Annotated in this window: 113 protein-coding genes, 1 tRNA gene, 1 pseudogene and 1 riboswitch (1 of these 116 running past the window's edge); of the genes and pseudogenes, 60 read left to right on the top strand and 55 right to left on the bottom strand. The window is 64.1% G+C overall.

Going from position 1 to position 113,231, the window contains the following annotated elements; all coding sequences use genetic code 11:
• On the top strand, positions 1–2,128 hold the 3' portion of the coding sequence (locus BLS13_RS14815) for a PAS-domain containing protein (RefSeq protein WP_093453273.1). It extends 1,229 nt beyond the left edge of the window; the window shows 2,128 of its 3,357 coding nt (coding positions 1,230–3,357); its start codon lies off the left edge, out of view; it ends in the stop codon at positions 2,126–2,128.
• On the opposite strand, the gene BLS13_RS14810 is transcribed toward BLS13_RS14815, so the two are convergent.
• Together BLS13_RS14810 and acs are read right to left on the bottom strand one after the other, a co-directional pair.
• Positions 2,105–2,734, bottom strand: coding sequence for a response regulator (locus BLS13_RS14810; RefSeq protein ID WP_093453272.1), 630 nt, complete (start codon positions 2,732–2,734; stop codon positions 2,105–2,107). The two genes, BLS13_RS14815 and BLS13_RS14810, sit on opposite strands and share 24 nt — an antisense overlap.
• Before the next feature lie 9 nt (positions 2,735–2,743).
• Positions 2,744–4,693: an acetate--CoA ligase gene (acs, locus tag BLS13_RS14805; RefSeq protein WP_093453270.1), complete on the bottom strand. Its 1,950-nt coding sequence runs from the start codon at positions 4,691–4,693 to the stop codon at positions 2,744–2,746.
• A gap of 185 nt (positions 4,694–4,878) precedes the next feature.
• Here acs and BLS13_RS14800 point away from each other — a divergent pair, with 185 nt between their 5' ends.
• The 4 genes from BLS13_RS14800 to BLS13_RS14785 all read left to right on the top strand — a co-directional run bounded on the left by BLS13_RS14800 (position 4,879) and on the right by BLS13_RS14785 (position 10,656).
• Complete coding sequence (locus tag BLS13_RS14800) at positions 4,879–6,333, top strand: DcaP family trimeric outer membrane transporter (protein ID WP_256325906.1); 1,455 nt, start codon at positions 4,879–4,881, stop codon at positions 6,331–6,333.
• A 73-nt stretch (positions 6,334–6,406) separates the two neighbouring features.
• Positions 6,407–8,155, top strand: coding sequence for an MFS transporter (locus BLS13_RS14795; RefSeq protein WP_093453269.1), 1,749 nt, complete (start codon positions 6,407–6,409; stop codon positions 8,153–8,155).
• A gap of 92 nt (positions 8,156–8,247) precedes the next feature.
• On the top strand, positions 8,248–8,775 hold the full coding sequence (locus BLS13_RS14790) for a GNAT family N-acetyltransferase (RefSeq protein ID WP_093453267.1): 528 nt from the start codon (positions 8,248–8,250) through the stop codon (positions 8,773–8,775).
• A 9-nt stretch (positions 8,776–8,784) separates the two neighbouring features.
• Positions 8,785–10,656 carry an AMP-binding protein gene (locus tag BLS13_RS14785; protein WP_093453266.1) on the top strand — a complete coding sequence of 624 codons (1,872 nt, stop codon included), beginning with the start codon at positions 8,785–8,787 and terminating at the stop codon, positions 10,654–10,656.
• A 29-nt stretch (positions 10,657–10,685) separates the two neighbouring features.
• Here BLS13_RS14785 and BLS13_RS14780 read toward each other — a convergent pair whose 3' ends face one another.
• The 6 genes from BLS13_RS14780 to BLS13_RS14755 form a co-directional block, all read right to left on the bottom strand.
• Positions 10,686–11,447: an enoyl-CoA hydratase/isomerase family protein gene (locus BLS13_RS14780; RefSeq protein ID WP_176943602.1), complete on the bottom strand. Its 762-nt coding sequence runs from the start codon at positions 11,445–11,447 to the stop codon at positions 10,686–10,688.
• A gap of 118 nt (positions 11,448–11,565) precedes the next feature.
• Entirely contained in the window at positions 11,566–12,381 is an 816-nt protein-coding gene (locus tag BLS13_RS14775; RefSeq protein WP_093453263.1) for an SDR family oxidoreductase, read from the bottom strand.
• Positions 12,382–12,596: 215 nt separating this feature from the next.
• Entirely contained in the window at positions 12,597–13,112 is a 516-nt protein-coding gene (locus tag BLS13_RS14770; RefSeq protein ID WP_093453261.1) for a DUF1178 family protein, read from the bottom strand.
• Positions 13,109–13,936, bottom strand: coding sequence for a carbon-nitrogen hydrolase family protein (locus BLS13_RS14765; RefSeq protein WP_093453260.1), 828 nt, complete (start codon positions 13,934–13,936; stop codon positions 13,109–13,111). The genes BLS13_RS14770 and BLS13_RS14765 overlap by 4 nt, the downstream gene beginning before the upstream one ends.
• Positions 13,936–14,193: a glutaredoxin 3 gene (grxC, locus tag BLS13_RS14760; RefSeq protein WP_093453258.1), complete on the bottom strand. Its 258-nt coding sequence runs from the start codon at positions 14,191–14,193 to the stop codon at positions 13,936–13,938. The genes BLS13_RS14765 and grxC overlap by 1 nt, the downstream gene beginning before the upstream one ends.
• A 52-nt stretch (positions 14,194–14,245) precedes the next feature.
• Positions 14,246–14,980 (bottom strand): ComF family protein, encoded by a 735-nt coding sequence (locus BLS13_RS14755; protein ID WP_256325905.1) that lies wholly within the window; start codon positions 14,978–14,980, stop codon positions 14,246–14,248.
• Between the two features lie 10 nt (positions 14,981–14,990).
• Here BLS13_RS14755 and BLS13_RS14750 point away from each other — a divergent pair, with 10 nt between their 5' ends.
• The gene (locus tag BLS13_RS14750) at positions 14,991–15,899 is read left to right on the top strand and encodes a class I SAM-dependent methyltransferase (protein WP_256325904.1); all 909 of its coding nucleotides are present in this window, start codon (positions 14,991–14,993) and stop codon (positions 15,897–15,899) included.
• Positions 15,900–15,903: 4 nt separating this feature from the next.
• Here the strand turns inward: BLS13_RS14750 and BLS13_RS14745 are convergent, their stop codons facing one another.
• Entirely contained in the window at positions 15,904–16,323 is a 420-nt protein-coding gene (locus tag BLS13_RS14745) for a (deoxy)nucleoside triphosphate pyrophosphohydrolase (RefSeq protein ID WP_093453255.1), read from the bottom strand.
• Positions 16,324–16,403: 80 nt separating this feature from the next.
• On the opposite strand from BLS13_RS14745, the gene BLS13_RS14740 reads away from it, so the two are divergent.
• Together BLS13_RS14740 and BLS13_RS14735 are read left to right on the top strand one after the other, a co-directional pair.
• Positions 16,404–16,586 carry a Flp family type IVb pilin gene (locus tag BLS13_RS14740; RefSeq protein WP_256325903.1) on the top strand — a complete coding sequence of 61 codons (183 nt, stop codon included), beginning with the start codon at positions 16,404–16,406 and terminating at the stop codon, positions 16,584–16,586.
• Positions 16,587–16,714: 128 nt separating this feature from the next.
• A complete protein-coding gene (locus BLS13_RS14735) occupies positions 16,715–16,882 on the top strand; it encodes a Flp family type IVb pilin (RefSeq protein WP_037523752.1) in 168 nt (55 codons plus the stop codon).
• Between the two features lie 92 nt (positions 16,883–16,974).
• Here the strand turns inward: BLS13_RS14735 and BLS13_RS14730 are convergent, their stop codons facing one another.
• From BLS13_RS14730 to BLS13_RS20755, 5 genes are all read right to left on the bottom strand, one after another.
• Entirely contained in the window at positions 16,975–17,961 is a 987-nt protein-coding gene (locus BLS13_RS14730; protein WP_176943601.1) for a sensor histidine kinase, read from the bottom strand.
• 292 nt (positions 17,962–18,253) lie between these two features.
• Entirely contained in the window at positions 18,254–19,195 is a 942-nt protein-coding gene (locus tag BLS13_RS14725; RefSeq protein ID WP_093453251.1) for an acetyl-CoA carboxylase carboxyltransferase subunit alpha, read from the bottom strand.
• A gap of 50 nt (positions 19,196–19,245) precedes the next feature.
• On the bottom strand, positions 19,246–20,166 hold the full coding sequence (locus BLS13_RS14720; protein ID WP_093453249.1) for a tyrosine-type recombinase/integrase: 921 nt from the start codon (positions 20,164–20,166) through the stop codon (positions 19,246–19,248).
• Positions 20,167–20,176: 10 nt separating this feature from the next.
• Entirely contained in the window at positions 20,177–21,997 is a 1,821-nt protein-coding gene (locus BLS13_RS14715; RefSeq protein WP_093453248.1) for a hypothetical protein, read from the bottom strand.
• Positions 21,978–22,115, bottom strand: coding sequence for a hypothetical protein (locus BLS13_RS20755; protein WP_176943600.1), 138 nt, complete (start codon positions 22,113–22,115; stop codon positions 21,978–21,980). Before BLS13_RS20755 ends, BLS13_RS14715 begins: the two co-directional genes overlap by 20 nt.
• Positions 22,116–22,213: 98 nt before the next feature.
• Between BLS13_RS20755 and BLS13_RS14710 the strand changes: the two genes are divergently transcribed.
• The 5 genes from BLS13_RS14710 to BLS13_RS14690 all read left to right on the top strand — a co-directional run bounded on the left by BLS13_RS14710 (position 22,214) and on the right by BLS13_RS14690 (position 26,501).
• On the top strand, positions 22,214–22,753 hold the full coding sequence (locus tag BLS13_RS14710) for a shikimate kinase (protein ID WP_037523962.1): 540 nt from the start codon (positions 22,214–22,216) through the stop codon (positions 22,751–22,753).
• Complete coding sequence (aroB, locus tag BLS13_RS14705) at positions 22,750–23,865, top strand: 3-dehydroquinate synthase (protein WP_093453245.1); 1,116 nt, start codon at positions 22,750–22,752, stop codon at positions 23,863–23,865. Before BLS13_RS14710 ends, aroB begins: the two co-directional genes overlap by 4 nt.
• 151 nt (positions 23,866–24,016) lie before the next feature.
• Complete coding sequence (locus BLS13_RS14700; protein WP_256325902.1) at positions 24,017–24,799, top strand: ferritin-like domain-containing protein; 783 nt, start codon at positions 24,017–24,019, stop codon at positions 24,797–24,799.
• A 50-nt stretch (positions 24,800–24,849) separates the two neighbouring features.
• Positions 24,850–25,290: a GtrA family protein gene (locus BLS13_RS14695; RefSeq protein WP_176943599.1), complete on the top strand. Its 441-nt coding sequence runs from the start codon at positions 24,850–24,852 to the stop codon at positions 25,288–25,290.
• 29 nt (positions 25,291–25,319) lie between these two features.
• Entirely contained in the window at positions 25,320–26,501 is a 1,182-nt protein-coding gene (locus BLS13_RS14690; protein ID WP_093453242.1) for a glycosyltransferase family 4 protein, read from the top strand.
• Positions 26,502–26,508: 7 nt separating this feature from the next.
• On the opposite strand, the gene BLS13_RS14685 is transcribed toward BLS13_RS14690, so the two are convergent.
• The gene (locus tag BLS13_RS14685) at positions 26,509–26,934 is read right to left on the bottom strand and encodes a nuclear transport factor 2 family protein (protein WP_176943597.1); all 426 of its coding nucleotides are present in this window, start codon (positions 26,932–26,934) and stop codon (positions 26,509–26,511) included.
• A gap of 316 nt (positions 26,935–27,250) precedes the next feature.
• On the opposite strand from BLS13_RS14685, the gene BLS13_RS14680 reads away from it, so the two are divergent.
• Positions 27,251–27,619 (top strand): hypothetical protein, encoded by a 369-nt coding sequence (locus BLS13_RS14680; protein ID WP_093453239.1) that lies wholly within the window; start codon positions 27,251–27,253, stop codon positions 27,617–27,619.
• Between the two features lie 22 nt (positions 27,620–27,641).
• On the opposite strand, the gene BLS13_RS21230 is transcribed toward BLS13_RS14680, so the two are convergent.
• Both BLS13_RS21230 and BLS13_RS21225 read right to left on the bottom strand, forming a co-directional pair.
• Positions 27,642–27,800, bottom strand: a complete 159-nt coding sequence (locus BLS13_RS21230; protein WP_176943596.1) for a hypothetical protein — start codon at positions 27,798–27,800, stop codon at positions 27,642–27,644.
• Entirely contained in the window at positions 27,800–28,333 is a 534-nt protein-coding gene (locus BLS13_RS21225) for an ImmA/IrrE family metallo-endopeptidase (protein WP_371128210.1), read from the bottom strand. Before BLS13_RS21225 ends, BLS13_RS21230 begins: the two co-directional genes overlap by 1 nt.
• Here BLS13_RS21225 and BLS13_RS21110 point away from each other — a divergent pair.
• Positions 28,220–28,498, top strand: a complete 279-nt coding sequence (locus tag BLS13_RS21110) for a hypothetical protein (RefSeq protein ID WP_256325900.1) — start codon at positions 28,220–28,222, stop codon at positions 28,496–28,498. The genes BLS13_RS21225 and BLS13_RS21110 overlap by 114 nt on opposite strands.
• Before the next feature lie 99 nt (positions 28,499–28,597).
• On the opposite strand, the gene BLS13_RS14670 is transcribed toward BLS13_RS21110, so the two are convergent.
• From BLS13_RS14670 to mutM, 6 genes are all read right to left on the bottom strand, one after another.
• Positions 28,598–28,951 carry a DUF423 domain-containing protein gene (locus BLS13_RS14670; protein ID WP_093453236.1) on the bottom strand — a complete coding sequence of 118 codons (354 nt, stop codon included), beginning with the start codon at positions 28,949–28,951 and terminating at the stop codon, positions 28,598–28,600.
• Positions 28,948–30,723: a cation:proton antiporter domain-containing protein gene (locus tag BLS13_RS14665; protein WP_093453234.1), complete on the bottom strand. Its 1,776-nt coding sequence runs from the start codon at positions 30,721–30,723 to the stop codon at positions 28,948–28,950. Before BLS13_RS14665 ends, BLS13_RS14670 begins: the two co-directional genes overlap by 4 nt.
• Positions 30,720–31,169: an iron-sulfur cluster assembly scaffold protein gene (locus BLS13_RS14660; RefSeq protein ID WP_176943595.1), complete on the bottom strand. Its 450-nt coding sequence runs from the start codon at positions 31,167–31,169 to the stop codon at positions 30,720–30,722. Before BLS13_RS14660 ends, BLS13_RS14665 begins: the two co-directional genes overlap by 4 nt.
• Positions 31,170–31,238: 69 nt before the next feature.
• Entirely contained in the window at positions 31,239–32,651 is a 1,413-nt protein-coding gene (dnaA, locus tag BLS13_RS14655; protein WP_176943605.1) for a chromosomal replication initiator protein DnaA, read from the bottom strand.
• A 431-nt stretch (positions 32,652–33,082) separates the two neighbouring features.
• Positions 33,083–33,346 carry a 30S ribosomal protein S20 gene (gene rpsT, locus BLS13_RS14650; protein WP_093453231.1) on the bottom strand — a complete coding sequence of 88 codons (264 nt, stop codon included), beginning with the start codon at positions 33,344–33,346 and terminating at the stop codon, positions 33,083–33,085.
• Between the two features lie 98 nt (positions 33,347–33,444).
• Positions 33,445–34,257 (bottom strand): bifunctional DNA-formamidopyrimidine glycosylase/DNA-(apurinic or apyrimidinic site) lyase, encoded by an 813-nt coding sequence (gene mutM, locus BLS13_RS14645; protein WP_093453230.1) that lies wholly within the window; start codon positions 34,255–34,257, stop codon positions 33,445–33,447.
• Between the two features lie 243 nt (positions 34,258–34,500).
• Here mutM and BLS13_RS14640 point away from each other — a divergent pair, with 243 nt between their 5' ends.
• The 8 genes from BLS13_RS14640 to BLS13_RS14605 all read left to right on the top strand — a co-directional run bounded on the left by BLS13_RS14640 (position 34,501) and on the right by BLS13_RS14605 (position 40,438).
• Positions 34,501–35,232, top strand: coding sequence for a class I SAM-dependent methyltransferase (locus BLS13_RS14640; protein WP_093453228.1), 732 nt, complete (start codon positions 34,501–34,503; stop codon positions 35,230–35,232).
• Positions 35,229–36,761 (top strand): 2-polyprenylphenol 6-hydroxylase, encoded by a 1,533-nt coding sequence (ubiB, locus tag BLS13_RS14635; RefSeq protein ID WP_093453227.1) that lies wholly within the window; start codon positions 35,229–35,231, stop codon positions 36,759–36,761. The genes BLS13_RS14640 and ubiB overlap by 4 nt, the downstream gene beginning before the upstream one ends.
• A 4-nt stretch (positions 36,762–36,765) precedes the next feature.
• Positions 36,766–37,062: a nucleotidyltransferase family protein gene (locus BLS13_RS14630; RefSeq protein WP_093453225.1), complete on the top strand. Its 297-nt coding sequence runs from the start codon at positions 36,766–36,768 to the stop codon at positions 37,060–37,062.
• The gene (locus tag BLS13_RS14625) at positions 37,062–37,412 is read left to right on the top strand and encodes a HepT-like ribonuclease domain-containing protein (RefSeq protein WP_093453224.1); all 351 of its coding nucleotides are present in this window, start codon (positions 37,062–37,064) and stop codon (positions 37,410–37,412) included. Before BLS13_RS14630 ends, BLS13_RS14625 begins: the two co-directional genes overlap by 1 nt.
• Entirely contained in the window at positions 37,409–38,752 is a 1,344-nt protein-coding gene (locus BLS13_RS14620; protein ID WP_093453222.1) for a bifunctional phosphopantothenoylcysteine decarboxylase/phosphopantothenate synthase, read from the top strand. The genes BLS13_RS14625 and BLS13_RS14620 overlap by 4 nt, the downstream gene beginning before the upstream one ends.
• Positions 38,739–39,188 carry a dUTP diphosphatase gene (gene dut / locus BLS13_RS14615; RefSeq protein WP_093453221.1) on the top strand — a complete coding sequence of 150 codons (450 nt, stop codon included), beginning with the start codon at positions 38,739–38,741 and terminating at the stop codon, positions 39,186–39,188. Before BLS13_RS14620 ends, dut begins: the two co-directional genes overlap by 14 nt.
• A gap of 150 nt (positions 39,189–39,338) precedes the next feature.
• The gene (locus BLS13_RS14610; RefSeq protein ID WP_093453219.1) at positions 39,339–40,088 is read left to right on the top strand and encodes a HesA/MoeB/ThiF family protein; all 750 of its coding nucleotides are present in this window, start codon (positions 39,339–39,341) and stop codon (positions 40,086–40,088) included.
• On the top strand, positions 40,076–40,438 hold the full coding sequence (locus BLS13_RS14605) for a hypothetical protein (protein ID WP_256325899.1): 363 nt from the start codon (positions 40,076–40,078) through the stop codon (positions 40,436–40,438). Before BLS13_RS14610 ends, BLS13_RS14605 begins: the two co-directional genes overlap by 13 nt.
• Before the next feature lie 121 nt (positions 40,439–40,559).
• On the opposite strand, the gene tgt is transcribed toward BLS13_RS14605, so the two are convergent.
• Positions 40,560–41,708 (bottom strand): tRNA guanosine(34) transglycosylase Tgt, encoded by a 1,149-nt coding sequence (gene tgt, locus BLS13_RS14600; protein ID WP_093453216.1) that lies wholly within the window; start codon positions 41,706–41,708, stop codon positions 40,560–40,562.
• 271 nt (positions 41,709–41,979) lie between these two features.
• Between tgt and BLS13_RS14595 the strand changes: the two genes are divergently transcribed.
• Complete coding sequence (locus BLS13_RS14595) at positions 41,980–42,735, top strand: TSUP family transporter (protein ID WP_093453215.1); 756 nt, start codon at positions 41,980–41,982, stop codon at positions 42,733–42,735.
• Here the strand turns inward: BLS13_RS14595 and BLS13_RS14590 are convergent.
• Complete coding sequence (locus tag BLS13_RS14590; protein ID WP_093453213.1) at positions 42,732–43,421, bottom strand: EI24 domain-containing protein; 690 nt, start codon at positions 43,419–43,421, stop codon at positions 42,732–42,734. The two genes, BLS13_RS14595 and BLS13_RS14590, sit on opposite strands and share 4 nt — an antisense overlap.
• Positions 43,422–43,558: 137 nt before the next feature.
• Here BLS13_RS14590 and BLS13_RS14585 point away from each other — a divergent pair, with 137 nt between their 5' ends.
• Complete coding sequence (locus tag BLS13_RS14585; RefSeq protein ID WP_093453212.1) at positions 43,559–44,413, top strand: alpha/beta fold hydrolase; 855 nt, start codon at positions 43,559–43,561, stop codon at positions 44,411–44,413.
• Between the two features lie 21 nt (positions 44,414–44,434).
• Here the strand turns inward: BLS13_RS14585 and queA are convergent, their stop codons facing one another.
• The 8 genes from queA to BLS13_RS14545 all read right to left on the bottom strand — a co-directional run bounded on the left by queA (position 44,435) and on the right by BLS13_RS14545 (position 51,135).
• A complete protein-coding gene (queA, locus tag BLS13_RS14580) occupies positions 44,435–45,460 on the bottom strand; it encodes a tRNA preQ1(34) S-adenosylmethionine ribosyltransferase-isomerase QueA (RefSeq protein WP_093453342.1) in 1,026 nt (341 codons plus the stop codon).
• A 224-nt stretch (positions 45,461–45,684) separates the two neighbouring features.
• Positions 45,685–46,311, bottom strand: coding sequence for a peptidylprolyl isomerase (locus BLS13_RS14575; protein WP_256325910.1), 627 nt, complete (start codon positions 46,309–46,311; stop codon positions 45,685–45,687).
• 167 nt (positions 46,312–46,478) lie between these two features.
• Positions 46,479–46,979 carry a pantetheine-phosphate adenylyltransferase gene (gene coaD / locus BLS13_RS14570; RefSeq protein ID WP_176943604.1) on the bottom strand — a complete coding sequence of 167 codons (501 nt, stop codon included), beginning with the start codon at positions 46,977–46,979 and terminating at the stop codon, positions 46,479–46,481.
• Positions 46,980–47,018: 39 nt separating this feature from the next.
• Positions 47,019–47,909, bottom strand: coding sequence for a polyprenyl synthetase family protein (locus tag BLS13_RS14565; RefSeq protein WP_093453340.1), 891 nt, complete (start codon positions 47,907–47,909; stop codon positions 47,019–47,021).
• A gap of 16 nt (positions 47,910–47,925) precedes the next feature.
• Positions 47,926–48,174 (bottom strand): exodeoxyribonuclease VII small subunit, encoded by a 249-nt coding sequence (locus tag BLS13_RS14560; RefSeq protein ID WP_093453207.1) that lies wholly within the window; start codon positions 48,172–48,174, stop codon positions 47,926–47,928.
• A gap of 58 nt (positions 48,175–48,232) precedes the next feature.
• Positions 48,233–48,916: a DUF1013 domain-containing protein gene (locus BLS13_RS14555; protein ID WP_093453206.1), complete on the bottom strand. Its 684-nt coding sequence runs from the start codon at positions 48,914–48,916 to the stop codon at positions 48,233–48,235.
• A gap of 315 nt (positions 48,917–49,231) precedes the next feature.
• Positions 49,232–50,269, bottom strand: coding sequence for a glycosyltransferase family 4 protein (locus BLS13_RS14550; RefSeq protein ID WP_093453204.1), 1,038 nt, complete (start codon positions 50,267–50,269; stop codon positions 49,232–49,234).
• Positions 50,266–51,135 carry a UDP-2,3-diacylglucosamine diphosphatase gene (locus BLS13_RS14545; protein ID WP_093453203.1) on the bottom strand — a complete coding sequence of 290 codons (870 nt, stop codon included), beginning with the start codon at positions 51,133–51,135 and terminating at the stop codon, positions 50,266–50,268. The genes BLS13_RS14550 and BLS13_RS14545 overlap by 4 nt, the downstream gene beginning before the upstream one ends.
• Before the next feature lie 112 nt (positions 51,136–51,247).
• Between BLS13_RS14545 and BLS13_RS14540 the strand changes: the two genes are divergently transcribed.
• Positions 51,248–51,829 carry a glutathione S-transferase family protein gene (locus BLS13_RS14540; RefSeq protein ID WP_093453201.1) on the top strand — a complete coding sequence of 194 codons (582 nt, stop codon included), beginning with the start codon at positions 51,248–51,250 and terminating at the stop codon, positions 51,827–51,829.
• A 100-nt stretch (positions 51,830–51,929) separates the two neighbouring features.
• On the top strand, positions 51,930–53,654 hold the full coding sequence (locus BLS13_RS14535; protein WP_093453200.1) for a hypothetical protein: 1,725 nt from the start codon (positions 51,930–51,932) through the stop codon (positions 53,652–53,654).
• Here the strand turns inward: BLS13_RS14535 and BLS13_RS14530 are convergent.
• Both BLS13_RS14530 and BLS13_RS14525 read right to left on the bottom strand, forming a co-directional pair.
• Entirely contained in the window at positions 53,591–55,114 is a 1,524-nt protein-coding gene (locus BLS13_RS14530) for a glycosyltransferase family 39 protein (RefSeq protein ID WP_093453198.1), read from the bottom strand. The genes BLS13_RS14535 and BLS13_RS14530 overlap by 64 nt on opposite strands.
• A 167-nt stretch (positions 55,115–55,281) precedes the next feature.
• Entirely contained in the window at positions 55,282–56,286 is a 1,005-nt protein-coding gene (locus BLS13_RS14525; protein ID WP_093453197.1) for an NAD(P)H-quinone oxidoreductase, read from the bottom strand.
• A gap of 71 nt (positions 56,287–56,357) precedes the next feature.
• Between BLS13_RS14525 and BLS13_RS14520 the strand changes: the two genes are divergently transcribed.
• A complete protein-coding gene (locus BLS13_RS14520; RefSeq protein ID WP_093453195.1) occupies positions 56,358–56,555 on the top strand; it encodes a DUF1192 domain-containing protein in 198 nt (65 codons plus the stop codon).
• Positions 56,556–56,687: 132 nt separating this feature from the next.
• Complete coding sequence (gene clpA, locus BLS13_RS14515) at positions 56,688–59,003, top strand: ATP-dependent Clp protease ATP-binding subunit ClpA (protein ID WP_093453194.1); 2,316 nt, start codon at positions 56,688–56,690, stop codon at positions 59,001–59,003.
• Positions 59,004–59,105: 102 nt separating this feature from the next.
• On the opposite strand, the gene BLS13_RS14510 is transcribed toward clpA, so the two are convergent.
• Complete coding sequence (locus BLS13_RS14510) at positions 59,106–62,195, bottom strand: efflux RND transporter permease subunit (protein ID WP_256325897.1); 3,090 nt, start codon at positions 62,193–62,195, stop codon at positions 59,106–59,108.
• A gap of 278 nt (positions 62,196–62,473) precedes the next feature.
• Between BLS13_RS14510 and sthA the strand changes: the two genes are divergently transcribed.
• The 4 genes from sthA to BLS13_RS14490 all read left to right on the top strand — a co-directional run bounded on the left by sthA (position 62,474) and on the right by BLS13_RS14490 (position 70,617).
• Positions 62,474–63,865, top strand: a complete 1,392-nt coding sequence (gene sthA, locus BLS13_RS14505) for a Si-specific NAD(P)(+) transhydrogenase (RefSeq protein ID WP_037523797.1) — start codon at positions 62,474–62,476, stop codon at positions 63,863–63,865.
• 135 nt (positions 63,866–64,000) lie between these two features.
• On the top strand, positions 64,001–67,240 hold the full coding sequence (locus BLS13_RS14500) for an amidohydrolase family protein (RefSeq protein WP_218123302.1): 3,240 nt from the start codon (positions 64,001–64,003) through the stop codon (positions 67,238–67,240).
• Positions 67,241–67,438: 198 nt separating this feature from the next.
• Positions 67,439–68,125 carry an ABC transporter ATP-binding protein gene (locus BLS13_RS14495; RefSeq protein WP_093453191.1) on the top strand — a complete coding sequence of 229 codons (687 nt, stop codon included), beginning with the start codon at positions 67,439–67,441 and terminating at the stop codon, positions 68,123–68,125.
• Positions 68,122–70,617 carry an ABC transporter permease gene (locus BLS13_RS14490; RefSeq protein WP_093453189.1) on the top strand — a complete coding sequence of 832 codons (2,496 nt, stop codon included), beginning with the start codon at positions 68,122–68,124 and terminating at the stop codon, positions 70,615–70,617. Before BLS13_RS14495 ends, BLS13_RS14490 begins: the two co-directional genes overlap by 4 nt.
• A gap of 122 nt (positions 70,618–70,739) precedes the next feature.
• Here BLS13_RS14490 and BLS13_RS14485 read toward each other — a convergent pair whose 3' ends face one another.
• The 5 genes from BLS13_RS14485 to BLS13_RS14465 form a co-directional block, all read right to left on the bottom strand.
• Complete coding sequence (locus BLS13_RS14485; protein ID WP_093453188.1) at positions 70,740–71,729, bottom strand: XdhC family protein; 990 nt, start codon at positions 71,727–71,729, stop codon at positions 70,740–70,742.
• A gap of 120 nt (positions 71,730–71,849) precedes the next feature.
• A complete protein-coding gene (locus tag BLS13_RS14480; RefSeq protein WP_093453186.1) occupies positions 71,850–72,275 on the bottom strand; it encodes an ExbD/TolR family protein in 426 nt (141 codons plus the stop codon).
• A gap of 24 nt (positions 72,276–72,299) precedes the next feature.
• Positions 72,300–72,782: an ExbD/TolR family protein gene (locus tag BLS13_RS14475; RefSeq protein ID WP_093453184.1), complete on the bottom strand. Its 483-nt coding sequence runs from the start codon at positions 72,780–72,782 to the stop codon at positions 72,300–72,302.
• Between the two features lie 124 nt (positions 72,783–72,906).
• The gene (locus BLS13_RS14470) at positions 72,907–73,632 is read right to left on the bottom strand and encodes a MotA/TolQ/ExbB proton channel family protein (protein ID WP_093453182.1); all 726 of its coding nucleotides are present in this window, start codon (positions 73,630–73,632) and stop codon (positions 72,907–72,909) included.
• A gap of 81 nt (positions 73,633–73,713) precedes the next feature.
• The gene (locus BLS13_RS14465) at positions 73,714–74,337 is read right to left on the bottom strand and encodes an energy transducer TonB (RefSeq protein ID WP_256325896.1); all 624 of its coding nucleotides are present in this window, start codon (positions 74,335–74,337) and stop codon (positions 73,714–73,716) included.
• A 454-nt stretch (positions 74,338–74,791) separates the two neighbouring features.
• Here BLS13_RS14465 and BLS13_RS14460 point away from each other — a divergent pair, with 454 nt between their 5' ends.
• Complete coding sequence (locus BLS13_RS14460; protein ID WP_256325895.1) at positions 74,792–75,517, top strand: hypothetical protein; 726 nt, start codon at positions 74,792–74,794, stop codon at positions 75,515–75,517.
• A gap of 12 nt (positions 75,518–75,529) precedes the next feature.
• Here BLS13_RS14460 and BLS13_RS14455 read toward each other — a convergent pair whose 3' ends face one another.
• The 3 genes from BLS13_RS14455 to BLS13_RS14445 all read right to left on the bottom strand — a co-directional run bounded on the left by BLS13_RS14455 (position 75,530) and on the right by BLS13_RS14445 (position 77,567).
• Positions 75,530–76,291 carry an SDR family oxidoreductase gene (locus BLS13_RS14455; RefSeq protein ID WP_093453179.1) on the bottom strand — a complete coding sequence of 254 codons (762 nt, stop codon included), beginning with the start codon at positions 76,289–76,291 and terminating at the stop codon, positions 75,530–75,532.
• Entirely contained in the window at positions 76,288–76,716 is a 429-nt protein-coding gene (locus BLS13_RS14450; protein ID WP_093453178.1) for a dihydroneopterin aldolase, read from the bottom strand. The genes BLS13_RS14455 and BLS13_RS14450 overlap by 4 nt, the downstream gene beginning before the upstream one ends.
• A 218-nt stretch (positions 76,717–76,934) precedes the next feature.
• A complete protein-coding gene (locus BLS13_RS14445) occupies positions 76,935–77,567 on the bottom strand; it encodes a glutathione S-transferase family protein (protein WP_093453176.1) in 633 nt (210 codons plus the stop codon).
• Between the two features lie 94 nt (positions 77,568–77,661).
• Between BLS13_RS14445 and BLS13_RS14440 the strand changes: the two genes are divergently transcribed.
• Genes BLS13_RS14440 through BLS13_RS14425 form a run of 4 tightly spaced genes read left to right on the top strand, consistent with a single transcriptional unit; the run spans position 77,662 to position 80,585 of the window.
• Positions 77,662–78,204, top strand: coding sequence for a GNAT family N-acetyltransferase (locus BLS13_RS14440; protein WP_093453174.1), 543 nt, complete (start codon positions 77,662–77,664; stop codon positions 78,202–78,204).
• A 16-nt stretch (positions 78,205–78,220) separates the two neighbouring features.
• A complete protein-coding gene (locus BLS13_RS14435; RefSeq protein ID WP_093453172.1) occupies positions 78,221–78,787 on the top strand; it encodes a DUF1285 domain-containing protein in 567 nt (188 codons plus the stop codon).
• On the top strand, positions 78,784–79,377 hold the full coding sequence (locus BLS13_RS14430) for a CoA pyrophosphatase (RefSeq protein WP_093453170.1): 594 nt from the start codon (positions 78,784–78,786) through the stop codon (positions 79,375–79,377). The genes BLS13_RS14435 and BLS13_RS14430 overlap by 4 nt, the downstream gene beginning before the upstream one ends.
• Positions 79,374–80,585 (top strand): CCA tRNA nucleotidyltransferase, encoded by a 1,212-nt coding sequence (locus tag BLS13_RS14425; RefSeq protein ID WP_093453168.1) that lies wholly within the window; start codon positions 79,374–79,376, stop codon positions 80,583–80,585. The genes BLS13_RS14430 and BLS13_RS14425 overlap by 4 nt, the downstream gene beginning before the upstream one ends.
• Here BLS13_RS14425 and BLS13_RS14420 read toward each other — a convergent pair.
• The 5 genes from BLS13_RS14420 to gcvA all read right to left on the bottom strand — a co-directional run bounded on the left by BLS13_RS14420 (position 80,549) and on the right by gcvA (position 86,451).
• Positions 80,549–82,351 (bottom strand): putative bifunctional diguanylate cyclase/phosphodiesterase, encoded by a 1,803-nt coding sequence (locus tag BLS13_RS14420; RefSeq protein ID WP_256325894.1) that lies wholly within the window; start codon positions 82,349–82,351, stop codon positions 80,549–80,551. The two genes, BLS13_RS14425 and BLS13_RS14420, sit on opposite strands and share 37 nt — an antisense overlap.
• A gap of 56 nt (positions 82,352–82,407) precedes the next feature.
• The gene (gene parC / locus BLS13_RS14415) at positions 82,408–84,663 is read right to left on the bottom strand and encodes a DNA topoisomerase IV subunit A (RefSeq protein ID WP_093453164.1); all 2,256 of its coding nucleotides are present in this window, start codon (positions 84,661–84,663) and stop codon (positions 82,408–82,410) included.
• An 83-nt stretch (positions 84,664–84,746) separates the two neighbouring features.
• Positions 84,747–85,136: a type II toxin-antitoxin system VapC family toxin gene (locus tag BLS13_RS14410; protein ID WP_093453162.1), complete on the bottom strand. Its 390-nt coding sequence runs from the start codon at positions 85,134–85,136 to the stop codon at positions 84,747–84,749.
• Complete coding sequence (locus BLS13_RS14405; protein ID WP_093453160.1) at positions 85,133–85,447, bottom strand: AbrB/MazE/SpoVT family DNA-binding domain-containing protein; 315 nt, start codon at positions 85,445–85,447, stop codon at positions 85,133–85,135. Before BLS13_RS14405 ends, BLS13_RS14410 begins: the two co-directional genes overlap by 4 nt.
• A gap of 98 nt (positions 85,448–85,545) precedes the next feature.
• Positions 85,546–86,451 (bottom strand): transcriptional regulator GcvA, encoded by a 906-nt coding sequence (gcvA, locus tag BLS13_RS14400; RefSeq protein WP_093453159.1) that lies wholly within the window; start codon positions 86,449–86,451, stop codon positions 85,546–85,548.
• A gap of 115 nt (positions 86,452–86,566) precedes the next feature.
• On the opposite strand from gcvA, the gene BLS13_RS14395 reads away from it, so the two are divergent.
• Positions 86,567–86,749, top strand: coding sequence for a hypothetical protein (locus tag BLS13_RS14395; protein WP_093453157.1), 183 nt, complete (start codon positions 86,567–86,569; stop codon positions 86,747–86,749).
• 21 nt (positions 86,750–86,770) lie between these two features.
• Here BLS13_RS14395 and BLS13_RS14390 read toward each other — a convergent pair whose 3' ends face one another.
• Positions 86,771–88,711 carry a potassium transporter Kup gene (locus BLS13_RS14390; RefSeq protein WP_093453155.1) on the bottom strand — a complete coding sequence of 647 codons (1,941 nt, stop codon included), beginning with the start codon at positions 88,709–88,711 and terminating at the stop codon, positions 86,771–86,773.
• Positions 88,712–88,916: 205 nt separating this feature from the next.
• Here BLS13_RS14390 and purC point away from each other — a divergent pair, with 205 nt between their 5' ends.
• From purC to BLS13_RS14375, 3 genes are all read left to right on the top strand, one after another.
• Complete coding sequence (gene purC / locus BLS13_RS14385; protein ID WP_093453153.1) at positions 88,917–89,693, top strand: phosphoribosylaminoimidazolesuccinocarboxamide synthase; 777 nt, start codon at positions 88,917–88,919, stop codon at positions 89,691–89,693.
• Positions 89,694–89,833: 140 nt separating this feature from the next.
• On the top strand, positions 89,834–90,505 hold the full coding sequence (locus BLS13_RS14380) for an RBBP9/YdeN family alpha/beta hydrolase (protein WP_093453151.1): 672 nt from the start codon (positions 89,834–89,836) through the stop codon (positions 90,503–90,505).
• A 240-nt stretch (positions 90,506–90,745) separates the two neighbouring features.
• The gene (locus tag BLS13_RS14375) at positions 90,746–91,555 is read left to right on the top strand and encodes a ferredoxin--NADP reductase (RefSeq protein WP_093453149.1); all 810 of its coding nucleotides are present in this window, start codon (positions 90,746–90,748) and stop codon (positions 91,553–91,555) included.
• A 147-nt stretch (positions 91,556–91,702) separates the two neighbouring features.
• Here BLS13_RS14375 and cobU read toward each other — a convergent pair whose 3' ends face one another.
• Complete coding sequence (gene cobU / locus BLS13_RS14370) at positions 91,703–92,230, bottom strand: bifunctional adenosylcobinamide kinase/adenosylcobinamide-phosphate guanylyltransferase (protein WP_256325893.1); 528 nt, start codon at positions 92,228–92,230, stop codon at positions 91,703–91,705.
• 13 nt (positions 92,231–92,243) lie between these two features.
• Positions 92,244–92,443, top strand: a riboswitch (cobalamin riboswitch).
• 147 nt (positions 92,444–92,590) lie between these two features.
• Here cobU and BLS13_RS14365 point away from each other — a divergent pair.
• The 13 genes and pseudogenes from BLS13_RS14365 to BLS13_RS14310 all read left to right on the top strand — a co-directional run bounded on the left by BLS13_RS14365 (position 92,591) and on the right by BLS13_RS14310 (position 105,806).
• Positions 92,591–94,504 carry a TonB-dependent receptor plug domain-containing protein gene (locus tag BLS13_RS14365; RefSeq protein WP_093453145.1) on the top strand — a complete coding sequence of 638 codons (1,914 nt, stop codon included), beginning with the start codon at positions 92,591–92,593 and terminating at the stop codon, positions 94,502–94,504.
• Positions 94,505–94,508: 4 nt separating this feature from the next.
• Positions 94,509–95,618 (top strand): aminotransferase class I/II-fold pyridoxal phosphate-dependent enzyme, encoded by a 1,110-nt coding sequence (locus tag BLS13_RS14360; protein WP_256325892.1) that lies wholly within the window; start codon positions 94,509–94,511, stop codon positions 95,616–95,618.
• Between the two features lie 3 nt (positions 95,619–95,621).
• On the top strand, positions 95,622–96,233 hold the full coding sequence (gene cobO, locus BLS13_RS14355) for a cob(I)yrinic acid a,c-diamide adenosyltransferase (RefSeq protein WP_093453143.1): 612 nt from the start codon (positions 95,622–95,624) through the stop codon (positions 96,231–96,233).
• 230 nt (positions 96,234–96,463) lie between these two features.
• Positions 96,464–97,261 (top strand): ABC transporter substrate-binding protein, encoded by a 798-nt coding sequence (locus BLS13_RS14350; RefSeq protein WP_093453140.1) that lies wholly within the window; start codon positions 96,464–96,466, stop codon positions 97,259–97,261.
• Positions 97,258–98,232 (top strand): FecCD family ABC transporter permease, encoded by a 975-nt coding sequence (locus BLS13_RS14345; protein ID WP_093453138.1) that lies wholly within the window; start codon positions 97,258–97,260, stop codon positions 98,230–98,232. Before BLS13_RS14350 ends, BLS13_RS14345 begins: the two co-directional genes overlap by 4 nt.
• Positions 98,229–99,014, top strand: coding sequence for an ABC transporter ATP-binding protein (locus tag BLS13_RS14340; protein WP_093453136.1), 786 nt, complete (start codon positions 98,229–98,231; stop codon positions 99,012–99,014). The genes BLS13_RS14345 and BLS13_RS14340 overlap by 4 nt, the downstream gene beginning before the upstream one ends.
• Complete coding sequence (locus tag BLS13_RS14335; RefSeq protein ID WP_093453134.1) at positions 99,011–100,066, top strand: cobalamin biosynthesis protein CobD/CbiB; 1,056 nt, start codon at positions 99,011–99,013, stop codon at positions 100,064–100,066. The genes BLS13_RS14340 and BLS13_RS14335 overlap by 4 nt, the downstream gene beginning before the upstream one ends.
• Complete coding sequence (locus BLS13_RS14330) at positions 100,054–101,508, top strand: cobyric acid synthase (RefSeq protein ID WP_093453132.1); 1,455 nt, start codon at positions 100,054–100,056, stop codon at positions 101,506–101,508. Before BLS13_RS14335 ends, BLS13_RS14330 begins: the two co-directional genes overlap by 13 nt.
• Positions 101,505–102,524 (top strand): nicotinate-nucleotide--dimethylbenzimidazole phosphoribosyltransferase, encoded by a 1,020-nt coding sequence (gene cobT / locus BLS13_RS14325; protein ID WP_093453130.1) that lies wholly within the window; start codon positions 101,505–101,507, stop codon positions 102,522–102,524. Before BLS13_RS14330 ends, cobT begins: the two co-directional genes overlap by 4 nt.
• On the top strand, positions 102,514–103,290 hold the full coding sequence (locus BLS13_RS14320) for an adenosylcobinamide-GDP ribazoletransferase (RefSeq protein ID WP_256325891.1): 777 nt from the start codon (positions 102,514–102,516) through the stop codon (positions 103,288–103,290). The genes cobT and BLS13_RS14320 overlap by 11 nt, the downstream gene beginning before the upstream one ends.
• A complete protein-coding gene (locus BLS13_RS14315; RefSeq protein ID WP_176943594.1) occupies positions 103,287–103,835 on the top strand; it encodes a histidine phosphatase family protein in 549 nt (182 codons plus the stop codon). The genes BLS13_RS14320 and BLS13_RS14315 overlap by 4 nt, the downstream gene beginning before the upstream one ends.
• 195 nt (positions 103,836–104,030) lie before the next feature.
• Positions 104,031–104,378 (top strand): annotated as a pseudogene (locus BLS13_RS21220) (PAS domain-containing protein); the annotation flags it as partial.
• Between the two features lie 9 nt (positions 104,379–104,387).
• A complete protein-coding gene (locus BLS13_RS14310) occupies positions 104,388–105,806 on the top strand; it encodes a diguanylate cyclase domain-containing protein (RefSeq protein WP_256325909.1) in 1,419 nt (472 codons plus the stop codon).
• A 71-nt stretch (positions 105,807–105,877) separates the two neighbouring features.
• Here BLS13_RS14310 and BLS13_RS14305 read toward each other — a convergent pair.
• Positions 105,878–105,952 (bottom strand) — tRNA-Gln (locus tag BLS13_RS14305).
• A gap of 107 nt (positions 105,953–106,059) precedes the next feature.
• On the opposite strand from BLS13_RS14305, the gene BLS13_RS14300 reads away from it, so the two are divergent.
• From BLS13_RS14300 to BLS13_RS14290, 3 genes are read left to right on the top strand one after another with little or no spacing between them, the layout of a single operon-like run.
• Positions 106,060–107,058: a GDP-mannose 4,6-dehydratase gene (locus BLS13_RS14300; protein ID WP_093453125.1), complete on the top strand. Its 999-nt coding sequence runs from the start codon at positions 106,060–106,062 to the stop codon at positions 107,056–107,058.
• 2 nt (positions 107,059–107,060) lie between these two features.
• A complete protein-coding gene (locus BLS13_RS14295) occupies positions 107,061–107,420 on the top strand; it encodes a hypothetical protein (protein ID WP_093453123.1) in 360 nt (119 codons plus the stop codon).
• A 28-nt stretch (positions 107,421–107,448) separates the two neighbouring features.
• Complete coding sequence (locus BLS13_RS14290; RefSeq protein ID WP_093453121.1) at positions 107,449–108,330, top strand: dienelactone hydrolase family protein; 882 nt, start codon at positions 107,449–107,451, stop codon at positions 108,328–108,330.
• A gap of 18 nt (positions 108,331–108,348) precedes the next feature.
• Here BLS13_RS14290 and BLS13_RS14285 read toward each other — a convergent pair whose 3' ends face one another.
• Both BLS13_RS14285 and BLS13_RS14280 read right to left on the bottom strand, forming a co-directional pair.
• Positions 108,349–109,113, bottom strand: coding sequence for a WecB/TagA/CpsF family glycosyltransferase (locus BLS13_RS14285; protein ID WP_256325889.1), 765 nt, complete (start codon positions 109,111–109,113; stop codon positions 108,349–108,351).
• Between the two features lie 140 nt (positions 109,114–109,253).
• Entirely contained in the window at positions 109,254–109,988 is a 735-nt protein-coding gene (locus tag BLS13_RS14280; RefSeq protein WP_093453331.1) for a Bax inhibitor-1/YccA family protein, read from the bottom strand.
• A 143-nt stretch (positions 109,989–110,131) separates the two neighbouring features.
• Between BLS13_RS14280 and thpR the strand changes: the two genes are divergently transcribed.
• Positions 110,132–110,665 carry an RNA 2',3'-cyclic phosphodiesterase gene (thpR, locus tag BLS13_RS14275; RefSeq protein ID WP_093453120.1) on the top strand — a complete coding sequence of 178 codons (534 nt, stop codon included), beginning with the start codon at positions 110,132–110,134 and terminating at the stop codon, positions 110,663–110,665.
• Between the two features lie 472 nt (positions 110,666–111,137).
• Here thpR and BLS13_RS14265 read toward each other — a convergent pair whose 3' ends face one another.
• Positions 111,138–111,668 carry a superoxide dismutase family protein gene (locus BLS13_RS14265; RefSeq protein ID WP_093453118.1) on the bottom strand — a complete coding sequence of 177 codons (531 nt, stop codon included), beginning with the start codon at positions 111,666–111,668 and terminating at the stop codon, positions 111,138–111,140.
• A 177-nt stretch (positions 111,669–111,845) separates the two neighbouring features.
• On the opposite strand from BLS13_RS14265, the gene BLS13_RS14260 reads away from it, so the two are divergent.
• Positions 111,846–113,129 (top strand): nucleotide sugar dehydrogenase, encoded by a 1,284-nt coding sequence (locus BLS13_RS14260; RefSeq protein ID WP_093453116.1) that lies wholly within the window; start codon positions 111,846–111,848, stop codon positions 113,127–113,129.
• The last annotated feature ends 102 nt before the right edge of the window (positions 113,130–113,231 follow it).

The raw sequence follows: 113,231 nt of genomic DNA, 5'->3' as shown, positions 1-113,231 counted from the left end.
AATGGCGCAGTTCACGCCGCACCTGTTGCTGGCGACGTATAGTGGGGACCGCGACCATATTGCGGCCCGCGCGAGCCTTGGTGTCGGGCTGGCATTCTGGCTCTACACGCTGGCGCTTCCGCCGATCATGCCGCGAGCCTGGCTCAGCGGGCTTGCCAGCACAGCTTTCGACCCGCTGCAGCTATTCGGAATCGGCGGCGCGACACCGCTGGTGCATGGCGTGTTCTGGAGCCTGGGGTGCAACTTCGCCGCCTATGCACTTGTCGCCGCGCGCAGGATCAAGACGACAGCGCTGCCTCGGCTCCATGGCGGCCGCCATCATGTCGCGGATCTCGCCGACCTCTTCGAACTGACCGCGAGCTTTGTCGGCGAAGAACGGGCCCGTGCCGAATTTCCGCAAGCGCAAAAAGGGATGCCGCTCGACAACGCTTCGACCAGGCATGCGCAGAAGCTGATCGCCAGCGTCGTCGGCACGTCTTCGGCCCACGCCCTGATCACATCCGCACTCGCCAGCGGAACGATGCGCCTGCCGGAGGTCGCCCGACTGCTCGACCAGGGTGGACGAAGCCTGCGCTTCTCGCGCCAGCTGCTTGCCGCCACCTTCGAGAATATGGACGCAGGTATCACCGTGGTCGACTCCGATCTCAATCTCATTGCGTGGAACAGTCGCTATGAGGCTCTGTTCGACTATCCTCCGGGATTGCTGCGGGTCGGAAGGCCGGTCGCCGACCTCATGCTCCACAACGCTTTGCGTGGCGACTTCGGCGACGGAGACCCGGCCCACCATGTAGAAAAGCGGCTTGAACACCTGCGGCGCGGGCGCGAGCATGTGTTCGAACGTCGTCGCCCGGATGGCCGCGCGCTCAAGACGGTCGGCGGGCCGATGCCCGGCGGCGGCTATGTGATGAGCTTCACCGACACAACGGAAGATGTGCGCATACGCGAAGAGTTGCGCCGCACGCTGGAGGGTCTCGAGCAGCGCGTGGCCGCCCGCACGCAGGAGTTGAGCGATGCCAATCGCCGCCTCGCTGAAGCCGACCGCGACAAGACACGCTTTCTCGCGGCAGCGAGCCATGATCTGCTTCAGCCTCTGCATGCCGCGCGCCTCTTCACCGCCGCGCTGGCCCGCGATGTCCCGGACGAGGCCACCCCGCTGATCGAGGGCGTGGAGAGAGCGATTATCGGCGCCGAGGACATGCTGCGGGCACTGCTCGATATCAGCAAGCTCGATGCCGGTGGCGTGCAGGCGCGGCCCGAACCACTGACTCTCGCCCCTTTCCTTGCCGATCTCGCCGAGAGTTTCCGCCCAAGCGCCGAGCGCAAGGGCCTGCGGCTGAAGCTGGCGCCGATGCCGGGCCGCGTCGATACAGACTCCGGACTGCTGCGCTCGCTCATCCAGAACTTTCTCGCCAACGCCATACGCTATTGCGAGCATGGCGGGGTCGTGATCGGCGTCCGCCGCCGTGGCGATCGCTTGCGCATCGACGTAGTCGACAGCGGAGTCGGCATCGAACCTCACCTTGTCGAAACCATCTTTGCCGAGTTCACCCGCCTGGGTCAGGTGGAGGCTGACGGATTCGGCCTCGGCCTGGCGTTGGCGGAACGGATTGCGCGGTTGATCGGCGGTAGGATCAGCGTTCACTCGATACCCGGTCGCGGCAGCCGATTCAGCCTCTCGCTGCCCGCGCTTCGCGATGGCCGGATCGAAGAGCCCACCAGTCCCGATGATGCACCCGCCATCAGGGCGCCTGCCGCGCATATTCGCCTGGACCTGCTGGTTGTCGATAACGATCCCCGTATCGTCGAGGCAAGTATCGCACTGCTACAGCGGCTAGGCCATCGCGCGATCGGCGCGATCGGCATCACCGACGCGCTTCCGCACAGTCGGCGTGTCGACGCTGTTCTGGCCGATTATCGGCTCGACGGGGGTGAGGACGGACTCAGCCTGATCGCTGCTATGCGCGACGAAGCGCCGGGCCTCGCCGCCATGATCATCTCTGCGGAGGACGGTCCCGAACTTCGCATGAAGGCTGCGGCAATGGGGGTAACAGTTGTCGCGAAGCCGGCGTCGCCGGCGGCGATCGAGGCCTTCCTGGCGACGATCTCAGTGCCGCAGGTCGAGGCCTAGCGACCGCGCGACGAGCGCCGCCTGCGTTCGGTTCGAAACGTCGAGCTTGCGCATGATCGCCGTCATATGGGCCTTGACCGTGGCCTCGCTGATCTTCAGCGAAAAGGCGATCTGCTTGTTGAGCTGGCCGTCGAGCACCGCAAGCAGAACCTTGAGCTGGGCTGGCGTCAGCGCGGCGACATCGCTTCGAATCGCATCGATCGCGCCGGCCTCGTCGTCCTGCGCGGCAATCGGCGCCTGCCCCAGCGCCGCGCGGATCGCGGTTTCGATGGCGGCGAGTTCGCTGTCCTTGCGCAGGAAACCGACCGCGCCGAACGCTCGGGCTTCCTGCGCGGCGCTTGACTCCTGGGCGCTCGAAACGACGAGGATCGGGACGGACGGACGCTCGGCATGCAGCAGCGCGATGCCCGAATAGCCGACCGCCCCCGGCATTTTGAGGTCGAGCAGGATCAAGCGAAGATCGGCCGCTTCGACGGCGGCATGCGCTGCCGTGGATAATGTGCCCGCCTCGATCACCGTTGCATCCGGCAGCACCCTGCCCACGGCCAGCGCGAGCGCCTGCCGGAACAGCGGATGATCGTCGGCGATGAGGACAGTGTCTGTCACGAAAACTCGCTATGCGTCGGCCAGCATCGGCCTACCCGCGAGGAGATGATCCACCACCGCGGGATCTGCAAGCGTCGATGTATCGCCCAGATTGCCGACATCATTCTCCCCGATCTTTCGCAGGATCCGCCGCATGATCTTGCCTGAGCGGGTTTTGGGCAAGGCAGGCGCGAACTGGATGACGTCGGGTGTTGCGATCGGCCCGATCTCCTGACGAACCCAGCGCACCAGCTCCCGCCGCAAAGTCTCATCGGGTTCGACGTCGGCGTTGGTGGTGACGAACGCATAGATGCCCTGGCCCTTGATCTCGTGCGGCATGCCGACGACTGCCGCTTCGGCAACCTTCGGATGGGCAACCAACGCACTTTCCACCTCGGCGGTGCCCATGCGGTGGCCCGATACGTTGATCACGTCATCTATGCGACCGGTGATCCAATAATAGCCATCCTCGTCGCGGCGGCAGCCGTCGCCGGTGAAATACATCCCCGGAAAAGTGGAGAAATAGGTCTGGAAGAAACGATCATGATCTCCCCAGACGGTCCGCATCTGCCCCGGCCAACTGTCGGCGATGACGAGACAGCCATCGCCCGCGCCTTCAACCGGCTTGCCGTCATTGTCGACCAGAAGGGGCCGCACGCCAAAGAAGGGCAGCGTTGCACTTCCGGGCTTCAGCGCGGTCGCGCCCGGCAATGGCGTGATCATAGCCCCGCCGGTTTCGGTCTGCCACCAGGTGTCGACGATCGGGCAGCGTTCCTCGCCCACGACCTTATGATACCACTCCCATGCTTCGGGGTTGATCGGTTCACCGACGGAGCCGAGCAGGCGCAGGCTCTTGCGGCTTGTCGCGCGTACCCACTGATCACCTTCACGCATGAGCGCTCGCAAGGCGGTCGGCGCGCCATAGAAGATCTCCACGCCGAATTTATCGATGATCTGCCAGAATCGTGAGGGATCCGGAAAATTGGGGACGCCTTCGAACATGACGGTCGTCGCGCCGTTCATCAGCGGCCCGTAAATCACATAAGAGTGGCCGGTGACCCAGCCGATGTCCGCGGCACACCAGTAGATCTGGCCCGGCCGATAATCGAAAACATATTGGTGCGTCATCGAAGCCCAGACGGCATAGCCTCCGGTGGTGTGGACCACGCCCTTCGGTTTGCCGGTCGATCCGGACGTGTAGAGGATGAACAGCGGATCCTCGGCCGACAATTCCGCCGACGCACATTCGGCCGATTGCGCGGCGCTCGATTCATGCCAGTCGAGATCGCGTCCGGCCAGCAGCGGCACGTCGGCCCCGGTGTGGCGCAGCACGATAACGGTTTCGACGTCGGGGCATTGGCCGAGAGCCGCATCGACATTGGCCTTTAGCGGGACCCGCTTGCCGCCGCGAAGTCCCTCATCCGCCGTCAGCACGATCCGGCTGCCGCAATCCTCGATCCGGCCCGCAAGCGCCTCCGGCGAGAAGCCTGCAAAAACGATCGAGTGGATCGCCCCTATTCGCGCGCAGGCCAACATCGCCACGGCCGCTTCAGGAACCATCGGCAGATAGATTGTCACACGATCTCCGCGCTGCACCCCACAAGCCCGGAGAAGATTGGCGAAGCGGCAGACATCGGCATGAAGCTGACGGTAGGTTATCCGGCGCTCTGGCGTCGCGGGATCGTCAGGCTCCCAAAGGATCGCGATGTTTTCACCGAGAGCGGCGAGGTGACGATCGAGACAATTGGCCGAAAGGTTGAGCGTGCCATCGGCGAACCAGGCGATGCCGAAATCCTCCCGGTCGAAACTCGTTTGCTTGGCTTGCGTGAAGGGGCGGATCCAGTCCAGCCGCTGTGCCTGATCGCCCCAGAAGGTCTCGGGCTCGTCGATCGATCGGCGATACATCTCGGCATAGCCGGCGCTGTCGATCAGCGCGGTTCGGGCCCATTCGCTCGGTATGGGATAGGTTGTGCCGGCCATTCGAAGCCATCCTCTCGCTCGGTCGGGCTCCCCGACTCCCGCCCACGAGTTTAGCCGCCGACGCGCGCCCCGCTATCCTAGACCAACGTCGTAGGCCGATCGACGATGGTCGCGCTGTCACCCGCTTATCGCCTCGAAGACAATGCCACACCCGCAAAGGGCCCGATCACGGGGAGAGGATGTGTATGGGCAATTGGAGAAACGTCGCCGGCTTGCTTGCCGCAAGCGCATTGATTGCGCCACAGGCAGCACTGGCCAAGAACCGACATGAGAGCGAACTCGAGGCGCGCGTCGCGAAACTCGAGGCCGAGATCGCCGAGATGCACGGGGCGTTGGAAGCGGGTGGTAAACAGGCCCACGCGATTGCCGCAGCACAGACCGCCGCGGACGATGCGGCAAAGGCTGCCGCCGCCGCGCAGGCGCAAGCACTCGCCGCGGCCACGAGCAGCGCGCAGACCGCGACGAAGCTCGCCAGGTTCGAGTCCGCGCCGCTACCCGAAGGCATTCGCGACGGCAACACCACCATCAAGCTCGGTGGCTATCTGAAGATGATTGCCGCCAACTCGCATTTCGGCGATGGCCCCGTTGCGACGAACTCGCTCGGCCGCGATTTCTATCTGCCGCAGGCTATCCCCACCGGCGGTCGCGCAGCCACTTATGCCGACGCCACCGCCAAGCAGACACGCCTCTGGCTGAACTTCGCGTCGACCGTCGCGGGCCATCAGGTCAAAGGCTATCTCGAGACCGATTTCCAGACCACCGCCAATGCCGCGCCGACGATCACGGGCGGCGGATCGCAGCGCACCACCAACGGCTACACGCTGGCGCTGCGCCGCGCCTTCATGACGGTCGATCGGTTCACGTTCGGACAGGAGTGGACGACATTCCAATATGTCGGCGCGCTTCCCGAGAGCACGGACTATGTGGGAGGCGTCGAGGGCACAGTCTTCGTTCGCCAGCCGCAGATACGCTATAGCGCGCCGCTGACGAAATCGGTGACCCTCAACATTGCCGTCGAGAATCCCGAAAGCAGCACGGCGACGCCCGGTTCGCCGACGCTTGTCGAGAATGGCACCGATCACCTGCCGGACTTCACTGCCCGCCTGGCGGTCGCCGGGACCTATGGCGAGCTGAGTCTTGCTGCGCTTGCCAGGCAAATCAGGTTGGAAACTGCCGGGGTCGGCGCAACCGCCACCGGCTATGGGGTTTCCGCCGCCGGAAAGCTGTGGCTCAACCATGATAAAACGTCGGACATTCGGTTCATGGCGACGTATGGCAAGGATATCGGCCGCTACGTCGGCCTGAACTTTGCGCCTGATGCGGTCTATGTGGCCGCCAGCGGCCGTCTGGAGGATGTGAAGATCTTTGCGGCGATCGCAGCTGCGCGCATCCCCATCACGCCCCAACTGCGGATCAACCTGATGGGCAGCTTCCAGAAGGTCTCTTATGCTGGCGCGCTGCAAGCCGCCAATCTTGCCACGTTCAACAAGCGCGCATGGAGCGTGGCGGGGAACCTGTTCTATTCACCGGTCAAAAATGTGGATCTGGGTGTCGAATATCGCCACGGCGAGCGCGAGCTTGTATCAGGCGTCTCGGGGGCCGTCGGGCGGCTGGAATTCGCCGCGAAATATGGTTTCTGAACGGCAAGCGTAAGAGCAAATCGAAGCATGGCGGGGTGGCAATCGCTGCCACGGCAACAAGGGAGAGAATGCGATGGCAACGACGGACGATGCCTTGCCCAAACATCATGTGGCAACGCACAGTGAGAAACTGATTATCACCGCCAGTTCGCTCGGCACGGTGTTCGAATGGTATGATTTCTATCTGTACGGCTTGCTGACGACCATCATCGCCGCCCAGTTCCTGACCGGATTGAACCAGACCACCTCGTTCATCATGGCGTTGCTGGTATTTGCCGCAGGCTTCATCGTGCGTCCGTTCGGCGCGCTCTTCTTCGGCCGCATCGGCGACCTGTTCGGCCGCCGCTACACGTTCATCATCACGCTGCTCGTGATGGGGCTTTCGACGTTCCTGGTGGGCTGCCTGCCCACGTATAAAACCGCAGGCGTCGCCGCCCCGATCATGCTTGTCGTGTTGCGGATGTTTCAGGGCCTCGCGCTTGGCGGCGAATATGGCGGTGCTGCTACCTATGTCGCGGAACACGCGCCAAACGGGAAGCGCGGCCTGTACACCAGCTGGATTCAGATCACGGCGACGGCGGGCCTGGCAATGGCGCTGCTGATCGTCATCGTCGTTCGTTCGCCGACGGTGGGGATCGGCGAGGAAGCGTTCCGGGAATGGGGCTGGCGGATCCCCTATCTGCTCTCCGGCGGCTTCCTCGCTGTCGGGCTGTGGCTACGCCTGAAGCTCCATGAGTCGCCGGTCTTCAAGAAAATGAAGGATGAGGGGACGGGATCGAAAGCACCGCTCACCGAAGCATTCGGGCAGTGGAAGAACATGAAGATCGTGCTTATCGCCTTCTTCGGCGCGATCGCCGGTCAGGCTGTCATCTGGTACACCGGTCAGCTCTACGCGATGTATTTTCTCGAAAAAATGCTCAAGGTCGAAGGGCTGACGGCGAACACGCTCGTGATCACGGCGCTTCTGCTGGCGACCCCCTTCTTCCTCTTCTTCGGCTGGTTGTCCGACAAGATTGGCCGCAAGCCGATCATTCTGGGCGGGTGCGCGCTGGCTGCGGTCACGTTGTTCCCGGTGTTCCACGCGCTGACCGAGGCCGCGAATCCCGCGCTTGCCAGGGCTCAGGCCACCGCACCGGTCACTCTGATCGCCAACCCTGCCGAGTGCTCGTCGCAATTCGATCCGGTGGGCCAGAACAAGTTCGACACAACCAGTTGCGACATCGTCAAGAACGCGCTGGCCAAGGCGGGCGTCAACTATCGCAACGTCGCCGCTACATCAGGCGCTCTCGCGGCAATCACGATCGGGACCACGACCATCACGGCGCCAGATCCGGCGACGCTGAAAGGCGACGAAAAGAAAAAGGCGATCGCTGCATTCACGGCCCGGGTCGTCGGCGCGCCCGCCGTCGCGGCGAAGCCTGCCGAAGCCGGCAAGCCCGCCGTAGAGGCAAAAGTGGCGGTAATCGGTGAGCTGTCGAAGGTCGGTTATCCCGCCAAGGCCGATCCCAAGGCGATCAATACCCCGATGGTGATCGCGTTGCTGTTCTATCTCGTGCTGCTGGTGACGATGGTTTACGGCCCGATCGCGGCGATGCTGGTCGAGCTATTCCCGAGCCGCATCCGCTATACCTCGATGTCGCTGCCTTATCATATCGGCAACGGCTGGCTGGGTGGGCTGCTGCCGGCGATCGGCTTCGCCATGGTCGCGGCGAACGGGAATATCTATTACGGCTTCTGGTATCCGGTCGCCGTCGCCGCAGCCACATTGGTGTTCGGGCTGATCTTCCTGCCTGAAACCTACAAGCGGGAAATCGACGGCTGATCGAAGCGAACGGGCGCGCGTTGCGATCGATCAACGCGCGCCCGCTTTTTCCGGCCCAATACAGGCCGAAATCGAAGACAGGACACTCGACCATGAACGCCATTGCATCCGCCAACGCGCCGGTTTCGCTTCTCACACGCGAATCCGTGCGGCTCAATGTGCGTCCGGCAACGCCCGACGACGAACCGGAATTGGGCCGATTCTTTGACAAGGTCAGCGACGAGGATCGGCGCTTTCGCTTCTTCACCGCCGCCGCTCACCTGAGCCATGAGCAGCTCGAACCGCTGGTCAAGGTGGATCATCTTCAGGTCGAAAGCTTCCTCGCCTTCGAAGATCTTACGGGGCAGCTCGTCGCTTCGGGCCTGCTGGCGAGCGACCGCGCATCGGATACCGCAGAGGTCGCGATTTCGGTCCGCGCCGATTATCGCGGCAAAGGGGTCGGGTGGGCGCTGCTCGATCTTCTGGCGGAAGAAGCCAGGAAGCGCGGCGTCCGCCGGGTGATTTCGATCGAGAGTCGCGACAATCATGCCGCGATCGAACTCGAACGGGAAAAGGGCTTCGAACCCCAGCCGGTCGAGGATGATCCGACCCTCGTGATCCTCTCCAAGACCTTCCGGTAGGATTGCGCAATGAGCGAAGCCTATGCCACCGCATGGCGGGACAGCCTCGCCAACCCCGAGATTTTCTGGTCCGACGCCGCGGCCGCCATCGACTGGGTCGTAAAGCCGCGCCGCATCTATGATCGAGACGACGGCTGGTTCGCGGGCGGGCAGCTCAACACCTGCTTCAACGCGGTCGATCGCCATGTCCTGGCGGGTCGCGGAGACCAGCTGGCGCTGATCTATGACAGCCCCGTCACCGGCAACGTGCGATGCCTCACCTATAGCGAGCTTCTCGACCATGTCGGCAGAACCGCAGGCATGCTCGCGGCACTCGGCGTCGGGAAAGGCGATCGGGTCGTCATCTACATGCCGATGGTTCCCGAAGCGGTGTTCGCGATGCTCGCCTGCGCGCGCATCGGTGCCGTGCATTCAGTAGTGTTCGGCGGCTTCGCCGCGCCGGAACTCGCGAAGCGCATCGACGACGCAGCACCAAAGCTGCTGTTGACGGCGTCATGCGGCATCGAGAGCCAAAAGATCATTCGCTACAAGCCGCTCATCGACGAAGCGCTGGCGCTCTCGCAGCATCAGGTCGAGCATGTGGTACTGCTTCAACGCGACGCACATCCGGCAGACCTCGACGCGACATGCTATCTCGATTGGACGGTACAAGTTGCCGAGGCGATTGATGCCCCCTGCATCGCCGTGGCGGCCGGCGATCCGCTCTATATCCTGTACACGTCGGGTACGACCGGCACGCCAAAGGGGGTCGTCCGGGAAAATGGCGGCCATGCCGTGGCACTCGCCTGGTGCATGCAGCACTTTTACGGCGTTGGCCCCGGCGAGACATTTTGGGCGGCATCCGATGTCGGCTGGGTCGTCGGACACAGCTTCATCGTTTATGGCCCGCTGCTGGCAGGCGCGACGACGGTGCTGTTCGAGGGCAAGCCCGTAGGTACGCCCGACGCTGGCACCTTCTGGCGCACGATTGTCCGGCACAAGGTCGACATATTCTTCACCGCGCCGACCGCCCTGCGCGCGATCCGCAAGGAGGATCCCGAAGCCAGCTTCGCGAAGCAGCTGGGCATCGGTGGATTGCGGGCGGTGTTCCTGGCCGGTGAGCGCGCGGATCCCGACACGCTCGGCTGGGCGGAGTCGATGCTGGGGGTGCCCGTGATCGACAATTGGTGGCAGACCGAGCTCGGCTGGCCCGCGACCGGAACCTGCCTTGGCCTCGGCGATACGCGCCGACGCCGCGGCAGCGCCGGCCTGCCGCTGCCGGGCTATGACTTTGCGATACTCGACGACGATGGCCTGCCCGTCGTCCGCGGAGCGACCGGCAGTGTCACCATTCGCCTGCCGCTTCCGCCGGGCTGCTTCCGCAGCCTGTGGAACAATCCGGCAGGCTATGCAAAATCCTTCGAAGCGTTCGAGGGATATTATGAGACGGGGGACGCCGGACACATCGATCCGGACGGGTTCATCAACATCATGGGCCGGACCGACGACATCATCAACGTTGCCGGCCACCGGCTCTCGACCGGCCAGATGGAGCAGATCATCGCGTCCCAGCCCGAAGTGGCGGAATGTGCCGTGATCGGCGCCGACGATTCGCTGAAGGGAATGGTCCCGATCGGATTTGCGGTGGCCAAGACGGGCTATGACGTCGAGGGTCTTGAGGCCAGGATTGTCGCACGCGTTCGTGCCGAGCTGGGCGCGGTCGCGGCGCTCAGGCAGGTCCACATCGTTCGCGCATTGCCCAAGACGCGCTCGGGCAAGATCCTGCGCGCGGTATTGCGCAAGCTGGCAAATGGCGAGACCTGCCCGACACCGCCGACCATCGAGGATCCGGCAGTGCTCGACGATTTCCGGCCCCTATTCGCCGAACGCTGCGCAGTCTGAGGCCTGAAGGTGATGGCTCGGCCGTAGTTTTAACGCCCGCCGAACTTCGCGAAGCTGGCGAGCGCTTCGGGCGACAAGGTCGCTTCGTGGAACAGGCGGTTGGCGGCGGCATCGGCCTGTTCATCGGCGACCAGGCTGGCAAAGTAGCGCTTCACCATGCCGGCGTGCGCCCGGGGAAGAGCAGCGAGCTGCTCCGCATGGGCCAGAGCATCGGCCTCGGCATGCACTGCGATCATATCCGCGAGGCCGATATCGTGCGCCGCCTGGCCGGAAAGAGTGTCGACGCCCCAACAGATGCGCCGCGCCGCGGGCATCCCGGTCCGCGCGATCACGGCGCCGAGGCCCCAGGCCGGGAAAAGTCCGATCGGCACCTCGGGCAGGCTCCATTTCGCATCCGGCGTAGTCACCACCACGTCGCAGGCCGCGGCCAGCGTGAGCCCGCCGCCGATGGCGAAGCCATGAACGGCAGCCACCACCGGGCAACGGCAATGGCCGATCGCACGCGCGAGGCGGCCCGAATCAGCCTCGAAGCGCATCCGTTGCGTTGCATCCATCGCCGCGAGCATGCCCAGGTCGCTGCCGGCGCAAAAGCCACGGCCGGCCCCCTTGAGCACGATGGCGCCAATCTCGCTGTCGTGCTCGAGGTGATCGAGCGCTTCGATCAGATCGCTAACCAACGCGGCGGACATCGCATTGCGCTGGGCCGGGCGATCGAGCGAAACGATCGCGATCGCCCCGCGCCGCTCGATCACCACAGGCGACGAAAGGCCGCCCTCGTCCTTCGTGCTCAAGCCGTGTCTCCTTCCGGGCAGTCCGCCTTGGCTGGCCGCGAACTGAACAGGCAAATATCGCCAGGCTTTTGCCTGACAGCCTGTGGTTCGCGGACCTAGCTCCGGCGCGGCTCGCGCCTCACGCCGCCTTTTGGGGCACCTTGATCTTGCCGTCCCAATTGTTGGTCGGCAGGATGTTGCGCATGCCGCAATCGACCAGAACGTCGCTACCGGTCATGGCCGAGGCTTCCGGCGAAGTGAGGAAGGCGATGACGTTGGCGATCTCTTCCGGCGTGCCGCGGCGCTGCAGCGGGCAGGCCTTGACCATTTCGAGCATGACCGCGTTCTTTGCCTCTTCGGCCCGGTTCATCGGGGTGTCGTTGATCCCCGGCGACACCGAAAGGATTCGCGCGCCCTTGGCGCCCCACTTGAACGAAAGCCGGCGAACCATATTATGAACCGCGCGCTTCGAGAGCTGATAGGCCCGGCCACCGCCGAAATCGATGAACTGGCTGACCTTTTCGATGAAATCCGGCGCCAGCGGCTCCTCGAGCACCTTGAACAGCTCCGGCGCCTCGGGAAGCATGTAGCCCGACTGCGAGGAGACCGCGATGCCGACCGTCTTCGCGTTCAGCAACGGCTCGGCTGCGCGGAACACGCGCTCTACACCAACGACATTGACTTCCAGAATGCGCTGGTCGGTGTTCTGCACACCGGGCACCCCGGCGGTAATCACCAGCGCCTCGAGATTGTCCACCGCCGCCATCAGCTTATCGACCTGCGCCTGGTTGGTCATGTCACATTCCATGGCGATGACGTCGCCGCCGATCTCGGCCGCGATCTTCTGCACGCCTTCAAGATTGTAGTCGGCGACAATCAGCCGCCCGCGCGAGGCCAGCTTCCTGGCCGTCACCGCGCCCATTCCGGATGCGGCGCCGATCACTACGTTGGTCATAAATTACTCCGTTGTTATGAGGTCAAAAGCGATGCCGATTCCGGCGAAACTTGGGTGATCAAAGGGTCCCTACTCCATCGACCTTGATCATGGATACAGCGTTGAAGAACCTTCGACTGACCACTTCGTGGTCGTTAACGATCTGAACCCATTCGACAAGCGAGGCACCCCATTCGAAAATGCGATGGCCTTGCTGCCGGGGGCAACCAACCCGTTCAATTATCCTGGCCCGGCGGCCGAACGGGCAATGGCAGCGGAGCGACTTGAATGCCTTCCTCGATCAGCGCCTGTGCCTCCTCGATCGTCGCCTGACCATGAATCGGGCGGCTATCCTGTTCACCGAGATGCATCGACCGTGCCTCGTCGGCAAAACGCCGGCCCACGAATTCGGAGCCTTTGAGCATCTTCGCCTGCACCTCGGCCAGCGCCTGCACCATCGCCTTGAACGCTTCGGGAGACGGCGATGCCGATGCCATCGGCACGACCGCACCCGACGGCGAAGGGCCGACGACCGGCGGCGGACTTTCGAGCGGCGCGCGGATGACCTCGCTGCGCTGGTTGCTCTTGGCCGTGATGCGCGGCGCCATCACGGCCTTGTCGACATCGGTGGAGCCGCAATAGGGACAGGCGATCAGGCCGCGCTTCTTCTGCGATTCATAATCGTCACTCGATCCGAACCAGATCTCGAAGACATGACCGGCCTCGCGGCAGGCAAGATCGAAGACGATCATGCGACGACGGTCACGGTATCGATCGGCCGGCGATGCGAAAGCGCCGGCACGCGCGCCCGGACTTCGGCCACCCGCGCCATATCGATGCTGGCAAAACCGACACCGATCTGATCGCCCATGTCGAGCAATATCTCGCCCCACGGATCGATCACCAGCGAATGGCCATAGGTCGACCGTCCATCCGCATGCGTTCCGCTCTGCGCGGCGGCCACGACAAAGGCACCCGCCTCGATCGCGCGCGCACGCAGCAGCACATGCCAGTGCGCCTTGCCGGTCGGCACGGTGAACGCCGCCGGCACCGACAGGATCTTCGCGCCCGCGTTGCTCATCGCGCGGTACAGATCGGGAAAGCGCATGTCGTAACAAATGCTCATGCCGATCTCGCCGAACGGCGTCTGCGCAACCACCGACTCAGTGCCCGGCGCATAAGCCGCGCTCTCGCGCCAGCTCTCGCCGGTCGGCAGATCGACGTCGAACAGGTGGATCTTGTCGTAACGCGCGCGGATCACGCCGGTCGTATCGATCAGGAAGCCGCGGTTGAGCAGCCGCCCGTCAGCGCCGCCCTTCACCGCCAGCGATCCCAGATGCACCCAGATGCCGGCATCGGCGGCGGCGGTCCGCACCGCGTCGAGCACCGGATCATCGGCTTCGTCATAGAGGTTCGGCGCCGCCCGCTTGCGATCGCGATCCATCAGCCCGCACATTTCGGGCGTGAACAGCATGTCCGCACCGCCGGCCTTCGCTTGCGCGATCGCATCGAGGATCGCATGGGCATTGGCGGCCGGATCGATACCGGTGCAGCTTTGATGGATAGCGATCTGCATCAGCCGGCCAGCAAGGCGTCCAGCTTGCCCGCCCGTTCGAGCGCGGCCAGATCATCCGAACCGCCGACATGATGATCGTCGATGAAAATCTGCGGCACGGTCGATCCGCCATTGGCGCGCGACAGCATCTCGGTGCGCTTCGGGCCGCCCATGCTGATATCATATTCCTCGAAGGTTACCCCCTTCTGGCCCAGCAATGCCTTGGCCCGGCTGCAATAGGGGCAGAATGCCTTCGTGTAGATTTCGACCTTCGCCATGATCTCTCTTATCCTGCTGACGCATCCGAATTGTGGTGCGCGGCGCGGAAAGTCAACGGATCACGGCATCGTCGCGCACGACACGCGCCCAGCACAGGACGGACACGCGCGCGGCCCCCGCCCGTTTCAGCACCCGCGCACAGGCATTGACGGTAGCGCCAGTCGTATAAACGTCATCGATCAGTATGATCGCCTTGCCTTTGACATCGGCATCGGGCCGCAGCGCGAACACGCCCTGCACCGCCTTGCGCCGCGCCGCCGGCCCCATCGCGCGCAAGATCGGCGTGGCCTTGCGTCGCCATAGCAGATCGATCGCGATCGGTGCGCCGGTCGATTGCGCCAGCGCGCGTGCCACCAAAGCAGCCTGATTGTAGCCCCGCCGCCAGATCCGCCAGCGGTGCAGCGGCACCGGAACCAGCAACGCCACGGACGGATCGGGCAGATGACGACGCATATGCCGCGCCATCGTCTCGGCAAAGCCGGGCCGCCGGCCATATTTGAGCCTGAGCGCGATCCGCCGGGCAATCGGGCCATAGCTGACCGCCGCGCGCATCCCCTCAATCGCTGGCGGATCGGCATGACAGGCGCCGCACAGGGCGCCCCGCCCTGGATCGATCTCGAACGGATCGCCGCACAAGGCGCATTGCGGATCATCGAGAAAATCGAGCGCCGACCAGCAGGCGAGGCAGAAATCATGATCGCTAAGCGTGACGACGCCGCAGCCCGGGCAGCGCGGCGGCAGCGCAAAGCGCACCACCCGATCGCCCAGACGCCGTACAGTCTGCATCACCCCGCCCATGCCGGACTTGTCACCCGGCCGCTGTGTCGGCACAAGCCCGGCGATGGATGGCTCCGAAATTTTCGATCGCGCGCTGCGCCGCCTGCGCCGCGACCGCGCCGCGCGCGACTTCGGCGATCATGCCTTTCTGATCGATCATATGGCCGACGAACTCGCCGAGCGGCTGGAGGCGGTGCAGCGCGAATTCCGGTCTGCTTTGATCCTCGGCTGCCATGACGGACGGGTTGGCCGGCGCTTCGCGGCGCCGGGTCGCTCGATCGTCAGCGCCGATGCAGGGCACGCCTTCGCCGCGATGTGCGGCGGCGTACAATGCGATGAGGATCGGCTGCCGTTCGCCGATGCGAGCTTCGATCTGATCATCTCGGTCGGGGTTCTCGACAGCGTCAACGATCTGCCGGGCGCACTGACGCTGATCCGCCGCATATTGCGCCCGGATGGGCTGTTTCTCGGTGCGTTTATCGGCGCCGGCAGCCTCGGCTGGTTGCGATCGGCGGCGATGGCGGCCGACATGGCGACCTTCGGCGGCGCCTCACCCCGTATTCATCCGCAGATCGACGTGCGATCGGCCGGCGATCTGCTGTCGCGCGCGGGGTTCGCGCTGCAGGTCGCGGACAGCGAACGGCTCGATGTCGGCTATGGCGATCCGATGCGGCTGATCGGAGATCTGCGCGGGATGGCGCAGATCAACATGCTGCAGGCCCGCAGCCGGTCCGGCGTCGGCCGCGCCTGGCTGACAGCGTTGTTCGAGCGATTCGCCGGGGACGCAGGACCGGAAGGCCGCATTCGCGAGACGTTCGACCTAATCTATCTGACAGGCTGGGCACCCGATCCCACCCAGCCCAAACCGGCGCGGCGCGGCAGCGCCACTGCCTCGATGGTCGATGCGCTGCGGGTGAAGCCCGCCTGAACGCTCAAATCAGCGCGTCGAGCAAGCCGATCAGTGGCTTGTCGGCGGGCGGCATCGGCAGATCGTGTAGGCCAATCGGGCGGATCCAGCGGATCGCCGACGCTTCGAGCGCCTGTGGAATGCCCCGCCACTTCCGGCAGATATAGAGAAGCAGAAGCAGATGCTGTTCGCCTAGCGGTTCGCTCGCAAAGCCGGCCGGGGCAAGGCAGGATGTCTGTGTCTCGATCCCCAGTTCCTCCTGCAATTCACGGACCAGAGCCGCCTCCGGCGATTCATCGGGCTCGATCTTGCCCCCCGGAAATTCCCATAATCCGGCCATCGACTTGTCCGCCGGGCGCTGCTGCACCAATACACGGCCATCGGCATCGATCAACGCGGCGGCAACCACGATCAGGGGAGCAAAAGCCGTGCCCGCTTGGGTCATCTGTACGCATCCTCACGCATTCTTAACCGGAACCCTCTACGGCCAATATTCCGAAAATGCGAATATCGGGGATAATGTCGGTGACGATTGGACTGTCTCGTCATGTAACGGCACTGTGGCGCGACGATCGTGGCGCAACGGCCGTCGAATATGGCCTGGTGCTGGCCCTCATCACGCTGGCTTCGCTTGGTGCGCTCGCGACAATGGCGGACACGGTCGTCGGCATGTGGACCGACATCGCTATCCGCGTGGCCGAAATCTAACCTTCCAGGGCCGAAAATCTTTGAGCAAATTAACGGTTTGAAAGGGACTGGCCCCATATAGTTCAGGCGTTGGCTGTTTGCGGGCCAGCCGGGCCGGAACACCCGAAGCAGGGACACGGAGAAAATCCATGAAGTTTGTTGCGAAGCTGTTGAAGAACAATCGGGGCGCGACGGCCATTGAATATGGCTTGATCGCCGCCCTCATCGCGGTTGCCGCGATTACCGCCATGACGAGCCTCGGCAATCAGCTCCAGAAGACGTTCAACAACGTCACCACCAATATGAAGGCCAGCTGATCCAGCTTGATACGCTGACGGCCGGCTAAGCGAAGGCGGCGGATTCGGTCCGCCGCCTTTGTACCCCCGCACGGCCCGTCCCAGCCATCGGCTCAGCGACTGATCGACACGGTGGTCCCCGGGCCGCCGAATGCGATCATCACATGCGCGCCCAGCTTTCGCGCCAGCGCCTCGACAATCACGGTGCCAAGCCCGGGCGGCGCCAGGGGAGCGACGGCCCGCATGGCAGCTCCGTTCATCCCGACGCCGTTATCGGAAACCATCAGCGTCCAGCCGCCGGCTGTCGTCCGATAGCTCAACGTGATCTTGCCGGGATGGTGATCCGGAAAGGCGTGTTTCAGAGCATTGATAACGAGTTCCGTCGCAATCAGGCCGATGCTCATCGCGTCATCGGCGTCTGCGATGCTCTCATCCACCTGTACTTCCAGCGACAATTGCGCCGGATCGGCGATCATCGATGCGGTGATATTCCGGCACAACGTCGTCAGGTAGGCCCGCAACCTGACATTGCCTGTCCGAGCCATTGCCAGGTGGTTCTGCACCGCGGCGACCGCCAGCACGCGATGATGCGCCTCCTCGATCTGGCAGCGCGCCTCTGCAGATGTGGTCCGACGCGCACCCTGCATCAGCATGCTTGCGATGACCTGCAAACTGTTGGCAATCCGATGCTGCAGTTCCTGAAGCTGAACATCCTTGTCCTGATGCGATATTTTTTCCTCCGTCTCCTGCGCACGTATGCCGGTGAGATCGGTAATCGTGAGCAGGATCAGGTCGTCGCCCTTCTGCCCGACATCACTCAGCAGTTCGGCGTCTAGCCTCAGCCGCTGGGTCGGTTTTCCCCGAGGGGTCAGGCTTATTTCGTGATTCCTGAGCGGATCCCCGCCCACCTGCACAGCTGTCAGCATCAGCCGAAGATGGTCGGCGCCCCACGCATCCGATCCCAGCGCTCCCAAGGGCTTGCCCCGTATGCCTTCCACATCGAAATCGAAGGCCGATCCAAATGACCGGCTTGCCGCGATGATGACAAGAGCATCATCGAGCAGGAGCAGGGGTGTGACGGATGCGGCAATCACTGCCATCGCCAGGCGATCTGCCCGGGGCACAAGAACGGGCGACTGGGTCAACATGAAAAGGCCCTCAGCGACCGGAGACTCGCGCAATGAAAGCCGTTCCCGGTTTACGGGCCATGCCTGAGGCTGACTTCACCTGAGGGACGGACAGTACGCCATAGCACAGAAATTTCGCATCCCTGCATGCTCATATTCCGCAGGAAATCGTCGAAAGGCGCCACAACGTATAGGATGGCCTGCGCAGATGTAATTCGCGCACCGCTCGTGAGATCATCGTTCCGACGACGTTGACGATCGCGTCTCAGCCTATCGCCAGATATTTATCGCGCCGCGCTTCACGCACCTTCGCCGGCTTCAACCTGCTCAATTTGTCCAGCTCTTCGCCAATAGCCGTTCCCAACGTCGCGATCGCAACTTTCGGTTCACGATGGGCACCACCCAGCGGTTCGGGAACGATTCGATCGATGACACCGAGCTTGAGCAGATCGGACGCGGTAATCTTCATCGCCTCGGCCGCGTCGGCAGCCTTTTCACCGGTGCGCCAGAGGATCGAAGCGCAGCCTTCGGGCGAAATGACAGAATAGACGGCATGTTCGAACATCAACACGCTGTTCGCCGCCGCGATCGCGATCGCGCCGCCCGAACCGCCTTCGCCGACGATCGCGGCGATCATCGGCACGCCGAGCGCAAGGCATTGCTCGGTCGATCGGGCGATCGCCTCGGCCTGACCGCGTTCTTCCGCCTGAATGCCGGGAAAGGCACCCGACGTATCGATCAGGCTGACGACCGGCAAGCCGAAGCGGTCGGCGAGCTGCATCAGCCGGATCGCCTTCCGATAGCCCTCGGGCTTGGCCATGCCGAAATTGTGGCGGATGCGGCTCGCCGTGTCGTTGCCCTTTTCATGGCCAATCACGACCACGCGGCGGCCGCCGAGCCGCCCGAGCCCGCCCATGATCGCCTGGTCGTCGCCAAAAGCGCGATCGCCGGCCAGCGGCATGAAATCGGTGATGAAGCCCGCGATATAATCCTTGAGATGCGGTCGTTCGGCATGGCGGGCGACCTGGGTCTTCTGCCAGGGCGTCAACTTCGCATAGGTTTCGCGGAGCAGCTTTTCGGATTTGGCTTCGAGTTTCGAAACCTCCCCCTCAATATCCAGCGAACCGGCATCGGCGGTTTCGCGAAGCTCTCCGATACGGGCCTGAAGCTCCGCAATCGGCTTTTCGAATTCCAGATATGCGACCATCGGCATCGGTTAGGCGGGTGTGACGCGTCCGTCAATAAAGCGGCCTTCCATCACCCCTGCGTTTCGGGCACCGGCTTACGCCCACCGGCCCCGTCCATGAGCGGATGGCGGCTGTTGACCAGTTCGACAAGGTGCGCGCTGTTGACGTGGGTGTAGATCTGCGTGGTCGCGATATCGGCATGACCCAGCATCGTCTGCAGGGCGCGCAGATCGGCCCCGCCTTCGAGCAGATGGGTCGCAAACGCATGGCGCAGGACGTGCGGGCTGATCCGCTGCGGCGCGATTCCCGCCTCCGCCGCCAGTTCACGCAGCAGCTGGAACAACCGCACCCGGCTGAGATGGCTCTTGCCCGATGGAAACAGAAACACCTGGTCGGCCGGCACGTGCCGCGCCCATTCCGCGACCGCCGCCCGCGCGCGATCGGAAATCGGCACGAGTCGCTCGCGCCCGCCTTTGCCGCGCAGGATGAGGAACGGCTGGTCGCCACGCAACGCATGCCGCGGCAGCGATACAAGCTCGGTCGCCCGCAATCCCGATCCGTAGAGCAGTTCGACGAGCGCGATCAACCGCAAGGTCAGCGAATCGCCACGATCACGCAGCCGTTCGTCCAGCGCAACGAACAGCTTCGCGATATCGCCATGCCCCAAGGTTCGTGGCAGGGCGCGCTGCGTCGTCGGCCGCGGCAAGGCATCCGAAGGATCGTCGGCACGCAGGCCCTCGGCCTCCAGAAAGGCAAAGAAGCGCCGCAATACCGATGATTTGCGCGCGACACTGGTGCGCGACAGCGCCATCCATTCGGCGCCGAGACGCTGGAGGCCAGCTTCTCCTGCCGATATCAGGCAGCCATCCAGCAATTCGGATGCCGCGCGAAGATCCGAACCATAAGCCAGCAAGGTGTTGCGCGCTGCGCCATCCTCGACCGCGAGCACCTCCAGGAACTGGCGGATGGCCTCGCGGTCGCTGATCTGCATATTCAGGCGATCACAATCGGGTCATCGCTTCGGCGGCGATCATGCGCGCCTCGCCGTCCAGCCCCACGGCGCGCAGCGCGTGGATCATCGTATAGAACATGCCCGGCGACACGCTCCGCCAGTCCCCCTTCTGCATGCCCGCCGCGACCAGCAGCGCAACCGTCCCGGGCTGTCCGCGTGACGCCGCGCGCATCAGAATCCGCGCCCAGTTCGAACGGACATCGAAGGTGATCCCGTTGTCCGCCGCCAGCTTGACCGCGTCGGCGCCGCCCAGCCTCCCGAGCCCGGCCAGCGCCGCGATCAGCATGCGCGCCTTATGCGGATCGCTGTCATTCGCCCGATCGACATAGCCGGCGACTCGCGCCGTGCTGAGATCGACCCGCGGCCGTTCCGAACCCGTGGCGAGAATGGCCCAGGCCGGATCGCCCTTCTCCGCGGACATGGCCGATACGACCGACGCCCAGCGATCGGCGCGTCGATCAAGCCCCGCCGACATCATTGCGCCGACCAGACCCGCCACATCGCCTGCATCGTCCTGCGATGGCGCGATCCGGGCCGCCGCCCGCGCGGTCAGCACGAACGCGGCGTAGCGATCATGCGGTTCATCGGGCTTGGCACTGTCGCCATTCCACAATGCGCGCATAGCGGAAACCCGCGCCGGATCACCACTGCCGACATAGCAGGCACGCAATTTGCCAGCAGGACTGGTCTCGGCGAAATCATCGCTCTCATCGCCGGCCGCTCCATAGAGATCGACCAGCGCCGCGTTCGAAAAAACGCCGAGCCGCGCCGCCGTCATCGCCGCCTCGATCCGCTCGGATGCCGGCAGCATCGGTGCGCGCGCCTGCCACGCCAGTACCTGGGGGCCGGCGGTCGTCAGCAGGTCGGCGGGAATCGTCACGCCGAGAGCACTCGCCATGCCGAAGCGCCATGATGTGAGCTGGTTCACCCCGGTCCAATCCACGGCCACGCTTCGCTGGCCGGCGCCGTTCACGCCCATCATCTTCTCGGCGAACTGGATATCGATTCCGCGCGCGTCGCGGGTGCGACGGCGGGCCTGATCGATCAACACGCCGGCAATCGCCGTATCCCCCGACAGCGCGGCGCAAACCGCCTTGGCCAGCGGCCATAAAGGCTCCTTGCTGGCAAGTGCAGCCGGATCGGCCAGCGGGCACAGCCCGGCCGCATCGGCCGTCGCCAGGGCCGTCTGCCCCGCAACAGCGAACAGCTTCGAATTGAAATGATCGACATCGACACCCTGCACGAGCATGCGCGCGCCATCGGCTTCGCCCATGCGCAGCAACAGCCAGGCGCGTTCGGCGATCCAGTCGGCCGGCCGGACCCGCGCCGGCGTCGCCACGCGTGACAGCAACGCTCGCCGCAGGGTGATCGATGCCCAGCGCGATGCCAGCGGCACATCAAGGCGTCGCATCAGGACAGACAGCATTTGTCCATCGGCATCGCCGAAGGTCTGCGGCCCGAATCCCGTAAACGGCCCCACCATATCAATCGATCGCCGCGCCGATTCGGGCAATTCCATCGCCTCCGCGACAGGCGCGGCTATCGGCTCCTCCGGCGCGAAGATCGCCGGATCGAGCGTCATCTGCGGGCCGGCAGCCGGCGGCAGCAGCGACACGGGAGCACCCGCGGCCGGTGCGGTCGATTGCGCTGCGGGCACCGGCCGGTTGGCGGGGGCCGGCTGACCGAATCCCGGCGGCAACAGCGATTCGGGCGCGCCCTGCGCGAACACCGGCGCCAGCGCCGCCGCACCGATCACGACGACACCGCCCGCGAGCGCCGCCAATATAGGCTTACTTGGCCTGCGCGTCATTCAACATCGCCTTTTCGACCGTGACGGGCTGCTTCTCGGTATTGACGAAACCGAGCGCCAGCAACCCTCCCACGACGAGCACGACGACGACGACGAATATCATGCTGAACCGCGACATTTCATTCCTTCGACAAACTTTGGCCGGCCCCAAACCGGCGACTTGAAACCGAACCGCTTTTGCCCGAGGGGGCGCCTATGTGTATAGCCCTCGACGAAATGCCGCAAAATCCGTCGCCGAATCTCCGTATCGACAAAGCGCTCGTGCTCGTCGGCCTTATGGGCACGGGAAAATCAACCGTGGGCAAGCGGCTTGCCGGCCGGCTGCACCTCCCGTTCGTCGATGCCGATAGCGAAATCGAGCGCGCGGCGGGACTCAGTATCACCGAAATATTCGATCGATTCGGCGAAGAGCAATTTCGCGATGGCGAGCGGCGCGTGATCGCGCGCCTCCTCGACGGGCGCCCCAAAGTGATCGCCACCGGCGGCGGCGCCTTCATGCAGCCGGACACACGCGAACTGATCCTGCGCAAGGCCCGGGCGATCTGGCTCGACGCCGATCTCGACGTGCTCACCGAACGGGTCGGCCGACGCGACGGCAGCCGGCCCTTGCTCCGGAACCGCGATCCGCGCGAGGTGCTCGCCGAGCTTGCAGCCGTCCGCAACCCAATCTATGCGCTCGCGCCGATTCATGTCCGCAGCCAGCCGCTGCCGCACGAGGCGACCGTCGACAGCATATTGAAGGCCCTGGCCGAATGACCGACGACGCGACCGATATCGCCGTCGCGCTCGGCGAGCGCAGCTATGCGATCCACATCGAGGATGGCTCGCTCGATCGGGCCGGCGCATTGCTGAAGCCCTTTGCGCGGCGCAACCGCTTCATCGTCGTGACCGATGCGCATGTCGCCGCGACACAATCGGGCCGCCTCGGCACCGCACTGGATGCCGCCGGCATCGCGAGCACCATCGAAATCCTGCCCGCCGGCGAGGCCACCAAGAGCTGGGCCAATCTCGAACGCGTGACCGACTTCCTGCTCGACCAGGGCGTCGAGCGTAACGACACGGTCATTGCGCTGGGCGGCGGCGTGATCGGCGATCTCGTCGGCTTTGCAGCGTCGATGCTCAAGCGCGGCTGCAATTTCGTCCAGATCCCGACGACCCTGCTTTCGCAGGTCGATTCGTCGGTTGGCGGCAAGACAGCGATCAATTCGCGTGCCGGCAAGAATCTGATCGGTGCTTTCTACCAGCCGGTCCATGTGCTGATCGATCCGACGACGCTCGACACGCTATCGCCCCGCGAGGTGCGCGCGGGCTATGCCGAGGTCGTCAAATATGGGCTGATCGACGATCCCGACTTTTTCGACTGGTGCGAGGCCAACGGCCCCGCCTTGCTCGAAGGCGATTCGAGCGCACGCCGCTTTGCGATTGCGCGCAGCGTTGCGGCCAAGGCGCGAATCGTCGCCGAGGATGAGCGCGAAACCACCGGCCGCCGGGCGCTGCTGAACCTCGGCCATACGTTCGGCCATGCGCTCGAGGCGGAGACCGGCTTTTCCGATCGACTCCTGCACGGCGAGGCCGTCGCCACGGGCATGGCGCTCGCCTTCCGCTTCTCGGCCGCGGCGGGCCTGTGCGATGCCGCCGTCGCGGCGCGGGTCACCGCCCATCTCGAAGCGGCAGGACTGCCGGCAACACTGGCAGCCGCCCATGTCGATGCAAGCGGCGCGGCACTCGTCGCGCACATGCTCCACGACAAGAAAATGGAAGGCGGCCGCCTGCCGTTCCTGCTTGCGCGCGGAATCGGGCAGACCTTCCTCGAGAAACAGGTCGATCTGACAACCGTCGAACGGTTTCTGGACCAGGAACGCGGCTGACGAAGGCCTGTAGCGCCGCGAACGCATCCCATGGGCCGGATCGTGGCGAACCGGGCGATCGTGTCATTTTCAATTCTTTCGACCGGGAGGTGCGACCATATCGGCGCGGCGACGTTCAGCCCTGCATGAGAGACGCGAAAGGAAGCGTTCGATGTTGGAAACCCTCGACACGCCCGTTCACCACCAGCTCCGCGAACAGTCCGACGCTTATCCTCGTCCGACCTTCCATAACGGCCGACCGACCTTGCTCGGCAGGATGCGTCGCCACTATCTCGACATACTCGCATCGATCTACATCTATAACGAACATCGGGGCTATCGGAGCCTCGACCGCGTTCTCGAGGCGGTGCGCCTGCGCTGTCCCGACGATAGGACCTTCACCGCGCAGGTCGAAAAGCATCGTGCCGATGAACGGAAACATTATGCGATGTTTCGCCGCTATTTCGAACTGCGTGGCGAAATGCCTTATGCAGTGGACCGCACCTGTGGTCACATCGACCGGCTGATCAGAATGACGTTCGGCTGCCACATCGACGATCTCGATACCGATGCGGTGGTGGCACAGCCCGAACTGTTCAACAAATTGTGCCGCATCATCATGATCACCGAAATTCGCGGCATGCATATGGTCGATACGCTGCTGCAATCCCTGCTGGTCAAGGCCGACCGGCCGTTGACGAAGATCTTCAAGGTAATAGAGAAGGATGAACCCTCGCACTGGATGCCCTACGATGCATGGCTGCAATGCCATGATGGCGGAAAGCCTCGACTTTTCGAACGACTGGCGGACTTCTGGGTCCATCTGAGCCTGGTGCTGGTCAAGCTGCCATTGCTCTATTGCAACCCGCGCCTGTCGCGCCGGACCAACTGGCAGGACGACGAGGCGGCAGCCGCCAACGAGTCGCAACCATCCCGCATCGCGCGGACGGTCTGATCTGGATGCGGGTCGAAAGCGATCAATCCGCCATCGCGGACTCGCCGGTCATGCCCGTCGATCTGATCGGAGCACCGCGTGATGGCTGGATACGCCGGCTATGGAGTGGCAGGCTCGCGCTGCTTTTGATCCGTAACACGGTGGTAAGCTGCACCGTCTTCCTGTTCGGTCTCGCCTTGTTGTGGGTGCTGGTCGAGCGCGGCGGGATGAACAAGCTCGGCGCGGCGGCGCTGGGCTTCCTGGTCGCGAATACGATCCATTATGCCTTTTGCCGTTTATGGATTTTCCCGGGCAGCGATCGCCCGCTCTCCTCCGGCTATATGTATTTCTTCATCAACTCCGGAATCGGTTTGGTCTCCACCATCATATTGTTCGATGGCTTCATGACGCTGATGGGAAGCCACTACATTGCCGCCCGCATCGTCGCATCGATCCTGGCCGGCTTGACCATGTTTCTGCTGAACGCGGTTCTCAATTTCAAATGCGTCTAGAAACAGCCTCGCCGCGCACGGCAAGCCCCATGCGAATTGCCTTGTTCTCAGGCAATTACAATTATGTACGCGAGGGCGCGAACCAGGCCCTCAATCGCCTTGTCGGCCATCTGGAAGCGGCCGGCCATAAGGTGCGGGTCTATTCGCCGGTTACCGCGACGCCTGCGTTCGAACCGACCGGCACGCTGATCGCCGTGCCTTCCGTCACCCTGCCGCTGCGCAGCGAATTCCAGCTGGCCCTCGGCATTTCCAAAACCGTCGGGCGCGACATTGCCCGTTTCGCACCGGAAATCATTCACGTCTCGACCCCCGATATCCTCGGCCTGCGCGCCCAGGCGTTCGCGCGGCGAATCGGCATACCGATCGTCGCCAGCCTCCACACGCGGTTCGAAACCTATGTCGATTATTATGGGCTGGGATGGACGCGGCCGTTGATCGAGGCGCATCTGCATCGCTTTTACCGCCGCGCCGATCATGTGCTCGTACCCACTCCGGCGCTGCGCCAGGACATGCTCACGGTGCGGGGCGTCGATCGGGTCACGGTGTGGAGTCGCGGTATCGATCGCGCATTGTTCAGCCCCGGACAGCGCGACGTCGCATGGCGTCGGGCGAACGGGTGGAACGATGACGATGTAGTAATCCTCTTCTTCGGGCGCCTCGTTCTCGAAAAAGGGGTCGATATCTTCATCGCGACCATTCGACGCCTGCAGGCGCAGGGATTGCGCATACGATCGCTGATCGTCGGCGCCGGCCCCGCGGCATCAAAATTCGCCGCTCTGCCTGACGCTGTCCTGACCGGGCATCTCGACGGCGCCGATCTCGCGCGTGCGGTCGCCAGTGCAGACATATTGCTCACGCCCAGTGTCACCGAGACCTTCGGCAATGTCGTGCTCGAAGCCATGGCGTCGGGATTGGCGATCGTCAGTGCCGACGTCGACAGTGCTCGCGCGCTGATCGCGCCCGACATCACGGGTACGCTGTGCCCGGCGACCAATGTCGAGGAATTCGCGTCCGCCGTCGCCGCGCTTGTCGCCGATCCCGGCCGCCGTCATCGGCTGGGGCGGGCAGCCCGGCAGGCGAGCGCCGCCTATAGCTGGGATGCCGCGTCCCGATGCGTCGAACAGGCTTATGTGGATACACTGGACGATATAGCGTCGCGACAGAATGGCCAGACGCGAACACGCCGGCAGTCGTCCGCCGGCGCGCTATAGCCCGCCTCTACGCAACCGCCGGGGCGACCGGCTCTCCGGGTCGGGTCTCCCTGTGCAACCAACTGAGCCTGAGCGTGCTCAAGCGCCACGAGTCGCCGATCTTCACATAGGTGTTATTGTAATAGCCGTACCCGTTGACCACCGTACCGTTCGCCATTTTGGCGAACATATTGACCGCCCAGATCCCGTTGGCGGTACTGGGTGACGTAAGCTCGATCTCCGGCATCAGCGCATGGTGCACGGCCAGCGCCGGGGTAGTGATGATCCGGGTGACGAAGGCCTCGATCCCCTGGGTCTCCCCTCGACCGCCTGAGCCTGTATCGCAGTAGAAATCGTCGATGATCGTCGTGCGAATGAGATCGGCGTCCCGCGTGTCAGCTGCCCGCAGAAATCGTCCCTGGACCTGCTTGATCGCCTCAATGTCGTTCAACACCCATTCTCCCCTCAAGTTTCGGCAATGATCGAGCCGCAAAGCTGTTCCGTCAAAGCTGTACGATGATTGCCGACTCTTTCCCGAATTGGAACGAAGAAATTGGTGCTCATCATGATGACCCCATGGTGGGCCCGACGGAGATGACGGATCCACCCTCCTGCTCTGAACGCCATTGGCGCACGATGCGATGCGCCGTTGTTCGGACGCGTCCGATCACAGCCGGAACGGCACATCTGAACGGTGGATAAGCCGCGCATTCAGCGCCGCGCCACTTAGCGCAGCTTATGATGGGCCTGCCTGGTTGAGGAGATGCAGGATGAGAAAGTTCATTATCATTTCGGTCACGCTGGCAGGGCTTGGTATGGCGACACCTTCATGGGCGGATCGCTGGGACGATCGTGATCGCCCACCGGCCGGCTATTGCGACGAAGGCCGCGCCCATGAACTGGAGTCGCGGATCGCCCATGACGTCCGCGACGGCCGAGTCAACGAGCAGGAAGGCGAAGACCTGCACGCCAAAATCGACTGGGTCGAAGGCATGCAGGCGCGCTTCTGCCGCTCGGGCATGAACGACTGGCAAGTTCGCCAGCTTGATGCGCATTATCATCGGATTGCCGCCGAACTGGCGGATGCGGAAAGCGGCTATAGCCCGGAGTGGCGTGAAGACTGGCGCGAACGGAGATGAATTTCGGTTCCCGCCATTGAAATCATCGCCCGAATTTGGGGCTCTGCGTTGCCAATTTTTCGGCCTCCTCGTCCGCACGCTTTTCTGCGACGGCGTTGATGGACAACATCACGAGCTGGAAGCCATTGTCCTTGCTGAGGATCTGCATCGTGACTTTGGGCGGACGGACGTCGCGGGACATCAATATCCAATCGCGGACGTTCGTCGCAACCCAGGCGACGGGATCCTTGGGACCGGCGGACAATATTGCCGCCGGAGCTGCATTTCCCGGCCGGATCGAGGTGGCGGGAAATGATCGGGACAATCGCATATAGCGCACGATGCCGTCTTTGACGAACACAAGCGCATACATGCCCGCCGTGAGTTCGACATATCGGCTTGCGGCGGCCTCAAGGCTGACACCATAGGCGGCGGCGATGATGGGAAGATGGGAAGATGGGTAACCGTCGGCTTGCCTAGACCGGCGACGAATTCGACGAACCATGGCTTGGGCATCAGCAGGCCCGCGGCAAAGCGGTTTGCCTGCATCTCTTCCTTGCGTTGCGGCGTGTCGGTTCGCTTCTCACCCAAATCCCGGTTGGTACACTTCCGATCGCCGCGATGGGTCTTGATGAGGAAATGCCCGAGCGCGTGCGCGCTGGCGAAACGTCGACGCTGCTCCGCGAGGCCGGCGGCGCACAGGATGATACCCTCCGTCTTCTCGACGTCACTCATGCTCGCGCTCACGAAACCTTTGTCTTCGAGATCGCGAAATTCGAAGATTCCTGCATCGCGCGCGATCTGCTCTACCTGCACCGGTGGCCGCAGGTCAGGATAATGGTTCAATATTGCGGCAAGAAGCGTCTCCGGGGATCCACACGCCGCCAGAGCCTTCGATAATGTGTTTTTCTGCATGAACGGCTTGGTACCTTAATCATACATCAGACGCGACGGTTTCGGCAGCAAGGCGCCTTTCCCGCAACGAGGGATGACGGAAAGCTACCGTCCCCGCGTCACCACGACCGCCAGCCATAGCCAGCCGGCGATCATCCCGAGCCCGCCAAAGGGGGTGACCGCACCCAATATATGCGGTGCGCCGAGCGCCATCGCGTACAGCGTGCCCGCAAAGACCCCGGCGCCCAGCAGGAACAGCCAGGCGATCCCCCGTCCCCCCGATCGGCCGACCGCGTACAGGCCGGCCAGCGCATGAATCATCTGATATTCGGCACCAGTGCGCAGCCATTCGACAGCTTTGCCCGCTGCACCATGCGCGCCATAAGCCCCGGCAATCACCGCGATCGCACCCGAAAGCGCGAGCAGCCCCGCAAGCGGATCGCCACTTTTCTTCCTCATTCGAGATCCTCCAGATCCAGCTTGCGATCCGGCGTGAACATTCCCTCGCGGCCGCTCGCCAGGTCGCCGCTCGCCATTTGTGCCTCCAGCCTGATGCCGTCGCGCCGCCGATATTCGGCTTCGATCTTCTCGGCATTGCCATCGCTGATGCCCACCGCATGGAGCGCCTCGCGGCCGAGCACGACTGCTGATTCGTAGAGTTCGCGAACACTCCCGGCGAGATCGAGCCGCGCCAACTCCATCATATGCCGCCGGTCAAAGGCACGCACCAGCACCGCCGCCTGCGGGAAGGCGCTGAGTACCGGCTGCAGTTCGGCTTTCCCCAAGGGACTGGCATCGATGCAGAAGATGATCGCACGCGCCGTCTCGGCGCCAGCCTGCCGCAGCAGATCGACGCGGGTGCCATCGCCATAATGGACCTTCCAGCCAAAGCGGCCCGACAGATCGATCTGCGAAGGCTTGTTGTCGATCAGACTGACCTTCGCGCCCGACGCCATCAGCATCTGCGTAACGGTCTGCCCGAACCGGCCATAGCCGACGACGATCGCGGTCGGCTGTTCGCTGCCGTCGGGGCCCGGCCGTTCCTCCTCCTCCCGCGCCGGCGCCTGGATGAAGCCGCGCGCGACCATCATCAGGAAGGGCGTGGTCGCCATAGACAGCGTCACGATCGCACCGAACAGGCTCGCCGCCTGCGGCGCGATCAGCAGCGCGTCGCGCGCCTGCGCGAACAGCACGAAAGCGAATTCACCGCCCTGGCTGAGCAACAGCCCGAAAGCGAGCGCCGAACGGTTGCCAACGCCGAACAGTTTCGCGATCCCGAACATGACGGTCGCCTTGGTGACCACAACCGCGATCGCCATGCCGAGCACGAACAACGGCCGTTCGGCAATGACGTGCAGATCGAGCAACATGCCGACCGCCAGAAAGAACAGGCCGAGCAGGATCGTGCGGAACGGCTCGACATCGGCCTCCAGCTCGTGCCGATAGGGCGAATCGGCGAGCATCACGCCGGCGATGAAGGCGCCGAGCGCGGTCGAAAGATGCAGCGCCTCCATCGCGGCAGCCGCGGCGATGACAGTGAACAACCCGGCCGCGACGAACAGCTCGCGCTCGCCGAGCCGCCCGATCACCTTGAACAGGGGATTGAGGATGAAGCGCCCGGCCAGCACCAGCCCGACGACGGCCCCGATCGTGTAGAGGCCCAGCAGCCAGCCGGGCGGCGTGCCCGGCGCCGGCGGCGTGCGCGACAGCGCGGCGATGATCGTGATCAGCGGAACGATCGACAGATCCTGAAACAGCAGCACCGAAAAGGTACGCTCGCCCGATGGCGTGCTCATGCGCCCCGCCGATCGCAGCATCGGCAACACCTGTGCCGTCGACGACAACGCCAGCGGCAGGCCCAGCGCAAGCGAAGCCGCGGCCGAAAAGCTTGTGAATGCGTAAATCACCCCGCTGATCGCCAGCCCGCACGCCGTAACCTGGACGAAGCCAAGCCCGAAGATGTCGCGCTTCAGCCGCCAAAGCCGGTTGGGGTGCAGTTCGAGCCCGACGAGGAACAGCAGCAGCACGATCCCGAGTTCGGCGATGCCGAGTTTCGATTCGGCATCGCCGATCAGCCCCAGCCCCTGCGGACCGATCAGCGCGCCCGCGACCAGATAGCCGAGGACGGCACCCAGCCCGAGGCGGCGGAACAACAGCACGAAGGCAATCGCCACGCCAAGCAGCAATACCCCGTCCTTGAGCATGAACGCAGCCTGGTGCGGACCGCTCATCGCGACTCCGCCGGAACCGTCGCCCGTTCGGCGGCTTCGGCCACGGCCTCGAAAGCGAGCCGGATCGATGCGTGGCGCGCCGTGTGGGGGATGGCCGGTCTGAAAATCTCGAGGCCCGGCCAGTCGCCGGGATCATCGCGCGTACCGGCCAGGAACCCCGTCAACGCGTCGCGCGCTTCGGCCAGTTCGGGGGCACTCTTGCCGATCGCATGCTCAGCCATCAACGCGGCCGAAGCCTGGCCGAGCGCGCAGGCGCGCACCTCCTGCCCCAGTTCGGATATGCAACCATCGGCATCGAGCCGAATATCGACGGTCACCCGGCTGCCACAGATCGGCGATCGTTTGGCGACGGTCGCCTGCGGATCGTCGAGCCGGGTCTGATGCGGAATGCTCGTTGCGAGCCGAAGGATCGTCTTATTGTACAGGGCGGCCGACATGCCGCCCATGTAGGATGCTTTACCGTCCTGTGCGACCCCGTTTTACGTCGATTCGACGAGACGACGGGACTTTCGCCCTCAGCCTTCGAGCTGGCGGATCAGCAACCGGACGTCGGCATCGAGCTCGGCATCGCTCTGCCGCAACTTCTCGATCTGGCGGACGGCATGGATCACCGTGGTATGATCGCGGCCGCCGAAACGCCGGCCGATTTCGGGCAGCGAACGCGGGGTGAGCTGTTTGGCCAGATACATCGCGACCTGACGCGGCCGCGCGACCTCACGCGCCCGGCGCGCGCTGCTCATCTCCGACTGGCGGATACGATAATGGTCGGACACCTTGCGCTGGATCTCGTCGATCGTCACGCGGCGCTGGTTGGCGCGGAGGATGTCCGCCAGCGTTGCCTGGGTAAACTCGATGTCGATCGGCTTGCCCGACAAGGCCGCATAAGCGACGACCCGGTTGAGCGCGCCTTCCAGTTCGCGAACGTTCGCGCTGATCCGCTTGGCCAGGAACAGCACCACGTCGGCCGGCACATTCGCCTGCGGCATCGATTCGAGCTTGCGCGTCAGAATGTTGAGCCGCAGTTCGAAATCGGCCGGGTTTACATCGGCGACGAGCCCCCAGGACAAGCGCGAGAGGATACGGCTTTCGATGCCGTCGAGATCCTGGGGCGAGCGATCGGCACTGATCACCAGCCGGCGCCCGGCCGAGATCAGCTCGTTCATCGTGTGGAAGAATTCTTCCTGCGTCGATTCCTTGCCGGCGATGAACTGGACGTCATCGATCATCAGCACGTCGGCCGAACGCAGCCACTGCTTGAAGCTGAACGTATCCTTGGCCCGCATCGCCGAAACGAATTCGAACATGAATTTTTCGGCCGACATATAGACGACCCGCGCGCCCGGATGGCGCGCCAGATAATCCTGGCCGATCGCATGCATCAGATGGGTCTTGCCCAACCCGGTGCCGCCATGGAGGAATAGCGGATTGAAGGCGAGCGCACCGCCCTCGGCGAGCGTGCGCGCTGCATTATAGGCTACCTCGTTCGCCTTGCCGACGACGAAGCTGTCAAACGTATAGCGTGGCTCCAGCGGCGTGCAGCGGCGTGCGTCCGCGGCCGAGATCGGCACGACCACAGGCGATGCCGACGCTGGTGCATCGGCCGCAATCGATTCGCCCGCAAACAGCACGGTCCGCGCAGCGCCGCTATCGGCGACGACGCTGACATCGCTGATCTGCGGCAACAATGCGCGCCAGGCATGGCCCAACTGATCGGCAAAATGCGTATTGACCCAGTTCGCCATGAAATCGCTGGGTGCGACCAGCTCGACCGATCCCGCAGCGAGATCGCATTCGCCAAGCGCCAGCGGCTTCAACCAACCGTCGAACGTCCGCGCACCGATCGTCCGGCGCAGACTCGATCGAATCGACTCCCAGGCCGAACTCAGCGCGGAGGCGACATCGCCTCCAACCGGGGCGGCACTGCGCAGTACATTTCGGTCAAGTCCTGCAGGCACGTAAAATCCTTCCCGAACGGACGTGTATCCGCCCCCCAAATCACCGACAAAGAAGACAAAAGCCTCCCCTTGTCCGCCAGCTGCCCGCCGGACTTTGTATGCACAAAACTCGTGTTTATGGTCCGAGACGACAGAATCGCCGTGCGGCCGAAGCGCACATTAGGGAGATCGCGAACCGCCGATCAAGGAGATCATTTTCATCGAAGTGAAATAAACAGGCTTGACAGCGCCAAGCCGGGATTTTCATTCGCTTTTAGATTTAAGCAAGTGTTTTCAGTTACTTATTTTGACTACGCCGAACGAATCAAAACAATTCCGCATGTTACAGCCTCGTTTCGTAACCATGACAAAAAGCCCGCCGGCATATCTGCCGGCGGGCTTTTTGAACTACCAAACGATTACAATCAGCCGAGAGCGGCGACAGCCTTCGTCAGGCGCGAGAACTTCCGCGAGGCGGTGTTCTTGTGAACGACGCCCTTCGACACGCCACGCGCCAACTCGGGCTGGGCGGCGGCAAGTGCCGCAACGGCCGTATCCTTGTCGCCGGCGACAAGGGCCGATTCGACCTTCTTGATAAAGGTACGGATGCGGCTGACGCGGGCTCCGTTGATTTCGGCGCGACGATCGTTGCGACGAATGCGCTTCTTTGCTTGCGGCGTGTTCGCCATGCTGTTCCTCGAACCTGAATAAATGAAATGGACGGCACAGGCGAACCCGCACCGCGAAGGCCGCGCCAATACACAGGGTCTCCCCTTCGGTCAACTATTCAGCGCTGGCATTTGGGGCAGAAAAAGGTTGATCGCCCGCCTTCGGGCCGCCGCTCGATCATCGCGCCGCAATGGCAACTCTCGCCTTCGCGCCCATAGACACGCCATTGTTTCGAAAAATAGCCCAATTCGCCGTCGGGCCGGGCATAATCGCGCAAGGTCGATCCGCCCGCTGCGATCGCCGACGCCAGCACGTCGCGAATCGCCGCGACCAGCTTCGCAAGCCGGGCCTTCGCGATTTCCCCACCCGCCCGCGCCGGCTCGATCCCGGCCATGTTGAGCGCTTCGCACACATAGATATTGCCAAGCCCGGCGACGACTTTCTGGTCGAGCAGCAAGGCCTTGATCGGCGCGAGTCTGCCGGCAATCGCCTTTGCCAGATAGGCGGCGGTGAAGTCGGCACCCAGCGGCTCCGGGCCGAGCGTTCTGAAAGCCGGAAAGTCACCCAGGCTTTCCTGCCGTACCAGGTCGACCGATCCAAACCGCCGCGGATCGCACAAGGCCAATATCCGGCCCTCGTCGGTTTCGAGAATCAAATGGTCATGCGTGCCGATTTCCGAAGGATCGATTCGCCACCGCCCCGACATGCCGAGATGGAAGATCATGACGTCATCACGATCGGTCTCGATCAGCCCATATTTGGCGCGCCGCCCGAAGCCGGTTACGCGTGCGCCGGTCAGCCGCTGGCGCAGGTCGATCGGAAAGGCCCGGCGCAGATCGGCCCGCCGCGTTTCGACGCGGACAAGACGACGCCCGTCGAGCACGGGCTGCAGGCCGCGGACTGTGGTTTCGACTTCGGGAAGTTCGGGCATGGGAGGGATTCGGCCTTAAGCCTTCTCCCGCTCGCGGGAGAAGGTTTGGATGAGGGTCTTCTTCTTTCTTCTTCCGCACGCAAAAGGAAGAAGAAGACCCTCATCCTCCCTCCGCCTGCGGCGGGGGGCCCCTCCTTCTCCCGCACGCGGGAGAAGGAATTAACGCAGCCGCCCACCAAAGTTGCTGCGCCGATAGCTAGGTTGGGTTTGCGGGCGCGGCAAGGCCTCGCTAGAGCGTGCGCCATGACCGATACCGTATCCTTTGGCTATACCGACGTCTCTCCGGCCGAGAAGACCGAAAAAGTCGGCGCCGTCTTCCGCAGCGTCGCACAGCGCTACGACATCATGAACGATGCGATGTCGGTCGGCATGCATCGGCTCTGGAAGGACCGTTTCGTCCGCCGCGTGCGCCCGCGCGCCGGCGAGACGATTCTCGACATGGCCGGCGGCACCGGCGACATCGCCTTCCGCATGGCGAAGCACGGCGCCGACGTCACCGTGTCGGACATCAACGGCGCGATGCTGGAAGTCGGCATGGAGCGCGCGAAGAAGCGCGGGATCGACGGGCTGGTCTGGTCCGAACAGAATGCCGAGACGTTGAGCTTCGGCGACAAGGCGTTCGATGCCTATACGATCGCATTTGGCATCCGCAACGTCACCCATATCGACAAGGCGCTCGCCGAGGCACATCGCGTGCTCAAGCGCGGCGGCCGCTTCTATTGCCTCGAATTTTCGACCACCCTGTGGCCGGGCTTCGCCGAGATTTACGACGCTTATTCGCACAAGGTCGTCCCCAAGCTCGGCAAACTGCTGGCGCATGACGAAGACAGCTACCGTTACCTGATCGAATCGATCCGTCGCTTCCCCCCGATGGACAAATTCAAGGCGATGATCGCCGATGCCGGCTTCGTGAGCACGAAGGTCGAGCCGATGCTCGGCGGGCTGGTCGCCATTCATAGCGGCTGGAAGATTTGACCCGTTCGATCACCCATGTCTGGCGGCTGCTCCGATGGGGCCGCACGCTTGCCAAACATGGCGCGCTGACCGGGATCGAGCGTGATCCGCTGACACCCGCGCCGGTGCGCCGGCTCGTGCGGATCGCGCGGATCGGCGCGCGCGTGCCCGCGAAACCGGAATATGCGGCGGCCTTCGAACAGCTCGGCCCGGCCGCGATCAAGCTCGGCCAGGCGCTGGCGACCCGGCCGGATCTCGTCGGCCCCGAGGCTGCAGCCGATCTGTTCCGCCTTCAGGACGCGCTGCCCCCGGCCCCTTACCCCGCCATCCGTGCGGCAATCGAACAGGGTCTGGGCAAGCCGCTCGACCAGATCTTCGCGTCGTTCGACGAAATCCCGGTCGGCGCCGCCTCGATCGCGCAGGTCCACAAGGCCGTCACGATCGAAGGCAAGACCGTTGCCGTGAAGGTGTTGCGTCCCGGCGTCGAAGAGGATTTCGCCCGCGCGCTGCAAACCTATGAATGGGCCGCCGCCCAGGCCGAGACGATGGGCGGCGAACTCGCCCGGCTGCGCCCCCGGCTCGTCATCGCCACCTTCAAGCAATGGACCGCGCGCGAGCTCGATCTGCGCCGCGAGGCCGCCTCGGCCTCCGAACTCGCAGAGAATATGGCCGCGGTGCCCGGCTTCGTCGTCCCCGCGATCGACTGGAGCCGCACGGCGCGGCGCGTGATGACGATGGAGTGGATCGACGGGGTCAAGCTCAGCGATCGCGCTGCGCTGATCGCCGCCGGTCATGATCGCGCCGAGCTCGCCGCCCGCCTCGTCCAGGCCTTCCTGCGCCAGGCGATCGCCGACGGCTTCTTCCACGCCGATCTTCACCAGGGTAATCTGTTCGCGCTCGCCGACGGCCGCATCGCCGCGATCGACTTCGGCATCATGGGCCGGATCGACCGCCGCGCCCGGGCCTGGCTCGCCGAGATCATCCACGGGCTGATCACCGGCAATTACAAGCGCGTCGCCGAAATCCATTTCGAGGCCGGCTATGTGCCCGCGTACCACAATGTCGCCGAGTTCACGACCGCGCTGCGTGCTGTCGGCGAGCCGATCCGCGGGCTGGCCGTGAAAGATATTTCGGTCGGGCAGATGCTTGATGGCCTGTTCGGCATCACGCGCGATTTCGACATGCAGACCCAGCCGCATTTGCTCCTGCTGCAAAAGACGATGGTGATGGTCGAAGGCGTAGCGACCTCGCTCGATCCCGATCTCAACATGTGGGAGACGGCGGGCCCCTTCGTGCAGGAATGGCTGCGCTCCGAACTCGGGCCCGAAGCCTGGCTCGCCGATCGGCTGATCGCGGACGTGAAGACGATCGCGGCGCTGCCCGAACTGGTTCGCCGGATCGAGGCGAAATTCCCCGCGCCCGGTGGCGCGCCGCCGCTGCCGCCATTGGCCGACGTGCAGGTCATCCGGATCGGCGGCGGCTGGCGCTACGGGCTGGTGGCCGTGCTCGCGGCGGTGGCTGGCGCGGCGGCGATGGCTCTATTATCTTGAGGTCATGACCCGAGACGAAGCCTTGGCCCGACTGCGCTCGCACGAGCATGAATTGCGCTCGTCCGGTATCAATGCGCTGTTCCTGTTCGGATCGACGTCGCGCAACGAAACGCGGGACGATTCGGACGTCGATCTTCTGTGCGATCTGAACGACTCCGATAATCTCGGACTGCTCGAATTCATCCGCTTGAAAGATCGTATGTCCGATGTTCTGGCCTTACCCGTCGATCTGATCGAACGCCGAACCGTGCGCCCCCGCATATGGGAGCGTATCGAGCCGGAATTGGTCAGGGTGTTTTGATGGCCCCATCGCTCCGGGATGTTGACCATCTCGAACTCATGCTCCAGCTGATAGATGCCATCGAAAGGCGCCTGAACGGCATGCTCCGTCCTGCGTTCGAGGCCGATCAGGATGAGATCGATCTCACCGCTTTTCGGCTCGGCCATATCGGCGAAGCTGCGCAAAAGCTGTCGGAGCCTGTCAGAGAACGGCATCCACAGATTGACTGGCGCAGCATTTACGGCATGAGAAATGTGATCGCCCACAACTACGGCGCCATTCTTCCGTCGTTGTTGTGGAATGTCGTCGAACATGATCTCGAGGCACTTCGATTGGCATGTCGGACGGAACTGGATCGCCTGACCAAATGACGTCCCCTCGCATCCTCCTCATCATCGGCGGCGGCATCGCGGCCTATAAGTCGTGCGAACTGGTGCGGCTGATCCGCAAGGGCGGCGGATCGGTGCGGTGCGTGCTCACCGAAGGCGGATCGCATTTCGTGACGCCGATGACTTTGGCCGCGCTCTCCGAACAACAGGTCCACACGAGTCTGTGGGATCTCAAGAACGAGACCGAGATGGGCCATATCCAGCTCAGCCGCGAGGCCGATCTGGTGGTGGTCTGCCCGGCGACCGCCGATCTGATGGCCAAAATGGCCGCCGGCATCGCCGACGATCTGGCGACCACCCTGCTGCTCGCGACCGACAAGCCAGTGCTCGCCGTGCCGGCGATGAACGTGCGGATGTGGCAGCACAAGGCGACGGTGCGCAACGTTGCGCAGTTGCGGGCCGATGGCGTGACGGTGATGGAGCCCGACGAGGGCGCCATGGCGTGCGGCGAGTTCGGGCCGGGGCGACTGCCGGAGCCCGAGGCGGTGTGGGCGAAGATTCAAACCCTGCTCACCCCCACCACCACATCGTCATCCCGGCGAAAGCCGGGACCCATGGATACGGCAGCGGGCGGTTCCAGCCCCGACTTCACCGCGCCTTCGTCCGCGCCCGCAACCATGGGTCCCGGCTTCCGCCGGGATGACAAAGGTGGTTGGGACAACGAGGGAGCCGATGCAGGCGTCCTCGCCGGCAAGCACATCATCGTCACCGCCGGACCGACGCATGAGGCAATCGATCCGGTCCGCTACATCGCCAACCGGTCGTCGGGCAAACAGGGCTACGCGATTGCCGGCGCACTGGCGGCGCTGGGTGCGAAGGTCTCGCTGATTTCGGGGCCGGTGACGCTACCCACGCCCGCCGGCGTCACCCGCATCGACATCGAAAGCGCGCGCGATATGGCAGCCGCCGTCGACGCCGCCCTGCCGGCCGACGCCGCGGTGATGGTGGCCGCGGTCGCCGATTGGCGCGCGGAAAGCGCGTCGGGCCAGAAGATCAAGAAGGACGGCTCGGGCACCGCCGGCGTGCTGCGCCTCACCGAGAATCCCGACATCCTCGCCGGCCTCGCCGCCAGCGCCCGCCGCCCGCGCCTGCTGATCGGCTTTGCCGCCGAGACCGAGCATGTCGTCGACCACGCCGTCGCCAAGCGCGAGCGCAAGCAATGCGACTGGATCGTCGCCAACGACGTTTCGGGCGACGTGATGGGCGGCGACAGCAACAGCATCCATATCGTCACGCGCGACGGCGTCGAAAGCTGGGAGACGCTCCCCAAGGCCGATGTCGCGCGGCGCCTCGCTGCAAGGATTGCCGATGAACTCGTCTGACATCACCATCCGGCTCAAGCGCCTGCCGCATGGCACAGGCCTGCCGGTGCCGGCTTATGCCACCGAACATGCCGCCGGCATGGACGTGGTCGCCGCCGAGGAACTGATCCTCGCCCCCGGCGCGCGCCATGCGGTCGCGACGGGCTTCGCGATGGCGATCCCGGCGGGCTATGAGGTCCAGGTTCGCCCGCGCTCTGGGCTCGCGCTCAAATACGGCATCACCTGCCTCAACACGCCCGGCACGATCGATGCCGATTATCGCGGCGAAGTGAAGGTGATCCTCGCCAATCTCGGCAGCGAGCCATTCGCGGTGAAACGCGGCGAGCGGATCGCGCAGCTCGTACCGGCGAAGGTGCAGGGAGCGAGCTTCGCCGAGGTCGCGGAGCTGGACGAAACGGTGCGGGGTGCCGGCGGGTTCGGGTCGACCGGTGTCTGATATTCGGATGGTGTTCCCCACCCCAACCCCTCCCCTGAAGGGGAGGGGCTTTCGGGTGCGCTCGCCTCTAGCAAAGCCCCTCCCCTTCAGGGGAGGGGTTGGGGTGGGGCAGCTCATCTCGACGAACGTAACAGCCGTTGGGCTCCCACCATGCCCCTGACCGACAACCAGCTCGATCGTTACGCGCGCCATATCATCCTCAAGGAGATCGGCGGCGGCGGCCAGATCGCGCTTCTCGATGCCACCGTCGCGGTGATCGGCGCCGGCGGGATCGGCTCTCCCGCAATCCAGTATCTCGCGGCAGCGGGGGTCGGCCGGTTGCGGCTGATCGACGACGATATCGTCTCGCTATCCAACCTCCAGCGCCAGACTCTGTTCGCCACTGCCGATATCGGCCGCCTCAAGGTCGAGGTTGCCGCCGAGCGGGTCGCCGCGATGAACCCCGACGTGACCGTCGAGGCGATCGCAAAGCGCATCGATGCGACCAACGCCGCGGACCTCCTCACTGGCGCCAATCTCGTGCTCGACGGCTGCGACAATTTCGGTACCCGGCTGATCGTCGCCGACACCGCCCGCGCCTTGCACATTCCGCTCGTGTCGGCCGCGGTCGGCCAGTTCGACGGGCAACTCGCGACCTGGCGCGGATGGGAGCCGACCAGCCCCTGCTATCGCTGCCTCGTCGGCGGCGATCCCGATCGCCCCGATATCAGTTGCGCCGATCAGGGCGTATTGGGCGCGCTGACCGGCGTGATGGGCAGCCTCGCGGCGATGGAGGCGATCCGCGCGATCACCGGCTTTGGCGACGATCCGGCCGGGCAATTGCTGCTGATCGACGCGCTCGCCTTCCGCACGCGCACGATCAGGGTTCCGAAAGATCCGGGGTGCGGATGCGCGGGCTGACGGTCATCGTCGCGGCGGCGGATGGCGATCGACTGCATGCCGCCTTGACCTTCGCCTGCGCGTCGGCCGCAAGTGGCGTGCCGACGCGGCTGCATCTGCACGGCAGCGCGGTCGCGCATCTGGCGCGGCCGATCGGCATGGTCGGCGACGCCGGCTATGCGGCGCAGGGCCTGCCCACGCTCGGCCAGATGTTCGAGGAAGCCTTAGGGCTCGATATCGCGATCAGCGCGTGCCAGAGCGGCCTCGCCCTGGCCGGTCTAATCGCGGGACAGATCGACGGGCGCGTGACGATGAGCGGACCGATCGGCGTTTTGCAGATGGCGGACGACGACAGAATATTAACATTCTAAGCCGGCGGCAGCCGGCTGCGCCCCAGGAAACCCAAGGGGGAAGCTTAAGCAACTCTCACAGATGAAACCGGATTTTCGTTCCGATTGAGATGTTTTATACGGCCGTCAGGTTGGGATTCGGTTAAATTCCATCTACGGATTTTTGCTTACGGTATCGCCCGCGAAAGCCGTTCGCGAACGCCGTCAGCCGCCCTTCCGCGATCGCGCTGCGCAGGTCCGCCATGAGCCCCTGGTAGAAAGCGAGATTATGCTCGGTCATCAGCATCGCGCCCAAAATCTCGCCCGCGCGGATCAGGTGGTGGATATAGGCGCGGCTGAACTGCGTGCAGACCGGGCAGGTGCAGCTTTCCTCGAGTGGCCTTTGATCCTCGGCGAATTTCGCGTTCCGAATGTTAATGGCGCCGTCGCGGGTGAAGGCCTGCCCGTTGCGGCCCGATCGCGTCGGCAGCACGCAATCGAACATGTCGATCCCACGCTCCACCGCCCCCACGATATCGTCGGGCTTGCCGACACCCATCAGATAGCGGGGCTTGTTGGCGGGCAGCATGTCGACCGCGAAATCGAGCACGCGGAACATCTCGGCCTGCCCTTCGCCAACCGCAAGCCCGCCGACCGCGTAACCGTCGAAGCCGATCTCGCGGAGTGCTTCGGATGACTGGAGCCGCAAATCCTGCTCCATCGATCCCTGCTGGATGCCGAACAAGGCGGATCGTTCGGCATGATCGACCCCGCTGTCGAAGCCCTGGCGCGATCGTTTCGCCCAGCGCATCGACCGCTCCATCGACGCCGCCGCCTGATCGCGGGTTGCCGGAAAGGCGGTGCATTCGTCGAACGCCATCACGATATCCGATCCGAGCAGCCGCTGGATCTCCATCGATCGCTCGGGGCTCAGCATATGGCGCGAGCCATCGAGATGGCTCTTGAAGGCCACGCCCTCCTCGGTCTTCTTGGTGAGATCGGACAGGCTCATCACCTGATAGCCGCCGCTGTCGGTGAGGATCGGCCGATCCCAGCGCATGAATTCGTGCAAGCCACCGAGCCGCGCGACCCGTTCGGCACTCGGCCGCAGCATCAGATGATAGGTGTTGCCCAGGATGATGTCGGCGCCGGTCGCGCGGACATCGGCGGGCTTCATCGCCTTGACGGTGGCGGCGGTGCCGACCGGCATGAACGCCGGCGTGCGGATATCGCCGCGCTGCATCGCGATCGCACCGGTGCGGGCGGCGCCGTCGGTGGCCGCGATGGTGAAGGAGAAACGGGGGTTGGTCATGAGAGCGCCGTACACACTACTTCCCCTCCCTGCCAAGGGAGGGGATTGAGGCTCATCGAGGTCGGGATGGCCCCCGGCCATCCCTAATCATGCCCGGGGGCATGATTACCTCGATGAGGGTGATGACCGAAGTGGCTCGATGCCACTGAGGGCATGTTTACCGCACGGTCGGACGCTCGCCTGCGGCTCGCGACCCCCCCCCTACCCCCTCCCTTGGCAGGGAGGGGAAAAGATTGTTGCACCTCTCATTCTCCCCTGCCACCCAGCAATCATGCATCTCGGCCCCGAAACCTACGCCCTGCTCACCCTCACCGCGTTCGTTGCGGGGTTTATCGATGCGATCGCCGGCGGCGGCGGGCTGCTGACGGTGCCGGCGATGCTGTGGGCCGGCATCCCGCCGATCGCGACGCTCGCCACCAACAAATTGCAGGGCACGTTCAGCTCGGGCACCGCCTGTTTTAATTTCAGCCGCAAGAAGATGATCGACTGGCGCACCTATTGGCCGACGATCGTCGCGATCCTTTTGCTGTCGGCGCTCGGCGCGTTCATCGTGCAGTCGATCAAGGCGCAGGTGCTCAACCTGATCGTGCCGGTGCTGCTGATCCTGATCGCGGCCTATGTGCTGCTTTCGCCGCGGATGAGCGACGAGGATGCGCACCAGCGGCTGAGCGTCGGCGGCTATACGCCGATCGGCGGCGCGATCGGATTTTACGATGGCTTCTTCGGCCCCGGCACCGGCAGCTTCTTCGCGACGTCGCTGGTTGCGCTCCGCGGCATGGGCCTGATCCGCGCGACCGCCCATACCAAGGCGTTCAACTTCACCAGCAATATCGGAAGCCTGATCGTCTTCGCGCTCGGCGGCCATATGATGGTGCTGCTCGGGCTGTGCATGGCCTGCGGATCGATGATCGGCGCCTATGCCGGCGCGCATACGGCGATGCGGTTCGGCGCCAAAGTGATCCGGCCGCTGCTGGTGACGATCTCGCTCGCGCTAACGGCCAAGCTGCTGTGGAATGCGCTGAGCTAGGCTCGCCTGCGCTGATACAAATGCGTCGCCATCGCCGCGCCCAGTACCGGTGCCAGAAGGTTGACGAACGGCACCAGGAAAATCCCGGTCACGATGATCCCCATCAGCGCGCGTTGCCCCTTCGTGCGATCGAGCCACAGGATGCGCGCCGCCCGGTCACCATGGCGGGCCGCGACCATCTCACCGAGATCGCGGCCGAGCGCGAGGCCGTTGACCGCCACGAACAGGATGAGCGGGCCGATCCCGGTGACGATCAGCAGGATATAGAAGGGCAAGGCGACCAGATTGTAGAGGATCAGCCGCGCCGACGATCTGAGGCCGAGCCACGCGCCGCCGGCCAGCCCCATCGGTCGCGCCTTGGCCAATGCCTCGGGATAATGCCGCCGCTCGACCGCCTCGGCGATGCGATCGACGAAGCCCGAGATCACGCCGATCGCGATCGCCGGGAACAGGAACCAGATGCTGAGCAAAGTCAGCAGTAGCGCGCCGAACCCGCTGGCCGAGGCATCCAGCGCGCAGCTATCGTCGAGCAACCAGCCGCACGGATCGGCGCCATCGAGCAGAAAGCCAGCCAGCACACCCACGCCCACGAAGATCAGCAAGGTGATCAGCAGCGACACGAGTAATATCCGCAGGATGCGGGCATCGGCCAGATCGCCGATCGCGAGGGTGAGGGCCTGGATCATCGCTACCCTACCGATGGCCCGGCAAAGGGTTCCGTGAGTGGCGAAAATACCGGCCACAGGGGGTCGAAGCCCGGATGCAAGGCGCTGGAAATGTCCTGCGTCGCATGCTTCAGTCCGACAGGATGAGGGGATGGACAATGGCGCGGACGCAGATCGATGGCATCGGCATCGACTATGAACTGATCGGCGAAGGTCCGCTCACGATCATCACGCCGGGCGGGCGCTTCTCCAAAGATGCCGGAGGAATCCGCGAACTCGCCGAGACGCTGGCCGCGGGCGCGCGCAGCGTGCTGATCTGGGACCGGCCGAATTGCGGGGCATCCGATCTGTGCTTCACCGGCACTTCCGAAGCAGCCCTCAACGCCGACACGCTGGCCGGGCTGGTCCGCCATGTCGATCGCGGACCGGGGTTGCTGATCGGCGGCTCATCCGGCGCACGCGTCTCGATTCTCGCTGCCAGCCGCCATCCCGAGATTGTCTCGCACCTGTTCCTGCTGTGGATCAGCGGCGGGCCGATCTCACTGGCAGCACTCGGCGCGCGCTACTCGGCGGCCTCCGCGATGGCGGCGGCGAGCGGCGGCATGGCGGCGGTCGCCAAACTGCCCGAATGGCAGGAACAGCTCAGCCGCAACCCCGGCAATCGCGCGCGCATGCTTGCGCAGGATCCCAAAGCCTTCATCGATACGATGCAGAACTGGTGCGCGGCCTTCTTCCCGATCCCGGGATCGCCGATGCCCGGCATGACCGCCGCCGATCTCGCCCGGCTCGGCACCAACCCCGTGATGATCCTGCGCAGCGGCCCGACCGATCTCTACCACACAAGCGAGACCGGCGAGGCGGTCCATCGCATGATCCCCGGATCGCACATCGCCGAACCACCCTGGGGCGAGCATGAATGGCCGGACCGGATGGCGGCCGCCGCCAAGGGCGAAAGCCTGTTCGCGCACTGGCCGATGCTCGCACCGCAGATATTGGCGTTTGCGAAGGCGTGAGACGATGGGCGATGTCGCGCTCTACGGTAGCAGCAAGCTCGAATCGCCGTAGCTGTAAAACCGATATCCCGCTTCGATCGCATGCGCATAGGCCGCCTGCATCCGCTCGCGCCCCATCAGCGCCGACACCAGCATGAACAAAGTCGACTTCGGCAGATGGAAGTTGGTCATCAGCCCGTCGATACCCCTGAAGCGATAGCCGGGGGTGATGAAGATCGCCGTATCCCCCTCGAACGGCCGAATCACGCCATCCTCGGCACAGGCGCTTTCTATCAGGCGCAGACTGGTGGTGCCGACCGCGATCACCCGGCCGCCGCGCCCGCGCACCGCGTTCAGGCGACCTGCCGTAGCGGGATCGATCCGGCCCCATTCGGCGTGCATCTTGTGGTCGTCGGTGTCGTCGGCCTTGACCGGCAGGAAGGTCCCCGCGCCGACATGCAGCGTCAGCGTCTCGGTGGCGATGCCGGCGGCGGCGATCGCCGCCATCAGCGAGGGGGTAAAATGCAGGGCCGCGGTCGGTGCGGCGACGGCGCCTTTTTCGCGAGCGAACATCGTCTGATAGTCGGAATGATCGCGTTCGTCGGTGGGGCGCTTGCCGGCAATATAAGGCGGCAGCGGCATCGTGCCCGCGCGCTCCAGCAGCACTTCCACCGGCTCGCCGCCCTGAAAATCGAGCAGGATCGATCCATCCTCGCCACGATCGGCGGCAATCGCGGAAACGCCCTGGCCGAAATCGATCAGGTCCCCGGTGCGCACCCTTTTTGCGTTGCGGACGAAGGCGCGCCATAAGCGCAGCCCCTCGCGCTTGTGGAGGGTCGCGCCGATCTTCGCGTCGCCCCGGCGACCTTCGAGTTGCGCCGGGATGACGCGGGTATCGTTGAAGACGAGGCAGTCGCCGGCACACAGAAGGCCGGGCAGATCGCGGACGACATGATCGGCGAGGCCGGCGGCATCGACACGCAGCAGCCGCGCGCTATCGCGCGGCGCGGCGGGGCGCAGCGCGATATTTTCGGGCGGCAAGGTGAAATCGAAGAGGTCCACGCGCATGTCGAACATCTTATTCTATCCTCCCCCGCCAGGGGGAGGTGTCAGCCAAAGGCTGACGGAGGGGGCGGACGGCAATGGCCGTGAAGGTGGGCGCCAAACAACGGCTGATCGCAGCCCGCCCCCTCCGTCGCCTTCGGCGCCACCTCCCCCTGGCGGGGGAGGATCATGACCCTGAAATCCCGCCTTTTGTTGCGGCGCTTGGAAAAAGGCAAAATCTCGAGATATCAATGCGGTTTGGCGACGCCTTCGTCGCCGGCCACCGCGTTGACCGCGGCGCTGGTATTGGGTGTTGCGGCCACCGGTGCGGCGGCGGGCGGCGGCGGCACCGATGCCGGCCCGTCGGCCTCCATCGAGGCATGGACAATCCGCGACGGGTTGGCGGGCGGCTCGCCTTTCTCGATCGCATCGACATATTCCATGCCGGAAATGACGCGGCCGACCGGGCTGTAATTGCCGTCGAGCGCCAGATTGGGCTGCAGCATGATGAAGAACTGGCTGTTGGCCGAATCCAGCCCCTCCGCCCGGGCCATCGACATCGTCCCGCGGACATGCGGCATATCGTTGAATTCGGCCTTGAGGTCGGGCAGGTCGGAACCGCCCTCGCCCGTGCCCTTGGGATCACCGGTCTGCGCCATGAAACCTTCGATCACGCGGTGGAATTTCAGCCCGTCATAGAAATGGCGCTTCACCAGCGTCTTGATCCGCTCGACCGAGAGCGGCGCCTTATCCGGGCGCAGCAGGATCTTGACCCGCCCGCCGGTCGACAGATCGAGATCGAGCACATTCTGCGGATCGAGCGGCGGCGCGGCCGGCGGTTCGGCGATGGTCTGGGCAATGGCACCGCCGGCCATGCAAAGGCCGACAAAGGCGGCAAGAACGAACTTCGAACGCATGTTACCTGCTTCTCCCACCACGCTGCTCACGCGGCCAATAGTCTTAAGCGGCTTGCCAGGGGCTGAACCGTAACCCCGCGACATTCCGTTCGATCACGCACAAGCGGGCCGGACGGGACATCATCTCAACTGCCCTTCTTACCGATCTTTTCAACGCGCGCGATCACTTCCTGCGCGACGGTCGGCGGCACGAAACGACGAATCTCCCCACCATAGATCGCGATCTCCTTCACGAGCCGCGACGCGATCGGCTGAAGCGCGACATCGGCCATCAGAAAGACGGTTTCGATGCGATTGTTCAGCTGCTGGTTCATGCCCGCCATCTGATATTCATATTCGAAGTCGGCGACAGCGCGCAAACCCCGCACGATCATGCTCGCCCCCATCTTCTCGGCGAAGGTCATCAGCAGCGAATCGAACGCGACGACGTCGATCCGGTCGCCCAGATCGGCGGTTTCACGGCGGACCATCGCCAGCCGCTCGTCCAGCGAGAACATCGGCGATTTGGACGGATTGGTGGTCACACCGATCACCAACCGGTCGACCAGCTTGGCGCCGCGCCGGATGATATCCATATGGCCAAGGGTGACCGGATCGAACGTGCCGGGATAAACGCCGGTTCTCACCATAGACTTGCTCCCCCTCCGCGCGATGCCGGCGCCCGATCAGCGATCGCGATTCACCGTATAGCGTGCAATATCGCGTAACAGATCGGCCTCGCTCCCGAAATTGGAGAGATGGCCGATCGCCTGTTCGACCAGCAATTGCGCCTGCGAACGAGCACGCTCAACGCCCAGCAACGAAACGAACGTCGCCTTGCCGGCCTCGGCGTCCTTGCCCAGCGCCTTGCCCGCAAGCGCCGGATCGCCTTCGACATCAAGCAGATCGTCGGCAATCTGGAAAGCCAGGCCCAGATCATGCGCAAAATTCCGCAGCCGCATCCGGCCTTCGGGTGCAACCTTGCCCAATATCGCACCGGCCTCGATCGCGAAGGCGATCAGCGCGCCGGTCTTGAGCTGCTGGAGCCGGGTCACGGTCGCCAGTTCGAAGGTCGTGGTCTCGGCGACGATATCCATCATCTGCCCGCCGACCATCCCGGCCATGCCCGATGCCTTGGCGAGCTCGGATACCAGTTCCACCCGCACGAACGGATCGCTGTGGGTCGCCGGATCGGCCAGCACCTCGAACGCCAGCGTCTGGAAGGCATCGCCGGCCAGGATCGCGGTCGCTTCGTCATAGGCCTTGTGCACGGTCGGGCGACCGCGGCGCATGTCATCATCGTCCATCGCCGGCAGATCGTCGTGGATCAGGCTGTAAACATGGATCGATTCGATCGCGAGGCCGGCCCGCAACGCACTCTCGCGGGCGACGCCGAACAGATTGGCGACCAGGCAGACGAGCAGGGGACGCAACCTCTTGCCGCCGCCGATCGCCGCATGGCGCATCGCCTCGATCAGGCGCGCGCGCGCATCGTCGACCGGCGCCAGATAGGCATCGAACAGGGCGTCGATATCGTTGGCGACACGCTGCATCTCGAGGGCGAGGCCGCCCTTCATCCCGTCGTTCATCGGATCAGCCGACGTCGAAGGGTTCGGTGGCGGCCGGTTTGCCGTCGGCATTCAGCACGATCTTGTCGATCCGCATCTGCGCCGACTTCAGCCGTTCCTCGCATTGGCGACGCAGCGCATCACCCTCCGCATAGAGATCGATCGATTGATCGAGCGGAACGTCCCCCGATTCGAGCCGGCGGACGATCGCCTCCAGCTTCTTCAAAGCGTCCTCGAACGACAGTTCGGCAACAGGGGCAGGCACGTCTTCCATGGCGCGGCTTGTGGTCTCCGGGGGCGACAGGGTCAAGGCCGACGACCGGCCCCATCCATCACTTCTTGAACGGATCCTTGAACGCCGGGCCGGCGAACAGGGCTTCGGCTTCGCTGGCATGGACGACATCGGCGCCGCGCGCGACCGCGTCGCGCTGGGCGCGGAGCTGTTCGATCAGAGCTTCGCGATCGCCTTCGAGGCGGGTGTCGGTCGGCGCCTCGATGCCGGCCGCCTTGGCCGCCTTGAGCACCAGCGCATCGAGTTCGCGCTGCGAGCACAGGCCGAGCGTCACCGGATCCTTCGGGGTGATATTGGCGATGTTCCAGTGGGTGCGATCGCGGATCGCCGCAATCGTCGTACGCGTCGTGCCGATCAGCTTGGAAATCTGTCCGTCGGATACTTCGGGATGGTTGCGGATGATCCACGAAATGCCATCGGGCTTGTCCTGCCGCTTCGAAACCGGCGTGTAGCGCGGCCCCTTGGTACGGCGGACCTGATCGGGGCCCTTGAGCATCACCAGCCGATAGGCCGGGTTCGCCTGTCCCTTTTCGATCTCGCTCATTGCCAGCTCACCGGCGCGGACCGGATCCCGGCCGGTCAGCTTAGTCGCCGCCATATCGTCGGCGATGGCCTGGATCTCCAGGATGTGCAGGCCGCAAAAGGCTGCGATCTGTTCAAAGCTGAGGGCGGTATTATCCACCAGCCATGATGCGGTCGCATGGGGCATGAGGGGCTGGGCCACGTCGCGTCTCCGAAAAATAAAAGGGCCGCCCCTTCACGGAGCGGCCATATGTGCTGGTGCCGGATGTAATGAAGCTGAAGGCGGAGCACAAGGCGGGAGTTGTGTGGGAAGATTGCCCCAGGGCCCCTCTCCCGCTTGCGGGAGAGGGCTTAATACCAAGAACCATTGAGGAGGACTCTTCTCCCCTCCCCTTCAGGGCCGGGGCCGGGGGTGGGGCCTCTCCTCCGCGTCGCGCCAAGCTGATAGGCCCCACCCCAACCCCTCCCCTGAAGGGGAGGGGCTCATGGGTTCTGATCAACGCACCTTGGTAAAGTCTCAGGCTGCGCGGCGCCAGCGCGAGATGATGTCGTCGTCGATCGGGACGAGGGCCGACAGGAACTGTTCCGCGCTCCGCCGCCATCCGAAGCTTGCCCCGAAGTCGGCGGCAACCGCCCGATCGCACGTCAGCGCTAGCACGACCGCATGCGCCAGATCGTCGTCCATCGCGGCGACGGCAGGATCGAGTACATCGATCGGCCCCGACACGGGGAAGGCGGCAACGGGCGTTCCACAGGCCAGCGCCTCGATCATCACCAGCCCGAATGTGTCGGTGCGGCTAGGGAAAACGAACACATCGGCACCGGCATAGGCCGAGGCGAGCGTTTCGCCGCCGAGCATGCCGAGGAATACCGCATCCGGATATTGCCGCTCCAGCGCCGCCCGCGCCGGCCCGTCGCCTACCACTACCTTGGTCCCTGCCCCGCCGAGGCCCAGAAAGGCGCCGATGTTCTTTTCGACCGCGATCCGCCCGACGTAGAGCTGAATCGGCCGCGGCAGCCCCGCGAACGCCGGATGGGCCGCGCGATCGGGCCGGAAGATCGAGAAGTCGACGCCGCGCCCCCAGCGCAGCACCGGACCGACGCCATGTGCACCCAACGTCTCGACGACCGACGGGGTCGAGGCGAGCACCGCCGACGAGGGGCCATGGAACCAGCGGATATAATGCCAGAACCATTCGGCGGGCAGCTGCGTCCGCTGCGCCAGATATTCGGGAAACTGGGTGTGATAGGCGGTGGTGAACGGCAGTCCGTTCGCCAGGCAATAGGCCCGTGCCGCGATCCCAATCGGCCCTTCGGTGGCGATATGGATCGCATTGGCGCCGCTGTTCGCGATCCTTTGCCCCACGCCGTACCGAGTCGTCATCGCCAGGCGAATCTCGGGGTAGCTCGGGCAGGGCAAGGATCGGAACTGGTCGGGGCCGATCACGCTGACGAGATGGCCCATCGCGTGCAGCTCGGCCGTCACCGCCTGCAACGTCCGTACCACGCCATTGACCTGCGGGAGCCAGGCGTCGGTGGCGATTACGATCCTCATGCGGCGATCGCCGCGCCATATGCCGGCTTGACGGACCGGGCCTCCGCCTTCTGCCGCGCCTTCATCTCGTCGGCCCAGTGCAGCACCTCCATGCGTCCGTCGAAATGCTCGACCAGAGCGGTGCAGCCCTCGACCCAGTCGCCGTCATTATAATAAATGATATCGCCGAACTGGCGGACCTCGGCGGTGTGGATGTGCCCGCACACCACGCCGTCGACGCCGCGGGTGCCCGCCTCATGCGCCACGGCTTCCTCGAAGCGCGAGATGAACTCGACCGCGTTCTTCACCTTTTGCTTGGCATGCTTCGAGAGCGACCAGTACGGCAGGTCGAACTTCTGGCGTACCCCATTGATCAGCACGTTCGCGCGCAGCAGCAATTCATAGGCAAAGTCGCCGAGGAAGGCGAGCCAGCGGTGGCACATCACCACCGCGTCGAATTCGTCGCCATGCGTCACCATCAGCCGGCGCCCATCGGCGGTCTCGTGGATCGCGCTGCGGCGGATCTCGATGCCGCCGAAGGTGAGTCCGGTGAACTGACGGAACATCTCGTCATGATTGCCCGGGATGAACACCACGCGGGTGCCGCGCTTGGCGCGCTTCATCACCCGCCAGACGATGTCGTTGTGGAGCGCCGGCCAGTACCAGCTCCGCTTGAGGCGCCAGCCGTCGATGATATCGCCGACCAGATACATCGTCTCGCTATCGGTGGAATCGAGGAAATCGATCAGCATCGCCGCATTGCAGCCGCGCGTGCCGAGGTGGATGTCCGATATCCAGATCGTGCGATAGCGCCGCCGCGCGCCATCGGGTTCGGCGATCTGCGGTGGCTGCTCGCCGAGTGCGCGAATGCGGGTGATGGCGTTCATCTGCCGTCTTCCTGTTTGGTTGACGGTATCAGCTCATCCAGAAATTTTGTTACAGTCGCAGGCAATGAATGCTTACGGGTCGATGACAGCTGCAGAAAAACGGGGCTTGGACATGAAGATCTTCGGCGATTCGATCTCGGGGAACTGCCTGAAGGTAAAATGGACCGCAGATCTGCTCGGCATCGCCTATGACTGGATCGAAACCAACGTGCTGACCGGCGACAGCCGGACACAAGAATATCTGGCGATGAACCCCGCCGGGCAGGTGCCCGCCGTCCTGCTCGACGACGGCCGCACGCTCGCGCAATCGAACGCGATCATCACGTGGATGGCCGAAGGCAGCGCGCTGATCCCGGTCGACGCCTTCGATCGCGCGAAGATGAACGAGTGGCTGTTCTGGGAGCAATATAGCCACGAACCCTATGTCGCGGTCGCGCGGTTCCAGGTCCGCTATCTGGGCAAGCCGGTGAGCGCGCTCGAACCGAAGATCGTCGAGCGCGGCAAGGCGGCGTTGCAGCGATTGGACGAGGCAAGTGTGGATCGCGATTTCCTGCTCGGCGATGCGCTCACCCTCGCGGACATCGCATTGGTGGCCTATACGCGGGTCGCCGACGAGGGCGGGTTCGTGCTCGGCGACTATCCGAACGTGGTGCGCTGGATCGCGCGGGTGGAAGCCGCGCTGGGGATCGCGTGAGGGAACCGCAGGCGCACCATGTCCCCGGAATAAAAAAGAGCTCGCACAGCTTGGCAGAGCCTGTACCTCCTCGAGCCTGACGACAGGGAGAGGCGAGGATATGGACGTGTTGCGAGAAGCCACCCGCAGATATGGCTTCCCGATCGCCGCGTTGACCGGCACCGCCCTGTCGATGGCGATGACCGGCCATGTCACCGGGCTGTGGAACAACCTGTTCCACCTCCCGATTCTCGCCGGGCTCGCGGGCATGCCGCAATTCGCGCGGGATCCCTTCATCCAGTCGCTGCCGCATTATGCGTCCGGCTTCTGGCTGATGCTGGCCGGGGTCGCGCCCGGGGATAAAGCATGGCCGCTGCTGCTGGCGCTGGCCATCGCATCACGCTTGCTGACGATGGCGGCCTTTCTCGCCTGCGCCGATATGATCGGCATCAGCGATCTCAAAGGCCGGCTGCTGTTCGTTGTGCTGATCGCCTTTTCCAGCCTCGCCAATGGCTATTCGACGGCCGGCGCGGGCGGACTGTTCATCAGCTATTTCACGCATAGCGAGGTCGCCAACGCAACCATCCTGCTATCGGTCTGGTGCGCTGCGCGCGGGCGTTTTACCGCCGCCTTTGCCCTCAACGGGGCGACGGCCTTTCTCAATGCGTTCATGGCGGCATGGGCGGCGGCGCCGCTCGGCTTCATCGCGATCCTGCTGCTGGCCCGCGGCGAGATCGATGGCAGGACGCTGGCGCGGCGGATGGCGATCGGGCTCGTCCCGTTCACGATGCTGGCCGCGCCGGCGATCTATTCGATCCTGTCGAACCCGGAATTCGGCCGCCCGAGCGACTTCGACTTCATCGCCTTCATCACCGAATATTTCCCCGATCATTTCCTGGTGGCGGAACTGAGCCCGAAAACGCTGCTCGCCTTCATCGTCGCGACCGCCGCCGCACTTGCGGCCGCGGTCGCGCTGGTGCGGATCGAGCAGCGGGCGGCTTTCTGCCTGGCCGCCTTGCTGGGCTTCGTGACGTTATGGCTGGCGGGGACGATATTGCCGCTGATCACCCAATCGCCGATCCTGCTCAGCCTGCACCTGCTGCGCGCGGGTGTCGGCATCCATCTGTTCGGCGCGCTCGCGATGGCGGCGCTGACGGTGCGATGGGCGCAAAGCGCCGCCCTGAGCGATCGACGCATCCGGGCGCCGCTACTGGCGCTGGCGATGGCGACCACGCGCTACGCGCTGCCTCTGGTCGTTCCGATTGTGCTGCTCGCGCCACGGCTCCGTTTACCGCCGCGGATCGCCCGGTTGCGGATCGACTTCGCCGTGGCGGCGATATTGATCGCGGTGGTCTGGCCCATGCAGATCGTGTCGCAGACCCGGTTCAACGCGATGCTTGCAAGGAATATCGCCGCCTGGCGCGCACTCGGCCTGTGGGCGAACGCACACAGCGCACCCGGCGCGCTGTTCCTGATCCCGATCGGCAATATCCGCTTGCCCCCACCCTATCCCGCGAAGGACCCGCAGCAAATCGGCCTGTCGACCGGCTCCGAGGTGTTCGAAACCTTTGCCGAACGCCGGATCTGGGTCGACGTGCGCGGCGGCGGCGCGATCATGTGGGCGCCCAGCTATCATCGCGTCTGGCGCCAGCGGGTGCTTGAGGTCATGGCATTGCCCGATCACGCCGCGCGCATGGCTTATGCGCAAACCCATGGCATCGATTTCGTGATCGACGGCTGCGGGTTGGGGCGGCCGGTCGTGACGGTCGGCAAACGCTGCGTCTATGCGGTGACGCGCACCAGCAGCGCGCGGGCGCCGCTTTTGGTCAACCGGGCGGGAAGTTGACGGGGCAGCCAGTGCAGCGGTCGATCGGCCATACGGCAGCCTAACAGCGTCTGGCCAGCCGGCAGCGGGGCGCCACCCGCACAATCGCCGGCGCTGTCCTGCACGATCAGCAGCAGATCGCCGCGGCGCGCGGGGTTTGTCACCAGCCGGCCCACGAGCCCCGCCTCGGCGAGCGGCTCGCGGAGTTGCGCGGCGATGACCGGAAGCGTGTGGATCGGCCCGGGCGTCGTCCGCACCAGCGGCAGCGCCGCATTGGCGACGCGATCGAAGCGGCCAAGCTGGCTCGCCAGTGCAAGGTTGCCCACCACCACAGCACCCACCGCGACAGCCACCAGCGCGCGACGGGCGGCCTGCCATTGGCGATCGGCAAGCAGTGCCGCGACGAGCGCGATGCCGGCGAGCGGTAGCGTATAATAACGCTGATCCTGCGACACCATCAGCGCATAAGTGACGAAGGCGAAGCTCAGCGCGATGACCAGCAGGGCCGGCACGACCAACACCGATCGCCCGGTTCCGCCGCGCCGGCCTCCCCGGATCGGCAGCAGTGCGAACAGGATCGCCATCCAGATCGCCGCGCCATATTTGGGATCGGCGAACAGGCCGAGCAGCGGATTCAGCGCCCAATGGATATGGAACAGTCCGGGCGACACCCACAGCCGGCCGACGGCGGGATTGAACAGCACATGATCGACATGCGCCACGCCGCCCGCCATATGCGCACTCGGGATCAGCACATGACGCATGGCGACATGCAGCCGATAAAGCGAATCGCCGGTTGCCCGGAACAACCATGCCCATTCGATCAGCAGCGGTGCGGCAGCGAAGCCGAACAGCCACAGATATTCGATCCGCCGTGTGCCCGGCCGAAAGATCAGGCACGCCGCATGGACGATGAGAAGCCAGCTTGCCGTCTCGCGCGTCAGCATCGCGAGCGCGGTGCAGACGCCTGAAAGCGCGAACAGCAACGCCGGCCGCCGCACCTGCCGGCCGAACCACAAGGCCCACAGCGCGACGCTTGTGAACAGCAATTCGATGATTTCGGGGAATATGCTCGTGCCGATCCGCAGGAAAAGCGGTGTGGTGAGCAGCAGCAGCGCCCATATCCACGCCACCCGGCTACCCGCTGCCTGGCGGATCGCCGCGAAGTTGGTCGCGGCGAACATCAATGCGGCCGCGATCGGCACCCACAAGGCCGTCGCGATCGTCGCCCCCATGAAGCGGAACAGGAGCGCCAGCGGCAGGATCAGCGGATGGCGGAGTTCCCAATGCGTCTTTCCCACCAGCGGCGGGTGCGCGAGCCACGCGCGGGCGGCATCGAAATAGCGCTGGTCATCGAACGGCCCGCCGCCGAACCCGGTCGGGTTGAGGCGCAGGACGAACCATGTCGCCAGGAGCAGCAGCGCCAGTTCGACGACGAGTGTGGGCCATGCAACGGGGCGACGGGTGGCGGGGCGTCTCATCGCTTTCTACTCCCCTCCCTGCAAGGGAGGGGTAAGGGGGTGGGTCGCGAGCGTAGTGAGCGTCCCCAGCGGCCCGCAAACGCTGCGCCAGAGGCGTCGAGGCTCTGGCGTAGCCACCCACCCCCAAACCTCTCCCTCGCAGGCAGGGGAGTAGATTGCGTCGCCCCTCACGCCCCCATCGTCAGCACGATCTTCCCGACATGCTCGCCCGACTCCATCCGCCGGTGCGCATCGGCGGCATCGGCCAGCGCAAAGCTCCTGTCCATCGCCGGGCGCAGCGCGCCCGCCTCGATATGCGGCCAGACCGCGCTGCTGATCTCATCGGCCACCAGCGACTTGAAGGCCAGATCGCGCGATCGCAAGGTCGATCCCGTCAGCGTCAGCCGCTTCTGCATGATCTTCCAGATCGGGATTTCGGCCTTGGCCCCGCGCATGATCGCGATCGAGACATGGCGGCCATCCTCCGCCATGCAATCGATGTTGCGCGGCAGATAATCCCCGCCGACCATATCGAGCACGACATCGACGCCGCGCGCGCCGGTGATCGCCTTCACCTCGGCCACGAAATCGGCGGTCCGGTAGTTGATCGCATGGGCCGCGCCCAAGCCGAGCGCGGCCGTGCATTTCTCGTCCGATCCGGCAGTCACGATCACGATCACACCGAACAATTTGCCGAGCGCGATCGCCATCGTCCCGATGCCGCTCGTTCCACCGTGGACCAACAGATAATCACCGTCGGCAGCATAAGCGCGCTCGAACACATTGCTCCACACCGTGAACAAAGTCTCGGGCAAGGCCGCCGCCTCGGCCATCGACAGGCATTCGGGAACCGGCAGGCACAGGCCGATATCGGCCACTGCATATTCGGCATAGCCGCCGCCGCCCAGCAGCGCACACATCGGCTGCCCCAGATATTCGGGCATCACGCCATCGCCGATTCCAACGACCTCGCCCGCCACTTCGAGCCCCGGGATCGAGGGCGCGCCCGGCGGCGGCGGATAATTGCCGATTCGCTGGGCGATATCCGGACGGTTGACGCCGGCCGCCGCGACTCGCAGCAGTACCTGCGCGGGCCCCGGCACCGGCACGGGGCGGCGCACCGGCACCAATAGCTCCGGCCCGCCCGTCGCGTCGGGGTCGATCGCGGTCATCCAGTCCGGTGTTTGCGCCATCGCCCCTCACAAAATGAACTTCCGTGCAGCCGTTTATTGACACGCGGCGCGCTCCGGTCAACGCTGTGTCCATGGAGCCCGACGATCCTCTCGCCAAACGGCCGGACGACCCGGTCAGCCTGCTCGTCCGACAGGATCTCGATCCGCTGTCGGTTACCGAGCTGGAGGCGCGCATATCGGCGCTCGAAAGCGAAATAGCCAGATGTCGTGCAAAGATCGACAAGGCCGTTAACCATCGCCTAACCGCGGAAGCGTTATTCAGGAAATGAAAGCGGGCCGACATGAGTGCGGCGGACGCTGGCAGCTTCGGTCGGAGATATGGTCCTTGATCAACGGACCATCGCACCCGACATATACGTGGTCGGCATGGCTTGGCCCATGCGGCAGGGAGTATTGAACAGATGCCTTCTTTCGCCCGCGAACTGGAACAGACGCTCCATAACGCATTGTCTGCCGCCAGCAGTCGCCATCACGAATATGCGACGCTCGAACATCTGCTGCTCGCTTTGATCGCCGACGATCATGCATCGAAGGTGATGACGGCGTGCGGCGTCGATCTCGGCGAGCTGCGCAACGCGGTCACCAACTATCTCGATACCGAACTTGAGGCGCTCAAGGTCGAGGACGAGAGCGATCCTAATCCCACCAGCGGCTTCCAGCGCGTCGTCCAGCGGGCCATCCTCCACGTGCAGTCGTCCGGTCGCGAGGAAGTGACCGGCGCCAACGTGCTGGTCGCCTTGTTCAGCGAGCGCGAAAGCTACGCCGTCTTCTTCCTGCAGCAGCAGGACATGAGCCGCCTCGATGCGGTCAGCTTCATCAGCCACGGTGTCGGCAAGGCCGGCCAACCCACGGAGCAGCGCGAAGTGAAGGGGGCAGAAGAAGAGAAAACCCAGTCGAAATCGGATGGCAAGAAAGGCGAGAGCGCGCTCAAGCAATTCTGCGTCAACCTCAACGAGAAGGCGAAGGACGGGAAGGTCGATCCGCTGATCGGGCGCGGGCCCGAGGTCGATCGCACGATCCAGATCCTGTGCCGCCGCTCGAAGAACAACCCGCTTTATGTGGGTGATCCCGGCGTCGGCAAGACTGCGATCGCCGAAGGGCTCGCGCGCAAGATCGTCGAGGGCGACGTGCCCGAGGTATTGCTGCCTGCGGTGATCTATTCGCTCGACATGGGCTCGCTGCTCGCCGGCACCCGCTATCGCGGCGATTTCGAGGAGCGGCTCAAGCAGGTCGTGACCGAACTCGAGAAGATGCCGGACGCCGTGCTCTTCATCGACGAGATCCATACGGTGATCGGCGCCGGCGCCACCTCAGGCGGCGCGATGGATGCATCGAACCTGCTGAAGCCGGCTCTGTCGGGCGGCACGATCCGCTGCATCGGTTCGACCACCTACAAGGAATTCCGCAACCATTTCGAAAAGGACCGCGCGCTGCTGCGACGCTTCCAGAAGATCGACGTCAATGAGCCGACGGTCGAGGATGCGATCAAGATCCTGGCGGGCCTGCGCTCGGCCTTCGAAGCCCACCACCACGTCAAATATACGCCCGAGGCAATCAAGGCCGCGGTCGAACTGTCCTCGCGCTACATCAACGACCGCAAATTGCCCGACAAGGCGATCGACGTGATCGATGAGGTGGGCGCGATGCAGATGCTGGTGGTACCCGCCAAGCGCAAGAAGGTGATCACGCCCAAGGAGATCGAGCAGGTCATCGCGACGATGGCGCGTATCCCCGCCAAATCGGTGTCGAGCGACGACAAGAAATCGCTCTCCACGCTCGAAACCGATCTCAAACGGGTCGTGTTCGGGCAGGACAAGGCGATCGAGATCCTGTCGTCGGCGATCAAGCTCAGCCGTGCGGGCCTGCGCGATCCCGACAAGCCGATCGGCAACTATCTGTTCTCGGGCCCCACCGGCGTCGGCAAAACCGAGGTTGCCCGCCAGCTCGCGTCGATCATGGGCATCCCGCTCCAGCGGTTCGACATGTCCGAATATATGGAGCGCCATTCGGTCAGCCGGCTGATCGGCGCGCCTCCGGGCTATGTCGGATACGATCAGGGCGGCCTGCTGACCGATGCGGTCGATCAGCATCCGCACAGCGTGCTGCTGCTCGACGAGATCGAGAAGGCGCATCCCGATCTGTTCAACATCCTGCTGCAGGTGATGGACAATGGGAAGCTGACCGATCACCACGGCAAGACGGTCGATTTCCGCAACGTGATCCTGATCATGACCACCAATGCCGGCGCGTCCGACATGGCGCGCGAGAGCCTGGGCTTCGGCAACCTCACCCGCGAGGGCGAGGATGAGGAAGCGGTCAAGAAGATGTTCACGCCGGAATTCCGCAACCGGCTCGATGCGATCGTGCCGTTCGGCTATCTGCCGACCGAAGTGGTCTCGCGCGTCGTCGAAAAGTTCATTCTGCAGCTCGAACTGCAGCTGGCCGATCGCGACGTCCACATCAGTCTTGACGAGGAAGCCAAGACCTGGCTCACCGCGCGCGGCTATGACAAGCTCTACGGCGCCCGCCCGATGGGCCGCCTGATCCAGCAGAAGATCAAACAGCCACTGGCCGAGGAATTGCTGTTCGGCAAACTCGTCCATGGCGGCGAGGTGAAGGTGAAGCTGAAGGACGACGCGCTCGCGTTCGAACTGACGCCAGCCGCGCCGAAGCGCCCGAAGAAGAAGGGTGGCGCTACGCCGAAGCTCAAGGTGTAAGCCTCATCCTTCCCGAAAATTGAGAATGGCCCGTGCCGAAAGGAGCGGGCCATTTTCTTTTGGGCGCCGCCCCTCCCTTTCAGCAAGCGAAGAAAGGCGGAATTACTCCGCCGGCTGCGGAGCCGCGGCGCCGATGTCGTGATCCTCATTGTTGACCAGCGCACGGCGCAGCTTCGGCGCCAGCCACTTCTCCAGATCGTCGGCCAGCGTGAAGCCCGCCGGCACGATGACGAGCGTCAACACCGTCGACAATGCCAGCCCGCCGATCACGCACACCGCCATCGGTGCGCGCCAGCTGCTGTCGCCCGAAAGTCCGATCACGATCGGCAGCATGCCGGCGATCATCGCCACCGTCGTCATCACGATCGGCTGGGCGCGCTTGTGTGCGGCCTCGAGGATGGCAGCCGTGCGATCGACACCCTTGCGCATTTCCTCGATCGCGAAATCAACGAGCAGGATCGAATTCTTGGCAACGATCCCGAACAGCATCAGCAGCCCGATATAAACGGGCAATGACATCGACATACCGGCCAGTTTGAGCGCCAATATCCCGCCGAGCGGCGCGAGCAGCAGCGACGCCATGTTGACGAACGGCGGCAGCACCCGGCGGAACAGCAATATCAGCACCGCGAAGACGAGCAGTACGCCCGAAACCACGGCAATGATGAAGCCTCTGACCAGATCGCCCTGCAATTCCTGGTCGCCAACCAGAATCTCGCGCACGCCATCGGGCAGATTCTTCATCGTGCGCGTCTCGTGGATCGCCTTATAGCCGTCACCGCTGACCACATTGGGCTTCAGATCCGCGCCGATCACGATACGGCGCACCTGATTGTAGCGACGAATCTTGGTAGGCCCGGCGCCAAGGTGAATGTCGGCGACCACCTTCAGCGGCACGGTCGTTCCGAACGTCGTCGCCACCGGCAAATTCTCGATCGTCGAAAGATTGCGGCGCGAGTTTTCGCCCAGCGATACGCGGATCGGGATCTGTCGATCGGACAGCGAGAATTTGGCCATATTCTGATCGATGTCACCGAGCGTCGCGATGCGGATCGCCTGGCTCAGCGCCGCGGTGGTGACGCCCATGTCCGCGGCCAGGTCCGCGCGCGGCTTGATGATCAGTTCGGGCCGGCGAAGATCGCCGTCAATGCGCGGATCGCGGACCAGCGGGCTGGCCTTCAGTTCGTCGACGAGCGCTTCGGCGGTACGGACCAGCTTGTCGGGATCATCTCCCGCCAGCATCACCGCCATGTCACGCCCGAACCCGCCATTTTGCGACTGAAAGCTGACCCGCGCGTCGGGGATGCGCGACAGTTCCGGCGCCAGCGCGCGTTCGAACGCGACGCTCGTACGGGTGCGTTCCTTCGCCGGCTTCAGCGCAGCCGTGATCTGCGCGAAGCGTGTATCGCCGTCGGTGCCGATGTCGGCGAACACCGCCGACACGTCGGGCGCCTTGCGCAGGATCGCCGTGGCCTGATCGACGACCCGTTCGGTATCTTCGTGCACCCGCGCACCTGGCGTCAGCTCGACGTTCACCACGCTCGTATCCTGATCAAGCGACGGCTGGAATTCCTGCGGCATCGTTCCGAACAAGACGATCGTCAGCACGAACGAGGCCGCGCCGAAGCCGATCGTTTTCCAGCGGTTGGCGAGCGACCAGTGCAGCACGCGGACATAACCGTCCATCAGCCGCCCGCCGCCATGCGCGGCCGTGCCGTGTGCCTTCAGGAAATAGGCCGACACCATCGGCGTGATCAGTCGCGCGACGAGCAGGCTCATCAGAACCGCCACCGCTACGGTGAGCCCGAACTGTTTGAAGATCTGCCCCGGAATGCCCGGCATGAACGACACCGGCACGAACACGCCGACGATTGCCATCGTCGTCGCCACCACCGCCAGACCGATCTCGTCGGCGGCGTCCATTGCCGCGCGGTAGGCGGTCTTGCCCATACGCATGTGGCGGACGATATTCTCGATCTCGACGATCGCATCGTCGACGAGAATGCCCGCAACGAGGCTGAGTGCGAGCAAGCTGATCGTATTCAGGGTGAAGCCCATCAGGCTCATGAACCAGAAGGCCGGGATCGCCGATAGCGGGATGGCGATCGCGGAGATCATGGTCGCGCGCCAGTCGCGCAGGAATATGAACACGACCAGCACCGCCAGCACCGACCCCTCGATCATCGCCTCGATCGCCGAATCATATTGGATCTTGGTATATTTGACCGAATTGACGAGCTCGGTGATTTTGACCCGCGGATTTTCCTTCCGAAGCTGCGCCAGCACCTTCTGCACCTGGTCGTAGACCTTGACCTCGGATGACCCCTTGGCACGCTGAAAATTGAACGACAGCACCTGCCTGCCGTTCATTTTGGTCAGCTCGCGCTGCTCGGCATAAGCGTCGCGCACCGTCGCGATATCCGAAAGCTGGATCACCCGGCCCGATCCGACCGGGATGCGCATATCGCCGAGCTGCAGCGCGGTGGTCGCGTTGCCGAGCACGCGGACCGACTGCTCGGCACCGGCGACCCCGGTACGGCCGCCCGCGGCATTGACGTTGATCGCGCGCAGGATGTTGTTGACTTGCGACGCGGTCACGCTCTGTGCCTGCATCCTCGCGGGATCGAGAATCACGCTGATCTCGCGGGTCACGCCGCCGCCGCGCCTCGCGCTCGCCACCCCCGGCACCGACAACAGCCGCTTGATGATCGTATCGTCGACATACCAGCTCAACTGCTCGAGCGTCATGTCGTTGGCTTCCACCGAATAATAGGCCAGAGGCCCGCCCTCGGTATCGACCCGCTGCACCTGCGGCTCCAATATGCCTTCCGGCAAATCGGATCGAATCTTGGATATCGCGTCACGCACGTCGTTGACCGCGCGATCGACCGGCGTGCCGAGCTGAAATTCGACGTTGGTGTTCGATGCGCCCTCGGTGACCCAGGAGGTGATCGCCTTGACATTGCCCACCGATGCCACCGCCGCTTCGACCTTGCGGGTGATCTGCGTTTCCATTTCAGTCGGCGCGGCGCCGGGCTGGCTGACGGTAACCTGTGCGGCCGGGAAGCTGATGTCCGGCATGCTGTTAATGTCCATGCCCAGGAAGCTGATCGTGCCCGCCAGGGTCAGCGCGATGAACAGGACGATCACCGGAATCGGATTGCGGATCGCCCACGCGGAGATATTGCGCACTTCGAAATCCTTCCTGATGGCCGATCGCTGCTCGGCCTTCGGCCGCGCCGCAGGCTCGCTTGGCTGTGTTAGCTTTATACTACACTTATAGCGAGGGCAAGACGGAGGCATAGTCGCGCCCGTATGCGCCGCCCACATCTTTCGAATTCACGCGGCTTGCCCCTTGACGCGGGTCCGCAATCTTCGTTTCGTACCTTCAACCATATTTGGACGCAGGGAGAGGGCGAAAGGCGCATCGGCGGCCATGGCGACATGGCGGCTAACCGGGGGGATGCGGCGTGCGCTACGAACTGATCGTCATCGGCAGCGGCCCGGCGGGGCGACGGGCCGCCATCCAGGCCGCCAAGCTTGGCCGCTCTGCCCTCGTCGTCGAGAATCGCGCCCGGGTGGGCGGTGTTTCGGTTCACACCGGCACGATCCCATCGAAGACGTTGCGCGAAACCGTGCTCAACCTGACCGGCTGGCGCGAGCGCGGCTTCTATGGCCGCGCCTATCGCGTGAAGAAGGAGATTGGCGGCAGCGATCTCAACATGCGGCTGCGCAAGACGCTGGAACATGAGATCGACGTGCTCGAGCATCAGTTCGCGCGCAACGGCGTCCGCACGATCGCCGGTATCGCGCGCTTCGTGGGGCCGCACGAGGTCGCGGTTGTCGAGCCCGATGGCGACGAACACCGCTTCGAAGCGGACAGCGTGCTGATCGCCGTCGGCACCGCGCCGTACCGGCCGCCCCACATCCCGTTCAACGATACCAATATCCTCGATAGCGACGCGCTGATCGCCGAACCGCGCGTGCCCCGCAGCCTGACGGTCGTCGGCGCGGGCGTGATCGGCCTCGAATATGCGACGATCTTCTCCGCGCTCGATGTGCCCGTCACCTTGATCGAGCCCCGCGACACCTTTCTCGATTTCATCGATCGCGAGATCATCGACGAATTCGTCCACCAGTTGCGCGATCGCGGCATGGCGATCCGGCTCGGCTGCAAGCTCGAACGGGTCGAGGTCGATGGCCAGGGCTGGCCGATCGCGATCCTCGACGATGGCCGCCGCATCCGATCGGAAATGCTGCTCTATGCCGCCGGCCGGATCGGCGCGACCGCCAAACTCGGCCTCGATACGTGCGGGCTGGAAATCGACAGCCGCGGCCGGCTGGCCGTCGATCCGGCGACCTTCCAGACGGCCGTGCCGCATATCTACGCAGCCGGCGACGTGATTGGCTTTCCAAGCCTCGCCTCGACCTCGATGGAGCAAGGCCGCATCGCCGCCTGCCACGCCTTCGGTGCGCCGATGCCGCCCGCGCCCGCTTATTTCCCTTATGGCATCTATGCGGTGCCCGAGATCTCGACCGTCGGCCTGTCCGAACAGGAGGTGCGCGAGCGCGGCATACCCTGCGAATGCGGCATTGCCCGGTTTCGCGAGACGTCGCGCGGCCACATCATGGGGCTGGAAACGGGCATGATGAAGATGATCTTCGCGCTCGACGACCGGCGCCTGCTCGGCGTCCACATCATCGGCGAAGGCGCAACCGAGCTGATCCACATCGGTCAGGCGGTGCTCAATCTCGGCGGCACGCTCGATTATTTCGTCGAGAATACGTTCAATTATCCGACCTTGGCGGAAGCTTACAAAATCGCTGCGCTCGATGCGTGGAATCGCATGCCACGGGTGTGACTTCCCCGTGTTCGTCACCCCAGCGAAGGCCGGGGCGACGGTTTTTGGTTGGTGGACGTCCCACGACAACCTTACCCTTTGACGAAACCTGCCATGCTGTCTTAGCCTGCTAACACTCCAATGACAGGGCCACACATGAACCGTATCCTGATCGCGCTGCTCGCGACCTGCACCAGTGCTGCCATCGTCCAGGCCGCCGAGCCGGCGAAGGACGACAAGCCCAAATGGGACGTCTCGGCCGACCACGGCCCTGCGAAGGACGTGCCGATCGACACGCGCAGTGGCACCTGGATGTCGGTCGATGTTTCCCCCGATGGCCGCGAGATCGCGTTCGATCTGCTCGGCGATATCTATGTGATGCCGATCGGCGGCGGCGAGGCGCGGGCGATCCTGACCGGGCCGGCATGGGAGATGCAGCCGCGCTGGTCGCCGGACGGCCGATCGATCGCCTTCACCTCCGATCGCGGCGGCGGCAACAATATCTGGATCGTCGACAAAGACGGCAAGAATCCGGTGCAGGTGACGAAGGAGGATTTCCGCCTGCTCAACCAACCCGAATGGACGCCCGACGGCGACTATATCGTCGCGCGCAAGCATTTCACCGGCACACGATCGCTCGGCGCAGGCGAAATGTGGCTGTATCACCGATCCGGCGGCGGCGGCGTCCAGCTCACCAAGAAGCGCACCGAGCAGAAGGATACCAATGAACCGGCCTTCTCGCCCGACGGCCGCTATCTCTATTATTCGGACGATGTCACGCCGGGCGATACATTCGAATATAGCAAGGACGTCAACGGCGAAATCTATGCGATCCAGCGGCTCGATCGGCAGACCGGCAAGATCGAGAAATATGTCGGCGGCCCCGGTGGATCGATCCGCCCTACCCCCTCGCCCGACGGCAAGACCTTGGCCTTCATCCGCCGCGATCGCTACAAATCGACGATCTATCTGCTCGACATCGCAACGGGCCGCGAGACACCGATCACCGATATTCTCGACCGCGACATGCAGGAGACATGGGCGGTCGAGGGCGTGTATCCGGGGATGAGCTGGACACCAGACAGCCGCTCGATCATGTTCTGGGCGCAGGGCGGAATCAAGCGCATCGACGTCGTCAGCAGGGCGGTCAGCGACGTACCCTTCCACGTCACCGGCACCCGCCGGATCACCGAAGCCGTCCGTCATCAGGTCGATGTCGCGCCCAAAAGCTTCGACGTGAAGATGGTCCGCTTCGCGAAGACCTCACCCGACGGCAGCAGGGTCGTATTCGAGGCGCTCGGCCATCTGTGGATCCGCGATGTCAATGGCGGCACGCCGAAACGGCTGACGACGAACGACCAGTTCGAACTCTATCCGAGCTGGTCGCGCGACGGCCGCCAGATCGCCTATGTGAGCTGGTCCGACGACGAGCAGGGCGCGGTCCGGGTCGTCCCCGCTACGGGCGGCCCCGGCCGCAAGGTGACGGCAGTCGCCGGCAATTATCTCGAACCCGCCTTCTCGCCCGACGGCAAGGCCATCGCCTTCACCAAAGTCCAGGACGGGTTCCTGACCTCGCCGGTCAACGGCCGCGAGCCCGGCATCTATCTGGTCCCTGCGGCCGGTGGCGCCGCGAGGCGGATCGCCGACAGCGGTAGCGAACCGCAGTTCGGCGCCTCGAACGATCGCGTCTTCTACGTCGACGACGAGGATAAGAAGCGCGTGCTCAAGTCGGTGGGGATCGATCGCAGCGAACCGCAGACTCATCTCGCCAGCGAATTCGCCGCCGACTTCGCGATCTCGCCCGATGAGAAATGGGTGGCGTGGACCGAACGCTTCCAGGCGCGGGTGATGCCATTCGCGCGCACGGGCAAGGCGATCGACGTGTCGGCCGACATGAAATCGCTGCCGGTGTTCCAAGTGACCCGCGACGCCGGCAATTGGATCCACTGGTCGGGCGATTCGCATAAATTATGGTGGTCGCTCGGCCCCGATCTTTATGGCCGCGAAACCCGTGAGGATTTCACCTTCATAGCTGGCGCGCCCGCCAAGCTGCCGCCAGTCGCCGAAAAGGGCATCAGCCTCTCCTTCGCGATGCCCTATGACGCGCCCAACGGCCATATCGCCTTCACCAATGCGCGGATCATCACGATGCGCGGCGGCAGTGAGGTGATCGACAAGGGCACGATCCTGCTCGACGGCAACCGTATCGAAGCGGTCGGCGCGAATGTCAGCGTACCCGCCGGAACCAAGGTGATCGATGCCACCGGCAAAACCATCATCCCCGGCCTGATCGACGGCCACTGGCACGGCAGCATGGGCGCCGACCAGATCATTCCGCAGCAGAGCTGGATCAATTTTGCCGGGCTCGCCTTCGGCGTCACGACGATCCACGACCCGTCAAACGACACCAGCGAGATCTTCGCGGCTTCCGAACTGGAGAAAGCCGGCCTGATCACCGGCCCTCGCATTTTTTCGACCGGCACGATTCTTTACGGCGCGACCACGCCCTTCACCGCGAAGATCGACGGCCTCGATGATGCGTTGGGCCATTTGCGGCGGCTGCGGGCGGATGGCGCATGGTCGGTCAAAAGCTACAATCAGCCCCGCCGCGAACAGCGTCAGCAAATCATCGCCGCCGCCCGGCAGCTCGACATGAGCGTGGTGCCCGAGGGCGGCTCGCTGTTCGAAATGAACATGACGATGATCGCCGACGGCCACACCACGATCGAGCATTCGCTGCCGGTCGCCCACGTTTACGACGACGTGCTGCAGTTCTGGAAGGGATCGGGGACCGCCTACAACCCCACGCTGATCGTCGCTTATGGCGGGCCGTTCGGGGAGAATTACTGGTATCAGCACAGCAATGTCTGGGCAGATCCGATCCTGTCGCGCTGGGTGCCCCGTCGCGTGCTCGATTCGCGTGCGCGCCGACCGGTGATGGTGCCCGACGAAGAGAATAATGTCATCGAAGTCTCGAAGACCGCGAAGCGAATCGGCGACCTCGGCATTCCCGTCACGATCGGCGCGCACGGCCAGCGCCAGGGATTGGGCGCGCACTGGGATATGTGGATGTTCGTGCTCGGCGGGATGAGCCCGATGCAGGCGCTCGCAACCGGCACGATCAATCCGGCGCGGGCTTACGGGATGGAGAAGGACCTCGGCACGCTGGAGCCGGGCAAGCTCGCCGACCTGGTGGTGCTCGACGCCAACCCGCTCGAGAATATCCGAAACACCACGTCGATCCGCTACACCGTCGCCAATGGCCGCGTCTATGACAGCAACATGGACGAAGTCGGCACGCGGATGCGAAAGCGCAAGCCGTTCTGGTTCGAACAACCGGGCAACAGCGCATGGACCGATCGCGCGGCGGCCGAAGCGATCGGGCATGTCGATTGAGAAGGCGTTCCTCTAAACCTTGTCCCCGGCGAATGCTGGGGTCCCTCCAAGGTCGCGATGTGCGGAGAGGCGTGAGGGTTCCCAGCCTTCGCCGGAATGACGGAATCGGGCTAATTTCGCGAGAAACCTAAGCACCCCATTGATCCACCCCCGCGCCAACCCATGTTGCATGGCAGCAACCGAGGAATTCTCCCCCTTATGCCGCATCCCGTGATCGACGCCCGCTCCGTTCGCCTCGCGCTGGGAAAAGGCACGGCCCGCGTCGAGATATTGAAAGGGGTTGATCTGAACGTCGGTTCCGGCGAAGCCGTCGCCCTGCTCGGACCCTCGGGATCGGGCAAATCCTCGCTGATGGCGATCCTGTCAGGGCTGGAACGCGCCGATGAAGGCCATGTCCATGTCACCGGGCTCGATTTCACCAAACTCGACGAGGATGCGCTGGCCGCAGCGCGGCGCGGTCGGATCGGGATCATCCTGCAGGCGTTTCACCTGCTGCCGACGATGACCGCACTTGAAAATGTCGCGGTACCGCTCGAACTGTCCGGCGACGATCAGGCGTTCGAGCGCGCTCGCGCCGAGCTTGCGGCGGTCGGGCTCGGCCATCGGCTCGATCATTATCCTGCGCAATTGTCGGGCGGCGAGCAGCAGCGCGTGGCGATCGCCCGCGCGATGGCGCCGCGACCGGCGCTGATCTTCGCCGACGAACCGACCGGCAATCTCGACACGGCAACCGGCCGGACGATCATGGATCTTTTGTTCAATCGCCAGCGCGAGACCGGATCGACGCTGCTGGTGATCACCCACGATCCCGCGCTGGCCGCGCGGTGCAGCCGGATCGTCGAGATGCACGACGGGCTGATCATCGCCGACAAGATCGCCGCATGAGCCTGCCCTGGCGGCTGGCACTTCGCGAATTGCGCGGCGGGCTCGCGGGTCTGCGGCTGCTCGCCCTCTGCCTGTTCCTCGGTGTCGCCGGGCTGGCCGGGGTCGCCAGCCTGTCCTCCGCAATCGTTGCCGAACTCGATATTCGCGGCCAGGAGATTTTGGGCGGCGATATCGAGATGCGGGTGGCGCAGCGGCAGGCGGCCGCCGCCGAACGCGCGGCCTTCGCAAAGGTCGGCACCGTTTCCGAAAGCATCAAGATGCGCGCGATGGCATCGAACGCCGATGGCAGCAATGCGGTGCTGGCGGAGCTCAAGGGCGTCGACGATCGCTGGCCACTTTATGGCAAGCTCGCGCTGCAGCCGGGCGCGATCGCGGCGCGGCCGGCCGGGCTGAACGTCGCGATCGATCCGGCGCTGGCCGATCGGCTGTCGCTCAAGACGGGCGACTCGATCGGTCTCGGCAATGCGCGCTTCCGCGTGATCGGGCTGATCGCCAACAAGCCCGACAGCGCCGGGGAAGGGTTCACCCTCGGGCCGGCGATCATCACCGACATGGCCGGATTGCGCGCGACCGGGCTGGTACAGCCGGGCAGCCTGTTCACATCGCGCTATCGCATCCGGCTGCCATCCGGGGTCGACGCGCATGCGCTGGCCGGCAAGCTCGATCAACGCTTCCATGATGCGAACTGGGAGGTCAGCGATCGCAGCAATGCCGCGCCGGGGCTGCGCCGTTCGGTCGAGCAGCTCGGCCAGTTCCTCGGGCTCGTCGGGCTGACCGCCCTGATCGTCGCCGGCATCGGGGTCGGCAACGGCGTCAGTTCCTGGCTCGATCAGCGCCGGAGTGGGATCGCCACGCTGAAAATCCTCGGCGCCTCTTCGCGGACGATCTTCCAGACCTACCTGATCCAGATCGGGCTGGTGGCGTCCGGCGCAATCATTGCGGCCTTGATCATGGGTGCTGCGGTGCCGGCGATCGTCACGGCCGCGGCGGGCAGCGCCCTGCCCGTGCAGCCGCACTTCGCAATCTATCCGGTGCCGCTCGCGATCAGCGCCGGCTATGGCCTGCTCGCGGCCCTGCTGTTCAGCCTCGCGCCGCTCGCGCGGGCAGGCCAGCTATCACCGGCGACGATCTTCCGTGCGCGGATCGAACCGTTCGGACTGCCGCGCCCGCGCGTGCTGGCAACGATGATCGCGGCGGGAATCGGGCTGGCTGCGCTGGCCGTGGGATCGGCACGCGATCCGATGCTCAGCATCGTCTTTCTCGGTGGCGCGCTGGCGATGCTGCTGGTGCTCGGCCTGGTCGGCTGGCTGATCCGCCGGGGTGCCGCCGCCCTCCCCCGCTCGCGCCGCCCCTTGTTGCGGCTGGCGATCGCCAATCTCCATCGTCCCGGCGCGCAGACCGATCGGCTGATCGTGGCGCTGGGCCTCGGCCTTACGCTGTTCGTGACGATGGCGGTGGTACAGACCAACCTGTCGCACCAGATCACCAGCACGGTGCCGAAGATCGCGCCCAATTTCTTCGCGCTCGATATCCCGACCGACGGCATCGATCGATTCGCCGCGATCGTTCATGGCGCCGCGCCGACGGCGACGATCACATCGGTCCCGTCACTGCGCGGATCGGTGGTGGGAATACGCGGGGTCAGGGTCGCCGACATGAAGGATATTCCGCAAGGCGCGTGGATCCTGCACGGCGATCGCGGCCTGACCTACGCCGCCGCTTTGCCCGCTGGCAGCGAGGTTATCGCGGGCAAATGGTGGCCGGCCGATTATGCCGGGCCGCCGCTGGTTTCCATCGAGAAACGCGCCGCCGAAGCCCTGGCGCTCAAGCCGGGCGATGCGATGACGATATCGGTGCTCGGGGTCGAGATCGAGGCCAAAGTGGCGTCGATCCGGCAGGTCAATTGGGAGACGATGGGCTTCAATTTCGGCATCGTCTTCGCGCCGGGCGCGCTGGAGGGCGCGCCGCACAGCTATATGGCGACGATCGCCTTGCCCGATTCGGCCGAGCCGAAAGTCAATCGCGCGGTGATCGGCGCCTTCCCGTCGGTATCGCTGATCCGCATCAAGGATGTCATCGGGCAGATATCGTCGCTGTTCGATCAGCTCGGCACCGCGATCCGCGCGGCGGCATCGGTGACGCTGGCCGCCGGCATCGCCGTGCTGATCGGCGCGATCACCGCCTCCCGGCGCGCGCGCATCTATGATTCGGTTCTGCTCAAATTGCTCGGCGCGAGCCGGGGACAGATCTTGCTCGCACAGGCGATCGAATATGCGCTGCTGGCGGTCGCCGTATCAGCGCTGGCGCTTGGCGTCGGCAGCGTGGCCGGCTGGTACGTCGTGACCGCATTGTTCCACCTGAAATGGGCGCCCGACTGGATCGTGATCGGCGCGACGCTGGGCGTCGGCGCCGTGGCGACGCTCGGCATCGGCCTGATCGGATCGCTCCCCGCGCTCAATGCCCGTCCCGCGCAGGTGTTACGGACGTTGTAAACGAAAATCCTCCCCCGCCAGGGGGAGGTGACGCCGAAGGCGGCGGAGGGGGCGGGCGGCGACCAACTGCACCTTGGCACCGCCTCATATCCCTCCAGCTACGTCGATGTCCTCCCCCTCCGTCAGCCTCCGGCTGACACCTCCCCCTGGCGGGTGAGGATCTTTCCTGCGTCGCTCTGCGCGGTCCCGAGCCGCAAGGCCGCCGTGGCGCCCGCCATGATCGACAGAGCGATCTCGGCCGGATTAACCGCACCGATTGCGAGGCCGGCGGGGCCCTGGATGCGGGCCAGTTCGCTCTCCGAAAAGCCGAGCGCGGTCAGTCGCTCGATGCGGCGGGCGTGAGTGCGCCGTGACCCCAAGGCGGCGATGTAGAAAGCCGGGCTCCGCAGCGCCAGCACCAGCGCCGGATCGTCGATCTTGGGATCGTGGCTGAGGGTGACCACGGCAGTCGCCGAATCCGGGCGCCATTCGGCGATCGCCTCGTCGGGCCAGCGCGTGTCGACCGTGATATCCGCGAAACGGCTGGCCGCGGCGAAGCCGTCGCGCGGATCGACGAGCAATGGCTGATAGCCAACAAGCGCCGCCAGCGGCGCGAGGCTTTGCGCGATGTGCACCGCGCCGACGATCATCATCCGCAGCCGCGGCGGATAGATGTTGGTGAACGTCTGGTCCGACGAAAGCTGTTCGGCGCTATAGCCGGTCGCGAGATCGGTGGTCACACCGATCGATTGTCCGGCGGCGCGCGCGGCGGCGATCGTATCGAACATCGCCGGCGGGAAATGCTCGTCATCGATCGTCTGGACGAAGACCGAAATCTCCCCGCCGCACGCCAGGCCGACCTGCCACGCCATATCATCGGCGATACCATAATCGCGCCGCACCGATCCTCCGCCCTGCCGCAGCAGATCCTGTGCGGAAACGATCACGTCGCCTTCGACGCAGCCACCGCTGACCGATCCTTCAAACAGGCCGTCATCGCGGATGATCGCGTGCGATCCCTTGCGACGCGGCGCCGATCCCCACGTCTCGATCACCGTCGCCAGCGCGACCTTGTGACCGGCATCCAGCCACGCCCGCGCGGTTGTCAGCACATGATCGAGTTCGTCGCCCATAATCTCTCCAATTGCCGTTTTTGGTATTGGGGTGCCGCATCGGGATTCGCAATCCGTACGACAGCAAAAAGGGGCGGCCCTTGCGGACCGCCCCTCCTGATCTTCACGATGGCTTTCGCCTCAGAAGGCGCCGTACGCCTCGTTACCGACGAAGCCCATCTTTTCGACCTGGGCCCGCTTGGTTACGGCCAGAACCCGGTCGACCACGACATATCGCGCCTGGGGATCAGGCTGCAGATGCAGCTCAGGGATCGGGTTCATCGTCTGGGTGATATCCAGATACTGGCGCAGTCGAAGTTCATCGATCTCGGTGCCATTCCAGTAGATCTTGTCCGCTGTGTCGATCGTCACCTTGTTTTTCACAGGATCGATATCCGGCTTTTTCTGATTGGGATTATCCTGCGGAAGATCGAGCTTCACGGCGTGGGTCTGGATCGGGATGGTAATGATGAACATGATCAGCAGCACCAACATCACGTCGATCAACGGCGTGGTGTTGATGTCCATCATTGGCTCACCTTCGGCGCTACTCGCTGCCATTGCCATGATGTTTACTCCTCGAAAGCGGGATCAGAGACGCTCGTGAACGGTGCCCGGAGGCGGCTCGGAAATGAAGCCGACGCGGGTGAAGCCAGCGCGCTGCATAGTGAACATCGCGCCGCCGATGCAACGGAACGGCGTATTGATATCACCGCGGATATGGACCTCCGGCAGTTCGAGGCCAGGAGCATTCGGGCCACCCTGCCGGTCGATTTCATGCTTGAGCTTCACGACCGCGCGATCGATCAGCGTTTGGGCATCGACCTTGGTCTGTCCCCAATACACCTCGCACTCGCCCTTCGCATTGCCGCGGATAGACAGGGCGACATTTTCGGGCTTCGTGGTCGTTGGCTCGAACACCACGTTCGGCAACTTGACCGGAACCGTCTGGATCACGACCGGAACGGTGATGAGAAAGATGATGAGCAGAACCAACATGACGTCCACCAGTGGCGTCGTGTTGATGTCCGACATCGGGGCGTCGTTTTCGGCGGGGCCCGCACTCATGGCCATCGGCACAGATCCTATTCTACTACTATCGACTATCGAACCGGCCGGAGCCGGCAATCGACATTGTCATTCGGCAATAGCCGCGACGGAGACGGATGCCCGCTCGGGCACCCGCCCCGATCATCGATTACTTCTTGACGGCAGCCGGCGCCGGCGCACGGGCAGGAGCAACCGGCTTCACCGCACCAGCCGAAACCATGTAGCCATGGAGATCGGTCGCGAAGGCGGCGAGCTGTTCGGAAACCACCTTGTTACGGCGGAGCAGCCAGTTGTAGCCGAGCACGGCCGGAACGGCCACGGCCAGACCGAGCGCGGTCATGATCAGAGCTTCACCGACCGGGCCGGCGACGGCATCGATCGAGGCCTGACCGGCCGCACCGATCTTGATGAGCGCGCGGTAGATACCGATAACCGTACCGAACAGACCGACGAACGGCGAGGTCGAACCGACGGTGGCAAGCACCGCGAGGCCGTTGCCGAGCTTCGAGTTGATCGCACCCTGGCTGCGCGCGAGCGAACCCAGCAGCCATTCGTGCTGGTCAACCGGATCGGTAAGCTTGGTGTGCTGATCCTGCGCGATCAGGCCGTCATCGACGATCTGGCGATAGGCGCTGTTCTTTTCGAGCTTCGCCTGACCATCGCGCAGGCTGGGCGACGACCAGAAGGTGGCACGGGCTGCCTTGCCCTGATTCAACACCTTTTGCTGCTCGAGCAGCTTGGTGAACATGATGTACCATGAAGCGGCCGACATGATCACCAGAATGCCAAAAACCGTCTGAGCGATCAGACCACCCTGCTCGAGAGCGGCCATAAGGCCATAAGGATTGCTGCCTTCGGCTGCGGGAGGTGCCATAAACTGAATTTCCTTCTCTGAATTCTTCGTTTGAATGTTGGTTGCGTTCCGCTGCCCTCAGGCCGGCAGCACGGCATCAAATCAATCCTTCGGGATCTTCCAGGTGAACCGTCCATTATAGACGGACGTGGTGGCATTTCCCGCAGCGTCCTTACCGATGTTGAACCGGGCACGACGCGACAACAGTCGACAAGAGGTGTCGTCGAGCAAGGGGTGACCACTGCTCTGCGTAACCTGGCAGCCAGTTACCTTGCCGTCAGTACCGACATCCAGCCGGTAGCCGACAGTGCCCTCTTCGTTGTTGCGAAGTGAACTCGACGGATAATCATCCGTCGACATCAGAGACTGAAAATTGCCCTTTGGCGTGGCCCGGACAGCCTGGCTGACCGGAGGAGCCGGCGGAGCAACCGGAGCCGCTTCGTGGATCACGGGTGCCGTGGGAACCGAAATGACCTGTGGTGCCGTCACCGTCTGCACCTGCACGATCGGCGGCGGAGTCACCATGGGTGGCGGCGGCTGCACCGTTTTCGGCGGCGGAGGTGGAGGCGCGGCCTTGGGCGGGGGCGCTTCCTGGACGTCGAAGGTCTTCAGATCTGACGAGACCTTCTTGATGACATTGAACGCGAGACCGGTGATGAACGCATAGCCTAGCAGGGCGTGAAGCGCCGCAACCAGCCCGATCGAAATCACCTTCCGCGAGCTCATCGATTGATCAGCATAAGCCATTAAGGAACTACACTCCCTCCAATCCACAAGCTGCAAACCAGCCGACCGCGACGAAGCATGCCCGTCACGCACGGCCCAAACCCGCCAATTTATCAATCAAATTATTTGGCGGAGTGTGTCCTTATCGCGACAGTTGAATGGACGCAACAGCAGAAAGGCCTATCCCCCGCAGGATTATCGGGCATGGCGCCCTTCCTGGAGCATCACTATAATCGCACGCTACAGGCTATTTCCGAGGTATTAAGAAATCATGCCGCTTGCCCGAGCTCTTTCCGTTGGAATTGTTGGCACGATACTTGCTTGTACGCCAACCTTCGGCGCAACCCCTAGCCAGCCGACGCCTGCCTCCACTGCAATTCCAGTCCTGCCGCCTCCGTTATTTCCCCGACTTTCCTTTGCGAATCTTGCGGATCATGCCCTTGCTGCGCATATCGTGGCGGTGGTTCAGGTGGCGGAAGCGAGCCGCCTGAAAGGTGAGCTGGCGCCCGGACTTTCAGCGGATTTTGCCCGTTTTTTGATCACGGCCAATGTCGAGTCGCTGCTGACCGTCCGCGCGGAAAAAACGCAGCCGGGCGCGGCCGACGGCCTGCCAGGGATAATCAGCTATATTATCGACCTTCCGCTCGATGCCCGAGGCAAGGCACCCAACCTCAAAAAAAGACGATTTCTTCTGCTCGCCAATCGCGTTCCCGACCGGCCGGCGGAGCTGAGACTCGTTTCACCTGATTCTCAGGTCGATTGGACGCAGGAGGAAGAGCGCCGGATTCGCGACATTCTGGTTGCGGCCAGCGCCAACGACGCACCGCCGAGAATCACCGGCATCGGCAGTGCATTTCATGTGCCGGGTGCGATTCCCGGCGAAAGCGAGACGCAGATCTTCCTGACCACCGACAGCGGTCGGCCGGTCTCGCTCAATGTGCTCCGGCGGCCCGGCGAAGCGCCGCACTGGGCCGTATCGCTGGCCGAGATCGTCGATGATTCGGCCGAGCCTCCGCATCGCGATACGATGCTCTGGTACCGGCTGGCCTGCTTCCTTCCCGCCGATCTGCCGGACAGCGCGATCGCCAGCATGTCCCCGGACGATGCCACAGCCGCGCGTGCCGATTATGCGGTCGTCCTGAAGGGGTTGGGTGATTGCGGGCGGTCCGCGCCGCAATAGCCGGAACCGCGGCTATTCGTCCGTCGCCAGGTGCATGAAATCGCGGCCGAAGCTCAGCAAGCTGGCGCCGCCGTCAACGAACAGGACCTGGCCAGTAATGGCATCGGCGCGGGCGAGAAAGGCCACCGCATCGGCAACCTGGCCCGGCGTTGGCAGCCGCCGCAGCGGCATCATCGCCGCCAGCCGATCGAGCTGGGCCTCAGAATAATCGTCGGTGGGCAGGTTCAATCCCGGCGCGACGCCGTTTACCCGAAGCACGGGCGCCATCGCATGCGCCGTCACCCGCGTAATCCCCTCAAGCGCCAGCTTGGAGGCCGTATAGGCGGCATGATCGATCGTCGGATTGCGAATCGTCTGGTCCAGCAGGTTGATCACGCTGCCGCGCCCTTCGGAGCCGATCAACGCGGCCAGCCTGCGCGTCAGGATCGCCGGCGCAGCGGCGTTGAGACGATAATGGTCGACCATCGCCGCCATGTCGACATCGGCCCAACCGCCGCCCCCGAACATCGAGGCGCTGTTGACGAGGCAGGATGGCGGCCGGCCAAAATGATCGGCGACCTCGTCGAGCAGCCGCAACGCCGCCGCCTCGTCCGCCAGATCGGCCTCGAACGTCGCCCATGGCGTACCGAGCGCGCCGAACACCGCAAGCAGCTCGGGATCGGGATCGGCCTGTGTGTGGCTATGGATCGCCAGCGCAAATCCGGCCCGCGCCAGCGCGGCCGATATGGCGGCGCCGAGCCGGCGCCCGCCGCCGGTTACCAGCGCCAGCGTCATGCGGCGTGGCGGACCAGGGTCATGCCGATCGATTCGCCGTTCTTGCTGATCGCCAGCTTGACGATTCGCACCTCGATCCGGCTGATCCGGCTATCCTGCACGAACAGCGTGTCGCAGATATGCTCGGCCACCGCCTCGATCAGCGTGAAGTGGACGTTGCGCGGTATCGCCTCATCCATCGCCCAGCGGAGATCGAGATAGTTTTTCGACGCGGCAAGCGGCGTGTCAGGCTCGAACCTGTCGGGCGCCGGCAGATCGGCGATCACCGAAATGCTCAACGGCTGCGGGAGCTTGGTTTCTTCCGAATAGATGCCGGTCAGCAATTCTATCCGCACATCGCGCACCTCAAGGCGGACGACACCGGCCTCGGCGACATGAACCGGCAGAACATCCAAACCTGTGGTCGAAGCGACAACGCTTGCCATGGGCATCGCACCTTGTTTCCTGATTGAAGGGCCGCCGCAACGGCTGCGCGCGCCTCTAGCAATACCACCGCTCTTTGACCAGCCACAGCGAAGTGCTCCGACGAATGCCTCAAAATCGGGCAAACCGGGGCAAATCGTTGCAGGGCCGCTGCGAAAGCCGTGCTATCCCCGATTTATCCACAGCTTGTCCCCATCTGCCGGGGAAAAGTCCGATCGCGTCATGCGGACATCGATGGCCGCGCCGAAAGTTCGCCATGCCAGCGCGCAATCGCCGGTCGATCGCGTGGATCGGCCAATTTGATCGCAATGCCGAAGTCGATCGCGACGATGGCGGCGATATCGGCGAAGGAAAAGCCATCGCCCGCGACATAAGGATGACCTTGCAGATGCCGCTCAAGAATGTCGGCGAAGGCGGTCCACATCAGCCGCCCGCGATCGGCCAGCGCCGATATTTGCGCGATCGGCGGCCATTCGCCGGGCAATGCGCGATCGACGAAAGCCTTGTTACCGTTGCGAAATGCGCTGACGGCCGCCGCGTAGCAATCGCCCTCGATCCGCCGCAGCCACGCCTCGACGAGCCCCGCCTCGCGCGCATCGCGCCCGAACAAGGGCGGATCGGGATGCTGCCATTCGAAATAGCGGCAGATGGCGACCGAATCGTCGATCACCGCCCCATCGTCGAGCAGCAAGGCCGGGATCTGGCCGCGCGGATTGATCTTCAGATAATCGGACTGAAGATGCTCGCCGCTTCGCAGATCGACGACGGTACGATCGATGTCGAGGCCCTTTTCCCGAAGATAAACGCGCACCCTTCGCGGGCTCGGCGCCCAGGCCGCATCAAAAAGCTTCATGATCGGACCTCGATTTGTCTTGGAATCCTGAGATGAAGCGGTAAACGCGCCGGCCAGCCCCGTCCAGCACGCCCAAGACAGAGACCAGCCCGCATTGATCCGTATCGCTCCCATCGCCGACGTTCCGCCTGAAACGGTCGATTTGCTGCTCGATCAGGCCTTCGGAACCGATCGACGCGGACGGACGGCCTATCGGCTGCGCGACGGCATGGCCGCGGTGCCGGACCTGAGCCTCGTGGCGCTGCAGGACGGCCAACTGATCGGATCGATCCAATGCTGGCCGATCGAACTGCGCCACGATGAAGGCGCGGCCGCGTTGATTCTCGTCGGCCCGGTCGCGGTGCGCCCGGATCGTCAGCGCGACGGGATCGGCAAAATGCTGATGGCAGCGGCACTGGCCGCCGCCGATGCGCGTGGCTGCGAGCCGATGGTGCTGATCGGCGATCCTGAATATTATGACCGTTTCTTCGGCTTTTCGGCCGGGCCGACCGCCGAATGGGCCGTGCCGGGCCCCGTCGAACGCCATCGCCTGCTTGCACGGCTGCGCCCCGGACAGGATGTTCCGGCAAAAGGCACGCTGGGGCCGAGGCTGGGCGCCGATGCCCATCGCGCCGCACTTGAACGCCAGGCCCAATGATGGCTAATCGGTCGCCATGCCTGAAACCTTGCCACCGCCCGACATCGCGAACCTGTCGCTGACCGAAATTGCGGCGCTGGCAGCGGCGAAGCGGCTGCCACCCGTCGAAAGCTGGAACCCCGCGCATTGCGGCAACAGCGAGATGCGGATCGCCGCGGATGGAACATGGTTCCACCAGGGATCGCCGATCGGCCGCGCGGCGATGGTGCGGCTGTTCGCAACGATTTTGCGACGCGAGCCCGATGGCGGCTATGTGCTCGTGACTCCGGTCGAGAAATTGTCGATCGCGGTGGACGATGCACCGTTCGTGGCGGTCGAACTCCGATCCGAAGGCGAAGGGCCGGCGCGGCAGATGGCGTTCCGGCTGAACATCGACGAATTGGTGGTGGCCGGTCCCGACCATCCCTTGCGGATCGTCGTCACCGAAAACGGCCCCCATCCCTATCTGCGCGTGCGCGGGGGGCTCGATGCCCTCATTGCCCGGCCGGTTTATTATGAACTGATCAATCTCGCGCTCGATGAGGGCGCGGACCCGCCCGGCCTTTGGAGCGGCGGCCAGTTCTTCGCACTTGACGGCCGATGATGCTCGCCGACCGCATCCGGCATCTGCTCGCCACGAACTCGGGCCGCGACGAGAATATGTTGAGCGACGAGGATATCGAACAGATCAATCCGGGCGAAATCGCGCCGGCCGCCGTCCTCGTCCCCATCATCGACGCGCCCGAGCCGCGGATGCTGCTCACCGTCCGCCATGCCGGAATGCGCAAACATCCGGGGCAGGTCGCCTTTCCGGGCGGGCGGGCGGATCCCGAGGATGACGGCCCGATCGCGACCGCCCTGCGCGAGGCGGAAGAAGAAGTCGGGCTGCCTCGGGCCTGCGTCGATGTGATCGGACCGGGCGGCCGATATCGCACCGGCAGCGGATATGACATTACGCCGATCATCTCGGTCATTCCCGAAGGCCTGATACTCGTGCCGCACGAGATCGAGGTCGCCGATATATTCGAAGTTCCGATCGCCCATCTCTTCAATCCCGCCAATCATGTCCGCCGGCCGCGGGAATGGGGCTCCGGCCTGCGACATTATTACGAAATCACCTGGGGCGATTATCGCATCTGGGGTGTCACCGCCGGTTTGATCGTCAATCTGAGCAAGCGGCTCGAATCCTTATGACCCGCCTGCCGGATACGGCGTGGCGCAATCGGCTCGGCCTGCCCGAACTGCTGGCGGCATTGGGTAGCGACGACGATATGGTTCGGCTCGTCGGCGGGGTCGTCCGCGACACCTTGCTCGGCCATAGAGCGGAGGATGTGGATTGCGGAACGCGCTTCGAACCGCAGGAGAGCAGCCGCCGGATCAAGGCAGCCGGCTACAAGGTGATTCCCACCGGCATCGCCCATGGCACCGTCACGGCGATCCTGCCGTCCGGCCCGATCGAGGTGACGACCCTGCGCCACGATATCGCCACCAACGGGCGGCACGCCGTGGTCGCCTTCACCGACGACTGGCAGGCCGATGCGGCCCGCCGCGATTTCACGATCAACGCGCTGTCGGCGGAACCGCGCGACGGCACGATCCATGATTATTTCGGCGGGCTCGAAGATCTTGCCAACGGGATTGTGCGCTTCATCGGCAAGCCGATCGAGCGGATCGCCGAGGATCATCTGCGAATTCTGCGATTTTTCCGCTTTCACGCCCGGTTCGGCAAGGGTGTGCCGGACAGCGCCGCGCTTGACGCCTGCATGGCCCGCGCCAACGACCTGATGGCCCTGTCGCGTGAGCGGATCGCGGACGAACTGCTCAAGCTGCTGCGCGTCGCCGATCCGGCGCCCACGGTAGCGCTGATGCTCGAAAGCGGCATTTTCACGCCGATCCTGCCCGAGATCGCGCGCGACGGCGTCGAACGGCTCACCCGGCTCGTCGATCGCGAGCGCGTCGCCGATGCAGCGGTTGACCCGCTGCGCCGATTCGGTGCGCTATTGCCGCAGCGCCCTGCGATGGCCGCTGGCATCGCGCAGCGGCTGAAACTGTCGCGCGTAGCAACCCGTCGGCTCGAGCAGGGCGCAGCAGGCGAGCATGATGCGCCGCGCGCGCTCGCTTATCGTTTTGGCACCGACATCGCGACCGACATCATCCTGCGCGGCGATATGCCGGACGGCGAACTGGCCGCAGCAATGGCGTCGCTGAAGGGATGGGAGCGTCCGCGCCTGCCTGTCGGCGGGGGCGACCTGATCGCCCGCGGACTCAAGCCCGGCCCGGTCGTGGCGGCAACATTGCAGGCGATCGAACGACGCTGGATCGCCGAAGACTTTCCCGGCGGTGACCGCCTCGATCCGATCGTCGATCAGGAACTCGCGCTGGCGTTGCGCGAGCTCATGTAGGCATAAGCTTCATCGAGCGGCAGCGGCCGCGCGAAATAATAGCCCTGCGCAATGTCGCAGCCGAGCGCGACCAGCGATTCGGCCAGTTCGGCGGTTTCGACGCCCTCGGCCGTCGTCGTCATCCCGAGCGCGGAAGCCAAGCTGAGGACGGCCCGCACGATCGCCGTCGAATCGCGATCCTTCAGCATCGGCATGATGAAGCTGCGATCGATTTTGAGCGCATCGATCGGCAGGCGTTGCAGATAAGCGAGGCTCGAATAACCGGTGCCGAAATCATCCATCGCGATCCGGACGTCGAGATCGTGAATATCCTTGAGCACCGCGGTGATGCCTTCGGGATCGCTGACGATGCAGCTCTCGGTGAGTTCGAGTTTCAGGCGCGCGCCGGCGATCCCGCTTTCCATCAGCGCCGACTGCACCGCGGACACCACATCGTCACGCTGGAATTGCACCGCCGAGACGTTGACGGTCATATAGATCGGCAGCGTCTTGCCGTTGCGGCGGTCCCATTCGGCCAGCGCGCGCAGCGCAGCCCGCAGCGCCCAGCGGCCGAGCGGAATGATCAGGCCCGATTCCTCGGCAACGGGAATGAATTCGACCGGCGAAATCGTCCCGCGTTCGGGATGCTCCCAGCGGGCGAGCGCCTCGAAACCGGCGACCCGGCCGCTGTCGAGCGCGATCAGCGGCTGGAAGGCAAGGGTGAGCTGATCGCGTTCGATCGCACGCCGCAATTCGGTTTCCAGGCTGAAGCGCTGGCGGGCGGCGGCACTGTCGCTGGACCGGTAGATTTCGGCATGGCCCGAATATTTGGCCCGCTTCATCGCGAACTGGGCGTTGCGGATGATGTCCTCGGCCGACTCGACCCCCGGTGCCATCAGGGCACAGCCGACCGCGCAATCGATCTTGATCTCGAGGTCACCCAGCCGCACCGGCGTCGCAAAGCAGCCCTGGATGCGCCGCGCGGCGTGCAAGGCATCAGATTCATTGTCGCCTACGGCAAGCAGGACCGCGAACTCATCCCCCGCCAACCGGGCCAGGAAATCGCCCGAACGCAACGTGGAGACCAGCCGGCGGGCAACCGTGATGATCAGTTCGTCGCCGGCCAGCGAGCCGACCCCTTCGTTCACGCGGCTGAAGCGGGTGAGATCGGCCACCAGCACGGCAAATTTGCGTGGGGTGGACATGTCTTGACCGATGTACTGATCGACCTGTTCGGCAAAGGCGACCCGGTTGGGGAGTCCTGTCAGGCTGTCGTGCAGCATCTCGGCGCGTAGCGAACGTTCGCTTTCGACCTGCTGAGTGCGATCGACCAGGGACAATATGCATCGGCGAAACGGCGCGCCGTCACTCCGCAACCGCACCATATGGACTGAAAAATGCCGCCCGCCGATGCCATCGCCTTCCTGCATGGACAAGGTGCGATCCGCCTCGTCGGAGCCGAGAAAATCCCGGAGCGCAGCCAGCAACGGCAACGCGATACCGCGACTCAGGTCTTCGCCTTCGGACTCCTGGCAAAAATTGCGGCGGCGGTCCGACAGATGAATGAACGCGCTGTTGCGCGCCAATATTCGGGGGCGACCATCGACATCGGCGACCAGTGCGATCGCCACCGGCAAGGCATCGATCAGTTCTTGCCAGGCCGCCTCCCGCGGCATGTCCAGCAGCGATTGAAGGGCGGCCGGCAGATAGTGCGACGCCTCTGACGATGCCGAATCATTGGCACGAAGATCGGTATAAAAAGGATGCTGGACGGCCCGCATAGTCATGATGCGATAGCAGCAGTAGGTTAATGCTCTATTTCCAAAAGATTAGCGGGCACCGTTCACGAAAGATTCCTGAAACGGTTATCTCGGGGGAAACCCACCGGCGGCAAGCGGCCCGCGGCACCACGCGCCGCCCGCCATGGCGAAAGATCGCTCTCGGTCCGGGTCCGCCCGCTATCCCCGCCCATTGTCCAGCTCAACCCGGCATCGAACCGGAAGGTGAGCGCGTCCGACAAGCCGCCATCCTTGTAGCGCTGGAGCTGCACACCCTGCCCGCGCGCCATCCGCGGCAATTCGTTCAACGGGAAGATCACGAGCTTGCGGTTATCGCCGATCGTCGCGACATAATCATCGCCTTCCGATACCGGATGAACGATCTTCAGCCGTCCGCCCTCGCGCAGGTTGACGACCTGCCGCCCCTTACGCGTCTCGGCGGTGATTTCGCCCATATCCACAACGAACCCGCGGCCGTCGGCCGATGCCAGCAGCAGTTCGGCGCCGGGCTTCGCGATCAGCAAGGCGGCAATGCGCGCATCCGAATCGATGTCCGCGAACAACCGCACCGGCTCGCCAAAACCGCGCCCGCCGGGAAGCTTGTCCGCCGCCAGCGTATAGAAACGGCCCTGATCGGTCGCGAGCAGCACCCGATCGGTGGTCTGGCCGTGCAGCGCATAGGATGGCCCGTCGCCTTCCTTGAACTTGAGCGCTGCGATCTGAGCGGCATCGGCATGCCCCTTCATCGCGCGAATCCAGCCACGTTGCGAAAGAATCACGGTAATCGGCTCGCGCTCGATCATCGCCTCCAGCGGGATCTCGCGCGCGGGGCCGGCCTCGGCCAAGGTCGTCCGTCGCGCACCGAGCGGCGTCTCCGGGCCATAGCGTTCGCGCAGCGCCGCCAGATCCTTCTTCATCCGGGTCCGCTGCCGCGCCGGGCTTTCGATCAGCGCCTCCAGCCCCTTGCCTTCGGCATCGAGCGTCGCGCGCTCCTTGCGAATCTCCATCTCCTCGAGCTTGCGCAGGCGGCGCAGGCGCATATCGAGAATCGCTTCCGCCTGGCGATCGGTGAGACTGAATTCGGCGATCAGCACGGGTTTCGGCTCGTCCTCCGTGCGGATGATCTCGATCACCCGATCGAGGTTCAGATAGGTGATCAGATAGCCGTCGAGCAGTTCGATACGATCGGCGATCTTGGCCAGCCGATGCTTCGACCGCCGGATCAGCACCTCGAACTGGTGCTTGAGCCAGGCGACCAGCACCTCCTTGAGGCTCATCACGCCCGGCGTGCGCGTATCATCGAGCACGTTGAGGTTGAGCGGGATCCGCACCTCGAGATCGGTCAGCCGGAACAGGCTTTCCATCAGCATGTCGGCATCGACGGTGCGGCTGCGCGGTTCGAGCACGATGCGGATCTCGGCATCGGATTCGTCGCGAATATCGGCGAGAATCGGCAATTTCTTGTCGTTGATAAGGGCGGCGATTTCCTCGATCAGCTTCGATTTCGGTACCTGATAGGGGATTTCGGTGATGACCGCGTTCCACACACCGCGGCCCTGATCCTCGACGCTCCAGCGCGCGCGAATGCGAAATCCGCCACGGCCGGTCGCATAGGCCTCGGCGATCGACGCCGGGCTGTCGACCAATATCCCGCCGGTCGGGAAATCCGGCCCGCGCACATATTGCATCAAGGTCGGAATATCGGTCTCGGGCTGATCGATCAGCAGCATCGCGGCGTCGATCAGTTCGGCGACATTGTGCGGCGGGATCGATGTCGCCATGCCGACGGCGATGCCGCTCGCACCATTGGCGAGCAGATTGGGGAACAGACCGGGGAAGATTTCCGGCTCTTCCTCTTCGCCATTATAGGTCGGGCGGTAATCGACCGTGCCTTCGTCGAGGCCGGCCATCAGATCGCCAGCCGCTATGGTGAGCCGCGCCTCGGTATAGCGCATCGCCGCGGCGTTATCGCCGTCGACATTGCCGAAATTACCCTGCCCATCGACCAACGGATAACGCAGCGAGAAGGTCTGGGCGAGGCGGACCATCGCATCATAAACCGACTGGTCGCCATGCGGATGATATTTGCCGATTACATCGCCGACGACGCGCGCGCATTTCTTGTAGCCGCTGGCCGGATCGAGCTTGAGCAGCCGCATAGCCCACAGCAGGCGGCGGTGAACCGGCTTCAGCCCATCGCGGACATCGGGCAGCGAGCGGGCGGTGATCGTCGACAGCGCATAGACGAGATACCGGTCGGAAAGCGCGCTGTCGAAAGGGGTGTCCTGGATATTGTCGGACGGCTCGGCGGTATCGGTCATGGGATCGCTCTAGCGGCTAATGGTCCCGGCGGGAATCCTTATCCGCAAGGCTTGGGTCACGGCCATAGGCACTTCGAACGAGATCAGCGCAACAACGTGATTGTCAATTCGGCCGCATCAGCAACCTGCTGCCAGGGCCGATCGGCCGTCAGCACTTCGGCCTGACGCAGCTTCGCCAGCGCAAGGCAGGAACGATCGCCGAGAGATAGTCCCGCCTTGCGTGTAATGCTGGCGAGCCTGCCAGCCGTTACGGCCTGGGCATGATCAAAGGAAGCGATCTCTATGCCGGTATCGGCAAAGAAGGCATCGATCGCGTCAGTCGGCAGACCGTTGACGGCTGCATAGGTATAGACTTCCGCGACATTGACCGTGCTTGCGATCGCTTCACCGAGCAGGTCGAATACGGAATCACCGCCAGCCTCGCCAAGAATTGCGGCGAGAATCGCCGAGGCATCAATGACGATCGTGCTCAACGCTTCCGTGCCTTTTCCACTTCATCCGCACGTTCTGCCGCACGCCAGCCGAGGAAATCGGCGACACTCGCTTTCTCCGCAAAGCCAGTCTCACGGGCCAATGCGCGGATATGATCCCTGACGTCTTTCATCGTCCTGATCCGTATCGCGCCGTCAATGACTTCGATGCGAACCGGACCGCCTCGTTCGAGGCCAACCGCCCGGCGCAATTCGGCCGGCAGACTCAACCGTCCGGTTTCGCTGACATATCCACCCAGGCTCGATCCGGATATGGTTGCGTCGATCGGTTCCCGCTTCCGTGAAGCTGCCACACCACCTCCTCAACGCCAAAACCCTAAGCTAGGGCGTAAAATCAATATAGGACAAAATTATTTCGTCATCCACAAATATATATTACGACAACAATGCATTATGGTTCAACCTGGTGAGTGCCGCCACACGCCGCTTCCGCCAGCAACCACTCACGAAACGCCCGCACCTTGGCCGCATTATGCTTGTGCTCCGGATAGACCAGCCAGAAGCTGCCCTGCCGCCCGACATGGTCGAACATCTGCACGAGGCGCCCCGTGAGCAGTTCGAACTGCCAGAATGATGGCGACAGCATCGCGACGCCATGGCCGGCGATTGCCGCCTGCCCTTCGATGATCTGTGAGTCGACGTGCAGGGTGCGACGCTCGCGATCGTCGTCCTGCGCGACGCCCACCTGTTCGAACCACGCACGCCACCAGCGATCGTCCGAATTGAGCATCAGCAGATCCAGCAATTTTTCGGGCCGATCGAACGGGCCGTGACGATCCCGATAATCGGGGCTGCACATCGGCGTGAATTCGGCGGGAAACAACTCGAATGAGCGCAATCCCGGCCAGCTGCCATGGCCGATCCGGATACCGACATCGATCGGATCACGGGAAAAGTCGACGAGATCGTTCGACGCCGTGAGGCGCACCGCAATATCGGGCCGGCCCATCTGGAAGCGCGCAAGCCGCGGCCCAAGCCAGTTGGTGGCAACGCCGGGCGCAGCCGTGATCGCCAGCACCCCGCCTTCGTCCTCGCGCACCTTGGCGAACGCATCGTCGAGCAGATCGAACGCCGCCGATACCTGCGGCGCCAGCCGATGCCCGGCGGCGCTCAGCGCCACCCGCCGCCCGGTGCGGACAAACAGCGGCGTACCGAGCCGCTCCTCGATCAATTTGATCTGATAGCTGACCGCGGCCTGTGTCATCGCCAGCTCTTCGGCCGCGCGGGTAAAATTCATATGCCGGGCCGCCGCTTCGAACACCCGGACCGACGTCAAAGGTGGCAGATGGCGCGCCATATCATAAGGCCTCTTTATCAGCTTTGATCGACGGACAATTGGCCGTCAACTTGGCCAGAGCGTATTTCAGTCTCGTCAGGCCGTGCAAGCGGCTTCTTCACGAGGGATCGGAACGATGATCGAAATAAATACGCAATATGTCGCGGATCGCTTGCCGGCCAGGCTCGCCCGGCTGGCTGGCCATATCAGGAATGGCATACGCTGGTGGGCCGAGCATCAGGCATGGCCGGCGCACGATGCGATCCGGATCGATGACGACACCGCCGCCCGCCGCCCGCGTAGTGCCTATTTCCGGTGAGAGCTTTCCGCCGCAGCCCGCTCAGATCGTCATCTGCGATCCGAGTTCGACGACGCGATTGGGCGGGATGCGGAAGAAATCGGTTGGATCGGATGCATTGCGGTACAGGAAGATGAACAGCAGATCCTGCCAGAACGGCATGCCGCTGTGCTTCGATGGCCGCAACGTGCTGCGCCCGATGAAGAAGCTCGTCTGAATCGGCGCCATGCGCTTGCCGGTGGGTTCCTTGACCTCGAGGTCATGCGGCACGTCCGGGCTTTCCATGAATCCGTAGGTCAGCACGGCGCGGCTGAAATTATCGTCGAGCCGCGTGACCGTCAGCCGATCGGCGGGATCGACGATCGGGGTCCGCGCCGTCCGCACCGTCAGCGCGATATTCTTTTCGTGAAGCACCTTGTTGTGCTTGAGGTTGTGCAGCAGCGCGCTCGGCGCCGCATTCGGATCGGATGTCAGGAAAACCGCGGTTCCGGACACGCGCTCGGGCGGGCGCGCCGCCAATATCGGCGCAAGTTCGTCGAGAGAAATGGCCTGCGATTGATCGAGCGTGGTCAGCAGGGCACGACCGCGGATCCAGGTAAAGATCAGCACCGCGATACCGCTGGCGACGACGATCGGCACCCAGCCGCCGCTGGCGATACGCAGCGTGTTGGCACCGAAGAAGAACAGGTCGAGCGCAAGGAACGGCGCAATGAAGGCGATCGCAACCGGCGTCTTCCACCCCCAGTTCCGCCGAACGATCACGAAGGCGAGGCAGGTCGTCACCACCATCGTTCCGGTAACCGCAATGCCATAGGCCGACGCCATCGCCGATGACGAGCGGAAGCCGAACACCAAAATCATCACGCCAATGAACAACAGGATATTGATCGATGGCAGGAAGATCTGGCCGGCCGCGCTGTGCGACGTCTGGCTGATCTTCAGGCGCGGCAACAAGCCGAGCTGGATCGCTTGCTGGGTCAACGAAAAAGCCCCCGTGATCACCGCCTGGCTGGCGATGATCGTCGCCAGGGTCGCCAAGATGACCAGCGGCACGCGGGCCGAGCCCGGCGCCATCAGGAAGAACCAGTCCTGGTTGCCGAACGGTGTGCCGGCAGCAGCCGCCACCTCAAGCTGGTGCAGAGCGAACGCCCCCTGGCCGAGATAGTTGAGCGCCAGTGCCGGAAAAACGACAAAGAACCAGCCAAGCCGGATCGGCTGGGCCCCGAAATGGCCCATATCGGCGGTCAACGCCTCCGCGCCGGTGACCGTCAGGAACACTGCGCCAAGCACGAACAGACCCTGCGTGCCATGACCGAGCATGAACAGGACCGCGTGATGCGGTGACAATGCGCCAAGGATAGTCGGTTCATCAGCAATGTGCATCAACCCTAGCCCGCCGATCACAATGAACCAGATCAGGCAGACCGGGCCGAACAGTTTCGCCACGGTCGCCGTGCCATGCATCTGCATGCCGAACAGGCCGATCATGATCGCGCTCGTAATCAGCAATATCTCGCTGTTGCTGATACTGTTGGCGAGCGACGGGATGGTCTGCAGCCCCTCGACCGCCGACAAAACCGACAGCGCCGGTGTGATGATGCCATCGCCATAGAATAACGCCGCGCCGACGGACCCCAGGATAACGATCAACGCGCCATGTTTGCGGGTCGATCGCTGCGCGAGCGCCATCAGCGCCAGCACGCCGCCTTCACCTTCATTGTCCGCACGCATCAGGAACAGCACATATTTGCAGGTGACGATCAGGATGAGCGCCCACAACGCCATCGACAATATGCCGAAGATTTCGCTGGCGACGATGCCATCCGAGGCCGCTTGCCCCAGCGCTTCGCGGAATGCATAAAGCGGGCTGGTGCCGATATCGCCGAACACGACGCCAAGGGCGCCCAACGACAAAGCCGATAGACTTTCCTTGCCGTGCTCGCCCAATTTTATGCCCCCAACCGGAATGTCGACATTTTCCACGGGATCGGCCCCACAAACGAATCCGTCGCGGCGCTTAAGCCCGTGCCTGGAGTATTGCACGCGAATTCGCGCCGCAACGCGGCATCGTTTGCGCGAGGGGGGCAATCGCTGTAAGGGCGGGTTCGAACTGCCTCGGTGGCGCGTCCGAATCGACGTTGTCTCCGGGGCTTCTCTGTTTTCCTGCGCCTTTCGGAGGCAAAAATCGATGACCCGCCGCCGCCAGATCTACGAGGGCAAGGCCAAGATCCTGTATGAAGGTCCCGAACCGGGCACGCTCATCCAATATTTCAAGGATGATGCCACCGCGTTCAATGCCCAGAAGAAGGGCACCATCAACGGGAAGGGCGTGCTCAACAACCGGATTTCCGAGCATATCTTCACGCTGCTGGCGATGATCGGCGTGCCGACGCATTTCATCCGCCGGCTGAACATGCGCGAACAATTGATCCGCCAGGTCGAGATCATCCCGATCGAGGTGGTCGTGCGCAACGTCGCCGCCGGTTCGATCGTCAAGCGCCTCGGCATCGAGGAAGGCACGCAGCTGCCGCGCACGATTATCGAATATTATTACAAGGACGATGCGCTGGGCGATCCGATGGTCGCCGACGAGCATATCGCCTGCTTTGGCTGGGCCAGCCAGGAGGAAATGCACGACATCGCCGACATGGCGATCCGCGTGAACGACTTCATGTGCGGGCTGTTCGCCGGGATCGGCATCCGCCTGGTCGATTTCAAACTTGAATTCGGTCGCTTCTACGACAATGATTTCGCGCGCGTGATCCTGGCCGACGAGATCAGCCCCGATGGCTGCCGGCTGTGGGATATCGCCACCGGCGAGAAGCTCGACAAGGATCGCTTCCGCCAGGATCTCGGCGGCGAAGTCGAGGCCTATCAGGAAATCGCACGGCGACTCGGGCTGCTGCCCGAAGGCGACACCACGATCCTCGACCTCGAAAAGCATCGCAAGAATCGGAACAAATAAGGGCCGGCCGGGCGACGCGTCGATGCGACGCTCGCCCGGCCGCAATTTCGCCGCATTTGAACGCAGCGACCTTTACAACTTTATCGATAGACATAATCTGTCCTTCGTCGGGATGCCCGACAGAACGGAAGGACAGGCCCATGGCGACGTCCCGTTTCGAACGCCCCTCAGCGGCGCCGATCGTGCTTTTGCTCCCCGATGTCGATGCCGACCGAATCGGTTATTGGCAGGATCAATGGGCAGCCTCGCGCCTCGACTGCATGTGCATCGACATGGGCGCCGCGCGCCGGCCCGACCGCAACAGCTGGGTGACGAGGCTCGATCAGGCGATCCGCGGCCTCGATGCACCAATTCTGCTCGTCGGTCATGGCACCGGCGCGCTCACCATCGCCTGGTGGAGCGAACTGTTGGGACAGGAAATCGAAGCCAATGTCGTCGGCGCGCTGCTCATCGCACCGCCCGATCCGGCGGCGGCCGAAGGCGATGAGAGGATGCATGCCTTCGCGCCGCTGCCGCGCACCATCCTGCCCTTCCCGTCACTGGTCGTCGCCAGCGAGAATGACCGAGCGATTTCGATCGATCGCGCATTCAGTGTCGCGCGCGAATGGGGCGCCGGCTTCGCGCGCTTCGGCGCCTGTGGCCATTTTGGAACCGGGGACGGCCTCGGCGCCTGGCCTCAGGGCGAGCAATTGCTCGATAGCTTCATCGATCTGATCGAAACCGGGCCCATCCGCGCCACCCGATCCGATACGACCTTCTTCTCCGGCTGGTTGCCCCAATCCGACCAGTCGTTGCGCCAGCTTCGCCGCTGAACCGACGAACCTGCGCCGCCGGCGCGCTCCGCCGCCTTCTCCGGATGGCGGGGCGCGTTTTGCCGTGACCCGTGAAGTTTAACTGTGGTCGCGCAAAAATAATCGCTATGGCGAAGCGCGCGCGCTCCGATTATGGGGCTGCAGCGAAAACAGTCAGTCGACTGGCACTTGCGGAAATATTTGCTTCCCGGAACCGAAACAGGCGGGCCGGGCGGTGATGGCTTTGGAAGGTTACAGATAATGAGCAACCGTACGGAAGCGATCAAAGTCGCCCCGAACGACGCGTTCCATATCGAGACGGTGTTGTGGGTCCGTCACTGGAACGAGCATATGTTCAGCTTCGCGATCACACGCCCGGCATCGTTGCGCTTCCGCTCGGGCGAATTCGTGATGATCGGCCTTCAGGGCGAAACCAAGCCGCTGCTGCGCGCTTATTCGATCGCGAGCCCGTCTTATGCCGACGAGATCGAATTCCTGTCGATCAAGGTTCCCGACGGCCCGTTGACGTCGCGGCTGCAGCAGATCGTACCGGGCGACGAAATCTACATGGCCCGCAAGACCACCGGCACGCTCGTCACCGACGCGCTCAAGCCGGGCCGCCGCCTGTTCCTGCTTTCGACCGGTACCGGCCTCGCGCCGTTCATGTCGGTGATCCGCGATCCCGACGTTTATGTTCAATTCGATCAGGTGATCCTGTTTCACAGCGTCCGCCGGGTCAGTGATCTGGCTTATCGCGAGTTGCTGGAAAGCAAGCTCGCGGGCGATCCGCTTGTCGAGGACGAGGCGCGCGAGAAATTTCATTATATCCCGACTGTCACCCGCGAACCGTTCCCCCGGCAGGATCGAATCACTACCTTGCTCGAAAAGGCCGACCTGTTCGACGGCGTCGAGGGCGATCATGTGCTTGATCCGGTTCATGACCGTGCCATGTTGTGCGGCAGCATGGAGATGATCAAGGATTGCGCGGCGATCCTCGAACGGCTCGGCTTCGAGGAAGGCTCGAACGCAAAGCCAGCCGATTTCGTGATCGAAAAGGCGTTCGTGGGATAAGGACTAAAGCCCCTCCCCTTCAGGGGAGGGGTTGGGGTGGGGCCTCTCCTCCCAATCAATGCTGGTCTCGGTGAGATGCGGGTGCCCCACCCCCAAACCCCTCCCCTTCAGAGGAGTGGCTTTTAGTGCAGAAAGCCGTTCGACAACTCACTTCATCTTCAGCGTCAGCCCGGCAGCGACGAGGAACACCTCCTCCGCCGCCGCCGCGATCGCTTGGTTCAACCGCCCGGCCTCGTCGCGAAAGCGGCGGGCGAGCGCGTTTTCGGGCACGATGCCACATCCCACTTCGTTACTGACAAGCATGATCGTCGATGGCGATGCGGCCAGCGCCGTCACAAGGCTGGCCGACGCGCCTACGATATCCCGTTCGGCGAACATCAGGTTGCTGAGCCAGAGCGTCAGGCAGTCGACAAGCAGCACCCTGCCCGCAGCCCCTTCGGCCGCCACCGCAGCAGCCAGATCGATCGGACATTCGACCGTCCGCCAGCGCGGGCCTCGATCGGCGCGATGGCGCCCGATCCGATCGGCCATTTCCTCGTCCAGCGCCTCGCCCGTCGCAATATAGACCAGCTCGCCGCCGAGCCTCTCCGCCTGCTCCTGCGCGATTCGGCTCTTTCCCGATCGCGCGCCGCCCAGGAACAGGATCACCTCTCCACCCGACATGCTTGCTACCATCACCAACCCGTTCTAAAGGCGCCACGCGACAGGTTCCCAGAGATGGGATCAAAAGGGAACCCGGTAGTGGCTTGACGCCGCGATCCGGGGCTGCCCCCGCAACTGTAACCGGCGAGCGCCTGCCCCTTCACGCCACTGGATTCCGATCCGGGAAGGCGGGACGAGTGCTGTGACCCGGGAGCCAGGAGACCTGCCTGTCGCAGTCGATCCATCGCGCGGACGGGGTGTGCCGGGTGATCGAGGTTCTTCCTCGCGTGACGACGTCCATTGGGGTGGTGCGCGCGAAGGGATGAGCAACCTCGCGAGAATGCTGCCGTGCCTTGGCGCGTGCGACCCCTTGTTGTTGATCAAGGGGGACTTATGCCTTCTCATACTGCCAGACTGATTGCCGTTTCCGCCATTTTCCTGTCGAGCGCTGCCTTCGCGGACGACAGCGCCGACACCATCGTCGTCACCGCGACGCGCAGCGAGCAGCCGCTGTCGCGGATCGGCCAGACGATCAGCGTCATCGATCAGGAGACCATCACCACCCGCCAGGCCGATACGGTCGCCGATCTGCTGCGCACCGTGCCCGGCGTGACGATCGCCCGCAACGGCGGCATCGGCGGCACGACATCGGTGTTCATCCGCGGCGCCGAAAGCGAGCAGACGGTCGCATTGATCGACGGCATCAAGCTCAACGATCCGTCGGCACCCGGCGGCGGCTTCAACTTCGGCGACCTGATGATCGGCAATATCGCGCGGATCGAGGTGCTGCGCGGATCGCAATCGGTGCTGTGGGGCAGCCAGGCGATCGGCGGCGTGATCAACATGATCACGATCCCACCCAGCGACACGCTCAAGATCAACCTTCGCGGCGAATATGGCTATCGCAACACCGGCCAGATCGTCGGCAACGTATCGGGCAAGAGCGGTCCGCTGTCGGCCAGCGTCGGCGCCGGCTATTTCCGCACCGACGGCATCTCGTCGTTCGACGAGCAGCTCGGCGGGGCCGAGAAGGATGGCTATCGCAACTATGGCGCCAATGCCAATTTCAACCTGAAGCTGAGCGACGATATCTCGGTCGATCTGCGCGGCTGGTATTCGCACGGCCGCAACGGCTTCGACGGCTTTCCCGCCCCGAGCTTCGCCTTCGCCGATACGCCGGAATATGGCACGACGCGCGAGCTGGTCGGCTATGCCGGCCTGAACGCCGCCCTGCTCGACGGCCATTTCCACAACCGCCTCGGCTTCGCCTACACTGATACGCGCCGCCGCAACTATAATCCGACCTTCGGCTCCGCGCCCAATTTCCTCGCCAACGGCCGCAACGAACGGATCGAATATCAGGGCAATTACGACATCGGCGACGGCTGGCAGGCAACGTTCGGCGCCGAAAACGAGCGTTCGCACTTTTCGACGGCCAGCGGCGGCCCCGCCACGACCGCGCATGCCACGATCTCCAGCGTGTATGGCCAGATCGTCGCCACGCCGATTGCGGGCCTGACTGCAACCGGCGGCGTCCGCTACGATCACCACAACACGTTCGGCGGGGCAACCACCTTCGGCGCCAGCGGCGTATGGACGCCAAATGGCGGCAAGACCGAGTTGCGCGCGAGCTATAGCGAGGGCTTCAAGGCACCGACCCTGTATCAATTGCTGAGCGAATATGGGAACACGTTGCTCCACCCGGAGACGGCGAAGGGCTGGGATGCCGGGATCACACAGCGGCTCCTCGGCGGCGCGATCGAAGCCAGTGCGACCTGGTTCCACCGCAATTCGCGCAACCTGATCAACTTCGTCTCCTGCCCGTTCCCGACACCCACTGTCGGGATTTGCGCCGGGCGGCCGTTCGGCACGTATGACAATGTCGCCAAGGCCCGGGCGCAGGGCGTCGAACTGACCGTAGCGCTCCACCCGGTCGAGCCGCTCAAGGTGCAGGCGAACTATAGCTGGACCGATTCCGAAAATCGCACGCCAGGCAGTTCGACCTTCGGCAAGAATCTCGCCCGCCGTCCGCGGCAGAGCGTGAACACGTCGATCGACTATCGTTGGCCGTTCGGTCTTTCGACCGGCGCGACGCTGACCCATGTCGGATCGAGCTTCGACAACGCCGCCAACACCCGCAAGCTCGAGGGCTATGTGCTCGCCGATCTGCGGGCCAGCTATCCCGTGACGAAGAATATCGAACTCTATGGTCGCATCGAGAATCTGTTCGATGAGCATTATGAGACGATCTTCCGCTACGGGACGCCCGGCCGGGCTGCCTATGCCGGCGTACGGCTGAGCTACTGAGGCGGTGAACGACCGCGCTCCGATCGATGTGTTCCGTGTCCATGGCGGGCGCATCGATCGGGCGCGTGCGATGTTCGGGGGCAACGACTGGATCGACCTGTCGACCGGCATCGCCCCGCATAACTATCCTTTCTATCCGGGTGCAGCCGCGTTTACGGCGCTGCCGGACCCGGACGCCCTGGCCGAACTGGAAGCCGCCGCGCGGGCAGCATTCGCGGCTCCGGACGGAGTTGCCGTTGTCGCCGTGCCGGGCAGTGATATGGCGCTGCGGCTGATTGCGCGGATGTTCGAGGGACGGCAGGTTGCCGTCGTCCGGCCCGGCTATGGCGGTCATACCGCAATCTGGCCGCGCGACCGTCTGATCGAGATTTCCGCCGATGATCTGGAAGAAGCGGCGGCGACAGCGGACGTCCTATTGCTCGCCAACCCCAACAATCCCGATGGCCGGGTGGTTGAGCCCGAACGGCTGGCGAAGCTCGCAACGACGTTGGCCGAGCGATCCGGGTGGCTGATCGTGGACGAGGCGTTCGCGGATATACACCCAGTTCCTCCCCGAGCATGCTCGGGGAGGTGGCAGCGCGAAGCGCTGACGGAGGGGCAATCCGACGGCTCCGCAAACCCCTCCACCATGCTACGCATGGTCCCCCTCCCCGAGCAAGCTCGGGGAGGAATTGCTAACGTCATCCGGCTACGATCGTTCGGCAAATTTTTCGGCCTGCCCGGCCTCCGGCTCGGCTTCGTACTCGCGCCACCCGCGGTTGCACGGACGATCCGCTCATGGCTCGGCGACTGGCCGGTATCCGGCCCCGCAATCGCGATCGGCACCGCCGCCTATCGCGATCTCGACTGGCAGGCGACCCAACGCAACCGGCTCGCGAAAGATGCCGCGCGGCTCGACGCTCTGATCGCCGCAACCAGGCTGACCTCGTGCGGCACGCCCCTGTTCCGCCTGATCGAGACGCAAGGCGCCGACGCCCTGTTCCGGCATCTCGCGGCGGCGCATATCCTGACGCGGCCTTTTGCCGACTATGCACACCGGCTGCGCATGGGTCTTCCCGGCAGCGAAGACGACTGGGCGCGGCTGGCGCACGCGCTGGACGCATGGAGAGGATGACCGATGCCTGAGACCGAAGAAGACTTCGCCCGCCATAATGCCCGCATGCAGCGTGTCCAGCAGGCGCGCGCGAAGATGCAGGCGCGCCGCACCTTGGAGCGCGGCCTGCTGATCGTCCATACCGGCAACGGCAAGGGCAAGTCCTCATCGGCCTTCGGCATGGCGATCCGTAGCCTCGGCTGGGGCATGAAGGTAGGGATCGTCCAATATGTGAAAGGCAATTGGGAGACCGGCGAGAAAACGTTCTTCCAGGCCAATCCCGATCTTCTGACCTTCGAAGTAATGGGCGAAGGCTTCACCTGGGACACGCAGGACCGCGCCCGCGACATCGCGGCGGCGCGCGCCGCCTGGGAACGGTCGAAGGAACTGATCCTCGACCCGGCCTATGATTTCGTGATCCTCGACGAACTCAATATCGTATTGCGGCAGGATAGTTTGCCGATCGACGAGATCGTGGCCTTTCTGCAGGACCGCCCATTGACCAAGCACATTTGCATCACCGGCCGCAACGCCAAGCCCGAACTGATCGAAATCGCCGATCTTGTGACCGAATTCGGCGAGGTGAAGCATCCGTTCAAGGCCGGCTTCAAGGCGCAGAAGGGTGTGGAATATTGAGCCGGCTCCCGCCCCCCAATCCATCGTCTTTCCTCCAAATGCGCGTAAGCGCCGACTTGAGCCCTCTCCCGCTTGCGGGAGAGGGTTGGGTGAGGGTCTTCTGTCTTCTTTTCTTCTTCCGCGCGCTATTTGAATGGAAGAAGGAAGAAGACCCTCATCCAAACCTTCTCCCGCAAGCGGGAGAAGGCTTAAGGGGACGCGATCGCTGCAAATTCAGCGCGTTCGCGGGAATGACGTTTATATGCGTAGCATCCTCCCCCCTCGCCGCCGCGCCGCGCGTCGTTTCGATCAACCCCTGCGTCGACGCCGTGCTGGTGCGGGTGGCGGATCCGGCGCAGATCGCCGGCATCAGCCATTATTCGCAAAATGCCGCCTCGACCTCGATCCCCCTCGATATCGCACGGCGGTACAAGGCGACCTCGGGCACGGCCGAGGAGGTGGTGGCGCTGTCCCCCGACATCGTGATCGCCGGCCAGCACGTATCGCCATCGACCATCCACTCGCTGGAGAAGATGGGGATCAGGCTGGTACAATTGCCCGTTCCCGAAACGATTGCCGAAAGCGAGGAACAGGTGCGCGCGATCGCAGGGCTGGTGGGACATCCCGACCGCGGCGAGCGGCTGGTTTCGGCAATGGAAGGCGCCGTCGTCGCCGCGCGCCCGGCCCGGCCGAGTGCCGTACCGGCATTGATCTGGCAGGGCGGCGGGCTGGTGCCCGGCAAGGGCACACTCGCGGACACGCTGCTGCAGACCGCGGGCTTCCGCAATCTCAGTGCCAGCTATGGCCTCAAGCAATGGGATATCCTCCCGCTCGAATATCTGGTGGCCAATCCTCCACGGCTGCTGCTGTCGGTCGGGCTGGGTGCCGGCACCGGCGACCGGCTGCTGGGTCACCCCGTCATGCAGAAGCTTGGTGGCAGGATCACATTTCGTCCCTATCCTCCGCGCCTGATGAATTGCGGCGGGCCGACCATTATCGACGCGCTCGCGCGTCTCACGCAAATTCGCAAGGAGATGGGACAACCATGAATGCTCCCGCGATCCGCCTCAACATGGCTCTGGCCGCCTGCCTGCTGATCGCCACCGGCTTTTCGCTCGCGGCGGGCAAGGTGTGGATACCGTGGAACGCCTGGACGTTCGCCGATCCGCGCTGGCTGATCATCGCCGAACTACGCCTGCCCCGCACCGTGCTGGCGCTGACGATCGGCGCCGCATTGGGCCTGTCGGGGGCGGCAATGCAAGGTTATCTGCGTAATCCGCTCGCCGATCCCGGCCTGTTCGGCGTATCTTCGGGTGCCGCGCTCGGCGCGGTGCTGTCGCTCTATTTCGGCTATGCGGCGTCAGCTTTGCTCTTGCCCTTGTTCGCCCTGGCGGGCGCGGCGCTGTCGATGGCGGCGCTGGCGCTCCTCGCCGGGCGATCGGGCAGCCTGATCCTGTTCACGCTGGCGGGGATGATCCTGTCGAGCATCACCGGATCGATGACCGCGCTCGCGATCAGCCTGGCACCGACGCCGTTCGCGGCATCGGAAATCATGACCTGGCTGATGGGCGCGCTGACCGATCGGAGCTGGGATGACGTGCGGCTCGCGCTGCCGATCATCGCAGTGGGTTCGGCGATCCTGGCATTCACCGGCCGCTCGCTCGACGCGCTGACACTCGGCGAGCAGGCCGCGCGATCGATGGGGGTCGATCAGAGGCGACTGCAGATGATGATCGTGCTCGGCGTTGGCCTGACGGTCGGCGCATCGGTCGCCTCGGCCGGGATCATCGGCTTTGTCGGGCTGATGGTGCCCCATATGGTGCGGCCGCTCGCGGGCAACCGGCCTTCGGCGATCCTGCTGCCGTCGGCGCTGGGCGGCGCGCTTTTGCTGCTGCTCGCCGACAGCCTCGTCCGCGCGGCCCCGACCGTCAGCGAATTGCGGCTCGGCATTGCGATGTCGATCCTCGGCGGCCCCTTCTTCCTGTTCCTGATGATCCGCATGCGGAGGACGCTGGCATGACCGTGAAGTTGGGACTGGCGGTTGATCGGCTGTCGCTGACGCTCGGGCAGAACCGGGTGCTCGACACGGTGAGTATGGCCTTTGCGCGCGGCCGCGTGACCGTGGTGCTCGGTCCGAACGGCGCCGGCAAAAGCAGCCTGCTCGATTGCCTGGCCGGGCTGCGCCTGCCCGACGCGGGCACGGTGCAGCTCGATGGCATAGCAATCGCCGCGCTCGATCGTCGGACGCGCGCGCAGCGGATCGGGTTGCTCCCGCAAAGCGCCGATGTGCACTGGAATGTCGATGTTGCCACCCTGGTCGGCCTCGGTCGCTTTCCGCATCAGGGCCGCTGGGGCGAAACCCCCGCCGATCGCGAGGCGGTCGCGCGGGCCATGGCAGCCACCGACGTGACGGCCTATGCGACACGCGGCGTCAATCATCTGTCGGGCGGTGAGCGCGGGCGCGTGCTGCTCGCGCGGGTGCTGGCCGGGGAACCCGAATGGCTGCTCGCCGACGAGCCGCTGGCGAGCCTCGATCCCGCGCACCAGCTCGACGTGCTCGATCGCCTGCGCGGCATCGCCGCCGATGGCGCCGGCGTGATCGTGGTGCTGCATGATCTCAACCAGGCGGCGCGAGTCGCCGACGACATATTGATGCTGCGCGAAGGCAAGGTCATCGCCTTCGGCCCCGCCAGCGACGTGCTGACCGAAGCCCGCATCGCCGAAACCTATGGCGTAGCCACGCATATCGGCCGCACCGCCGACGGGCAGGCGTTCGTCATCCCGATCCGACGCACCGGATGATCGCGATCGGAACGGCGGGGCAGTTGGTGGCGATCCTGCCGCTGGAGGCCGTAATCGGCTATCCGATGGCGATGTTGCGTCTTGTCGGCCATCCGGTGATCGCGTTCGGACGGCTGATCGAGACGGGTGAGCGGCACTGGAACCACGGACGTCCTGCGCGAAAGCGGGTTGCGGGTATCGGACTGCTTCTGCTGCTCGTCACGGTATCGGGTGGAATGGCTTGGGCCATCGCAACGATCGCCGGACATGGCTGGGGCACGATCTTCGTCATTCTGATCGCCACGACCGGCCTCGCCCAGCGCAGCCTGTACGACCATGTCGCGGCCGTGCTGCGCCCGCTCAAATTCCTCCCCGAGCTTGTCTCGGGGAGGGGGACCGCCCGAAGGGTGGTGGAGGGGTCTCCGGTGCCCCCCGGTTGTTCCGCAGTCCCCTCCACCGGCTTCGCCGGTCCCCCTCCCCGTTCCGGGGAGGAATTTTTAGGACAGGCCCGCACCGCAGCCTCCATGATCGTCGGCCGCGATACCGAAGCGCTCGACGAGAGCGGAATCGCCGTCGCCGCGATCGAATCGCTGGCCGAAAGCTTCTGCGACGGCGTGGTCGCACCCGCTTTCTGGTTCCTGATCGGCGGCCTGCCCGGCCTCGCGATCTGCAAGGCGATCAATACCGCCGACAGCATCGTTGGCCACCGCGATGCCCGTTACCGCGATTTCGGATGGGCGTCGGCGCGCGCGGACGATCTGGTCAACCTGATCCCGGCTCGCATCGCCGGCCTGCTGATCTGCATCGCCGGGGCGGGTGGCCTGGGCGTGATGCTGCGCGATGCTCGCCACCATGCCTCGCCGAACGGCGGCTGGCCCGAAGCCGCGATGGCGGGCGTGCTGCAACGGCAGCTGGGCGGCGCGGTCAACTATGATGGCGAACCCGCCGAACGCGCGATCCTCGGCGACGGAAGCCCGCCCGAGGCGAACGATCTGGCTCGCGCGCTCGCCGTCTATCGGCGCGCGTGCCTGCTGCTATGGCTGATGACAGGGGGCGTCGCATGGCTGCAATAATGTTGCAGGGTACGGGATCGGACGTCGGCAAATCGGTGCTGGTCGCGGGGCTGTGCCGGCTGTTCGCCAATCGCGGGCTCAAGATATTGCCGTTCAAGCCGCAGAATATGTCGAACAATGCCGCGGTGGCGCAAGGCGGCGAGATCGGCCGCGCGCAGGCGCTGCAGGCACTGGCCTGCCGCGTGCCGGCGACGGTCGACATGAATCCGGTGCTGATCAAGCCGCAATCCGATACCGGCGCGCAGATCGTGGTGCATGGGCAGGTGCGCGGCAATCTCGGCGCCGGCGATTATCAGGGCCGCAAGGGCGAGTTGCTGGGCGCCGTTCTCGCATCCTATGCGCGGTTGCGCGAGCAAGCCGATCTGGTGATCGTCGAAGGCGCCGGCAGCCCCGCCGAGATCAACCTGCGGCGAGGCGACATCGCCAATATGGGCTTTGCGCGCGCGGCGGGGGTGCCGGTGGTGCTGGTCGGCGATATCGATCGCGGCGGGGTGATCGCGTCGATCGTCGGCACCAGGGCGGTGATCGAGCCTGAGGATGCGGCAATGATCCGCGGCTTCCTGATCAACAAGTTTCGCGGCGATATCGCGCTGTTCGACGATGGCTATGCCGAGATCGCACGCCGCACCGGCTGGCCCGGACTGGGGGTGGTGCCATGGCTTGCCGCGGCCCGCTCGCTGCCAGCTGAGGATGCGGTGGTGCTCGATCAGCAGCAGAGCGGCGACGGCGCGGTGACGATCGCGGTGCCGATGCTGTCGCGGATCGCCAATTTCGACGATTTCGATCCGCTGCTGCACGAGCCGCAGGTGCGCCTGAAAATGGTCCCGCCGGGCCAGCCGCTTCCGGCCGACGCCGCTCTGGTGATCCTGCCCGGCACCAAGGCGACGATCGCCGATCTGGGCTTCCTGCGCGCGCAGGGCTGGGATATCGATCTGGCAGCGCATGTCCGGCGCGGTGGACGAGTGCTCGGCATTTGCGGGGGCTATCAGATGCTCGGCACCCGGATCGCCGACCCCGGCGGTATCGAAGGGCCGCCGCAGACCGTCGACGGGCTGGGACTGCTGCCGGCCGAGACTGTCCTGACCGGCGACAAGAGAGTGACCGAGATCGAGGGCATCAGCCTGGCCGACGGCATCGGCTTCAGCGGTTACGAGATCCATTCGGGCCGGACCACCGCGACGGGCACCCGCCCCCTGCTCCGCTTTGCCGACGGCAGCGCGGACGGGGCGCTGAGCGCGGATGAACGGATCGCCGGCTGCTATGTCCACGGGCTGTTCAACCGGTCGGCGCAGCGCGCGGCCTGGCTGGCGCGGATCGGCGCCGCATCGGACGGCGTCGATCAGGCATATCGCGTCGACGCCGCGCTCGACCGGCTGGCGGCGGCGCTGGCCGAAGTGATCGACACCGCAACATTTCTCGCCATTGCAGGAACGGCATCATGATCGACGACAGCAGCATCTGGGCCCATCTGGATGGCCTCGCCAAGCCCCGCCGCAGCCTCGGCAAGCTGGAAAGTCTCGCGGCGAAGCTCGCGGCCGTCCAGCAACGGCTCGATCCGGTCACCAGGCCACGCCGGCTCGTGTTGTTCGCCGGCGATCATGGCGTGATCGCACAAGGCGTTTCGGCCTGGCCCGCTGCGGTGACGGCCTCGATGGTCGATACGATCGCCGCCGGGCGCGCAACCAGCAACGCGCTCGCCGCCGCACAGAATTGCGACCTGCGGCTGGTGGACGTCGGCGTGGCATCGCCACTTGCCGGCAATGCGCCGGGCTGGTTCCGTGCGGCGCGGATCGCGGACGGCACACAGGATCTGGCAAACGGCCCCGCCATGAGCATCGCCGATTTCGATGCGGCCTGGGCGGTGGGGGCCGATGAGGCGAAGCACGCCGCCGACGGGGGCTTTGCCATCGTGATCGCCGGCGAGATGGGGATCGGCAACACGACGCCGGCCGCATGCCTGACCGCGTTGCTGGCCGGCATTCCCGCTAATGCCGCGATCGGGCCGGGTGCCGGAGCCGACGACGCGACCATCGCCAGCAAAAGACGGGTCGTGGCGGAGGCCGTGGCCCGCCTGGGGGGGCGGCTCGACGCCGATCCGCGCGCCGCGATCGCGGCGGTATCGGGTTTCGAGATCGTCGCGATGGCCGGTTTTTTCGCCGCCGCCGCCGAAGCGAAGATCACGATATTGCTCGATGGCTTCGTCGCCACCGCCGCCGCGCTGGTCGCCGAACGACTATCCCCGGGCACAAAGCGCGCGATGATCGCCGCGCACCGATCGGCCGAGCCGGGCCATATGGCCGCGCTGAACCAGCTCGGGCTGACCCCGCTTCTGGAATGGGACATGCGGCTGGGCGAGGGAACCGGCGCGCTGGTCGCGCTACCGTTGCTCGACAGCGCCGCGGCATTGCTGTCGGATGTTATCTCGCTCTCCGAACTTGGGCTGGGCCGTGCCGACTGAGCCGCCATGGTGGGCGCCGCCGGCAATGGCGATCCAGTTCCTGACCCGCATCCCCGTCCCCGCCACCGCTCGCCTCGATCCCGATACGGCCCAACGTGCGCTGAGCAGAAGCGTAGGCTGGTTCCCGCTCGTCGGCGCGCTGATCGGGACGATCACCGCCGGCTTCATCCTGTTGTCGGGCCTGCTCTGGCCGCGCATCGTCGCGGTGCTGATCGGCCTGATCGTCGAAGCGCGGCTGACCGGTGCCTTCCATGAAGATGCCGTTGCCGATTTCTGCGATGCGTTCGGCGGCGGATGGGATGCCGAGGCTGTCCGGCGGATCATGAAGGACAGCCGGATCGGCAGCTATGGCGCGCTGGGGCTGGGGCTGGCCGTGGCCTTGCGGGCGGCCCTGCTGATCGCCTTGCCGGCACCGCTGATCGCCCCCGCGCTGATCGCGTCCGCGACCTTTGGCCGGCTGATGCCGGTGGCGGTGATGGCGCTGGTTGCGCCCGCGCCGGCCGGCACCGGCATCGCCAAGGACATTGCCGCCAATGTCGGCCTGCGGACGATATTGCTGGCGATACTGACCGCGCTGCCGGGCCTCGCCTGTTTTGCGGTCCGCATGCCGATGGCGATGGCGATGGCGACCGTCACCGCCATCTTCTTCATCTGGTGGTTTCGCGGTCTGCTGATCCGGCGGATCGGCGGCTGCACCGGCGACTGTCTGGGTTTCGCGGCTTATGCCGGGCAGATCGGGCTGCTGCTGGCCGCCACAGCGTCGTGACCGCCCGGATCTTGCTCATCCGCCACACCGCCGTCGCGAAGCGATGGCACGGAATCTGCTACGGCATCAGCGATGCCGGACTCAGCATCGAAGGCCGGCGGCATGCGCAGCGTCTCGCTGCTGAACTGGCGCGCGAGAACGTGTCTGCCGTGATCCATTCCGGCCTCAGGCGGGCGAGCATGCTGGCCACCCTGATCGCGCGTCGCCACGGCATTACGCCGGTCACCGATGCGCGATGGCGGGAGCGTGACTTCGGCAGCTGGGAAGGCCACAGCTGGAACGCGATCTGGCGCCAGACGGGTGACGAGATGAACCGGATGATGCACGATCCGGACGACTATCGGCCCGGCGGCGGCGAATCCGGCGCCGATCTGGCCGGCCGGGTAGCGGCGGCTTTCGCCGACTTGCCGGCCAACGGCACGGTCATCGTCGTCAGCCATGGCGGCCCGATCGCCTCGCTGCAAGCCTGCAGGGCGCGGCGCCCGCTGACCGAGGCGATGCGTTTCATTCCCGAACCAGGCACGATAATCGCATTGCCACGATGAAGGTCAACGTGGCACCGATAGGGCTAAGTTAACATTCTATGTTTACATCAGAGTAGCAAACCCGTGAGCGGGCGATATCGGCGGGAAGTTTGGCGTGACGACTCAGCACAGGAATCCCGGCTCCGCGATCGAAAATGATGCTGGTATTCGGTCACCGCCTTCCTCATCGCGGCGCAAACCGTCTTGCCGCGAAAGATGTTCGGCCAGATGATGCAGAAGGCGGATATTGACCGCAGGCCGAAACGCAAGAACAAGCAACAGATGTTGAAGCGAACGGATGCCCTGCTGAAGGATGCCCAGGGCATTGCGCGGATCGGCTTCTGGCAATTGGATGGAGACACGCTGGAACTCGTCTGCAGCGAGGGAATGCTTGAGCTGTTCGAGTTCGAAGACAATGGTTCCTTCGATCGATACCGCTATGCCGATCGCGTTCATCCCGACGATCGTCCGCTTTTGGATTCGGCATTCCGCACGGCCATAAAAGCGGCGTCGCGATTGGATGTTCAACATCGGGTAATTCGACGAGATGGGAGCATCCGCCATTTCCGCGTGATGGGCAGGGTCGATCGGCATGATGAGGGCCATTGGCGCATTGTCGGAACGACGCAGGACGTTACCGAAATGGTCTGCCAGGAAATTGCGCTCCGCGAAAGCGAACGCCGCCTGACGGCTACCATCGAGGCTTCCCCGCTACCACTTGTCCTCAATGATCAACAAGGTCGTGTCATCTATCTGAACGCGGCGTTCTGTCGTGCGTTCGGCTATCAGTTGTCCGAAATACCCACGTTCGATCATTGGTGGCCGCTCGCGCATCCCGATCCGGATTGCCGGCTCCGAATTCAGGACGAATGGCGTTCGCGCCTCATCGAAGCAACCGCATCGGGCACCGCCTTTCGTCCGATGGAAATCAGCATTCGCGCGAAGGATGGTTCCTATCGAACGGTCGTTGCAACCGCCACGCCAGTGGAGCCGACCACGGACGGACTGCTGCTTGTCGCGCTCTATGACATTACCGACCGCAAGCGGCTGGAAGAACAACTGCTTCACCATGGCCGCTATCTCCAATCGGTTATCGATGCGAGCCCGACCGCGCTTGCCATGTTCGATGCCGACCGTCGGCTGATTGGCGTTAACCAGCGCTTCTACGAGATCCACCAGATCGGTCGCGAAGACGAGTTCACGCCCGGCAAGGACAAGTTCGACGATCTTGCGCGTTACCTGCATGCGCGCGGGGATTTTCCGAAACATTCGGTGGAGGCGTTCGTCACACTATGCATCGAACATATCAATCGTCGGCAACATCTCCGCTTCGAGCGCAAGACATTCCAGAATCGCGTGATGGAGTTTGAGTGCATCCCTCTGGAAGCCGGTGGCACGCTGATTTCGTGCATGGACATTACCGATCGCGCACGCAAACTCGACGACGCCCAGATCGCAGCGCTCCATGATCCTCTGACGCTGCTCCCCAACCGGCGTGCACTTGAAAGCCGCTACGATGGCATGATGACCGATCAACCGGCCCGTTCGACACTGGCCGCGCTTCTGCTCATCGACCTCGATCGCTTCAAGGCGATCAACGACAAGTTCGGTCACATCTATGGCGACCTCCTCCTCATCGAAGTTGCCGATCGGCTGCGGGCCTGCGTTGGAAATACGAAGTTGGTCTTTCGTCTGGGTGGTGACGAATTCATCGTCCTGATCAGCGGATCCACAACCGACAATGCCGATGCCAGGGAGGCCGCGGAGCGTATCGCAAATGATATTTGCGCATCGCTGTCACGTCCCTATCGCCTGCAACCCGCGGCGGAAGAGGGGACCGAATATGAGGAATGCACCTACGAATGTTCGGCCAGCGTTGGCGGGTGGGTACTGCCCCCCACCACCGTCTCGTTGACCATCGCGATAAAGAAGGCTGACGAGGCCCTGTACCGCGCAAAAAGCCTCGGCAGGAACGCCATCCTTATCCATTGACGGGCAATAGCTGCGTAAGGCCAGCGCGTGGCGCGACCAGTGCTCACCGTGATGCGCGCTCAGGCCGGATCTGGCTGGGGCGGGAGGATTCGAACCTCCGAATGGCGGCACCAAAAGCCGCTGCCTTACCACTTGGCGACGCCCCAGCAGCCGTCCGGCGGGCGCCCTTATAGGCATCGCGCGCGCGATGGGAAGCCTCGACGATCATTCCCGCTTGGGTTAGGGCGTTGGCGGCGACTTACCAGGGTGACTCATGGCGATATTGGTGACGGGTGCTGCGGGTTTCATCGGTTTCTATACGGCGCAAATCCTGCTCGCCCGTGGCGAACGGGTGATAGGGATAGACAATCTCAACGACTATTATTTCGTGAAGCTGAAGCATGATCGCATCGCCGCGCTGAATGCGATGGGCGGCGATTTTCGATTCGTCGAATGCGATTTCGGCGACGAACATGCGCTGGAGGCGGCGATAGCGGGCGAATCGATCGATCGAATCGCCCATATCGGTGCGCAGGCCGGCGTCCGCTATTCGCTGCAGAATCCGCGGGCATATGTGCACAGCAATCTCGTCGGTCATGTCAACATTTTGGAACTGGGGCGGCAGGCCGGGGTGAAGCATATCGTCTATGCTTCGTCATCGGCCGTTTATGGCGGCAATGACAGCCTGCCATTCCGGGTCGAAGACAGGGTGGATCAGCCGCTGTCGCTCTATGCTGCGACGAAGAAGGCCGACGAGTTGATGAGCGAATCCTACGCCCATCTCTATCGCATTCCGCAGACCGGGCTTCGCTTCTTCACCGTCTATGGGCCATGGGGCCGGCCCGACATGGCGGTGTGGCTATTTACCGATGCGATATTGCGCGGCCGGCCGATATCGGTGTTCAATAGCGGCGCGATGCGGCGCGATTTCACCTATATCGACGATATCATCGCCGGGGTGATCAGCGCACTCGATAATCCGCCCGCCGATGACGGCCAGACCAAATCTGGCGGCAGCCGATCGCCCCATACCATCTATAATATCGGCAACAACCAGTCCGAGGATCTGGGTGAACTGATCGATACCATCGAGGCCGCGTGCGGCCGCCCGGCGATTCGCCAGATGATGCCGATGCAGCCCGGCGATGTGAAGGAAACGTTCGCCGACATCAGCGCGATCCAGCGCGAACTGGGCTTCCGGCCGACGACCGGCATCAAGGTCGGCATACCGCGCTTTGTGTCCTGGTTTCGCGACTATTATGGGATGAACTGACCATGCGGAAAGTCATCCCAATCCTGATCGCCCTGCTTCTGCTTGGCGCGTGCGGCCACAAGAACAAGCCTGTGCCGCAGACCGAAGATCTCGGCGCGCCGCAGATCGCCACCAGCCTGGATGATGCAGGGCTGCCCGTCGACAAATCGGATCAGATCACCGCGATCGATGCCGCAACGGGCGATGCGAGTGGCATGCCGCACGATGGCGGGGCCGCCATCGTCCATCCGAAAGCCGGATCGCAAAAATCGACCGAGGCCGACGATGCGCCGCCGGCGGATGCCCCTCCGCTCGTCGCCCCGGCCGCCCCGACCATCGCACCTCCGGCGACTGCGCCGGCGCCGGCGCAGTCGCCGAACTGAATGATGGGCTTACATAAAGGAGCATGACATGGCGCAGGATGAGGTGATGGCCCGGGCGATCATGCTCTATGATCGCTTCACCCATGGCCGAGGGAACCGCCGCGCCTTCATGCGCGACATGACCCGATTGGCGGGCGGCGCGGCAGCGGCGCAGATGCTGGTCACCGCCATCGCGCCCGACGCGGCAGCCGCAGCGATGATCGCCGAGGACGACAAGCGACTGACGAGCAAAGACGTCACCTGGACGGGTGCCCACGGCCATATTCTGGCCGGCTATATGGCAATTCCGAAAAAGCATCCGAAGAAGCCGGCGGCTGTACTCGTGGTCCACGAAAATCGCGGACTTCAACCTTATACGCGCGATGTGGCACGCCGACTGGCTGTGGCCGGCTTCGTCGGACTGGCGATCGATTTTCTTTCGCCGCAGGGCGGCACGCCGGCGGATGAGGACAAGGCCCGCACGATGATCGGCGCGCTCGACCTGCCATCGGCCGCGGCCGATGGTATCGCGACGATCGACTGGCTCGCGCACCATCGCCTGCTGAACGGCAAGGTGGGCGTCGTCGGCTTCTGCTGGGGCGGGGCGATGGTCAATCGGCTCGCGGTCGGCGCCGGCCCGGCGTTGACGGCCGCCAGTGCTTTTTACGGTCCGACTCCGCCACCCGCCGACGCCGCGCAGGTCAAGGCAGTGATGCAGCTTCATTATGCGGGCAGCGACGACCGCGTGAATGCCGGCGCCGGCGCCTGGGCCGACGCGCTGAAGGCCGCCGGAGTGCAGGTCACGCGCTACGATTATCCGGGAACCCAGCACGCCTTTCACAATGACACGTCCGCTGCGCGCTACGATGCCGCCGCAGCAGCGCTGGCCTGGGAACGGACAATCGCCATGTTCCGGGAAACGCTGGCGTGAGCGGCAAGGCGCCTCCCGTCAGCCTGTATCGGTAGCCTCCGCCCGAAGCCGACGTCGCCAGCGCCATGTCAGCAGAAAGATGCGCGGGCCTTCGACCAGATAGCGGCGCCAGAGACGCGCCGGGTCGTTCACCAGCCGATGGAGCCATTCGAGCGACGTCCGCTGCATCCAGCGCGGCGCACGTCTGGCGCGGCCCGTCAGGAAATCGATCGACGCGCCAATGCAGAGCGCCGTACCGGAGGCGCCCGGCATTTTCGCCATCTCCTGAGCGATCAGCTCCTGCTGCGGTGAGCCGACCGCGATCAGGGTGAACCGAGCGGGATGATCGATGGCGAAGCGCACCGCCGCGGCACGGGCCGCGGGATCGGACCGCAGGGCCATTGGCGGAATGTGCTGATCGATCGCGATATCCGGCCGGAGTGCGGCGAGAGCGGTCCGCGTCGATGGATCACCACCGATCAGGCAGATGCGATCGCCGGGCCTCAATATTTCGCGGATAAGCCGCGCGGTCAGATCGCTTCCCGGCACCACCGGCAGCGCAACGCCGCACATGGCCGCGAGCCGCGCCAGAATTCGGCTGTCGCACAAGCACCAGCCGGCATTCGCATAAGCCTGATGTTCCGGTCCGGCACGATCGAGCCGCGACAAACGGACGACATGATCGACATTCGGGGTGACCAGGTAGCGAAACAATGATCGGGCGGTGCAGCTCTGTAGCTCCGCAACGACCTGCTGCTCGGTCAGCGGATCGAATGCGAGATCGAGAAAGGTGCGTCTCAGCACGAGGCCAGCGTCTTTCCGGGATGGATTGCGGCACCGGGCATCACATTCCTACCGGCAAAAAATAGCTGTACCCGTGCCGCAGCCACAAAAAAGCCCGGCGCAATGGCCGGGCTCTTTCGGTCGACAGGCGCATGTCGCGGTTAGCGACGATCGCCCATGAACTGCAGGAGGAAGGTGAACATGTTGACGAAGTCGAGATAGAGCGTCAGCGCGCCCATGATCACCGTCTTGCCGACCATGTCCGAACCGGCCACGTGGAAGTAAAGGCTCTTGATCTTCTGGGTGTCATAAGCGGTGAGGCCCGCGAACAGCAGCACGCCGATGAAGCTGATCACGAGGTTCATGACCGGTGAGCGCAGGAACATGTTGATCACCATCGCTACCAGCAGGCCGACCACGCCCATGATCAGGAAGGTGCCGAATGCCGACAAATCCTTCTTGGTGGTGTAGCCGAACAGGCTGAGGCCGGCAAAGGCCGCAGCGGTCGCGAAGAAGGTCTGCGCGACCGAGGCGCCGGTATAGACCAGGAAGATCGACGACATCGACAGGCCCATCACCGCCGCGAAAGCCCAGAACAGCATCTGTGCCGAAGCGGTCGACAGACGGTTGATCCCGAAGCTCAGCACCATGATGAAGCCCAGAGGCGCCAGCATGATCACATATTTCAGCAGACCGGGGCCGCGAAGGATCGGCTCAGCCAGACCCGAATTGGCGAACAGCATCGCGACGATGCCGGTCAGCAGGACGGCGGATGCCATGTAATTGTAGATCGAGAGCATGTAGGACCGCAGCCCAGCATCGTAAGCCGCGTCGGCCACGCCGACCCGCGTTGCGCGCGGCGCCGCAGTCGATCGGGGGTCAGACCAGTTTGCCATGATGTAAAAACTCTCCATGAAGAATGGCGACAGCGCCACTCGCGTAACAATATCGGCTGAAGCCGTCTTCTTTTCAAGCAGGCCGCCCGTGAATATGTTCTGAACAGGGTTGCGCCGGGCGGTATCCGGCCCGACATGGTCCCATGTTTCGACTTTTCGTTGCCCTGCGGCTGCCACGCGCAATGCGCCAGGCGCTCGTCGCCATGATGGGTGGACTGCCCGGCGCACGCTGGCAGGGTGACGACCAGTTGCACCTGACGTTACGCTTCATCGGCGAGGCCGACGCACATCAGACCGCGGATATCGCGGCGGCCCTGGGATCGATCCACCATCGGGCCTTTGCATTGACGCTCGATGGCACAGGCTGTTTCGACAAGCGCGGACGGATCGATGCGCTGTGGGCCGGCGTGACCCCGCACGATGCCGTCCGCTCGCTTCGCGATTCGGTCAACCGCGCGCTCGCCGGCGTCGGCGTCGCCCCCGATCCGCGCGCCTTCGTACCGCACATCACGATCGCGCGCTTCTCGCCCCGTAATGCGCCGATAGCTCCGCTACCCCCGGGGCTGCTGATGCCACCCCCGGTGGAAGGGTTTTTCGACAGCTTCAACCTGTATGAAAGCGACCTTGGATCCGAAGGATCGACCTACTCGATCCTCGAACGCTACCAGCTGGACTGAATCGTCAGTCAGACGTTCCGAAGGGACTTCGGAATGTTTTCGGCCGCGATAGATCGCCGTAAAATCGCGACCGCCATAGAAGAATTGTTCGAGATCAACAATCGCCTCCGGACGATAGACGACATCAACCTCGGGCATCGGCGAACAACCGTTTAAGCCGCTCATCGACCTCGGAATCGGTAAGACTGGGGCGCGGATCGTCGATCGAACGCCGAATGCGAGCCTTGATCGAGGCGATCCGTTCGGCATCTTCCACCCGCTGGGCTTGCCATAGGCGAACGGCAGCTCGCAGGCGCTTCGCTGGTCGAGGCATATTCGCCGGCTTCTACGCTCGCGCGGATCGCCCCGACCTGTTCTACAGTCATCGTAACGCTGATCTTTTCGCCATGCGACATGGACTCAAGCCTCCTTGAACTTGAGTAGTATAAAATCGTACCGCGGGCGAGATTCGCGATCGTCGACCGCTACACCTTCACCCCTTGATGACCCCGCAGGCGATTCGGGCGCCCGCGGCGCCGGCTGGATCGGTCTTATAGTCGTCCGCCGTCTCGTGGATGACGACAGCCGCGCCGTCGGTATCCAGCAACGGCATCTCGCCGCCATGCAGCATCCCGCCTGCGATGACCGCATCGAGCGAGCCCGTACCATCCCCGCCGACCGTCATGTTCGGCATGTCGCCCATATGCATGCCCGCCGGATTGTCGCGGCCGTGCTGCTTCATCGTCGGGTTCCAGTGGCCACCGGCGCTCTTGAAGTCTGGCGCCGTACACAGGCCGACCGTATGAACATGCACCGCGTGCACGCCAGGCGTGAGGCCCGCCGCGTGAACGGAGATGTGAAGGCCGTCCTTGCCCTGCATTACCATCGCATGGCCCTTGATCACGCCTTGGGTGTCGACCAGATCCGCCATGGCCTGGCCCTTGCCTGTCATGCCCATCTCGGCCGTAGCGGGGACTGCGGCGGCGACAAGCGCCATACCGACGACAGAAGCGAAAACGCGCATCACATTTCTCCTCATCGAATGGCCCGCTCATAGCATGAAGGTCGTCCCCGGTTATGCCAAAAAAGCAGACGCCCTCCCCCGGCCTTGCACCACGGCGCTTTACTCGCCGGCCGGAGGGGTTAACTCTGTCAGGCATATCGACGGATCCCGGACGGATCCGATGTGACGGGGGAATCTATGGTGGCATCGGGGACGGACCAGCGGATCGTGGTGGTGGGCCTGGGCTATGTCGGCCTGCCGCTGGCGGTCGCGCTCGCCAAGCACTTCCCGACGACCGGCTTCGACATCAGCCCGGAACGCATCGCTGAATTGCAGCGAGGCCATGATCGCACCCGCGAGGTCGATCCCGAGGCGCTGGAGGCATCCTCGATTGTACTGACCGCCGATACATCGCAAGCATCGGGTGCCGACATCTATATCGTGACCGTCCCGACACCGGTCGATGACGCCAATCGTCCGGACCTGGGCCCGGTGATGGCCGCCACCCGCACCGTCGCCGGGCTGATCCGCCCGGGCCTCGACACGATCGTAATTTATGAAAGCACGGTCTATCCGGGTGTCACCGAAGACGTTTGCGGCCCGGTCCTCGAGCAGATTTCAGGGCTGAAGCGCGGCGTGGACTTCTTCCTCGGCTATTCGCCGGAGCGCATCAATCCGGGCGATCGCGAACATACGGTCGACCGGATCATCAAGGTCGTGGCGGGCGAAAATCCCGAAATTCTCGATCGGGTGGCCGACATGTACGGCCGTATCACCAGCGCCGGCGCATTCCGCGCCGCATCGATCAAGACCGCCGAAGCCGCCAAGGTGATCGAAAATGCGCAGCGTGACATCAACATCGCCTTCATGAACGAGATCACCCAGATCTTCGCCAAGCTCGACCTGTCGATCTGGGATGTCCTCGAAGCCGCCGGCACGAAATGGAATTTCCTGCGCTTCCAACCCGGGCTGGTCGGCGGTCACTGTATCGGCGTCGATCCTTATTATCTCAGCCACTGCGCACAGAGCGTCGGGCATCTTCCCCGCGTGATCCTGGCCGGCCGATCGATCAACGATTCGATGGCCTCATGGGTCGCCGACGCGATTCATACGCGGCGCAAAAGCCGGATCGGATCGGTGTTGATATTGGGCGTCACCTTCAAGGAGGATGTTCCCGATCTGCGCAATTCGAAGGTGTTCGATGTCGTACGACGGCTGCAGTGGCTGGGCCATACCGTCACCTTGCACGATCCGCTGGCCAATGCGGCCGAGGCCGCCCATGAATATGATGCAAAGCTGTCGCCAGACGCTCTGGCGGGGCAATATGACATCGTCGTGGCGGCGGTGCCGCACCGATCCTACAAGGATCTCAGCGATGACGCCATCAAGGGGCTCGTAGCCGGTGACGGCCTGCTCGCCGATCTCAAAGGCATCTGGCGCGATCGGGCGCTGCCAGCACAGATCGAACGCTGGACTTTGTAGTTAGAGCATCGTGCCGTTAATCTGATCCATACCCAGCTTTGACGAAGAAGTTGGAGCATTCGTCGGGTTGATAGAGGTGACATATGTCGCCGATGGCATCGA

It is taken from the genome of Sphingomonas sp. YR710 (genome assembly GCF_900101455.1).
Taxonomy (GTDB): domain Bacteria; phylum Pseudomonadota; class Alphaproteobacteria; order Sphingomonadales; family Sphingomonadaceae; genus Rhizorhabdus.
This window is presented reverse-complemented; position numbering and strand designations above follow the sequence as displayed.

Coding starts and splice junctions, on each gene's coding strand:
- acs (WP_093453270.1), bottom strand. CDS start 4,693: ATGGCCGGCACAACCTATCCCATACCGAGCGAATGGGCCCGAACCGCG.
- BLS13_RS14800 (WP_256325906.1), top strand. CDS start 4,879: ATGGGCAATTGGAGAAACGTCGCCGGCTTGCTTGCCGCAAGCGCATTG.
- BLS13_RS14795 (WP_093453269.1), top strand. CDS start 6,407: ATGGCAACGACGGACGATGCCTTGCCCAAACATCATGTGGCAACGCAC.
- BLS13_RS14790 (WP_093453267.1), top strand. CDS start 8,248: ATGAACGCCATTGCATCCGCCAACGCGCCGGTTTCGCTTCTCACACGC.
- BLS13_RS14785 (WP_093453266.1), top strand. CDS start 8,785: ATGAGCGAAGCCTATGCCACCGCATGGCGGGACAGCCTCGCCAACCCC.
- BLS13_RS14775 (WP_093453263.1), bottom strand. CDS start 12,381: ATGACCAACGTAGTGATCGGCGCCGCATCCGGAATGGGCGCGGTGACG.
- BLS13_RS14770 (WP_093453261.1), bottom strand. CDS start 13,112: ATGATCGTCTTCGATCTTGCCTGCCGCGAGGCCGGTCATGTCTTCGAG.
- BLS13_RS14765 (WP_093453260.1), bottom strand. CDS start 13,936: ATGCAGATCGCTATCCATCAAAGCTGCACCGGTATCGATCCGGCCGCC.
- grxC (WP_093453258.1), bottom strand. CDS start 14,193: ATGGCGAAGGTCGAAATCTACACGAAGGCATTCTGCCCCTATTGCAGC.
- BLS13_RS14755 (WP_256325905.1), bottom strand. CDS start 14,980: ATGCAGACTGTACGGCGTCTGGGCGATCGGGTGGTGCGCTTTGCGCTG.
- BLS13_RS14750 (WP_256325904.1), top strand. CDS start 14,991: ATGCCGGACTTGTCACCCGGCCGCTGTGTCGGCACAAGCCCGGCGATG.
- BLS13_RS14745 (WP_093453255.1), bottom strand. CDS start 16,323: ATGACCCAAGCGGGCACGGCTTTTGCTCCCCTGATCGTGGTTGCCGCC.
- BLS13_RS14735 (WP_037523752.1), top strand. CDS start 16,715: ATGAAGTTTGTTGCGAAGCTGTTGAAGAACAATCGGGGCGCGACGGCC.
- BLS13_RS14730 (WP_176943601.1), bottom strand. CDS start 17,961: ATGGCAGTGATTGCCGCATCCGTCACACCCCTGCTCCTGCTCGATGAT.
- BLS13_RS14725 (WP_093453251.1), bottom strand. CDS start 19,195: ATGGTCGCATATCTGGAATTCGAAAAGCCGATTGCGGAGCTTCAGGCC.
- BLS13_RS14720 (WP_093453249.1), bottom strand. CDS start 20,166: ATGCAGATCAGCGACCGCGAGGCCATCCGCCAGTTCCTGGAGGTGCTC.
- BLS13_RS14715 (WP_093453248.1), bottom strand. CDS start 21,997: ATGACGCGCAGGCCAAGTAAGCCTATATTGGCGGCGCTCGCGGGCGGT.
- BLS13_RS20755 (WP_176943600.1), bottom strand. CDS start 22,115: ATGTCGCGGTTCAGCATGATATTCGTCGTCGTCGTCGTGCTCGTCGTG.
- BLS13_RS14710 (WP_037523962.1), top strand. CDS start 22,214: ATGCCGCAAAATCCGTCGCCGAATCTCCGTATCGACAAAGCGCTCGTG.
- aroB (WP_093453245.1), top strand. CDS start 22,750: ATGACCGACGACGCGACCGATATCGCCGTCGCGCTCGGCGAGCGCAGC.
- BLS13_RS14700 (WP_256325902.1), top strand. CDS start 24,017: ATGTTGGAAACCCTCGACACGCCCGTTCACCACCAGCTCCGCGAACAG.
- BLS13_RS14695 (WP_176943599.1), top strand. CDS start 24,850: ATGCCCGTCGATCTGATCGGAGCACCGCGTGATGGCTGGATACGCCGG.
- BLS13_RS14690 (WP_093453242.1), top strand. CDS start 25,320: ATGCGAATTGCCTTGTTCTCAGGCAATTACAATTATGTACGCGAGGGC.
- BLS13_RS14680 (WP_093453239.1), top strand. CDS start 27,251: ATGAGAAAGTTCATTATCATTTCGGTCACGCTGGCAGGGCTTGGTATG.
- BLS13_RS21230 (WP_176943596.1), bottom strand. CDS start 27,800: ATGTCCCGCGACGTCCGTCCGCCCAAAGTCACGATGCAGATCCTCAGC.
- BLS13_RS21110 (WP_256325900.1), top strand. CDS start 28,220: ATGGGTCTTGATGAGGAAATGCCCGAGCGCGTGCGCGCTGGCGAAACG.
- BLS13_RS21225 (WP_371128210.1), bottom strand. CDS start 28,333: ATGAGTGACGTCGAGAAGACGGAGGGTATCATCCTGTGCGCCGCCGGC.
- BLS13_RS14670 (WP_093453236.1), bottom strand. CDS start 28,951: ATGAGGAAGAAAAGTGGCGATCCGCTTGCGGGGCTGCTCGCGCTTTCG.
- BLS13_RS14665 (WP_093453234.1), bottom strand. CDS start 30,723: ATGAGCGGTCCGCACCAGGCTGCGTTCATGCTCAAGGACGGGGTATTG.
- BLS13_RS14660 (WP_176943595.1), bottom strand. CDS start 31,169: ATGGGCGGCATGTCGGCCGCCCTGTACAATAAGACGATCCTTCGGCTC.
- rpsT (WP_093453231.1), bottom strand. CDS start 33,346: ATGGCGAACACGCCGCAAGCAAAGAAGCGCATTCGTCGCAACGATCGT.
- mutM (WP_093453230.1), bottom strand. CDS start 34,257: ATGCCCGAACTTCCCGAAGTCGAAACCACAGTCCGCGGCCTGCAGCCC.
- BLS13_RS14640 (WP_093453228.1), top strand. CDS start 34,501: ATGACCGATACCGTATCCTTTGGCTATACCGACGTCTCTCCGGCCGAG.
- BLS13_RS14630 (WP_093453225.1), top strand. CDS start 36,766: ATGACCCGAGACGAAGCCTTGGCCCGACTGCGCTCGCACGAGCATGAA.
- BLS13_RS14625 (WP_093453224.1), top strand. CDS start 37,062: ATGGCCCCATCGCTCCGGGATGTTGACCATCTCGAACTCATGCTCCAG.
- BLS13_RS14620 (WP_093453222.1), top strand. CDS start 37,409: ATGACGTCCCCTCGCATCCTCCTCATCATCGGCGGCGGCATCGCGGCC.
- dut (WP_093453221.1), top strand. CDS start 38,739: ATGAACTCGTCTGACATCACCATCCGGCTCAAGCGCCTGCCGCATGGC.
- BLS13_RS14610 (WP_093453219.1), top strand. CDS start 39,339: ATGCCCCTGACCGACAACCAGCTCGATCGTTACGCGCGCCATATCATC.
- BLS13_RS14605 (WP_256325899.1), top strand. CDS start 40,076: ATGCGCGGGCTGACGGTCATCGTCGCGGCGGCGGATGGCGATCGACTG.
- tgt (WP_093453216.1), bottom strand. CDS start 41,708: ATGACCAACCCCCGTTTCTCCTTCACCATCGCGGCCACCGACGGCGCC.
- BLS13_RS14595 (WP_093453215.1), top strand. CDS start 41,980: ATGCATCTCGGCCCCGAAACCTACGCCCTGCTCACCCTCACCGCGTTC.
- BLS13_RS14590 (WP_093453213.1), bottom strand. CDS start 43,421: ATGATCCAGGCCCTCACCCTCGCGATCGGCGATCTGGCCGATGCCCGC.
- BLS13_RS14585 (WP_093453212.1), top strand. CDS start 43,559: ATGGCGCGGACGCAGATCGATGGCATCGGCATCGACTATGAACTGATC.
- queA (WP_093453342.1), bottom strand. CDS start 45,460: ATGCGCGTGGACCTCTTCGATTTCACCTTGCCGCCCGAAAATATCGCG.
- BLS13_RS14575 (WP_256325910.1), bottom strand. CDS start 46,311: ATGGCCGGCGGTGCCATTGCCCAGACCATCGCCGAACCGCCGGCCGCG.
- BLS13_RS14565 (WP_093453340.1), bottom strand. CDS start 47,909: ATGAAGGGCGGCCTCGCCCTCGAGATGCAGCGTGTCGCCAACGATATC.
- BLS13_RS14560 (WP_093453207.1), bottom strand. CDS start 48,174: ATGGAAGACGTGCCTGCCCCTGTTGCCGAACTGTCGTTCGAGGACGCT.
- BLS13_RS14550 (WP_093453204.1), bottom strand. CDS start 50,269: ATGAGGATCGTAATCGCCACCGACGCCTGGCTCCCGCAGGTCAATGGC.
- BLS13_RS14545 (WP_093453203.1), bottom strand. CDS start 51,135: ATGAACGCCATCACCCGCATTCGCGCACTCGGCGAGCAGCCACCGCAG.
- BLS13_RS14540 (WP_093453201.1), top strand. CDS start 51,248: ATGAAGATCTTCGGCGATTCGATCTCGGGGAACTGCCTGAAGGTAAAA.
- BLS13_RS14535 (WP_093453200.1), top strand. CDS start 51,930: ATGGACGTGTTGCGAGAAGCCACCCGCAGATATGGCTTCCCGATCGCC.
- BLS13_RS14530 (WP_093453198.1), bottom strand. CDS start 55,114: ATGAGACGCCCCGCCACCCGTCGCCCCGTTGCATGGCCCACACTCGTC.
- BLS13_RS14525 (WP_093453197.1), bottom strand. CDS start 56,286: ATGGCGCAAACACCGGACTGGATGACCGCGATCGACCCCGACGCGACG.
- BLS13_RS14520 (WP_093453195.1), top strand. CDS start 56,358: ATGGAGCCCGACGATCCTCTCGCCAAACGGCCGGACGACCCGGTCAGC.
- clpA (WP_093453194.1), top strand. CDS start 56,688: ATGCCTTCTTTCGCCCGCGAACTGGAACAGACGCTCCATAACGCATTG.
- BLS13_RS14500 (WP_218123302.1), top strand. CDS start 64,001: ATGAACCGTATCCTGATCGCGCTGCTCGCGACCTGCACCAGTGCTGCC.
- BLS13_RS14495 (WP_093453191.1), top strand. CDS start 67,439: ATGCCGCATCCCGTGATCGACGCCCGCTCCGTTCGCCTCGCGCTGGGA.
- BLS13_RS14490 (WP_093453189.1), top strand. CDS start 68,122: ATGAGCCTGCCCTGGCGGCTGGCACTTCGCGAATTGCGCGGCGGGCTC.
- BLS13_RS14485 (WP_093453188.1), bottom strand. CDS start 71,729: ATGGGCGACGAACTCGATCATGTGCTGACAACCGCGCGGGCGTGGCTG.
- BLS13_RS14480 (WP_093453186.1), bottom strand. CDS start 72,275: ATGGCAATGGCAGCGAGTAGCGCCGAAGGTGAGCCAATGATGGACATC.
- BLS13_RS14475 (WP_093453184.1), bottom strand. CDS start 72,782: ATGGCCATGAGTGCGGGCCCCGCCGAAAACGACGCCCCGATGTCGGAC.
- BLS13_RS14470 (WP_093453182.1), bottom strand. CDS start 73,632: ATGGCACCTCCCGCAGCCGAAGGCAGCAATCCTTATGGCCTTATGGCC.
- BLS13_RS14465 (WP_256325896.1), bottom strand. CDS start 74,337: ATGAGCTCGCGGAAGGTGATTTCGATCGGGCTGGTTGCGGCGCTTCAC.
- BLS13_RS14455 (WP_093453179.1), bottom strand. CDS start 76,291: ATGACGCTGGCGCTGGTAACCGGCGGCGGGCGCCGGCTCGGCGCCGCC.
- BLS13_RS14450 (WP_093453178.1), bottom strand. CDS start 76,716: ATGGCAAGCGTTGTCGCTTCGACCACAGGTTTGGATGTTCTGCCGGTT.
- BLS13_RS14445 (WP_093453176.1), bottom strand. CDS start 77,567: ATGAAGCTTTTTGATGCGGCCTGGGCGCCGAGCCCGCGAAGGGTGCGC.
- BLS13_RS14435 (WP_093453172.1), top strand. CDS start 78,221: ATGCCTGAAACCTTGCCACCGCCCGACATCGCGAACCTGTCGCTGACC.
- BLS13_RS14430 (WP_093453170.1), top strand. CDS start 78,784: ATGATGCTCGCCGACCGCATCCGGCATCTGCTCGCCACGAACTCGGGC.
- BLS13_RS14425 (WP_093453168.1), top strand. CDS start 79,374: ATGACCCGCCTGCCGGATACGGCGTGGCGCAATCGGCTCGGCCTGCCC.
- BLS13_RS14420 (WP_256325894.1), bottom strand. CDS start 82,351: ATGACTATGCGGGCCGTCCAGCATCCTTTTTATACCGATCTTCGTGCC.
- parC (WP_093453164.1), bottom strand. CDS start 84,663: ATGACCGATACCGCCGAGCCGTCCGACAATATCCAGGACACCCCTTTC.
- gcvA (WP_093453159.1), bottom strand. CDS start 86,451: ATGGCGCGCCATCTGCCACCTTTGACGTCGGTCCGGGTGTTCGAAGCG.
- BLS13_RS14395 (WP_093453157.1), top strand. CDS start 86,567: ATGATCGAAATAAATACGCAATATGTCGCGGATCGCTTGCCGGCCAGG.
- purC (WP_093453153.1), top strand. CDS start 88,917: ATGACCCGCCGCCGCCAGATCTACGAGGGCAAGGCCAAGATCCTGTAT.
- BLS13_RS14380 (WP_093453151.1), top strand. CDS start 89,834: ATGGCGACGTCCCGTTTCGAACGCCCCTCAGCGGCGCCGATCGTGCTT.
- BLS13_RS14375 (WP_093453149.1), top strand. CDS start 90,746: ATGAGCAACCGTACGGAAGCGATCAAAGTCGCCCCGAACGACGCGTTC.
- cobU (WP_256325893.1), bottom strand. CDS start 92,230: ATGGTAGCAAGCATGTCGGGTGGAGAGGTGATCCTGTTCCTGGGCGGC.
- BLS13_RS14365 (WP_093453145.1), top strand. CDS start 92,591: ATGCCTTCTCATACTGCCAGACTGATTGCCGTTTCCGCCATTTTCCTG.
- cobO (WP_093453143.1), top strand. CDS start 95,622: ATGCCTGAGACCGAAGAAGACTTCGCCCGCCATAATGCCCGCATGCAG.
- BLS13_RS14350 (WP_093453140.1), top strand. CDS start 96,464: ATGACGTTTATATGCGTAGCATCCTCCCCCCTCGCCGCCGCGCCGCGC.
- BLS13_RS14345 (WP_093453138.1), top strand. CDS start 97,258: ATGAATGCTCCCGCGATCCGCCTCAACATGGCTCTGGCCGCCTGCCTG.
- BLS13_RS14340 (WP_093453136.1), top strand. CDS start 98,229: ATGACCGTGAAGTTGGGACTGGCGGTTGATCGGCTGTCGCTGACGCTC.
- BLS13_RS14335 (WP_093453134.1), top strand. CDS start 99,011: ATGATCGCGATCGGAACGGCGGGGCAGTTGGTGGCGATCCTGCCGCTG.
- BLS13_RS14330 (WP_093453132.1), top strand. CDS start 100,054: ATGGCTGCAATAATGTTGCAGGGTACGGGATCGGACGTCGGCAAATCG.
- cobT (WP_093453130.1), top strand. CDS start 101,505: ATGATCGACGACAGCAGCATCTGGGCCCATCTGGATGGCCTCGCCAAG.
- BLS13_RS14310 (WP_256325909.1), top strand. CDS start 104,388: ATGGGCAGGGTCGATCGGCATGATGAGGGCCATTGGCGCATTGTCGGA.
- BLS13_RS14300 (WP_093453125.1), top strand. CDS start 106,060: ATGGCGATATTGGTGACGGGTGCTGCGGGTTTCATCGGTTTCTATACG.
- BLS13_RS14295 (WP_093453123.1), top strand. CDS start 107,061: ATGCGGAAAGTCATCCCAATCCTGATCGCCCTGCTTCTGCTTGGCGCG.
- BLS13_RS14290 (WP_093453121.1), top strand. CDS start 107,449: ATGGCGCAGGATGAGGTGATGGCCCGGGCGATCATGCTCTATGATCGC.
- BLS13_RS14280 (WP_093453331.1), bottom strand. CDS start 109,988: ATGGCAAACTGGTCTGACCCCCGATCGACTGCGGCGCCGCGCGCAACG.
- thpR (WP_093453120.1), top strand. CDS start 110,132: ATGTTTCGACTTTTCGTTGCCCTGCGGCTGCCACGCGCAATGCGCCAG.
- BLS13_RS14265 (WP_093453118.1), bottom strand. CDS start 111,668: ATGCGCGTTTTCGCTTCTGTCGTCGGTATGGCGCTTGTCGCCGCCGCA.
- BLS13_RS14260 (WP_093453116.1), top strand. CDS start 111,846: ATGGTGGCATCGGGGACGGACCAGCGGATCGTGGTGGTGGGCCTGGGC.